Annotated in this window: 102 protein-coding genes and 1 pseudogene (2 of these 103 only partly in view); 60 read left to right on the forward strand and 43 right to left on the reverse strand. The window is 60.8% G+C overall.

Features of this window, described 5'->3' with window-relative positions:
* On the reverse strand, window positions 1–71 hold the 5' end (the start) of the coding sequence (locus tag BLU25_RS01530; RefSeq protein WP_016780596.1) for a hypothetical protein. It extends 283 nt beyond the left edge of the window; only the first 71 of its 354 coding nucleotides appear in the window; the start codon lies at window positions 69–71; the stop codon falls past the left edge of the window.
* A 482-nt stretch (window positions 72–553) separates the two neighbouring features.
* Here BLU25_RS01530 and BLU25_RS01535 point away from each other — a divergent pair, with 482 nt between their 5' ends.
* Window positions 554–5,410, forward strand: coding sequence for an NAD-glutamate dehydrogenase (locus BLU25_RS01535; protein ID WP_016780597.1), 4,857 nt, complete (start codon window positions 554–556; stop codon window positions 5,408–5,410).
* 79 nt (window positions 5,411–5,489) lie between these two features.
* On the opposite strand, the gene BLU25_RS01540 is transcribed toward BLU25_RS01535, so the two are convergent.
* On the reverse strand, window positions 5,490–5,753 hold the full coding sequence (locus BLU25_RS01540; RefSeq protein ID WP_016780598.1) for a DUF4404 family protein: 264 nt from the start codon (window positions 5,751–5,753) through the stop codon (window positions 5,490–5,492).
* A 307-nt stretch (window positions 5,754–6,060) separates the two neighbouring features.
* Here BLU25_RS01540 and BLU25_RS01545 point away from each other — a divergent pair, with 307 nt between their 5' ends.
* From BLU25_RS01545 to rssC, 3 genes are all read left to right on the forward strand, one after another.
* Window positions 6,061–6,750: an MlaA family lipoprotein gene (locus BLU25_RS01545; protein WP_016780599.1), complete on the forward strand. Its 690-nt coding sequence runs from the start codon at window positions 6,061–6,063 to the stop codon at window positions 6,748–6,750.
* A 343-nt stretch (window positions 6,751–7,093) separates the two neighbouring features.
* The gene (gene rssB / locus BLU25_RS01550; protein WP_029611369.1) at window positions 7,094–8,278 is read left to right on the forward strand and encodes a two-component system response regulator RssB; all 1,185 of its coding nucleotides are present in this window, start codon (window positions 7,094–7,096) and stop codon (window positions 8,276–8,278) included.
* A complete protein-coding gene (rssC, locus tag BLU25_RS01555; RefSeq protein ID WP_016780601.1) occupies window positions 8,275–8,757 on the forward strand; it encodes an anti-sigma factor antagonist RssC in 483 nt (160 codons plus the stop codon). Before rssB ends, rssC begins: the two co-directional genes overlap by 4 nt.
* A 2-nt stretch (window positions 8,758–8,759) precedes the next feature.
* Here the strand turns inward: rssC and BLU25_RS01560 are convergent, their stop codons facing one another.
* On the reverse strand, window positions 8,760–9,626 hold the full coding sequence (locus BLU25_RS01560; RefSeq protein WP_029611370.1) for a LysR family transcriptional regulator: 867 nt from the start codon (window positions 9,624–9,626) through the stop codon (window positions 8,760–8,762).
* A 108-nt stretch (window positions 9,627–9,734) separates the two neighbouring features.
* Here BLU25_RS01560 and BLU25_RS01565 point away from each other — a divergent pair, with 108 nt between their 5' ends.
* Genes BLU25_RS01565 through BLU25_RS01575 form a run of 3 tightly spaced genes read left to right on the forward strand, consistent with a single transcriptional unit; the run spans window position 9,735 to window position 12,037 of the window.
* Window positions 9,735–10,394: an ankyrin repeat domain-containing protein gene (locus tag BLU25_RS01565; RefSeq protein ID WP_016780603.1), complete on the forward strand. Its 660-nt coding sequence runs from the start codon at window positions 9,735–9,737 to the stop codon at window positions 10,392–10,394.
* Between the two features lie 19 nt (window positions 10,395–10,413).
* A complete protein-coding gene (locus BLU25_RS01570) occupies window positions 10,414–10,875 on the forward strand; it encodes a nucleoside deaminase (protein ID WP_016780604.1) in 462 nt (153 codons plus the stop codon).
* On the forward strand, window positions 10,862–12,037 hold the full coding sequence (locus tag BLU25_RS01575; RefSeq protein WP_016780605.1) for a CynX/NimT family MFS transporter: 1,176 nt from the start codon (window positions 10,862–10,864) through the stop codon (window positions 12,035–12,037). Before BLU25_RS01570 ends, BLU25_RS01575 begins: the two co-directional genes overlap by 14 nt.
* A gap of 66 nt (window positions 12,038–12,103) precedes the next feature.
* Here the strand turns inward: BLU25_RS01575 and BLU25_RS01580 are convergent, their stop codons facing one another.
* On the reverse strand, window positions 12,104–13,228 hold the full coding sequence (locus BLU25_RS01580) for an aryl-sulfate sulfotransferase (protein ID WP_016780607.1): 1,125 nt from the start codon (window positions 13,226–13,228) through the stop codon (window positions 12,104–12,106).
* A gap of 80 nt (window positions 13,229–13,308) precedes the next feature.
* On the opposite strand from BLU25_RS01580, the gene BLU25_RS01585 reads away from it, so the two are divergent.
* On the forward strand, window positions 13,309–14,367 hold the full coding sequence (locus BLU25_RS01585; protein ID WP_016780608.1) for a GlxA family transcriptional regulator: 1,059 nt from the start codon (window positions 13,309–13,311) through the stop codon (window positions 14,365–14,367).
* A 2-nt stretch (window positions 14,368–14,369) separates the two neighbouring features.
* Here BLU25_RS01585 and BLU25_RS01590 read toward each other — a convergent pair whose 3' ends face one another.
* Window positions 14,370–15,299, reverse strand: a complete 930-nt coding sequence (locus BLU25_RS01590; RefSeq protein WP_016780609.1) for a LysR family transcriptional regulator — start codon at window positions 15,297–15,299, stop codon at window positions 14,370–14,372.
* 123 nt (window positions 15,300–15,422) lie between these two features.
* On the opposite strand from BLU25_RS01590, the gene BLU25_RS01595 reads away from it, so the two are divergent.
* The 9 genes from BLU25_RS01595 (at window position 15,423) to BLU25_RS01635 (ending at window position 25,824) form a co-directional block, all read left to right on the forward strand.
* Window positions 15,423–16,250 (forward strand): HTD2 family dehydratase, encoded by an 828-nt coding sequence (locus tag BLU25_RS01595; protein ID WP_016780610.1) that lies wholly within the window; start codon window positions 15,423–15,425, stop codon window positions 16,248–16,250.
* 21 nt (window positions 16,251–16,271) lie between these two features.
* Complete coding sequence (locus BLU25_RS01600; protein ID WP_016780611.1) at window positions 16,272–17,435, forward strand: acyl-CoA dehydrogenase family protein; 1,164 nt, start codon at window positions 16,272–16,274, stop codon at window positions 17,433–17,435.
* 37 nt (window positions 17,436–17,472) lie between these two features.
* A complete protein-coding gene (locus BLU25_RS01605) occupies window positions 17,473–18,843 on the forward strand; it encodes an MmgE/PrpD family protein (protein WP_016780612.1) in 1,371 nt (456 codons plus the stop codon).
* On the forward strand, window positions 18,840–20,045 hold the full coding sequence (locus BLU25_RS01610) for a CaiB/BaiF CoA transferase family protein (RefSeq protein WP_016780613.1): 1,206 nt from the start codon (window positions 18,840–18,842) through the stop codon (window positions 20,043–20,045). Before BLU25_RS01605 ends, BLU25_RS01610 begins: the two co-directional genes overlap by 4 nt.
* Window positions 20,046–20,061: 16 nt before the next feature.
* Window positions 20,062–20,889, forward strand: coding sequence for an HpcH/HpaI aldolase/citrate lyase family protein (locus tag BLU25_RS01615; RefSeq protein WP_016780614.1), 828 nt, complete (start codon window positions 20,062–20,064; stop codon window positions 20,887–20,889).
* A gap of 78 nt (window positions 20,890–20,967) precedes the next feature.
* Complete coding sequence (locus BLU25_RS01620) at window positions 20,968–21,960, forward strand: TRAP transporter substrate-binding protein (protein ID WP_016780615.1); 993 nt, start codon at window positions 20,968–20,970, stop codon at window positions 21,958–21,960.
* 87 nt (window positions 21,961–22,047) lie between these two features.
* A complete protein-coding gene (locus BLU25_RS01625) occupies window positions 22,048–22,686 on the forward strand; it encodes a TRAP transporter small permease (protein WP_016780616.1) in 639 nt (212 codons plus the stop codon).
* Window positions 22,683–23,963 (forward strand): C4-dicarboxylate TRAP transporter large permease protein DctM, encoded by a 1,281-nt coding sequence (gene dctM / locus BLU25_RS01630; RefSeq protein WP_016780617.1) that lies wholly within the window; start codon window positions 22,683–22,685, stop codon window positions 23,961–23,963. The genes BLU25_RS01625 and dctM overlap by 4 nt, the downstream gene beginning before the upstream one ends.
* A gap of 649 nt (window positions 23,964–24,612) precedes the next feature.
* On the forward strand, window positions 24,613–25,824 hold the full coding sequence (locus BLU25_RS01635; protein ID WP_016780618.1) for a YeeE/YedE family protein: 1,212 nt from the start codon (window positions 24,613–24,615) through the stop codon (window positions 25,822–25,824).
* Window positions 25,825–25,869: 45 nt separating this feature from the next.
* Here BLU25_RS01635 and BLU25_RS01640 read toward each other — a convergent pair whose 3' ends face one another.
* The 4 genes from BLU25_RS01640 to BLU25_RS01655 form a co-directional block, all read right to left on the reverse strand.
* On the reverse strand, window positions 25,870–26,235 hold the full coding sequence (locus BLU25_RS01640) for a hypothetical protein (RefSeq protein ID WP_029611371.1): 366 nt from the start codon (window positions 26,233–26,235) through the stop codon (window positions 25,870–25,872).
* 222 nt (window positions 26,236–26,457) lie between these two features.
* Entirely contained in the window at window positions 26,458–27,972 is a 1,515-nt protein-coding gene (locus tag BLU25_RS01645) for a nucleobase:cation symporter-2 family protein (RefSeq protein WP_016780620.1), read from the reverse strand.
* Between the two features lie 96 nt (window positions 27,973–28,068).
* Window positions 28,069–29,427 carry an 8-oxoguanine deaminase gene (locus tag BLU25_RS01650; protein ID WP_016780621.1) on the reverse strand — a complete coding sequence of 453 codons (1,359 nt, stop codon included), beginning with the start codon at window positions 29,425–29,427 and terminating at the stop codon, window positions 28,069–28,071.
* 488 nt (window positions 29,428–29,915) lie between these two features.
* Complete coding sequence (locus BLU25_RS01655) at window positions 29,916–30,287, reverse strand: GFA family protein (RefSeq protein WP_029611372.1); 372 nt, start codon at window positions 30,285–30,287, stop codon at window positions 29,916–29,918.
* Between the two features lie 183 nt (window positions 30,288–30,470).
* Here BLU25_RS01655 and BLU25_RS01660 point away from each other — a divergent pair, with 183 nt between their 5' ends.
* Entirely contained in the window at window positions 30,471–31,334 is an 864-nt protein-coding gene (locus BLU25_RS01660) for a GGDEF domain-containing protein (protein WP_016780624.1), read from the forward strand.
* A 273-nt stretch (window positions 31,335–31,607) separates the two neighbouring features.
* Window positions 31,608–32,909 (forward strand): MFS transporter, encoded by a 1,302-nt coding sequence (locus BLU25_RS01665; protein WP_016780625.1) that lies wholly within the window; start codon window positions 31,608–31,610, stop codon window positions 32,907–32,909.
* Window positions 32,910–32,927: 18 nt separating this feature from the next.
* Here BLU25_RS01665 and BLU25_RS01670 read toward each other — a convergent pair.
* A pseudogene (locus tag BLU25_RS01670) lies at window positions 32,928–34,124 on the reverse strand (NAD(P)/FAD-dependent oxidoreductase); the annotation flags it as partial.
* A gap of 276 nt (window positions 34,125–34,400) precedes the next feature.
* Here BLU25_RS01670 and BLU25_RS01675 point away from each other — a divergent pair.
* Window positions 34,401–34,940 (forward strand): RrF2 family transcriptional regulator, encoded by a 540-nt coding sequence (locus tag BLU25_RS01675; RefSeq protein WP_016780629.1) that lies wholly within the window; start codon window positions 34,401–34,403, stop codon window positions 34,938–34,940.
* Between the two features lie 36 nt (window positions 34,941–34,976).
* On the opposite strand, the gene BLU25_RS01680 is transcribed toward BLU25_RS01675, so the two are convergent.
* The 3 genes from BLU25_RS01680 to BLU25_RS01690 form a co-directional block, all read right to left on the reverse strand.
* A complete protein-coding gene (locus BLU25_RS01680; protein WP_016780630.1) occupies window positions 34,977–35,516 on the reverse strand; it encodes a DUF1523 family protein in 540 nt (179 codons plus the stop codon).
* Between the two features lie 255 nt (window positions 35,517–35,771).
* On the reverse strand, window positions 35,772–36,875 hold the full coding sequence (locus tag BLU25_RS01685) for a DUF1615 domain-containing protein (protein ID WP_029611373.1): 1,104 nt from the start codon (window positions 36,873–36,875) through the stop codon (window positions 35,772–35,774).
* Window positions 36,876–36,915: 40 nt separating this feature from the next.
* Window positions 36,916–37,257, reverse strand: a complete 342-nt coding sequence (locus BLU25_RS01690) for an FKBP-type peptidyl-prolyl cis-trans isomerase (RefSeq protein WP_016780633.1) — start codon at window positions 37,255–37,257, stop codon at window positions 36,916–36,918.
* A gap of 308 nt (window positions 37,258–37,565) precedes the next feature.
* Between BLU25_RS01690 and BLU25_RS01695 the strand changes: the two genes are divergently transcribed.
* The 4 genes from BLU25_RS01695 (at window position 37,566) to BLU25_RS01710 (ending at window position 42,091) form a co-directional block, all read left to right on the forward strand.
* Window positions 37,566–39,824: a FepA family TonB-dependent siderophore receptor gene (locus BLU25_RS01695; protein ID WP_016780634.1), complete on the forward strand. Its 2,259-nt coding sequence runs from the start codon at window positions 37,566–37,568 to the stop codon at window positions 39,822–39,824.
* 104 nt (window positions 39,825–39,928) lie between these two features.
* Window positions 39,929–40,219: a hypothetical protein gene (locus tag BLU25_RS01700; RefSeq protein ID WP_016780635.1), complete on the forward strand. Its 291-nt coding sequence runs from the start codon at window positions 39,929–39,931 to the stop codon at window positions 40,217–40,219.
* Entirely contained in the window at window positions 40,216–41,754 is a 1,539-nt protein-coding gene (locus BLU25_RS01705) for a PepSY-associated TM helix domain-containing protein (RefSeq protein WP_016780636.1), read from the forward strand. Before BLU25_RS01700 ends, BLU25_RS01705 begins: the two co-directional genes overlap by 4 nt.
* 1 nt (window position 41,755) lies before the next feature.
* Window positions 41,756–42,091 carry a DUF3325 domain-containing protein gene (locus tag BLU25_RS01710; RefSeq protein WP_016780637.1) on the forward strand — a complete coding sequence of 112 codons (336 nt, stop codon included), beginning with the start codon at window positions 41,756–41,758 and terminating at the stop codon, window positions 42,089–42,091.
* A gap of 151 nt (window positions 42,092–42,242) precedes the next feature.
* Here BLU25_RS01710 and BLU25_RS01715 read toward each other — a convergent pair whose 3' ends face one another.
* From BLU25_RS01715 to BLU25_RS23360, 4 genes are all read right to left on the reverse strand, one after another.
* Window positions 42,243–42,917 (reverse strand): amino acid ABC transporter permease, encoded by a 675-nt coding sequence (locus BLU25_RS01715; RefSeq protein ID WP_016780638.1) that lies wholly within the window; start codon window positions 42,915–42,917, stop codon window positions 42,243–42,245.
* 3 nt (window positions 42,918–42,920) lie between these two features.
* Window positions 42,921–43,649: an amino acid ABC transporter permease gene (locus BLU25_RS01720; RefSeq protein ID WP_016780639.1), complete on the reverse strand. Its 729-nt coding sequence runs from the start codon at window positions 43,647–43,649 to the stop codon at window positions 42,921–42,923.
* A 75-nt stretch (window positions 43,650–43,724) separates the two neighbouring features.
* The gene (locus tag BLU25_RS01725; protein ID WP_016780640.1) at window positions 43,725–44,531 is read right to left on the reverse strand and encodes an ABC transporter substrate-binding protein; all 807 of its coding nucleotides are present in this window, start codon (window positions 44,529–44,531) and stop codon (window positions 43,725–43,727) included.
* Between the two features lie 51 nt (window positions 44,532–44,582).
* Window positions 44,583–44,861: a hypothetical protein gene (locus tag BLU25_RS23360; RefSeq protein ID WP_084357095.1), complete on the reverse strand. Its 279-nt coding sequence runs from the start codon at window positions 44,859–44,861 to the stop codon at window positions 44,583–44,585.
* A 150-nt stretch (window positions 44,862–45,011) separates the two neighbouring features.
* Here BLU25_RS23360 and BLU25_RS23365 point away from each other — a divergent pair, with 150 nt between their 5' ends.
* On the forward strand, window positions 45,012–45,479 hold the full coding sequence (locus tag BLU25_RS23365; RefSeq protein ID WP_156883329.1) for a hypothetical protein: 468 nt from the start codon (window positions 45,012–45,014) through the stop codon (window positions 45,477–45,479).
* Between the two features lie 241 nt (window positions 45,480–45,720).
* Here BLU25_RS23365 and BLU25_RS01735 read toward each other — a convergent pair whose 3' ends face one another.
* The 12 genes from BLU25_RS01735 to BLU25_RS01790 all read right to left on the reverse strand — a co-directional run bounded on the left by BLU25_RS01735 (window position 45,721) and on the right by BLU25_RS01790 (window position 62,695).
* A complete protein-coding gene (locus BLU25_RS01735) occupies window positions 45,721–47,328 on the reverse strand; it encodes an ABC transporter ATP-binding protein (RefSeq protein WP_016780642.1) in 1,608 nt (535 codons plus the stop codon).
* Window positions 47,329–47,336: 8 nt separating this feature from the next.
* On the reverse strand, window positions 47,337–48,359 hold the full coding sequence (locus BLU25_RS01740) for an ABC transporter permease (RefSeq protein WP_016780643.1): 1,023 nt from the start codon (window positions 48,357–48,359) through the stop codon (window positions 47,337–47,339).
* Window positions 48,359–49,429 (reverse strand): microcin C ABC transporter permease YejB, encoded by a 1,071-nt coding sequence (locus BLU25_RS01745; RefSeq protein ID WP_016780644.1) that lies wholly within the window; start codon window positions 49,427–49,429, stop codon window positions 48,359–48,361. Before BLU25_RS01745 ends, BLU25_RS01740 begins: the two co-directional genes overlap by 1 nt.
* Window position 49,430: 1 nt before the next feature.
* A complete protein-coding gene (locus BLU25_RS01750; protein WP_016780645.1) occupies window positions 49,431–51,308 on the reverse strand; it encodes an extracellular solute-binding protein in 1,878 nt (625 codons plus the stop codon).
* A gap of 136 nt (window positions 51,309–51,444) precedes the next feature.
* Entirely contained in the window at window positions 51,445–54,159 is a 2,715-nt protein-coding gene (locus BLU25_RS01755) for a TonB-dependent receptor (RefSeq protein ID WP_016780646.1), read from the reverse strand.
* Window positions 54,160–54,442: 283 nt separating this feature from the next.
* Entirely contained in the window at window positions 54,443–54,844 is a 402-nt protein-coding gene (locus BLU25_RS01760; RefSeq protein WP_016780647.1) for an ExbD/TolR family protein, read from the reverse strand.
* Window positions 54,844–55,548, reverse strand: coding sequence for a MotA/TolQ/ExbB proton channel family protein (locus BLU25_RS01765; RefSeq protein WP_029611376.1), 705 nt, complete (start codon window positions 55,546–55,548; stop codon window positions 54,844–54,846). The genes BLU25_RS01760 and BLU25_RS01765 overlap by 1 nt, the downstream gene beginning before the upstream one ends.
* 53 nt (window positions 55,549–55,601) lie before the next feature.
* On the reverse strand, window positions 55,602–56,411 hold the full coding sequence (locus tag BLU25_RS01770; RefSeq protein ID WP_016780649.1) for an energy transducer TonB: 810 nt from the start codon (window positions 56,409–56,411) through the stop codon (window positions 55,602–55,604).
* A gap of 301 nt (window positions 56,412–56,712) precedes the next feature.
* Window positions 56,713–57,693 carry an IS5 family transposase gene (locus BLU25_RS01775; protein WP_034113392.1) on the reverse strand — a complete coding sequence of 327 codons (981 nt, stop codon included), beginning with the start codon at window positions 57,691–57,693 and terminating at the stop codon, window positions 56,713–56,715.
* A gap of 577 nt (window positions 57,694–58,270) precedes the next feature.
* Entirely contained in the window at window positions 58,271–60,094 is a 1,824-nt protein-coding gene (locus tag BLU25_RS01780) for an ABC transporter ATP-binding protein (protein ID WP_016780651.1), read from the reverse strand.
* Window positions 60,095–60,645: 551 nt separating this feature from the next.
* A complete protein-coding gene (locus BLU25_RS01785) occupies window positions 60,646–62,034 on the reverse strand; it encodes a sensor histidine kinase (RefSeq protein WP_016780652.1) in 1,389 nt (462 codons plus the stop codon).
* Entirely contained in the window at window positions 62,012–62,695 is a 684-nt protein-coding gene (locus tag BLU25_RS01790; protein ID WP_016780653.1) for a response regulator transcription factor, read from the reverse strand. The genes BLU25_RS01785 and BLU25_RS01790 overlap by 23 nt, the downstream gene beginning before the upstream one ends.
* Before the next feature lie 204 nt (window positions 62,696–62,899).
* Here BLU25_RS01790 and BLU25_RS01795 point away from each other — a divergent pair, with 204 nt between their 5' ends.
* The 8 genes from BLU25_RS01795 (at window position 62,900) to BLU25_RS01830 (ending at window position 73,446) form a co-directional block, all read left to right on the forward strand.
* Window positions 62,900–64,255: an MATE family efflux transporter gene (locus BLU25_RS01795; RefSeq protein WP_016780654.1), complete on the forward strand. Its 1,356-nt coding sequence runs from the start codon at window positions 62,900–62,902 to the stop codon at window positions 64,253–64,255.
* 303 nt (window positions 64,256–64,558) lie between these two features.
* Window positions 64,559–65,542 carry a WD40/YVTN/BNR-like repeat-containing protein gene (locus BLU25_RS01800; RefSeq protein WP_016780655.1) on the forward strand — a complete coding sequence of 328 codons (984 nt, stop codon included), beginning with the start codon at window positions 64,559–64,561 and terminating at the stop codon, window positions 65,540–65,542.
* A gap of 22 nt (window positions 65,543–65,564) precedes the next feature.
* Window positions 65,565–67,961 (forward strand): efflux RND transporter permease subunit, encoded by a 2,397-nt coding sequence (locus tag BLU25_RS01805; RefSeq protein WP_371838249.1) that lies wholly within the window; start codon window positions 65,565–65,567, stop codon window positions 67,959–67,961.
* 149 nt (window positions 67,962–68,110) lie between these two features.
* Window positions 68,111–69,361 (forward strand): helix-turn-helix transcriptional regulator, encoded by a 1,251-nt coding sequence (locus tag BLU25_RS01810; protein ID WP_016780657.1) that lies wholly within the window; start codon window positions 68,111–68,113, stop codon window positions 69,359–69,361.
* Between the two features lie 90 nt (window positions 69,362–69,451).
* Window positions 69,452–70,219 carry an SDR family oxidoreductase gene (locus BLU25_RS01815; protein WP_016780658.1) on the forward strand — a complete coding sequence of 256 codons (768 nt, stop codon included), beginning with the start codon at window positions 69,452–69,454 and terminating at the stop codon, window positions 70,217–70,219.
* A 16-nt stretch (window positions 70,220–70,235) separates the two neighbouring features.
* Window positions 70,236–71,072 carry an SDR family NAD(P)-dependent oxidoreductase gene (locus tag BLU25_RS01820; protein WP_083369488.1) on the forward strand — a complete coding sequence of 279 codons (837 nt, stop codon included), beginning with the start codon at window positions 70,236–70,238 and terminating at the stop codon, window positions 71,070–71,072.
* A gap of 197 nt (window positions 71,073–71,269) precedes the next feature.
* The gene (locus BLU25_RS01825; protein WP_016780660.1) at window positions 71,270–72,307 is read left to right on the forward strand and encodes a Rieske 2Fe-2S domain-containing protein; all 1,038 of its coding nucleotides are present in this window, start codon (window positions 71,270–71,272) and stop codon (window positions 72,305–72,307) included.
* 125 nt (window positions 72,308–72,432) lie between these two features.
* Entirely contained in the window at window positions 72,433–73,446 is a 1,014-nt protein-coding gene (locus BLU25_RS01830; RefSeq protein ID WP_016780661.1) for an AraC family transcriptional regulator, read from the forward strand.
* 35 nt (window positions 73,447–73,481) lie between these two features.
* Here BLU25_RS01830 and BLU25_RS01835 read toward each other — a convergent pair whose 3' ends face one another.
* A complete protein-coding gene (locus BLU25_RS01835; RefSeq protein ID WP_016780662.1) occupies window positions 73,482–74,537 on the reverse strand; it encodes a permease in 1,056 nt (351 codons plus the stop codon).
* Between the two features lie 158 nt (window positions 74,538–74,695).
* Window positions 74,696–75,319 carry an IclR family transcriptional regulator gene (locus BLU25_RS01840; protein ID WP_016780663.1) on the reverse strand — a complete coding sequence of 208 codons (624 nt, stop codon included), beginning with the start codon at window positions 75,317–75,319 and terminating at the stop codon, window positions 74,696–74,698.
* Between the two features lie 171 nt (window positions 75,320–75,490).
* Between BLU25_RS01840 and BLU25_RS01845 the strand changes: the two genes are divergently transcribed.
* Genes BLU25_RS01845 through BLU25_RS01855 form a run of 3 tightly spaced genes read left to right on the forward strand, consistent with a single transcriptional unit; the run spans window position 75,491 to window position 78,257 of the window.
* Window positions 75,491–76,252: an ABC transporter substrate-binding protein gene (locus tag BLU25_RS01845; protein WP_016780664.1), complete on the forward strand. Its 762-nt coding sequence runs from the start codon at window positions 75,491–75,493 to the stop codon at window positions 76,250–76,252.
* A 59-nt stretch (window positions 76,253–76,311) separates the two neighbouring features.
* Entirely contained in the window at window positions 76,312–76,968 is a 657-nt protein-coding gene (locus tag BLU25_RS01850; protein WP_016780665.1) for an amino acid ABC transporter permease, read from the forward strand.
* The gene (locus BLU25_RS01855; protein WP_016780666.1) at window positions 76,965–78,257 is read left to right on the forward strand and encodes an NAD(P)/FAD-dependent oxidoreductase; all 1,293 of its coding nucleotides are present in this window, start codon (window positions 76,965–76,967) and stop codon (window positions 78,255–78,257) included. Before BLU25_RS01850 ends, BLU25_RS01855 begins: the two co-directional genes overlap by 4 nt.
* A gap of 61 nt (window positions 78,258–78,318) precedes the next feature.
* On the opposite strand, the gene BLU25_RS01860 is transcribed toward BLU25_RS01855, so the two are convergent.
* Both BLU25_RS01860 and BLU25_RS01865 read right to left on the reverse strand, forming a co-directional pair.
* Window positions 78,319–78,540 carry a YgdI/YgdR family lipoprotein gene (locus BLU25_RS01860; protein ID WP_016780667.1) on the reverse strand — a complete coding sequence of 74 codons (222 nt, stop codon included), beginning with the start codon at window positions 78,538–78,540 and terminating at the stop codon, window positions 78,319–78,321.
* A 14-nt stretch (window positions 78,541–78,554) separates the two neighbouring features.
* The gene (locus BLU25_RS01865) at window positions 78,555–79,475 is read right to left on the reverse strand and encodes a LysR substrate-binding domain-containing protein (RefSeq protein WP_083369489.1); all 921 of its coding nucleotides are present in this window, start codon (window positions 79,473–79,475) and stop codon (window positions 78,555–78,557) included.
* 203 nt (window positions 79,476–79,678) lie between these two features.
* Between BLU25_RS01865 and BLU25_RS01870 the strand changes: the two genes are divergently transcribed.
* Window positions 79,679–80,617, forward strand: coding sequence for a DMT family transporter (locus tag BLU25_RS01870; RefSeq protein WP_016780669.1), 939 nt, complete (start codon window positions 79,679–79,681; stop codon window positions 80,615–80,617).
* Window positions 80,618–80,633: 16 nt separating this feature from the next.
* Here BLU25_RS01870 and BLU25_RS01875 read toward each other — a convergent pair whose 3' ends face one another.
* Window positions 80,634–81,308 carry a histidine phosphatase family protein gene (locus BLU25_RS01875; RefSeq protein ID WP_016780670.1) on the reverse strand — a complete coding sequence of 225 codons (675 nt, stop codon included), beginning with the start codon at window positions 81,306–81,308 and terminating at the stop codon, window positions 80,634–80,636.
* Window positions 81,309–81,568: 260 nt separating this feature from the next.
* On the opposite strand from BLU25_RS01875, the gene BLU25_RS01880 reads away from it, so the two are divergent.
* From BLU25_RS01880 to BLU25_RS01915, 8 genes are all read left to right on the forward strand, one after another.
* On the forward strand, window positions 81,569–82,273 hold the full coding sequence (locus BLU25_RS01880; protein ID WP_029611380.1) for a YoaK family protein: 705 nt from the start codon (window positions 81,569–81,571) through the stop codon (window positions 82,271–82,273).
* A gap of 80 nt (window positions 82,274–82,353) precedes the next feature.
* Window positions 82,354–83,106, forward strand: a complete 753-nt coding sequence (hutC, locus tag BLU25_RS01885; RefSeq protein ID WP_016780672.1) for a histidine utilization repressor — start codon at window positions 82,354–82,356, stop codon at window positions 83,104–83,106.
* Between the two features lie 299 nt (window positions 83,107–83,405).
* A complete protein-coding gene (locus tag BLU25_RS01890) occupies window positions 83,406–84,566 on the forward strand; it encodes a CaiB/BaiF CoA transferase family protein (protein WP_016780673.1) in 1,161 nt (386 codons plus the stop codon).
* On the forward strand, window positions 84,563–85,705 hold the full coding sequence (locus tag BLU25_RS01895) for an acyl-CoA dehydrogenase family protein (RefSeq protein ID WP_016780674.1): 1,143 nt from the start codon (window positions 84,563–84,565) through the stop codon (window positions 85,703–85,705). The genes BLU25_RS01890 and BLU25_RS01895 overlap by 4 nt, the downstream gene beginning before the upstream one ends.
* A 76-nt stretch (window positions 85,706–85,781) precedes the next feature.
* Window positions 85,782–87,209, forward strand: a complete 1,428-nt coding sequence (locus BLU25_RS01900) for a purine-cytosine permease family protein (protein WP_016780675.1) — start codon at window positions 85,782–85,784, stop codon at window positions 87,207–87,209.
* Window positions 87,210–87,245: 36 nt separating this feature from the next.
* Window positions 87,246–87,995: an electron transfer flavoprotein subunit beta/FixA family protein gene (locus tag BLU25_RS01905; RefSeq protein WP_016780676.1), complete on the forward strand. Its 750-nt coding sequence runs from the start codon at window positions 87,246–87,248 to the stop codon at window positions 87,993–87,995.
* 2 nt (window positions 87,996–87,997) lie between these two features.
* Window positions 87,998–88,927, forward strand: a complete 930-nt coding sequence (locus BLU25_RS01910) for an electron transfer flavoprotein subunit alpha/FixB family protein (RefSeq protein ID WP_016780677.1) — start codon at window positions 87,998–88,000, stop codon at window positions 88,925–88,927.
* 185 nt (window positions 88,928–89,112) lie between these two features.
* On the forward strand, window positions 89,113–89,574 hold the full coding sequence (locus tag BLU25_RS01915; RefSeq protein WP_016780678.1) for a hypothetical protein: 462 nt from the start codon (window positions 89,113–89,115) through the stop codon (window positions 89,572–89,574).
* Window positions 89,575–89,625: 51 nt separating this feature from the next.
* On the opposite strand, the gene BLU25_RS01920 is transcribed toward BLU25_RS01915, so the two are convergent.
* Complete coding sequence (locus BLU25_RS01920) at window positions 89,626–89,955, reverse strand: hypothetical protein (RefSeq protein WP_016780679.1); 330 nt, start codon at window positions 89,953–89,955, stop codon at window positions 89,626–89,628.
* A gap of 585 nt (window positions 89,956–90,540) precedes the next feature.
* Here BLU25_RS01920 and selD point away from each other — a divergent pair.
* The gene (gene selD, locus BLU25_RS01925) at window positions 90,541–91,575 is read left to right on the forward strand and encodes a selenide, water dikinase SelD (protein WP_083369490.1); all 1,035 of its coding nucleotides are present in this window, start codon (window positions 90,541–90,543) and stop codon (window positions 91,573–91,575) included.
* Complete coding sequence (gene mnmH, locus BLU25_RS01930; protein ID WP_029611381.1) at window positions 91,575–92,672, forward strand: tRNA 2-selenouridine(34) synthase MnmH; 1,098 nt, start codon at window positions 91,575–91,577, stop codon at window positions 92,670–92,672. Before selD ends, mnmH begins: the two co-directional genes overlap by 1 nt.
* A 67-nt stretch (window positions 92,673–92,739) precedes the next feature.
* On the opposite strand, the gene BLU25_RS01935 is transcribed toward mnmH, so the two are convergent.
* The gene (locus tag BLU25_RS01935; RefSeq protein WP_083369491.1) at window positions 92,740–94,071 is read right to left on the reverse strand and encodes an amidohydrolase; all 1,332 of its coding nucleotides are present in this window, start codon (window positions 94,069–94,071) and stop codon (window positions 92,740–92,742) included.
* A gap of 191 nt (window positions 94,072–94,262) precedes the next feature.
* Between BLU25_RS01935 and BLU25_RS01940 the strand changes: the two genes are divergently transcribed.
* The 11 genes from BLU25_RS01940 (at window position 94,263) to BLU25_RS01990 (ending at window position 105,642) form a co-directional block, all read left to right on the forward strand.
* Window positions 94,263–95,219 (forward strand): AraC family transcriptional regulator, encoded by a 957-nt coding sequence (locus BLU25_RS01940; protein ID WP_016780683.1) that lies wholly within the window; start codon window positions 94,263–94,265, stop codon window positions 95,217–95,219.
* Between the two features lie 221 nt (window positions 95,220–95,440).
* Window positions 95,441–96,799: a benzoate 1,2-dioxygenase large subunit gene (gene benA, locus BLU25_RS01945; protein WP_083369492.1), complete on the forward strand. Its 1,359-nt coding sequence runs from the start codon at window positions 95,441–95,443 to the stop codon at window positions 96,797–96,799.
* Complete coding sequence (gene benB / locus BLU25_RS01950) at window positions 96,796–97,284, forward strand: benzoate 1,2-dioxygenase small subunit (RefSeq protein ID WP_029611382.1); 489 nt, start codon at window positions 96,796–96,798, stop codon at window positions 97,282–97,284. The genes benA and benB overlap by 4 nt, the downstream gene beginning before the upstream one ends.
* Window positions 97,285–97,354: 70 nt before the next feature.
* Window positions 97,355–98,365 (forward strand): benzoate 1,2-dioxygenase electron transfer component BenC, encoded by a 1,011-nt coding sequence (benC, locus tag BLU25_RS01955; protein WP_016780684.1) that lies wholly within the window; start codon window positions 97,355–97,357, stop codon window positions 98,363–98,365.
* Between the two features lie 20 nt (window positions 98,366–98,385).
* Window positions 98,386–99,147, forward strand: coding sequence for a 1,6-dihydroxycyclohexa-2,4-diene-1-carboxylate dehydrogenase (locus BLU25_RS01960; protein WP_016780685.1), 762 nt, complete (start codon window positions 98,386–98,388; stop codon window positions 99,145–99,147).
* Between the two features lie 26 nt (window positions 99,148–99,173).
* Complete coding sequence (locus BLU25_RS01965; RefSeq protein ID WP_083369493.1) at window positions 99,174–100,292, forward strand: muconate cycloisomerase family protein; 1,119 nt, start codon at window positions 99,174–99,176, stop codon at window positions 100,290–100,292.
* Between the two features lie 135 nt (window positions 100,293–100,427).
* Window positions 100,428–100,718 carry a muconolactone Delta-isomerase gene (gene catC, locus BLU25_RS01970; protein ID WP_016780686.1) on the forward strand — a complete coding sequence of 97 codons (291 nt, stop codon included), beginning with the start codon at window positions 100,428–100,430 and terminating at the stop codon, window positions 100,716–100,718.
* 42 nt (window positions 100,719–100,760) lie between these two features.
* Window positions 100,761–101,678 (forward strand): catechol 1,2-dioxygenase, encoded by a 918-nt coding sequence (gene catA, locus BLU25_RS01975; RefSeq protein ID WP_016780687.1) that lies wholly within the window; start codon window positions 100,761–100,763, stop codon window positions 101,676–101,678.
* Between the two features lie 85 nt (window positions 101,679–101,763).
* A complete protein-coding gene (locus tag BLU25_RS01980; RefSeq protein ID WP_016780688.1) occupies window positions 101,764–103,188 on the forward strand; it encodes an FAD/NAD(P)-binding protein in 1,425 nt (474 codons plus the stop codon).
* 163 nt (window positions 103,189–103,351) lie between these two features.
* Entirely contained in the window at window positions 103,352–104,452 is a 1,101-nt protein-coding gene (locus BLU25_RS01985; protein WP_029611383.1) for a polyamine ABC transporter substrate-binding protein, read from the forward strand.
* Window positions 104,453–104,541: 89 nt separating this feature from the next.
* Window positions 104,542–105,642, forward strand: a complete 1,101-nt coding sequence (locus BLU25_RS01990; RefSeq protein WP_016780690.1) for a DmpA family aminopeptidase — start codon at window positions 104,542–104,544, stop codon at window positions 105,640–105,642.
* 175 nt (window positions 105,643–105,817) lie between these two features.
* Here BLU25_RS01990 and BLU25_RS01995 read toward each other — a convergent pair whose 3' ends face one another.
* Window positions 105,818–107,557, reverse strand: a complete 1,740-nt coding sequence (locus BLU25_RS01995; protein ID WP_016780691.1) for a dipeptidase — start codon at window positions 107,555–107,557, stop codon at window positions 105,818–105,820.
* A 103-nt stretch (window positions 107,558–107,660) separates the two neighbouring features.
* Window positions 107,661–108,443, reverse strand: a complete 783-nt coding sequence (locus BLU25_RS02000; RefSeq protein WP_016780692.1) for a helix-turn-helix transcriptional regulator — start codon at window positions 108,441–108,443, stop codon at window positions 107,661–107,663.
* Between the two features lie 93 nt (window positions 108,444–108,536).
* Between BLU25_RS02000 and BLU25_RS02005 the strand changes: the two genes are divergently transcribed.
* Window positions 108,537–109,361 carry a carbon-nitrogen hydrolase family protein gene (locus BLU25_RS02005; RefSeq protein ID WP_016780693.1) on the forward strand — a complete coding sequence of 275 codons (825 nt, stop codon included), beginning with the start codon at window positions 108,537–108,539 and terminating at the stop codon, window positions 109,359–109,361.
* Window positions 109,358–110,452: a polyamine ABC transporter substrate-binding protein gene (locus BLU25_RS02010; RefSeq protein ID WP_029611384.1), complete on the forward strand. Its 1,095-nt coding sequence runs from the start codon at window positions 109,358–109,360 to the stop codon at window positions 110,450–110,452. The genes BLU25_RS02005 and BLU25_RS02010 overlap by 4 nt, the downstream gene beginning before the upstream one ends.
* A gap of 177 nt (window positions 110,453–110,629) precedes the next feature.
* On the opposite strand, the gene BLU25_RS02015 is transcribed toward BLU25_RS02010, so the two are convergent.
* The 5 genes in view from BLU25_RS02015 to nikA are tightly spaced (at most 3 nt apart) and all read right to left on the reverse strand, a layout consistent with a single transcriptional unit that may run on beyond the window.
* Complete coding sequence (locus BLU25_RS02015) at window positions 110,630–111,415, reverse strand: ATP-binding cassette domain-containing protein (RefSeq protein ID WP_016780695.1); 786 nt, start codon at window positions 111,413–111,415, stop codon at window positions 110,630–110,632.
* Window positions 111,412–112,185, reverse strand: coding sequence for an ATP-binding cassette domain-containing protein (locus BLU25_RS02020; protein ID WP_016780696.1), 774 nt, complete (start codon window positions 112,183–112,185; stop codon window positions 111,412–111,414). The genes BLU25_RS02015 and BLU25_RS02020 overlap by 4 nt, the downstream gene beginning before the upstream one ends.
* Complete coding sequence (gene nikC, locus BLU25_RS02025) at window positions 112,182–113,027, reverse strand: nickel ABC transporter permease subunit NikC (protein ID WP_016780697.1); 846 nt, start codon at window positions 113,025–113,027, stop codon at window positions 112,182–112,184. The genes BLU25_RS02020 and nikC overlap by 4 nt, the downstream gene beginning before the upstream one ends.
* Complete coding sequence (nikB, locus tag BLU25_RS02030) at window positions 113,024–113,965, reverse strand: nickel ABC transporter permease subunit NikB (protein WP_016780698.1); 942 nt, start codon at window positions 113,963–113,965, stop codon at window positions 113,024–113,026. Before nikB ends, nikC begins: the two co-directional genes overlap by 4 nt.
* 3 nt (window positions 113,966–113,968) lie before the next feature.
* Window positions 113,969–114,833, reverse strand: the 3' portion of a protein-coding gene (nikA, locus tag BLU25_RS02035; protein WP_016780699.1) for a nickel ABC transporter substrate-binding protein. The gene runs 710 nt beyond the window's last position; the window shows 865 of its 1,575 coding nt (coding positions 711–1,575); the start codon falls outside the window, past its right edge; it ends in the stop codon at window positions 113,969–113,971.

Raw genomic sequence — 114,833 nt, forward strand, 5'->3', positions numbered from 1 at the left:
CACAGCATCGCCATATTGTCTTCTTCGTCGTCGCACGGGTTGGCGAGCAGGTGGTCGGTGGTCATTTGCATGGTTAATTCCTGGCGCTCTGGGCGCGAATGGGTCGATCAGGGGGCAATTTTGCCAGCCTGAGCCGATTTGTGCAGGTTTGAATGGAACATCAGGGCAAATGCTCAGTCATTTCCGATACTGACTACGGAAACTACGGTGCTTTTATGAAGTTTTTTCGCTTGCCAATGCTAGGGTTGTTCTATGACAACCCGGGCGGTTGCGTCCCGATGACCGAATATGTCGCCGCACCGTAAGCAGGTCGTACAGCGCAGTCGTTAAGCTGCGCGGTGATTGTTATCCGTAAAGGCACAGCCTGTTTATCCGGCAGTCGTTTTTGCAGATCACCATCCCGGACGTGAATGTGACCCGTGGGTCACGGCCAGCTTCACCTCCCTGTCATGCTGTGCGTTGAAGGTGAGCTGCCAGGACAGGCCTCGCACAGTGTCGACAGCTCCAACATGCGACGCTTCTCTCAATAACAAGCCCAAGCGGAGTACCACAGATGGCGTTCTTCACCGCAGCCAGCAAAGCCGACTTCCAGCACCAACTGCAAGCGGCACTGGCGCAGCACATCAGTGAACAGGCACTGCCACAAGTGGCGCTGTTCGCCGAGCAATTCTTCGGCATCATTTCTCTGGACGAACTCACCCAACGGCGCATGTCCGACCTCGCCGGCTGCACGCTGTCGGCCTGGCGCCTGCTGGAGCGCTTCGACCCGGCCCAGCCGCAAGTACGGGTGTTCAACCCCGACTACGAGCGCCACGGCTGGCAGTCCACCCACACAGCAGTGGAAGTGCTGCACCACGACCTGCCGTTTCTGGTGGACTCGGTGCGTACCGAGCTGAACCGTCGCGGCTACAGCATCCACACCCTGCAAACCACGGTGTTGAGCGTTCGTCGCGGCAGCAAGGGCGAGCTGCTGGAAATCCTGCCCAAGGGCACCACGGGCGAAGGCGTCTCGCAAGAGTCGCTGATGTACCTGGAAATCGATCGCTGCGCCCATGCCGCCGAATTGAACGTGCTGAGCAAGGAACTGGAACAGGTTCTGGGTGAAGTGCGCATTGCAGTGGCTGACTTTGAGCCGATGAAGGCCAAGGTGCAGGAGCTGCTGGTCAGTGTCGACAACTGCCAGTACGCCGTGGATGCGGATGAGAAAGCCGAAGTCAAAAGCTTCCTGGAATGGTTGGTGGGCAACCACTTCACCTTCCTGGGCTATGAAGAATTTGTGGTACGCGACGATGCCGATGGCGGGCATATCGAATATGACGCCGACTCGTTCCTCGGCCTTACCAAGCTGCTGCGCGCCGGCCTGACCGCCGAAGACCTGCGCATCGAGGATTACGCCGTCAGCTACCTGCGCGAGCCGACCCTGCTGTCGTTCGCCAAGGCCGCACACCCGAGCCGCGTGCATCGCCCGGCTTACCCGGACTATGTGTCGATCCGCCAGATCGACGCCAGCGGCAAGGTCATCAAGGAATGCCGCTTCATGGGCCTGTACACCTCTTCGGTGTATGGCGAAAGCGTGCGGGTGATCCCGTACATCCGCCGCAAGGTCGCTGAGATCGAGCGTCGTTCGGGCTTCCAGGCCAAGGCGCACCTGGGCAAGGAACTGGCCCAGGTGGTGGAAGTGCTGCCCCGAGACGACCTGTTCCAGACCCCGGTGGACGAGCTGTTCAGCACCGTGATGTCGATCGTGCAGATCCAGGAGCGCAACAAGATTCGCGTGTTCCTGCGCAAAGACCCGTATGGCCGTTTCTGCTACTGCCTGGCCTATGTGCCGCGTGATATCTATTCCACCGAAGTGCGACAGAAAATCCAGCAGGTGCTGATGGAGCGCCTGCAGGCTTCGGATTGCGAATTCTGGACTTTCTTCTCGGAATCGGTGCTGGCCCGTGTGCAGCTGATTCTGCGGGTTGATCCAAAAAACCGCATCGATATCGATCCGCTGCTGCTGGAAAAAGAAGTCATCCAGGCCTGCCGCAGCTGGCAGGACGACTATGCCAGCCTGGTGGTCGAGAGCTTCGGTGAGGCCAATGGCACCAAGGTGCTGGCCGACTTCCCGAAAGGCTTCCCGGCAGGTTACCGCGAGCGTTTTGCTGCGCACTCGGCCGTGGTCGACATGCAGCACCTGATGAACCTGAGCGACAAGAACCCGCTGGTGATGAGCTTCTACCAGCCGCTGGGGCAAAGCGCTGGTCAGGAACTGCATTGCAAGCTGTACCACGCCGACACGCCGCTGGCGCTGTCCGACGTGCTGCCGATCCTGGAAAACCTCGGCCTGCGCGTGCTGGGTGAGTTCCCGTACCGCCTGCGTCATGCCAACGGCCGTGAATTCTGGATCCATGATTTCGCCTTTACCGCCGGTGAAGGCTTGAACCTTGATATCCAGCAACTCAACGACACGCTGCAGGATGCGTTTGTGCATATTGTGCGCGGCGATGCCGAGAATGATGCGTTCAACCGCCTGGTATTGACCGCCGGCCTGCCGTGGCGCGACGTGGCCTTGCTGCGTGCCTACGCCCGTTATCTGAAGCAGATCCGCCTGGGCTTTGACCTGGGTTATATCGCCAGTACCCTGAACAACCACACCGATATCGCCCGCGAATTGACCCGCTTGTTCAAGACCCGCTTCTACCTGGCGCGCAAGCTGACGGCCGAAGACCTCGAAGACAAGCAAGTGCGTCTGGAGCAGGCGATCCTGACGGCCCTGGACGATGTTCAGGTGCTCAACGAAGACCGTATCCTGCGTCGCTACCTGGACCTGATCAAGGCCACTCTGCGCACCAACTTCTACCAGCCGGATGCCAGCGGTCACAACCGTTCGTACTTCAGCTTCAAGTTCAACCCGCACTTGATCCCCGAGCTGCCAAAGCCGGTGCCGAAGTTTGAAATCTTCGTCTACTCGCCACGGGTTGAAGGCGTGCACTTGCGCTTCGGCAACGTGGCCCGCGGTGGCTTGCGCTGGTCCGACCGTGAAGAAGATTTCCGTACCGAAGTGCTGGGCCTGGTAAAAGCCCAGCAAGTGAAAAACTCGGTCATTGTGCCGGTGGGCGCCAAGGGCGGTTTCGTGCCGCGTCGCCTGCCATTGGGCGGCGGCCGTGACGAGATCCAGGCCGAGGCGATTGCCTGCTACCGGATCTTTATTTCCGGCCTGCTGGACATTACCGACAACCTGAAAGACGGCGCACTGGTGCCGCCGTTGAACGTGGTCCGTCACGATGACGATGACCCGTACCTGGTGGTGGCCGCCGACAAGGGCACCGCGACCTTCTCCGATATCGCCAACGGTATTGCCATCGATTACGGCTTCTGGCTGGGCGATGCGTTCGCTTCGGGCGGCTCGGCCGGTTATGACCATAAAAAGATGGGCATTACTGCCAAGGGCGCCTGGGTGGGCGTGCAGCGCCACTTCAAGGAGCGCGGGATCAACGTCCAGCAGGACAGCATCAGTGTGGTCGGCGTGGGCGATATGGCCGGCGACGTGTTCGGCAACGGTTTGCTGATGTCCGACAAGCTGCAACTGGTTGCGGCCTTTAACCACCTGCATATCTTTATCGACCCGAACCCGGAGCCGGCTAACAGCTTCGCCGAGCGTCAGCGCCTGTTCGACTTGCCGCGTTCGGCCTGGTCGGATTACGACACCAGCATCATGTCGGCGGGCGGCGGGATCTTCTCGCGCAGCGCGAAAAGCATCGCCATCTCCCCGGAGATGAAAGAGCGCTTCGCCATCAGCGCTGACAAGCTGACCCCGACCGAATTGCTCAATGCCTTGCTCAAGGCGCCGGTGGACCTGCTGTGGAACGGTGGTATCGGTACTTATGTCAAAGCCAGCAGCGAAAGCCATGCTGACGTTGGCGACAAGGCCAACGATGCGTTGCGCGTCAATGGCAACGAATTGCGCTGCAAGGTGGTGGGCGAGGGCGGCAACCTGGGCATGACCCAGTTGGGCCGTGTCGAGTTCAACCTCAACGGCGGCGGTTCCAACACCGACTTTATCGACAACGCTGGCGGCGTCGACTGCTCTGACCACGAAGTGAATATCAAGATCCTGCTCAATGAAGTGGTGCAGGCCGGCGATATGACCGAGAAGCAGCGCAACCAACTGCTGGGCAGCATGACCGACGAGGTTGGCGGTCTGGTGCTGGGCAACAACTACAAGCAGACCCAGGCGATTTCGCTGGCGGCACGCAAGGCTTACGAGCGGATTGCCGAATACAAGCGCCTGATGAACGATCTGGAAGCCCGTGGCAAGCTGGACCGTGCCATCGAGTTCCTGCCGTCTGAAGAGCAGCTTAACGAGCGCGTAGCGGGGGGCCACGGCCTGACCCGTGCCGAGTTGTCGGTGCTGATCTCGTACAGCAAGATCGACCTCAAGGAAGCACTGCTCAACTCCCAGGTACCGGATGACGACTACCTGACCCGCGACATGGAAACCGCGTTCCCGCCGATGCTGGTCAGCAAGTTTGCCGAAGCCATGCGTCGCCATCGTCTGAAGCGTGAAATCGTCAGCACCCAGATCGCCAACGATCTGGTTAACCACATGGGCATCACTTTTGTCGAACGCCTGAAAGAGTCGACCGGCATGAGTGCTGCCAACGTGGCCGGTGCCTATGTGATCGTGCGTGACATTTTCCATCTCCCGCACTGGTTCCGCCAAATCGAAGCGCTGGACTACCAGGTACCGGCTGAAATCCAGCTGGCGCTGATGGATGAACTGATGCGCCTGGGCCGTCGCGCTACGCGCTGGTTCCTGCGCAGCCGTCGCAACGAGCTGGATGCTGCACGCGATGTGGCGCACTTCGGCCCGCATCTGGCGGCGTTGGGCCTTAAGCTCGACGAACTGCTGGAAGGCCCGACCCGCGAAGGCTGGCAGACCCGTTATCAGGCTTACGTCGAAGCGGGCGTGCCGGAATTGCTGGCGCGCATGGTGGCGGGTACGACGCACCTGTACACCCTGTTGCCGATTATCGAAGCTTCGGATGTGACCGGGCAGAACGCTGCAGATGTGGCCAAGACTTACTTTGCCGTGGGCAGCGCGCTGGACCTGACCTGGTACTTGCAGCAGATCAGCAACCTGCCGGTGGAGAACAACTGGCAGGCGCTGGCGCGTGAAGCGTTCCGTGACGATATCGACTGGCAGCAGCGGGCAATTACCATTTCGGTGCTGCAGATGACCGATGCCGGTGAAAGTATCGAGGCGCGTCTTGCCTTGTGGCTTGAGCAAAACAGTTCGATGGTTGAGCGCTGGCGCGCGATGCTGGTGGATTTGCGGGCTGCCACGGGCAATGACTACGCCATGTACGCGGTAGCCAACCGCGAGCTGCTGGACCTGGCGTTGAGCGGTCAATCAGGGCTCTGACAGCCTGAGTTGTAAAACAAAGCCCCGGCTCATGTGACATGAGCCGGGGCTTTTTTGTTTGCTTGCGGTCGCGGGCTGATCAGATACCGATATTGCCCAGGGTTTGCACGATGCTGCGCAGGGTAACGGCCAGAGTGGGGTGGTCGACCTCAAAGCGCTCAACCGCGAGGTTGACGTTGTCGGCCAGGCTGGAATCGTTGGTGGCTTTTTCGATATCGATCTGAGCCTGGATTTGTGTCGCGAGCTGGTTCAAATGCTCACGCTCTTCCTGGGTGAGCGGCGGATTCTGTTCCAGTTGCTCGCGCAAGGTGTTGAGTTGTTCTTGCAGGTCGCGGGCAGGCATAGCATTCATCCTTTATTGATAGGCTCTGGTGTAGACCTTCGAAGTGAACAAAAGGTCTGCAAGCGGGCTTCTAGATTAATCCACTCGCGCCCGAAGTGCATGATCTCTATCAAAATCCCCTGTGGGTTATTTTTTGTCGTGCCGGCAGGTGGTTTTAAAAGAATCTGCAAGGGCGGGAACGTCTATCTTTAATACAAGTCTGTTTAGGCTATTGCTTGGGGGCTGCCTAAAAGACATTTCCCGTTATACTAATGGCCTGACTCAGGGCATAGCGCCCAAGTGTTGAGTAACTTCAGGGAGTTTTGCTATGCGCTGGACTGTTCGTCTCGCTCCATTGTTTATCTGTGCCGGTGTGACCATGATGCCTTTGGCAGCCAATGCCGCCACCGAGGATGACCCTTGGGAAGGTTTTAACCGGGTCGTGTTCAAATTCAACGACACCCTCGATACCTATGCCCTGAAGCCGATTGCCCAGGGCTATCAGTTCATCACTCCGCAGTTTCTGGAGGATGGCATCCACAACATGTACCGCAACGTCGGTGACGTGCGCAACCTGGCCAACAACGTGTTGCAGGTCAAGCCACACGCTGCGGGCGTGGATACCGCCCGTTTGCTGATGAACACCATTGTCGGTGTTGGCGGCTTCTTTGATGTGGGCACCAAGATGGGCCTGCAGCGCAACGACGAAGACTTTGGCCAGACCCTAGGCTACTGGGGCCTGAACAGCGGCCCGTACCTGGTGCTGCCGCTGCTGGGCCCAAGTACCGTGCGTGACGCCTTGGGCATCTACCCGGACTCCTATGCCGAACCCTACCGCTACATGCATGACGTCTCGGCGCGCAACACTGTTGCCGGGATGAAAATCATCGATGCCCGCGCCAACCTGCTGTCTGCTGAAAAGCTGATCACCGGTGACAAGTACATTTTCATTCGCAATGCGTATCTGCAAAGCCGTGAATTCAAAGTCAAAGACGGGCAAGTTGTCGACGACTTCTGATTCGTTCGATGCCTCCTGAAAAAACGGCCCCTGGTGGCCGTTTTTTGCATTGTTGCAGTTGAGAAACACTCCGTTTAAGAAAGGCCGCAACCTAAGTTTTGGTTGCCGTAAACGTGGTTCTTATAACCCGCGGTAATTTAACGTGACGAACACCTCAGGCCGCCATCGGCCTGAGCTTGAAACCCCCCGCGGATGGGAGTACCGTCTGCGCCTTACACGGGCACCTTTGTAGGATCGAGCAATACAGTCGATTTGAATCAGGGATGTTCACAAGCCATTTCAGTTGTTGAGTTCGACGTTTGCGAACCTCAACGACAACCTAATTCTGGCGCCGTTTGCCCACATGCAAAAAACCAGTGCCACGCTGCTGATCATTGATGACGACGAAGTTGTACGCGCAAGTCTGGCGGCCTACCTCGAAGACAGCGGCTTCAGCGTCCTTCAGGCCAGCAATGGCGTGCAAGGCCTCCAGATGTTCGAGCAAGAGCAGCCAGATCTGATCATCTGTGACCTGCGCATGCCGCAAATGAGTGGTCTGGAGCTGATTCGCCAGGTTGCCCAGCGCTCGGCACAGACGCCGGTGATCGTCATCTCGGGCGCAGGGGTCATGAGCGATGTGGTCGAGGCCTTGCGCCTGGGCGCTGCCGACTACCTGATCAAGCCTCTGGAAGACCTTGCAGTGCTGGAGCACTCGGTTCACCGTGCGCTGGATCGTGCGCGCCTGCAGCTTGAGAACCAGCGCTATCGGGACAAGCTGGAGTCGGCCAACCGCGAACTGGAAGCCAGCCTGCATTTGCTGCAGGAAGACCAGAATGCCGGGCGGCAGGTGCAGATGAACATGCTGCCGGTCAGCCCCTGGACCACGGATGAGTTCAGCTTTGCGCACAAGATCATCCCGTCCCTGTACCTGTCTGGCGATTTTGTCGACTACTTCCGGGTTGACGAGCATCGTGTGGCCTTTTATCTGGCAGACGTTTCCGGGCACGGTGCCTCTTCGGCCTTTGTCACGGTACTGCTCAAGTTCATGACCACGCGCCTGCTGTTCGAGTCCAAGCGCAATGGCACCTTGCCTGAGTTCAAGCCTTCCGAAGTGCTTGGGCACATCAACCGCGGCCTGATCAACTGCAAGCTGGGCAAGCATGTGACGATGGTGGGCGGCGTGATCAATGAAGAAACCGGCGAACTGACCTACAGCATTGGCGGGCACTTGCCCTTGCCGGTGCTCTACACTCCAGACAGTGTCAGTTATCTGGAAGGGCGGGGGTTGCCCGTTGGCTTGTTCAACGAAGCCACCTACGAAGACCAGGTCCTGAAATTGCCGCAAACCTTCAGCCTGACGCTGATGTCGGACGGAATTCTGGATCTTTTGACCGAGCAGACACTCAAAGAGAAAGAAGCTGCTTTACCGCAATTGGTAAAAACAGCAGGCGGCAGCCTGGATGGCCTGCGCCGGGTGTTTGGATTAGCTACGCTAGGTGAGATGCCGGATGATATCGCCTTGTTGGTGTTGAGCAGGAACCTTAAATGAGTACCGGTAGAATTCAGTTCGCCGAACAGGATGGCACCTTCGTCCTGAAGTTTGTGGGTGAAGTGCGTCTGACCTTGTGTTCGGCACTGGATGCGACAATCGAGAGGATCTTCACGGCGCTGAACTTCAACGCCATCGTGATCGACCTCACCGAAACCCGCAGTATCGACAGCACCACCCTGGGCTTGCTGGCGAAACTGTCGATCCTGTCGCGGCAAAAAATCGGCCTGCTGCCGACGGTGGTCACCACCCACGAAGACATCACCCGCTTGCTGGAGTCGATGGGCTTCGACCAGGTGTTCAACATTATCGGCAAGCCGATTCCGTGCCCGGAGTGCCTGACCGACCTGCCTTCACAGGACCAGACCGAAGAGGTGGTGCGGGTGAAGGTACTGGAAGCGCACAAGATTCTGATGGGGCTCAACGACTCCAACCGTGAAGCCTTCCATGACCTGGTGAATGCCCTCGAGCGCCACTGATATCAGGTTGCAGCAGTCCTCGGCTGCGGGGCTTCGCACAGTTCGCGTAACTGGCCCAGCAGCAAATGGCCCGCATGGCTGAGGCCGGGCTGGGCATAGAGTGCCAGATACACCCCCTGAATGTCCGGCAGACCGCTACTGGCCTGCAGCACCTTGTGCTGCGGGCCGATTACCCGGGTTGGCAGCAAACTGATGCCCAAGCCCGCCGCCACGGCGGCGCAGACACTGGCCAAGCTGGCACTTGAGTAATTGATGCGCCAGTGCCAGCCCGCCATCTCCAGATGATGCAGCATTTCATTGCGGTACAGCCCACCCACAGGAAAGGCCACCAGGGCCAGCGGGTCGCGACCAAAGGCCGGGGCTGAGCGGCTGTCGACCCAGCACATGGGTTCGGGCCAGCACGCCAGGCAATCGACGCCTTGCCCCATCTGCTTGACCAGCAACAGGTCGAACTCGCCTTGGCGATACACGCGCATCAGCTCCGGGCCCAGGCCGCAGGTGACTTCCAGGCGTACTCCGGGGTGCTCCAGGCCAAACCGGGAAAGGATCGGCATCAGGCGTTCGGCGGCAAAGTCTTCAGGCACGCCCAGGCGCAACACACCCTCGCTTTGCAGATCGACCAGCACCTCGCGGGCTTCTTCCTGGAGTGCCAGGATGCGCCGGGCATACGCCAGCAAGCGCTCACCCTCAGGGGTGGCCATTACCCGGCGCTGTTCACGGTCGAGCAGCTTGCAGCCAACGCTGTCTTCCAGGCGCCGTATCTGCTGGCTGACCGTGGACTGGGTCAGGTGCAGGCGTTGTGCCGCGCGGGTGAAATTGGCGCAGTCGACGACGGCCACAAAACTGCGCAACAGGATGGGATCGAACATCGGCACCGCCATTCAGATTGCCACTGCAAGGCATGGTTATGTTTAATTTCAGAATACCTGTGGGCCTGACCATACTGGCTTTTCATGCAATTGGTAAGAGGGCCTGACATGGGTTCGCGCTTATTTAAATATGCTCCGTTGACGGCTGGGCTGCTGCTCGTCGCGGGGGTGATGGCCAGCGACAAAACGCTGCTGACTGCCGTGAAAGACGGCGAGCTGGGCAGGGTGCAGCAACTGCTGGCGCAAGGTCCTGACCTCAATGCCCGGGCGCTGGATGGCAGCAGCGCGCTGCTGCTGGCAACCCGCTCCAACCAGATCGATATCGCCAGGGCGTTGATCGAGGCGGGCGCCGACGTTAACCAGAAAAACCTGATCCAGGACAGCCCCTACCTGCTGGCAGGCGCCAGCGGGCACACTGAAATCCTCAAGATGACCCTGGCCCACGGTGCCGACCTGAAGAGTACCAACCGCTACGGCGGTACCGCCTTGATCCCTGCATGCGAGCGTGGCCATGTTGATACGGTGGCCGTGCTGATCGCTGCAGGCGTTGATCTGAACCATGTCAATCGCCTGGGCTGGACCTGCTTGATGGAAGCCATCGTGCTCTCCGACGGGGGCGCGCCCCATCAGCAGATTGTCAGCCAGTTGATTGCTGCCGGTGCTGACTTGAACCTGCCTGACAGCAATGGCTTGAGCCCGTTGCAGCAAGCGCAACAGCGCGGTCAGAGCGCGATTGCACAATTGCTGCGCGATGCTGGTGCCCACTGAATAGCGTTCTGGAGTTGCCATGAACAACGATGAGATTTACCTGCAACGTGCCGTGGAATTGGCCGCCAATAATGTCACCGCGGGGGGCCGGCCTTTTGCAGCGGTGCTGGTGCGGCACGATCAAGTGATTGTCGAGGCGGTCAACAGCATCCATATCAGCCAGGACCCGACCGCACACGCAGAAATGCTGGCGATCCGTGGTGCCAGCCAGCAACTGGGGGCGAGACTGGATGGCTGTGTGATCTACGCCAGTGGCCAGCCTTGCCCCATGTGCCTGGGCGCCATGTACCTGTGCGGTGTGTCGAGGGTGGTGTATGCCGCGACCAACCAGCAGGCTGAGCCCTTCGGGCTGTCTACCGCCGCGATCTACCAGCAGATGGCATTGCCCCTGAGTGACCAGCAGTTGCCTGTGCGGCATCTGCCGCAACCGGCCATGACGGCGATCTACCAGAACTGGAAGGCGTTGCATGTCCCTGGATAAAGGCTCGCTACGGGTTGTTGCCCATTGGACCTTGCTGATTGTGCTTGGGCTTAACCTGCGCCCGCTGCTCAGTTCGATCAGCCCGTTGTTGCTGCAAATCCGTGCCGACACCGGCATGAGCTTTCAAGCCAGCGCCTGGTTGACCAGCCTGCCGGTGATTTGCATGGGCCTGGTGGCCTTGCTCGGGCTGCGCTTGCAAGCCCGTTTGGGCGAGCGTAATGGCGTGGCCCTGGGCTTGTGCATGATTGTGGTGGCCTGCCTTTGGCGTTTGTTTGCTCACCAGGGCGAAACCCTGATGGCCACGGCGTTGTTGGGCGGTGCCGGTATTGCGCTGATCCAGGCATTGGTACCGGCGCTGATCAAGCGCCAGTTCCAGCATCGCGTCGCCCTGGCGCTGGGCGTTTATAGCGCATCGCTGATGGCTGGCGGCGGTCTGGCTGCACTGGTCAGCCCGCAGGTTGCCGAGCATTTCAGCCACTGGCAGGCCGGGCTGGGGATGTGGCTGCTGCCGGCGCTTGTGGCGCTGCTGATGTGGTGGTTGCTGCCCTTTGCAGGCACGGCGCAGCCGGTGCAGGGGGGGTCGACCCGCGCGTGGTCCAGTCGCCGGGCGTGGTTACTGGCGCTGTACTTCGGGCTGGTGAACTGTGGCTATATGAGCATGGTCGCGTGGTTGCCAGCGTACTATTTGCAAATGGGCTGGAGTGCGACCCAAAGTGGCTCGCTACTGGCGTTCATGACTATTTTCCAGGTTATCGCCGCGCTGGTGATGCCGGCGCTGGCCCATCGCAGCAGCGATCGGCGTCCGCTATTGGCGATTAGCCTGGGGGCACAGGCCGTGGGTTATATCGGGCTGGTGCTGTGGCCGCTGGGTTCACCCCATGTGTGGGTGGCCTTGATCGGTTTTGGCCTGGGCGCCTGTTTTGCCCTGAGCCTGATTCTGGTCCTGGACCATTGCCGCAAACCCGCTGAAGCAGGGCAGCTTGCAGGTTTTGTGCAAGGGGCCGGATTTTTGCTCAATGCCGTATCCCCGTGGATGACCGGCTGGCTGCGGGAACTGACGGGCAGTTTTGTCAGTGCCTGGTGGGTGTTGGTGGTAGCGGTTGTGTCGATGCTGGTGCTGACGCGGATCTTTAGCCCGGCGAGTAATAGCCGGGGGGTGTGAGTTGTGGCTGCATGGAGAGCAAACGCCCCCAATCCTCTCCCGTGAGAGGGGCGGGGCGAGGGGCTTTTAGCGTGGATCACCCAGCCAGGGAATATCCTGGCGCTGATAACGGTGCGCGCGAAAGATCGCGTTGTTTTCACCCGGCAGATAGGCTCTGGCTGCTGCATCGGGGTACGCGGCGAAGTAGGGGTTGATATATTCCCAGACCACGTCTCCCGTCGCGGTGATTTCAAACAGACGGCCAAAATTGGCTTCAGTCGCCAGCGTATTGCCGTTGTGCAGGCGTTGCGCGCCGCCCATGAACGGGGTGAAAAAGGCATAGCCCGGGGTATCGGCGTACTGCCACACGATCTGCTGGCTCAGTGGTTCTATTTCCACAATTCGCGAGTGCGGCATGCTACTGTGCGGGCGAGAGATGCCGTTGTCGAAGACCAGCACATTGCCATTTTCCAGCTCGCTCGGGCAGTGCTGTTGCGCAACCAGGTCATGGCCCAGGCGCCACAATACTGCACCGTTGTCGCGGGAAACGGCAATCACCGACGAAACGCTGCGCAAGCTGAGGATGACCTTGCCATCGCGGCCGGGCGAAACGGCGTTGGTCATGGGCCAGTGATAGCGTTCGAACGCATCATGCAGCGGGTAGTCTTCAGGGCGCAGATGTTCCCAACTGCGCCACTCCCACACCACATGCCCCTGGCGGTCGACTTCCTTGACCACATCCCCATAAATAACCCCGCCCGGCGCCTCGCTGCCAGGAATACCGCCCACTACGCGACTGGCCAGCTCCGGGCTCAATGGCGCGACAGTGGTGTAGAGCAGGTGGCCGTTGTCCAGCCATTGCGCATCGTGATGGTGCAACAGGTCAGTGTGCTCCCAGACCACTTCGCCGTCAGGGGTGACCTCGCTGAAGGCCCCGCCATGCCAGACCGACCAGCCCGGGAACAGATCAGGGGATTCAGGGTGGTTGCCGTTGTAGCCCAGGTTGCCGTTGCGCAGTATCACCGCGTCGCGGCCGGGGCGTTGGGGCAGCTTCCAGCGGTGGACAATTTCGCCGTCCAGGTCGATCAGCAATACATTGCCATCGGCCGTTTGCGGGGCGAACAGCGTGTAGCCACCGGCGCTGCGGGAATGATCGACGCCGATCAGGCCGGTCTTCTGGCGTTTGAGGGTGGTGCTGTGCAGTTTTGACATGGTGTGACTCCCGCAAGGTTCCACTGGCATTGTGAGCAGTAGGGGAGCATTGTCGGGCGCCCCTGTGTGTGGAATCGAGTATGTCGAGGCAAACCGTGGCGCTCCATGCCAAACACCCCTCTTTTGCTGCCATGCCGCGCACGGTGGTGGTGCTGGCGTTCGATGAGCTGTTGCTGCTCAACGCGGCGGGACCGCTGGAGGTGTTCGCCGCCATACCCCGACTGTTGGGTGGCGCTTTTGCCAGTCATCCGCCTTATCGGCTGGTGCTTGTATCACCGGCAGGAGGCCAGATCACGTCGGTTTCCGGGATCAGCGTCAATACACTGTCCCTGGAGCAGCTCGACCGCCAGGCGCCAGTGATCGACACCCTGATAGTGGCTGGCGGGCCGGGTGTGTCAGCACTTGAAGCCAGCGCGCATGTCTGCAGCTGGTTACGCAGCCGCGCCGCGCATATACGCAGGCTGTGCTCCATAGGTACAGGCACCTTCGCCCTGGCCGCAGCCGGCCTGCTCGATGGGCGCAAGGTGGTGACCCACTGGAAATTTGCCGAACAACTGCAAGCCCGCTACCCGGCGCTGCAGTGCCAGAGTGAAGGGTTGTACCTGCACGACGCCAACCTCTGGACATGTGCGGGGGCCGCTGCCGGTATTGACCTGGCGCTGGGGCTGGTGGAGCAGGATCTCGGCGCCCATGCCGCCCTGGAGCTGGCGCGCTATTTCACCGTTTTCCTCTGGCGTTCGGCCAAACAGCCCCAGCTCAGTGCGTCGCTCAATGCCCAGTCCCGGGCCCTGCGGACCGACCCGGACGTGCGTCTGGTGCGCCTGCATGGGTGGATTGCGGCCAACCTGCAAAGCGATCTGCGGGTGGAGAAACTGGCGGAGCAATTTGGCATGAGCCCGCGCCATTTTGCCCGTGCCTATGTGGCCACTACCGGCCATACCCCCGCCCAGGCAGTAGAGTTGTTGCGCCTTGATGCCGCCTGTCAGTTGCTGAAAACCACGAGCGAGCCGATCAAGCGGATTGCCGAAACTGCAGGGTTTGGTCGGGAGGAGCGCATGCGGCGCGTGTTTCACAAGCAGTTGGGCATCAGCCCGCACGCCTACCGAAACCAGAACCCATGCGCTGTGCTGCAAGACTGATCTCAGGGCTGCACGGATACTGGGCCTGACGCCTGGCCAACGCCCTTGTGATGGGCCAGCACCCTATTGATCAAGGCCCGGGTCACCTTGGGCAGTGCCTGCAGGTCACGCACCAGAATGCTGCGTTCGCGCACCCGCCAGGGCTCGTCCAGTTCGATCACCGACAGGCCCATGGTCTGTTGATGGCGATGGGCCGAAGACTCCGGCAGGATGGCAATGCCCACCCCGGCTTCGACCATGCGGCACATGGCCTCGAAGCTGTAGACCTTGATGCGCATGTTCAGGGTCTTGCCGTGCAGGGCGACCTGTTCATGCAAAAAGCGCAGCAGGGTCGTGCCTTCGTGCAGGCCGATATGGGGATAGGCCAGGGTGTCAGCCAGTTTGATCGACTTGCAGCGGGCCAGGGGGTGATCGAGGGGAGTGACCAGGATCAACTGGTCGGTACTGAAGTGGATGACCTGCAGGCTGTCGGCTTCGACCGGGCCGGCAATGATGCCCATATCCGTTGAGCCATCCATGACCCCGCGGACGATATCGCGGCTCAGGCGCTCTTGCAGGTCCACTGTGACACCGGGGCGTTCGGCCAGGAAACCGGCCAGGATTTCCGGCAAGAATTCGCTGGCCGCCGTGGTGTTGGCGAAGATCTTGATATGCCCGGACGCCTCGGTGTCGTACTCGGTGAACTCGCTTTTCATGTAGTCCACCTGGCGCATGATCACCCGTGCATGCTGCAGAAACAGCTCACCGGCAGGGGTCAGTTCAACGCCGCGGCTGTCGCGGTAGAGCAGGCGGCTGGCGAGGTTTTCTTCCAGGCTCTTGATCCGCGCACTGGCCGCTGCCGGTGAGATAAACGCTTTGCGCGCACCCTGGGTGAGGCTGGGGGATTCGGCGATATGAATAAACAGGCGCAGGTCGACAAGATCAAAATGCATATTGGATTTCCACTGGTTGGGGCGTTAACCAAAACCGAACGCCCCCTTACCGAATCGCAGATTCACAGATCGCCCGGCTTTTGGCAATCATGGCCAAAATAACAAGCCACGGGGCAATCACCGATGAGCGATAACGCACTTAGCGACTGGATCGGCCGCACTGAAGAAATCCATGACCATCTGAGCCAGAATCTGGTCACCCGTATCGCCGCCACTTTTGGCGAGAAGGTGCCGCAGGCCGGGGAGCCTTTGCCGGCGTTGTGGCAGTGGTGTTTTTTTCAGCCCGCAATTGCGCAGGATGGCCTGGGCGCTGACGGGCATCCGGCCCGGGGCGTTTTTTTGCCACCCGCCGATAACCGCAACCGCATGTGGGCAGGCGGGCGTGTCGAGTTTTACTCGCCACTCAGGGTGGACGCCCGGGCGACACGTATTTCCACGATTCTCGATGTGCGGGAAAAGCTCGGTAAAACCGGCTCGTTGCTGTTCGTCACCGTCCAGCATGACTATCTGCAGGACGGCCAGCTGGCTATTCGCGAAGAGCAGGACATCGTCTACCGCGAACCCACGCCGCCCAAGCTGGCAGGTGGCGAGCCCATGCCCACGGGCATCTGGCAGGAGTCGATCACCCCCAGCCCGACCTTGCTGTTCCGCTATTCGGCCGTGACCTTCAATGGCCACCGCATCCACTACGACTGGCCCTATGCGACCGACACCGAAGGCTATCCGGGCCTGGTGGTACACGGGCCGCTGATGGCCACCCTGAGCCTGCGCGCTTTCTGCCGCGCCAATCCCCAGGCCCAGGTGCGGCGCTTTGCCTATCGCGGCGTGCGGCCACTGATTGCGCCCCATCCTTTTGTGGTGCGCGGGCGTGTCGTGGCGGCGGGCAAGGCCGAGCTGTGGGTGGGCAATTCAGAGGGCATCGCCCAGCAGGGCGAAGTGAGCTTCGACTAATAACTCCAATAAGGATCTGTAATGAATCCGTATCTGAACGAAGACTACAACGCCATTCGCGAGGGTGTGCGCGCCCTGTGTGCGGAGTTTCCGGCCGAGTACTGGCGCCGGATTGACGAAGCCAAGGGCTTCCCTGAGGCCTTTGTGACCGCCATGACCGAGGCCGGCTGGTTGTCGGCGATGATCCCGGAGCAATACGGCGGTTCGGGCCTGGGCCTGGCCGAGGCCTCGGTGATTCTGGAGGAAGTGAACCACTGTGGCGGCAACTCCGGCACCGTGCATGGGCAGATGTACAACATGTTCACTTTGCTGCGTCATGGCAGCGAAGCACAAAAAAGCTACTACCTGCCCCGGCTGGCCAGCGGTGAGCTGCGTTTGCAGTCGATGGGGGTGACCGAGCCGACTACGGGCACTGACACCACCAAAATCAAGACCACCGCTGTGCGCCAGGGTGACAAGTATGTGATCAACGGCCAGAAAGTGTGGATCTCGCGGGTGCAGCATTCCGACCTGATGATCCTGCTGGCCCGCACCACGCCGTTGGCCGATGTGCAGAAAAAAGTCGACGGCATGTCGATCTTCCTGGTGGATTTTCGCGAAGCCATCGGTAATGGCCTGACCGTGCAGCCGATTGCCAATATGGTCAATCATGAGACCAACGAGCTGTTTTTCGACAACCTCGAAATCCCTGCCAGCAGCCTGATCGGCGAAGAGGGCAAAGGCTTTCGCTATATCCTCGACGGGCTCAATGCCGAACGTACGCTGATCGCCGCCGAATGCATCGGCGATGGCCGCTGGTTCAATGAAAAGTCCGCGCAGTACGCCCGTGATCGCGTGGTGTTTGGTCGCCCGATCGGGCAGAACCAGGGCGTACAGTTTCCTATTGCGCAAGCTCATATCGAGCTGGAGGCCGCCGACCTGATGCGCTGGCGCGCCTGTGAAGAGTATGACAGCGGCGGCAAGGCCGGAGCCGCAGCCAATATGGCCAAGTACCTGGCGGCCAAGGCCAGCTGGGAGGCCGCCAACGCCTGCCTGCAAACCCACGGCGGCTTCGGCTTTGCCAATGAATACGACGTCGAGCGCAAGTTCCGCGAGACCCGTCTGTATCAGGTGGCGCCCATTTCCACCAACCTGATCCTGTCTTATGTGGCCGAGCATCTGCTTGAGTTGCCGCGTTCCTTCTAAACCGGTTCTGCCTGTCGACATTGATGGAGAAGGCTACATGAGTCAGCACACACAAGCGCTCTCCGGGTTCCTGGCCAGCCTGCATGACCAGCAGTTGCCCGAAGCGGTGATCAGCCGTACCGAAGATCTGTTTCTCGACTGGTTGGGCTCGGCCCTGGCCAGTCAGGGCGCACAGCCGATCCCGCTGTTCGAGCGCTACGCCGCGAAGATGGGCCCGGCCAGCGGCCCTGCCGGGATTCTGGTCAATGGTCAAACCACCTCGGCGTATTTTGCCGCGCTGGTCAATGGTGCCAGCTCCCATCTGGTGGAGCAGGACGACCTGCACAACAGCTCGGTGCTGCACCCGGCGACGGTGGTGTTTCCAGCGGTGCTGGCGGCAGCACAGGACCTGGGCAAAACCGGCCGCGAGCTGATCCTCGCCGCTGTCGCCGGTTATGAGGCGGGCATTCGCATTGGCGAATTTCTTGGCCGCTCGCATTACCGCATTTTTCACACCACGGCCACGGTCGGCACCCTGGCGGCCGCGGTGGCCGTTGGCAAACTGATGGATTTCAACCAGCAGCAGTTCACCCATTTACTGGGCAGCGCCGGTACCCAGGCGGCGGGCTTGTGGGAGTTTCTGCGTGACGCGGCAGACTCCAAGCAGCTGCATACCGCCAAGGCCGCGGCCGATGGTTTGCTGGCGGCGTACATGACAGCCGAAGGGCTGACCGGGGCGAAGAATATCCTCGAAGGCGAGCAAGGCATGGCGGCTGGCATGTCCAGTGATGCCAACCCGGCTTGCCTGTCCGATCGCCTGGGCAGCCGCTGGGCGTTGACGGAAACTTCATTCAAGTTTCACGCCTCGTGCCGCCACACCCACCCGGCGGCCGATGCGCTGCTGGCATTGATGCAGCGCGAGGGCCTGGGTGCAGCAGACATTGCCAGCGTCACCACCCGGGTGCATCAGGGCGCCATCGATGTATTGGGTCGTGTAGAGGTGCCGCAGAGTGTGCACCAGGCCAAGTTCTCCATGGGCACCGTGTTGGGCCTGATCGCCGTTTATGGCAAGGCCGGGTTGCCCGAATTTCATCAGCATGCCCTGACCGATCCGCGCATCAGCGACTTTCGCGACAAGGTGCGCATGCAACTGGACGAGGAAGTCGACAGTGCCTATCCACAGCGCTGGCTGGGCCGGGTAACGGTGACCACGGTGCAGGGCACTACCTTGCACGGGAGCATCGACGAACCCAAGGGCGACCCGGGCAATACCCTCAGCCGCGCCGAACTGGAAGACAAGTTTCGCCGCCTGCTGGCTTTCTCGGGGGCGCGCAGCAACGAGCAAGCGAGCGGGCTGGTCGAGCGGGTCTGGAACCTGCGCCATCTCGACAACTTGAGTGTGCTGACGCGCACCGGGAGCCCATCATGAGCGCCACTGCACACAAACCGCGGCCACTGGACGGCATTACCGTGGTCAGTCTGGAACACGCCATTGCCGCGCCGTTTTGCACTCGCCAGCTGGCTGACCTGGGGGCGCGGGTGATCAAGATCGAACGCCCGGGTACCGGCGATTTCGCCCGCGCCTATGACGAGCGGGTCAATGGCCTGGCTTCGCACTTTGTGTGGACCAACCGCTCCAAGGAAAGCCTGACCCTTGACGTCAAGCAGCAGGAGGCCGCGGCTGTGCTCGACAAGCTGCTGGCCAGCGCCGACGTACTGGTGCAGAACCTGGCGCCGGGGGCGACAGAGCGCATGGGGCTGTCTTTTGAAACCCTGCACAAGCGCTTTCCACGCTTGATCGTCTGCGATATCTCCGGCTACGGCGAGGGCGGGCCTTATGAGCAGAAAAAAGCCTATGACCTGCTGATCCAGAGCGAAGGCGGTTTTCTGTCCGTGACCGGCGGGCCCGGGGAAAACGACATGGCCAAGGCCGGCTGCTCGATTGCCGATATCGCCGCCGGCATGTACGCCTATACCGGCGTGCTCTCAGCCTTGCTGCTGCGGGACAAGACCGGCGAGGGCAGCCGTATCGATGTGTCGATGCTGGAAAGCCTGGTGGAGTGGATGAACTACCCGCTGTATTACGCCTACGACGGTGCGGCGCCGCCTCCGCGAGCCGGCGCCGCCCACGCCACCATCTACCCCTATGGACCGTTCCCTGTCGGCGACGGCGGCACGGTGATGCTCGGCCTGCAGAACGAGCGCGAATGGCAGCAATTTTGCCACAAGGTGTTGCTGCAACCAGACCTGGCGAGTAACCCGAGCTTTAATGCCAATGCGCGGCGCTCCGAGAACCGCAGCGAGTTGCGGGCCATTATCGTGCAAGCCTTTGCCCGGATGAGCGCCGATGAGGTGATTGCCCGGCTCGACGGGGCAGCGATAGCCAATGCCCATGTCAACGATATGGCCGGTGTGTGGGCTCATCCGCAACTGGCTGCCCGCGCACGCTGGCGTGAGGTGGACAGCCCGGCGGGCAAGTTGCCAGCGCTTTTGCCACCGGGGCGCAACACGGCTTTCGAGCCACGTATGGATGCAGTGCCCGACCTGGGCGAGCACACCGACAGGCTGCTGGGTGAACTGGGTTATGGCGCGGATGCGATCCAGCGTTTGCATCAACAAGGAGCGGTTTAAGGCATGGAGCACAGTGATGGATAACCCCCCGATTCGTTCAGCGTTGTTTGTCCCGGCCACTCGTCCCGAGCGGATACCCAAGGCGCTGGAAAGCGCTGCCGATGCGGTGATCGTCGATCTGGAAGACGCCGTAGCCGAACCCCTCAAGGCCCAGGCGCGGGCCAATCTGGATGCCTTTCTTGATGCCAACCCCGAGGCCCGGGTACTGGTCCGCATCAATGCGCCACAGCACGAGCAGCAGGCGCTGGACCTTCAGTTATGCCGTCGCCAGCCCGGCGTGGTGGCGGTCTTGCTGCCCAAGGCCGAAAGCGCTGCACAGGTCGAACTGGCGACGGCATGCGGCAAGCCGGTGTGGCCGATCATCGAAAGCGCCAGGGGCCTGCTTGAATTGCCGGCCATTGCCGCAGCCCGCGGTGTTGAACGTTTGAGCTTCGGTGCGCTGGACCTGGGCCTGGATCTGGGCCTGGCCAGCGGCACCGAGGCTGCGCAGCGCATCCTTGATCAGGCGCGCTACGCCATTTTGCTGCACAGCATCCTGGCGCAACTGGCGCCGCCGCTGGATAGCGTGTTCGCGGACATCAAAAACATTGACGGCATGCGCCAAATGGCCGCCGATGCCCGGGACATGGGCTTTGGCGGCCTGCTGTGCATTCACCCGAGCCAGGTGGCATTGATTCACGGCGCCTATATGCCCCGCCCGGAAGAACTGGATTGGGCTCGCCGGGTGCTGGATGCCGTTGCATCCGGGGGCGGGGTGTTTGTGGTCGACGGGCAGATGGTCGACGCCCCGGTGATCGGCCTTGCCCGGCGGGTATTGCGCCGGGCCGGTCTGGCGCCGGCCTGAGGTCGGGCGAACAGGTTCAAACGCACTACAGGCAACACCAGGCACTACCAAATCAATAACAACAAGAGGTATGTACCCATGTTCAAGCACACCCTCAAGGCTCTGGCCTGCGCACTTCCCTTATTCGCAGGTTTTGCGAGCGCTGCCGACCCCATCAGCATCAAGTTCGCCCACGTTGTCGCCGAGCACACGCCCAAGGGGCAGGGCGCGTTGATGTTCAAGAAACTGGCCGAGGAACGTCTGCCGGGGCAGGTCAAGGTCGAGGTCTATCCGAACTCCTCGCTGTTTGGTGACGGCAAGGAAATGGAAGCGCTGCTGCTCGGAGACGTACAACTGCTGGCGCCGTCGCTGGCCAAGTTCGAGCATTACTCCAGGCCGATCCAGATCTTCGACTTGCCCTTTCTGTTTACCGATATCAATGCACTCGACCGCTTCCAGCAAAGCCCGCAAGGCCAGGCGCTGCTCAAGTCGATGGAGGGCAAGGGGATTACCGGGCTTGGTTACTGGCACAACGGGATGAAGCAATTGTCCGCCAACAAGGCGCTGTACGAGCCCAAGGATGCGCGTGGCCTGAAGTTCCGCGTACAGGCTTCTGCGGTGCTGGATGAACAGTTCAAGGCCCTGCGTGCGGCGCCGCGCAAGATGAGCTTTGCCGAGGTTTATCAGGGCTTGCAGACCGGTGTGGTCAATGGCACCGAAAACACCTGGTCGAACTACGAAAGCCAGAATGTGTATGAGGTGCAGAAGTTTTTTACCGAGTCCAACCATGGCGCCATCGACTACATGGTGATCACCAACACCAAGTTCTGGAATGGCCTGCCTGAAGAGGTGCGCAAAACCCTGGACGAAGTCATGGCCGAGGTCACCGTGGAGGTGAACAAGCAGGCCGAGGCGCTGAACCAGACCTCCCGTCAGCGCATTGCCGATTCCGGCAACAGCGAGATCATCACCCTGACCCCGGAGCAGCGCGAGTTGTGGCGTGAAGCCATGCGCCCGGTGTGGAAGAAGTTCGAGAGCGATATCGGTCCTGATGTGATCGCCGCCGCCGAGCAGGCCAACCAGGACAGCTAAGCACCTTATTGTTGCTGGCGGCCCCGGGCGGTGCCGCCAGCGGTGCCTTTTGTCGCTTTGCGATCGCTCTTTCAAGGGAGATAACCCATGCACGCAGCCGTTCGTGTCTGGAATCACGCGGAAGAAATGCTGGTGGCGTTCCTGCTTGCAGGCATGACCCTGGTTACATTCGCGTATGTGGTATTCAACAACCTCTACGGGATTTTCTATTCATTGGGGGATTCGCTGCCGTTCGCCAATGAGGCCATGCTCGGCATCGGCGACAGCATTCTTTACGTCGCCCAGGAAATGACCTGGAGTGTGGCGCTGACCAAGGCCATGTTCGGCTGGCTGATTTTCGTCGGCCTGGCCTGGGGCGTGCGCATTGGCGCGCATATTGGCGTCGACTTGCTGGTGCGCCAGTTCAAGCCTGCCAACCAGCGGCGGGTGGCCTTGCTCGCCGTGGCCATTTGCCTGGGTTACTGCGTGCTGATGGCGTACTCCAGCGAGCAGTGGGTAGCCACCTTGTATGCGGTGGGCACCAGCGCTGAAGACCTGGTTCGCTTCGGTATCAAGCAATGGCAGATCGTAATGATCGTGCCGATCGGTTTTACCCTGATGTTCGTGCGTTTCCTGCAGATTTTTATCCGCATCATCCAGGGCAAGCAGCAAGGCCTGGGCTTGCACAGTGAAGTGGATGACGCCGTCAAACTGGCGGAGAACGACCAGCAGGGGACTCCAAAATGACCATTGCCTTCCTTTTTGTCGCCCTGTTCGTGCTGATGTTTGTCGGCATCCCGGTGGCGATATCCCTGGGTTTGTCCGGGGCCATGACCATCCTGTTTTTCAGTAACGACTCGGTGCGTTCACTGGCGATCAAGCTGTTTGAAACCAGCGAGCACTACACATTGCTGGCGATCCCGTTCTTTCTGCTGTCGGGTGCATTTATGACCAGCGGCGGCGTGGCCCGGCGCCTTATCGATTTCGCCAACGCCTGCGTCGGCCATATCAAGGGAGGCCTGGCCATCGCCGCAATCCTGGCCTGCATGCTGTTTGCGGCGCTGAGTGGATCTTCACCGGCCACCGTGGCGGCAGTGGGCTCGATCGTGATTGCCGGCATGGTGCGTTCTGGCTACAAGCAGGATTTTGCCGCCGGTATCGTGTGTAACGCCGGTACCCTGGGCATCCTGATACCGCCGTCGATCGTCATGGTGGTGTATGCCACTGCCACCGAAACCTCGGTGGGCAAGCTGTTTATGGCCGGTGTTGTGCCGGGCCTGTTGCTGGGGCTGGTATTGATGGTGACCATCTACATCATGGCGCGGGTGAAAGACATGCCCTCGCTGCCTCGCGCTTCGTTCAAGGAAATCGTCACTGCAGGGCGCCGGGCCGGTTGGGGGTTGATGCTGATTGTGATCATCCTTGGCGGTATTTACTCGGGCATGTTCACACCGACTGAAGCGGCTGCCGTGGCGGCGGTCTATGCGGCATTCGTGGCGATCTTTATCTACAAGGACATGACCATTCGTGAATGCCCGAAGGTGATTGTCGAGGCGGGCAAACTGAGTGTGGTGCTGATGTTTATCATCGCCAACGCCATGCTTTTTGCCCATGTGCTGACCACTGAACAGATCCCGCAGTCGATCACCGCCTGGGTGGTGGAGCAGGGCTTTACGCCAATTGAATTCCTGCTGGTGGTCAATATCGTGTTGCTGGTTGCCGGCACCTTTATGGAGCCTTCGGCAATCATCCTGATTCTGGCGCCGATCCTGTTCCCGATTGCGATGCAACTGGGCATTGATCCGATCCACCTGGGCATCATCATGGTGGTGAATATGGAGATCGGCCTGATCACGCCACCCACCGGGCTTAACCTGTTTGTCACCTCGGCGGTGACGGGCATGCCGCTGACTCGCGTGGTGCGTGCGGTGTCGCCTTGGTTGCTGGTGATGCTGGCGTTCCTGGTGCTGGTGACCTATGTGCCATTTGTGTCGTTGGCGTTGCCGAACTGGTTGGGGATGTAGTGGTGGGGGGGCAGTCAGGTAGAACGAGTTGCTTGCATCGCAGGCAAGCCAGCTCCCACAGGTTGTGTGTCGCCTTGCAGTGAACAGTGTGGGGGCGAACAGTGTGGGAGCGGGCTTGCTCGCGATGCGGGCGGCGCGGTCTGTCAGTTAAACCGAGGTGCTGCCAAGCCAACTCCCACAGGTTGTGTGTCGCCTTGCAGTGAACAGTGTGGGAGCGGGCTTGCTCGCGATGCGGGCAGGGTGGTCTGTCAGTTAAACGAGGTGCTGCCAAGCCAACTCCCACAGGTTGTGTGTCGCCTTGCAGTGAGCAGTGTGGGAGCGGGCTTGCTCGCGATGCGGGCAGGGTGGTCTGTCAGTTAAACGAGGTGCTGCCAAGCCAACTCCCACAGGTTGTGTGTCGCCTTGCAGTGAACAGTGTGGGAGCGGGCTTGCTCGCGATGCGGGCGGCGCGGTCTGTCAGTTAAACCGAGGTACTGCCAGCCAGCGCCCACAGGTCTGCGACAGGTTGTAGCGGGCCAACCGGTTAGCTTGGCACCTTGCCAAGTCAGTCGGTTGGACCGGGGCGCCTGCTCATTGGGGCAGGCGCCGCTCGGGGAGGTATACTCGTGCGCCTCGCAACCCACCCAACTCATCTGTATCGGAATTCCCCATGAGCAGTTCTCTTTCCATAACGCCTGCGCGCAAGCCGATTGCGCCGCTGGTGGCCTTTGTCTTGCTGGTGCTGGGCGCCGTGTTTCTGCAAAACAGTGTCGGTTCGCGCCAGGTGCTGTTGCTGATTGTCGGCGCAGCACTGGGCCTGACCCTTTACCACGCGGCATTCGGCTTTACCTCGGCCTGGCGGGTCTTTATCAATGATCGCCGTGGCGCAGGCTTGCGCGCGCAAATGGTGATGCTGGCTGTGGCCGTGGTGCTGTTTTTCCCGGCGTTGGGCGCGGGCACCCTGTTTGGTCAGCCGGTGGTCGGGCTGGTGGCGCCGATCGGCGTGTCGGTGGTGTTCGGTGCGTTTATTTTCGGCATCGGCATGCAACTGGGCGGCGGCTGTGCCTCAGGCACCCTGTTTACCGTGGGCGGCGGCAATGCGCGCATGCTGGTGACCCTGTTTTTCTTTATCTGCGGATCATTGATTGCCACCCAGCATGTTGACTGGTGGTTTGCCCTGCCTGCGTTTCCAGCGACCTCTATCGTCAAAAGCCTCGGCGTGGTTCCCGCCTTGCTGCTGAGCCTGGCCGTGTTCGCGGTCATCGCCGCGGTGACTGTGCGCCTGGAGAAATCCCGGCACGGTACCCTTGAAGCAGGCGTGACCAGTGAGCATCAGGGCCTGCGACGCTTTTTGCGTGGGCCGTGGCCATTGGTGTGGGGGGCGATTGGCCTCGCGCTGCTCAACTACGCCACGCTGGCCCTGGCCGGGCGGCCGTGGGGCATTACCTCGGCGTTCGCGCTATGGGGCGCCAAGGCGGCCAGCGGGCTGGGGGTTGATGTCAGCAGTTGGGGGTTCTGGCAGATGCCGGGCAATGCCAAGGCACTGGCCGCGCCGGTGTGGGAAGACATCACCAGCGTGATGGACATTGGTATTGTCCTCGGTGCGCTGTTGGCCGCAGGTCTGGCCGGGCGTTTTGCCCCCAGCCTGAATATTCCGCTGCGCTCGCTGGTGGCGGCGGTGATTGGTGGTTTGCTGCTCGGCTATGGTTCGCGTCTGGCCTATGGCTGCAATATTGGCGCGTACTTCAGCGGCATCGCTTCGGGCAGCCTGCATGGCTGGGTATGGCTGGTGGCGGCGTTTATCGGCAACAGTGTGGGCGTGCGCCTGCGGCCGTTGTTCTTTGCCGGCGAGCGGCCACAGGTGGCGTTGAGCGGCTGCTGAATATTCCGGGCAGGGGCTGCCTGATGGACTGCAGCCCCTTTTGGATCAGCGGCGATAATCGCGGTGATGGTTGTCGTAGCGCTGGTGCATGGCCCGGTCATGGCGGCGGCGCTCGGCTTCACGGCGGGCTTGCTCGCGGCGCCATTGATCGCGACGCCAGTTTTCCCTGCGCCGCTCGTCCCGGCGCGCTTGCCAGCGGTTGTCGTAGCGGTGGTGGTCGTCACGGGCAAGCAGGGGCGCGGGTTGTTCACCGGCCAGCGCTGGCCAGGGGTTGGCTGCCGCCGCTTCAAGGGCTGCAGGTTGAGTGGCAAAAGCCGCGGGCAAGGCTTTTGTCGGTGTAGCAGATGCCGAGCCCATTGCCGCAAACGCGAACAGGCTCAAAAGCACCATCCGTGGGGCGTGGAATTTCATGAGCGAAGATAACCTCTGAATATCATTCGAATGTGTGGCTCTCTACTGCGCAACGCCGCGCGGGGCGCGCTTGCCGGGCAGATAAGCGTATTCACATAGACAGGTAAACCGGGAAAAGTTCGATAGCCTGTTGCTTGCCAGCACCCTCCGGCAGGTATCGGCTTTCAGCACAGCAGCATAAAAAACGGCGCCTGAGCGCCGTTTTGCCAAGGTTATTGCTGCCTAGTGCTCTTGCTCGAAGCTTTTTTTACGCAGGGCCGGAGCCTGTTCAGGATGCTCGTCGGACTCGACTACTGGCACTTCCTTGCCATTGCAGTCAAACAGCTTGCCATCGCGAAACACATCACCATCGTTGAGGCAGCTGATATCCCGCGAGCGCAGGATGCGGTCGCTGGCGGCGACGAATACCGATTGCTGGTCGGAGTTGCCGGCCCGCAGATGGTTGAACAGCAGGTTGAGCAGGATGGCCATGATTGCGGCCGAGCTGATGCCGGAGTGGAAGATGGTCTCGAACCAGGTCGGGAAGTGCTGGTAAAAGTTGGGTGCTGCAATCGGGATCATGCCGAAACCGATGGATGTTGCGACGATGATCAGGTTCATGTTGTTGCGATAGTCCACCTGGGCCAGGGTGCGGATGCCACTGGCTGCGACGGTGCCAAACAGCACCAGGCCAGCACCGCCCAGCACGGCAGTGGGCACGGCGGCGACCAGGCGCCCCATCACCGGCAGCAGTCCCAGGGTTACCAGGATCAGCCCGCCGGTGGCCACCACATAGCGGCTCTTGATTCCGGTCACGGCGACCAGGCCAACGTTCTGCGCAAAGGCGCTCTGGGTGAAGGAGCCAAACAGCGGCGCCAGTGCACTGGAAATCATGTCGGCGCGCAGACCATTGCCAAGGCGTTTGGCGTCGACCTTGGTTTCGATGATCTCGCCCACCGCGAGGATATCGGCGGAGGTCTCGACCATGGTCACGATAATCACGATCAGCATCGACAGAATGGCCGCGAGGCGGAACTCGGGCATGCCGAAGTGCAGTACTTCGGGCAATGCCACCAGCGGGCCTTCCAGCACCCGGGAGAAGTCGGTCATGCCAACGGCGGTCGCCACCAGTGTGCCGATAACGATTGCCAGCAGAATCGACAGGCGCGAGATACTGGCACTGCCCAGCTTGCTGAGCAGCAGCACGAGCACCAGGGTGATTGCCGCCAGGCCAATATTGGCCATGCTGCCGAACTCAGGTGACTGACTGTTGCCGCCCATGGCCCAGCGTGCCGTGACCGGCATCAGGGTCAGACCGATGGTGGTGATGACAATGCCCGTCACCAGGGGCGGAAAGTACTTGGTGATGCTGGAAAACAGCGGTGTGATCAGCAGGCCGATCACGGAAGCCACGATCACCGCCCCGAACACCACCGGCAGGCCTCCTGCGCCGTCACCGCCAATGATGGCGACCATGGTGGAGACACCGGCGAAGGACACCCCCTGCACCAGCGGCAGGCGACAGCCAAAGAAAGGGATGCCCAGTGTCTGCAACAGTGTGGCCAGGCCACCGGCGAACAGCGAAGCGGCGATCAACAGGCCAACGTCGGCCGATGAGAGGCCGGCTGCCTGGCCAATGATCAGGGGCACCGCAATGATGCCCCCATACATTGTCAGGACGTGCTGCAGGCCGTAGGCCAGGTTGGCGCCAGTACCGAGGTTTTCGTCTTCTGGACGAGGGGAAGAGGTAGAAGTCATGGTGAGTAGCTCGCTTTTGTTATTTTAGATGCGTCTAACAGCACGTTTTCAGTTGCATCCGTTGAGCCCGTTCAGGCACTCAACGGCCTGAAGGGGTTATTCACCGCTGACCAACTGGTGGGCCAACTGGTTGTGGCGTTCCAGCACCCGCGGCAGGTCGACGGTGGTGAGCTGACCGTCCTTGACCACCACGCGGCCATTGATCACGCTGGTATGGACGTGAGTCGGGGTACAGAACACCAGCGCTGCCAGCGGGTCGTGATGGGCCCCGGCATAGGCCAGATGGCCCAGGTCGAAAGCGACAAAATCCGCCACCATGCCAGGTGCCAGTGCACCAATATCATTGCGGTTAAGCACCTTGGCGCCCCCCAATGTGGCAATTTCCAGGGCCTCGCGAGCGGACATCGCATCGGGGCCAAACCCGACCCGCTGCAACAGCAGGGCCTGACGTACTTCACCAATCATGCTGGCGCCATCGTTGGACGCCGAACCGTCCACCCCCAACCCCACCGGCACGCCGTGGTCGCGCATCCTGCGAATCGGCGCGATGCCTGAAGCCAGGCGCATGTTCGAACACGGGCAGTGGGCAACCCCGGTGCCGGTGCGGGCGAACAGCTCAATACCGTGCTGATCGAGTTGTACGCAATGGGCGTGCCAGACATCGGGGCCGACCCAGCCCAGGTCTTCGGCGTACTCGGCAGGGGTCATGCCGAACTTCTCGCGGCTGTAGGCGATGTCACTGACGTTCTCGGCAAGGTGGGTGTGCAGCGATACCCCGTACTGGCGGGCGAGCACTGCGGCCTCGCGCATCAGGTCGCGGCTGACCGAGAAGGGCGAGCAGGGCGCCACGACCATGCGCAGCATCGAGCCATGACGCGGGTCGTGGTAGTCCTCGATCAGACGCTGGGACTCTTTGAGAATATGGCTCTCTTTCTCCACCACCGAGTCCGGTGGCAAGCCGCCCTGGCTACGGCCCACACTCATGCTGCCGCGTGCGGCGTGAAAGCGCATGCCGATCTCTGCAGCGGCATGGATGCTGTCGTCCAGCTTGCAGCCGTTGGGGTAGATGTACAGGTGGTCGCTGGAGGTGGTGCAGCCGGAAAGAATCAGCTCTGCCATTGCCGTTTGAGTCGAAACCGCGATCATTTCCGGCGTGAGTCGCGCCCAGATTGGATACAAGTTGTTGAGCCAATTGAACAGCTCGCCGTCCTGGGCTGCCGGCACAACGCGGGTCAGGCTCTGGTACATATGGTGATGGGTGTTGACCAGGCCCGGGATCACCACCTTGCCGGTCATGTCCAGAATCACGTCGGCCTGTTGCGGCAGGGATTCGCTGGGGCCGACCTGCTTGATCAGGTTGTCTTCGATAAACAGGCCACCGCGCCTGATTTCCCTGCGTTCACCATCCATTGTGACCAGCAGTTCGGCGTTCTTGACCAGTAAAGTCTTTGCCATGGGTATTCCTCTTCCGTTTGGAGTTTGCTTTCAACGTAATGCTGTTGCAGGCATCGGTTTTCGGCTTGAGCCAAGCCCTGGCAGCCGGATACAGCATGGCCGGGCAGGGGCGGTCGGTTCACTGGCACACCCATGGGCGCAGTGAATGCGGGATGACATGCGCCGGTTTGGCGCGGTGGATTGAAGTTGCTGTGCAAGCTGCATGGTGATTGACCGTCGCAATACGCAGCGGCGTTTGCCGGTGTCGTAGGCGTGCAGCGATGTAACCAGAATTGGTTATTATTGTATACAGTTAAAAATGCAGTGTTATTGCCGATTGTGGCCGGGATATGGTTTTGCGGGTGTGTGGTGGGTAGATCCGCTCAGCATGGGGCCTGTTTAGCCGCTGATGTCGGGCTTTGGCTTTGCTCCAGGCGCAGGATTGCCCAGGCAACGCCAAGCCCCCTCACAGAAGGGTGTCGCCCGCAATGGCCGGGCAAGCCATGCGCTTAAACCCAGTGAACCGGTGTGTCGACATAGATATGGGTTTGCTTGTGCGCCACAAAGGGCGTGTCGAGCGTGCCCAGGGCAATGGAAACCCAGTCGGCGAATTCACCTTCGCTGCGTGACCAGAACAGGTTGGAACCGCACTTCGAGCAGAACTCGCGCACCACCGTGGCCGAGGAGGGGTAGGCGGTGATCTTGTCGGCACCCTGAAGCACCCGCAGTGCGCTACGCGCAACGCTGGCATAGGAGGCAAAGGCCGCACCGTGGCCTTTGCGACACTGGCCGCAATGGCAATGGCTCACCGCTTTTGGCGCCGTTAGCAGTTCATAGCGCACCGCTGCGCACAGGCAGCTTCCTTGATATCTCTCTGGCATGTGTACGTCCCTGACCCTGAAAAACACGGACTCTAGCACCTCGACGCAATCCCTTGAACGACGTTCGCGATGACGTCATCGACCAAAATCTGGCGCCAAAAATGCCACATAAAACGCTTATTTGGCCATTAATTTGCTATCAGGCTATGATCAAGGCGTTTTTCCAATTGGACACCCCGAGTTATGGCCGTTGACCTGCAGGCGCTCTATCCCAAACTGATCCATCTGATGCTGGACACGGTGTTTGTGGTCGACAGGGACAACCGCATTGCCTTTGTCAGTGATGCCTGCCAGGCCCTGCTTGGTTACCGTGCCGACGAGCTTACGGGGGCCTTGATCACGGACTATATCCACCCTGAGGACCTGGCGATTTCGCGCGCCTCCATTGTCCGGGTGATGAATGGCCAGCCCCATGTTGATTTTCGCAACCGCTATATCCGCAAGGATGGCGGGGTTGTGCATATCCTCTGGGCCGCCTTCTGGTCTGAGGATGTCGGTGCGCGGATCGGGGTTGCACGGGACGTGACAGCCTTGAGGGCGGCCGAGGACGAATTGCGCTTTCTGGCCCATCACGACCCGCTGACCCAACTGCCCAACCGTGCGCTGTTCAATGACCGCCTGGAAACGGCCCTGCGCGCTGCGCGCCGACGCAACAGCACATTGGCCCTGCTGTTTGTGGACATGAATGATTTCAAGGGCATCAATGATGTCTACGGGCATGCCATTGGCGATCGCGTGTTGCGCATGGCTGCGCAGCGCCTGCACGGTTGCGTGCGCGAATCGGACACGGTGGCGCGCATGGGCGGTGATGAGTTCACTGTGCTGTTGACCGATATCCAGTCAACCGACGATGTGGCCTGGAAGGTCGAACAGATTAGTGTGGCGATGGCCGAGCCGCTCGGGGCTGAATTCGGCGGGATCCAGATGCCGTCCTGCAGTATCGGCATGGCCTTTTACCCCGTGGACGGGGAGGATGCCGATACGTTGCTCAGCCATGCCGATGGCGATATGTACCGGATTAAACGGCAACGCTCCAGGGCCGGGTGACAAGGGGCTGGGTACCTGCGGCAAAATGGCCTGATAAATCCCCGGCTGCTCTCTTCAACTTGTACCTGTGTGCGGCTACTATGCGCGCCCTGATTCTGCCTGGTCGATGCTTGTCTTGAGCCTTGCCTGTCACTTGTTCGCCACGTCCGTGGCGTCGAGGACGCACAATCACACACCCCGGTTTTTCTGTCTCGCCCCGGCCTGTGCCGGCAGGTGCCGCTGTGCTTTTGCCCGAGCGGGTTAGCCATTGATCAATGAGGTCTAGAGTCAATCATGTCTGTCCAATTGCTGGCGATGGCGCTGGCGCCGTTACTTGGGCTGTTTATCATCAGTATCGGCAACGGCATGCTTGCCTCGCTGACCACCCTGCGCCTGGACACAATGGGCCAGTCGGCGACCATGGTCGGTATCGTGTCTTCGGCTTATTTTATCGGCCTGACCCTGGGCTCGATCTTCAATGACCGGCTGATTGTGCGCATCGGTCATATCCGCGCCTACAGCTGCTTCGCAGCGCTGATTGCCACCTCGATCCTGTTCCAGGGCATGTCATCCGAACCCTGGACGTGGTTTGTCCTGCGCCTGGTCAATGGCTGGGCCAGCGTCGGCGTGTTCCTGGTGGTGGAAAGCTGGCTGTTGATGGCCGCCGACCCCAAGATTCGCGGGCGCCTGCTGGCCCTGTACATGATTGCCCTCTACGGTGCGGGGTTGCTGGGGCAGGTCAACCTGGGGGCCATTGCCCTGACCGGTGACACGGTGCCCTTTATGATCGCCGCCATTCTGGCTTCGCTGTCGATGTTGCCCATTGTCATGTTGCCGCGGGCAACCCCCATTGTTGAGCGCGCAGAACCGCTGATGCCGCTGCAGTTGCTGCGTGCGACGCCCACCGGGGTGATTGGCTGTTTTGGTTCGGGCATTGCGATTGCCGCGGTCTATGCCTTGTTGCCCTTGTACCTGCAACGTATCGGCCTGGACGTGACCGAAGTGGGGCATATGATGGCCTGGGTGATTCTTGGTGCCATGCTGTTGCAGTACCCGGTCGGGCGCTGGTCGGACCATCAGGACCGCCACCTGGTATTGATCGTGCTGGGCGCTGCCTGTGCGCTGCTGTCGCTGATCATCCTGATGCTGCCAGCCGGTTCGCCATTACTGGTGGTGGCGTTTTTTCTGCTGGGGGGCGGTATCTTCGCGATTTACCCGGTGGCGGTCAGCCATGCGGCGGACCGGGCATCGTCGGGGGCGATCGTGAGCATGATCCAGGGTCTGCTGCTGATCAACTCGCTGGGCTGTGCCATCAGCCCGCTGGTGATTTCGCCGCTGATGACCCGGGTCGGCGAAGCCGGGCTGTTCTGGGCCCTGGCTGCACTGAACGTGGGCCTGGTGCTGCTGTTTGCCTGGCGCCGCGCCAAGGGCTCGGAGCCTGTGACCGCTGCACCCTTTACCGCAGCGGCACAAATGTCGGCCGTCGGGGTCGAGATGCGCGTCACCGAAGACCTGGCCCAGGCCGTGCTGGAGCATGAGCGCGAGGTCGATGGTGCGGATCAGGATGAGCAGGTGGCGATTGTCGGCAAAGCCTGATCCGCAGGGGTACGCAACCACCGGATTCAGCGGGTCCGCCGCCGCCAGCGCCACGTCGCGGTCGGCGATGGGCGGGTAGATCCACTGGGTGTTGATTTGGGTTTTCAGCGCCTTGCCTTCCTGACGTACCAGCTTGACCTGGCGGTCCCAGCCTTCGGTGAAGACAGCGCCCCAGGCGCCCAGGTCCAGGCAGGTGACATATTTACTCTGGCGGTAAGGTACCGGCGCCACACCGAGTAACTGGGCGGCGGCGTTATTGCCCGCCGAGCGGCCCAGGGCAATGGCATGCTGGCAGGTCATCAGTGCATGGTTGCCCAGCTCGTCGCAGGCAGCGAAGGCGCTGTCGCCGGTGGCGAAAACGTTTGGCGAACCGATGACCCGCAAATTGGCGTCGACATGCAGGCGGCCCAGCGGATCGCGCTCGGCAGGCACCTGGGCCGTCAGCTCACTGGCCCTGACGCCTGCTGTCCAGACCACGGTGGCAGCGTCGATGCGCTTGCCGTCCGCGAGGGTGACGCCGTGCTCGTCCACCGCGACAACCGAACTGGACAGGCACCATTCGACCCCCAGTTCGGCGGTTGCCTCGGCGATCACCGGGGCGATGGCGGTGCCCATTGAGGCGCCTACACTTTGCCCGCGGTCGATGATGATGACCCGTGGCTGGCAATCGGCACCGAGGATTTCGCGCAGGCGCGCGGGCATTTCACAGGCCGTTTCGATACCGGTAAAGCCGCCACCTGCAACCACCACCGTGCTGCGTGCCGGAGTGTCGGGCAAGGCCGCCAGGCGTTGCATATGGGTTTCCAGGCGTTCGGCCTGTTCAATTGAGTCGACATTGAAGGCGTGCGCCTGCAAACCCTCGATATCCGGCAGGTTGAGTTGGCTGCCGGCCGCCAGCACCAGCGCGCTGTAGCCCAGTGTGGCCGTCATCCCGGCCGGGTCCTGATAAGTGACGGTGTGCTGTGCAACGTCAATCTGCCGGGCCAGGCCGGGAATGAACTGCACGCCGGTAGCCTCAAACAGCTGGGTCAACGAGGTGCGCATTGTGTGGACCTGCGGTTCATAGAAGCGTGGACGCACCCTAAGCTCGGCCACAGGGGCGAGTACTTGCACGCTGATGTCCTGGCGGTCGTGCTGGTCGAGCAGGCGCACGGCACTCAGGGCACTCCAGAAACCGCCGAAGCCTGCGCCGATAATCAAGATAGTCTTTTTCATAAGTCATTCCCGGGTCATGAGGGGGCTGTGAGCTGTGCCGTTGGGCTGCTCGATAACTACGACTATAGTTGTCGTAGTTATAGATTGGCAAGGCCTGTCCTGCCGGGAATTATTTGTGGTCTGTGTTTTTGATCTGTAAAGACTATTAATTTCAATTAGATGCAAAGTAATTGAAATGTAATTTGTGAAGAGTAGAAGGCGCTTTTGCCAAGGCTGAATTTGCCTCAACAGGGGGCTGCTGATAGCTTTGTCTGGAATGAATCAGTCGGAGTTGATATGGCGTTCTATAGCGCGGGGGTCGAGTACGGCATCCACTGCCTGTTGTTTCTGGTCGATGATCTGGGCGACAGCCGGGAGGCCAGTGTGCGCGAGCTCGCCGATCTGCAAGGCGTGCCCCATGAGTACCTGGCGAAGATTTTCACCAAACTGGCCAAGGCCGGGTTGGTGATCGCAACCGAGGGCGTGCGTGGGGGCTTTAGATTGGGTCGGCTCGCGCAAGAGATCTCGATGCTGGATATCGCCCAGGCCATCGACGGGCGCAAGGCCATGTTCGAGTGTCGCGAAGTGCGTGGTCGCTGCGCGCTGTTCGAGGGCGACGCGCCGCCGTGGGCAACGCAAGGCACCTGCGCTATTCACGGTGCCATGATCACGGCACAGAAGCGTATGGAAGAAGCCTTGAGCCAGCAGACCATTCTCGACCTGTCGCGCTCGTTCGGGCGCAAGGCACCCGCGGGGTTTTCCGCGGGGATCAATGAGTGGATGCAGAGCCGGCGTGGCGGCAGGGGCAATGTGCCGCTGGTGGACGTCAGCGATTGACGCCCCCGTGAATGCGCCCCCGAAGGGGCGCAGCGATCAGTTGACCGGCATTTGCGGGCGACGTTTGACGCGACGCTTGATAAAGACGGCAATCACGATCAAAAGCAGTGCCAGCACGCTGAAGAACACCGTGTTGAACCATGGGAAGGGCTCGTCGCGGCTGTTGGTGGCCTCAATCGCGGTGATATTGGGAAATACCGAGAAGATCTTGATACGCCAGCCGTAGTAGCGGATCAGCGCCAGCTGGTTGGCATCGCGGGAGTAACCCTGGGCCTTGGCCTGGATATCGGCAGAATCGAACTTGAAATACCAGGGGAAGGACCAGCCGGTGTCTTCGTTGCGATAAACCATGACCTCCTTGGTCACCGGATCCTCGGTATTGATGAAGTACACATCGCGGGTCGGGCCGTCGGCCGGGTTTTCTGCGCTGATCACGCCGTTGTGATCCATGCGCTTGACCTCAACCCCCGTGACCATCACCACATCGTGCTGGGGCAGAAAGTAAAACAGCCCCAGCGCCACTGCGCCGACTGCCAGCAGGATGACTCCCAGAATGATGCCTTTGAGCCATTTCATGCAAAAACCACGCACATATCAATTATTCCTGATGACTGTTGATTGAACTTGCGGCGCAGCTTATCGCAGCCTGCCCAATGGACTACAAGGCCTGCATGCGCTGGCTACATAATTTGTAGCATTTTAGCTGTGCGTTTGCCCGCAGGCCTGCGCCCCTCTTCTTTGTGGGAGCGAGCCTGCTCGCGATGCTGACGACAAGGTCTGTGAGGTAGATCGTGTCGATACCCTCGCGAGCAGGCTCGCTCCCACAGAAATTCAACGGCTGGCCGCTGCCCGGCTCATGCACCGCTGGCGCCGTTCATCAACCCGCTGGGCAAACCAGGCGGTGGTCAGGTTGCGGGTGATTTTCGGGCTTTGCAGGGTGATGCCCGGTAATACCGCTCGCGGCAGCGGCTTGCCCTGCTGGCGGTCGGCGAGGGCAAACACGTCCTGGTACAGATCGGTTTCGTTGAACTCCAGGCTGTCGCCTTTTTCGAGCTGACGGCGGATAGCGTTATGGCTCAGGCCCAACTGCTTGCCAAGGGCGCGTACAGCCAGCTCGGTGGAGCCAACCGCGTAAGAGCCCGGAATAGTCAGGTCGCCATCCAGTGCCAGCGGGATGCCAGACACACGGCTGACGGCATTCTGAAAAGCGGCATTGCGGCTGGCGTACCAGCCCGCATTGAAGTCGGCAAAACGGTACAGCGACTGGTTGTAGCCCACCGGATAGCCGAGCAGGTGAGCGATGCCGAAATACATGCCGCCGCGGCGGGTGAAGACTTCCTGGCGGATGGAGCGGGCCACGGGGTAGGGGTAGTCCCGGGCGCGTTTTTCGGCAAAGGCGATACTGACCTGCATCGGCCCACCGGTGTGTACCGGGTTCAAGCCGCCAAACAGGCTTTTGCCCAGCGGTACCATGCCGATGAAATCATCAAAAATGGCGCTCAACTGGCCTTCGGTGCGGGCCGTGTCCAGGCGTTGATTGTAGGTTTTGCCGTCGGGAGAGGTGATGTTCAGCGCACTGCGCACCACAAACTCGGGGATATGCAGCTTGCCGGCGCGGCGATTGATTTCACTGCGGGCGATCCTGGCCAGCCCCGGCACCGGCGGGTCGGCCTGGAAGGTCGACTCCTGCTCGGTCACGGCCAGCACAGAACACAGGTTTTCATCGGTGGGGGCCAGGCCCTGGGCCGTGAACGCCACCTGGATATCAGTCGCCCAGCCCGCGCGGTCCGCAGTCTTGGCCGGCAGCAGTTGCACGATGCGGGCACGGGTCTGGTCGGGCGTCAGGCTTGGCAGTGTCTGCGTGCCCTGACTGCTGCAACCTGCCAGTGCCACTAGCGGTATAATCGGTAAAAAACACCTGAAAAATCGATTCACCAGCGTTCAACTCCTATTAATGTGCAACTTATCGCAGCGCTTAGTCGTCGCGCGTCAGCACTTCCAGCAGTTCGATCTCAAATCGCAGGTTGGAGTTCGGTGTGATATGCGCGCCCATGCTTCTTTCACCATACGCCAGGTGTGCGGGCACCTGCAGTGTGCGCTTGCCGCCGACCTTCATGCCCATCAGGCCGATGTCCCAACCCTTGATCACTCGCCCGGTGCCAATCACGCACTGGAACGGCTTGCCGCGTTGATGCGAAGAGTCAAATACCCTGCCGTCTTCGAGCCAGCCGGTGTAGTGCGTGGTAATCAGGGCGCCCTTGACCACGGCTTTACCGTCGCCGGGTAGCAGGTCAGTGATGTGCAGTTCGTCAGTCATGGCGATAAGGCTCAAAAAAAGTAGGATGAAGGATTGTACAGGGCAGGGGATTTCTTGATCTGAGGGCATTGTTGCAATTTGTATTAATTTTTTTATGTAGGAAAAGGCTCTAAAACAAAGGGATTGCGGAACTTGCGAATGAGGATTGTTGTCAGCTGCGCTTTACTCTCAAATGAGAGTGTTTATCATCGCAGCCCTGGCAGTGCCGGGGAGCGCTAAAAAACGTTGTGTCCTTTCGAGGTCGTGCGTCAGCGATTTCCAGCCTTTGGCCTGCTGAGCACACTCCATTGTTAAGGGATCAACTGGACATGTCGTCTCGATTCAACCGCAGTCATCTTTCACTGGCTTTCATGGCCGCTCTGGCTTCGCCCACATTGCTCGCTGACGCACTTGAGCGCGAGCGTGACGAAGTACCGGTAGAGGCCACCGATTTGCCGGTGGATGGTACCCGCCAGGCGCTGCAACTTGAAGAAACCCGCGTACTGGGCACCGCTGCACAGGAATTGAAGCAAGCGCCGGGGGTGTCGATCATCACCGCCGAAGATATCAAAAAGCGCCCGCCGGCCAATGACCTGTCCGATATCATCCGCCGCGAACCGGGGGTCAACCTCACCGGCAACAGCTCCAGCGGTGCCCGCGGCAACAACCGCCAGATCGACCTGCGCGGCATGGGCCCGGAAAACACCCTGATCCTGATTGATGGCAAGCCGTCTTCTTCGCGCAATGCCCAGCGCTATGGCTGGAGCGGCGACCGCGATACCCGTGGGGAAACCAACTGGGTACCGGCCGAAGAGGTCGAGCGCATCGAGATCCTGCGCGGCCCGGCAGCGGCACGCTACGGTTCCGGGGCAATGGGCGGGGTGGTCAATATCATCACCAAGCGCCCTTCGAGCAAGCTCAGCGGCTCGTTGACCGCCTACTACCTGGCGCCCGAAGACGACGCCGAAGGCGTGAGCAAGCGTACCAACTTCAACCTCAGCGGGCCGATCACGGATGATCTGGTGTTTCGTGTGTATGGCGGCCTGAACAAGACCGACGCCGATGACCCGGGTATCAACACCGCCGCCCAGGCCTCCCCCGACAGCGTAGTGGCGGGGCGCGAAGGCGTGCGCAACAAGGACGTCAACGGCTTGCTCAGCTGGCAGTTCACCCCCGAGCAAACCCTGGACCTGGAAGCCAGTTACAGCCGTCAGGGCAATATTTTTGCCGGCGACACCATGCTCAACAGCGGGGGTGACTTCGTCAACAGCCTGACCGGCAAGGAAACCAGCGTACTGCAACGCAGCACCTTCTCGGCCACCCACAATGGTTCGTTCGACTGGGGCTCCACCAAGGCCTCGCTGACCCATGACCTGACCCGTAACGCCCGCCTCAACGAAGGTCTGGCCGGTTATGGCGAAGGCGCACCCTCCGAAAGTGCCGGCAGGTTCGAATCGCGCCTGCGCAACACCCGCGCCACCGGCGAAGTCAACCTGCCATTGAACATGGGCACCGCCCAGGTGCTGACGCTGGGCGGCGAGTACCTCTACGAGTCACTCAATGACCCGGGTTCGCTGCGCCCGCAAAGCTGGGACCCGGGTGCCGACGGCAGCGCGGCGCTGCCGGGCACTGACCGCACCGAAACCAAATCCACGGCCAACAGCTATGCGTTCTACGTCGAGGACAATATCGAAGCCGGTGCCAAAACCATCGTCACTCCCGGCGTGCGTTTCGACCATCACAGCGAATTTGGCGGCAACTGGAGCCCGAGCCTCAATGCCTCGCACCAGATCACCGATGAGCTGAGCATCAAGGGCGGCATCGCCCGGGCCTACAAAACCCCGAACCTGTACCAGTCCAACCCCAACTACCTGCTGTACAGCCGTGGCGCGGGTTGCAGCTCGGTGGAAGTGAACATCGGTGGCTGCTATCTGGTCGGTAACCCGGACCTCAAGCCGGAAATCAGCGTCAACAAGGAGATCGGCCTGGCGTTCGACAAGGGCACCTGGCGCACCAGCGGTACCTATTTCCGCAACGACTACCAGAACAAGATCAATGCCAGCAACGAAGCGGCATTCCGACTGCCCAACGGCCGTCGCGTGCTGCAATGGGAAAACAGCGGCAAGGCCATCGTGCAAGGGGTGGAAGGCAACCTGTTTGTCAGCCTGCGCGAGGATCTGGACTGGAACACCAACCTGACCTACATGATCGAAAGCAAGGACAAGGAAACCGGCGACCCGCTGAGCATCATCCCCAAATACACCCTCAACACCATGCTCGACTGGTACGCCACCGAAAAACTGTCGTTCCAGGTCAGCGGCACTTACTACGGCAAGCAGGAAGCGCCCAAGCGCAACAACCGCGCCAACGAAGCACTCGACAAATCCGTGCAGAAGCCGGTCGACCCGTACGGTCTGGTGGGCCTGAGCAGCGGCTATGAGTTCAATAAAAACTTCAGCGTGCGGGTGGGCATCAACAACCTGTTCGACAAACAGCTGTATCGCAAGGGCAATGCCGATGAAGCGGGGGCGCAAACCTACAACGAAGCGGGCCGGGCGTACTTTGCCTCGGTGACCAGTTCGTTCTGATCACACTGTGACCCATGCAGGCGCGATATCCGTGAAAACGGGTGTCGCGCCGTTGTCGCATCTGGCACGGGCAAAAAGCCGGAGCTTGATAAGGGATTGAAAAAATGAAACTTGCAACGTCGGCCTGGGCGCCGATCGTGTCCCGCACCCTGGCAGCACTAGTCGGCGGCTATGTCTTTACCTATGCCTTTACCGCTGCCTTGGCGCGGCTGCTGCCGCTGGACAAGGTGGACGCGATGATCGTCGCCAGCCTGTTGTCATTTGTGATCTACACCTTCGCCATTCTGTGGGCATTTGCTGCCCGCCACCAGTGGTCGGCCTGGATGGGCGCGGTACTTGCCGTGCCCCTGGCCGCCATCGGTTTTTGGCCGCAACTGCTGGAGCAACTGGGATGAAACAGACCCTGACCCAATCCATGGCCTGGCTGCACACCTGGGGCGGCCTGATCGTCGGCTGGTTGTTGTTCGTGATCTTTTTGACCGGCAGCCTGGCCGTGTTCGATCAGGAGATCGACAACTGGATGACCCCCGAGCTGCCGGCCCATCAGTTGACCGACGAGCAGGCCGCGCAACGGGCACTGACTTACCTGCAGGCCCACAAGGCCGACGCAAAGCAGTGGGGCATCAGCCTGCCCTATGAGCGTTCGCCGCAATTGCAGGCTTCTACCGGCGGGCGCCGTGATGGCGTGTCGGTGACCCTGGACCCTGACACCGGCGAAGTGATGCCGGTGCGGGAAACAGTAGGGGGGCGGTTTTTCTTTCTGTTTCACTTCACCTTGCACATGCCGCGCATGATCGGCATCTACCTGGTCGGTGCGCTGGCCATGGGCATGCTGGCGGCTTTGGTCAGCGGCATCGTGATCCACAAAAAATTCTTCAAGGAATTCTTCACCTTCCGTCCCGCCAAAGGCCAGCGCTCGTGGCTTGACGCGCATAACGCCAGTGCCGTGCTGTTGCTGCCTTTTCACTTGATGATCACCTACACCGGGCTGGCGATTTTCCTGGTGATCTATATGCCGGCGGCGATGGACGCGTTGTTCGATGGCGACCGCGAGGCCTTTTTCAAGGCGCAGGACAAGACGCCGGCCAGCGTTGCCGTGCAGCGCCCGGCAACCGCAGAGCCTGCACCGCTGGTAGCCCTGGGGCCGTTGCTGAGCCAGGCCCGGGCGGTCATGGGGCCGTTGGGCGGGATCAGCATCAGCAACCCCGGGATGAGCAATGCCGAAATCCAGATTCGTCCGATCCTGGGCAACCGTATTGCCCTGACCAAGGGCCAGGGCATGCGCTTTGACGGCGTCACCGGCGAGCAGTTGTCCGGCCCCACAGAGATGCGCCCCACGGTGCTTACCCACCGGGTGATTTCCGGGCTGCACTTTGCCCAGTTCGGCGGCTACCCGATGCGCTGGCTGTACTTTGTTTGCGGCCTGATCAGCAGCGCCATGATTGCCAGCGGGCTGGTGCTGTTCACCGTCAAGCGGCGGCGCAAATACGCCAGCGAAGGTCGGGTTGCCCAGGTGCTTTACCGTCTGGTCGAGGCGATCAACGTCACCGTTATGGCCGGCTTGAGCCTGGCTTGTATCAGCCTGTTGTGGGGCAACCGGCTGTTGCCGTCGGGAATGGCCGAACGGGCTGATGCTGAGTTGAATGTGTTCTTTGGTGTGTGGGCGTTGAGTTGTGTCCATGCCTTGCTGCGCCCGCGCATGCAGGCCTGGCGCGAGCAACTGGGGCTGGCGGGGTTGATGTGCCTGAGCTTGCCGTTGTTGAGTGTGTTCACCGTCAATCGGCCTTGGGCGCTGCCCAGCAGCATGGGCGTTGAGCTGACCGCGATGGCCCTGGGCGCCATGTTGTTGTGGGCGTGCTGGAAAGTATCGCAACCGGCGGTGGAGCGGGTGCCGCGCAAAAAGACCGCCGTCATGGCCGAGGTGAATTGAGATGCTGGCTGATTTTTTTGCGGCACTGGGTTTTGCCTATGTCGGCATGCTTGCCTTGTGCCAGGGGTTGGAGCGCCATTACAAACAGGTGTGGGGCAAGCCGCCGTCGACGCAGTTACGGCGTGGGCTAAGGGCTGCAGGTTGGCTGAGCCTGGGGCTCAGCTTGTGGTTTTGCGCGCAGGCCTGGGGCTGGGCAATGGGGCCGGTGGGCTGGTTTGGCCTGCTCTCGCTGAGTGGTTTTAGCCTGCTGATGCTGTTGCCGTATCGGCCGCGACTGGCCGTGTGGTTGCCAATGGGGTTTGTGCCGATTTGGGCGATGATCGCAACCCTGGCATAAACCGTAGCAGCTGCCGAGGAACGAGGCTGCGTTCGGCGGCGCAGCCGCCGTAAAACCTGAGTTCGCGGTTAACCTGACACACCGTGCATTCTGACTCTACGACGGCTGCGCCGCCGAACGCAGCCTCGTTCCTCGGCAGCTGCTACATGTTTTATGCAGGTTTTCGCACCCAACGATTGGCAATCAGATCCAGGCTGCTGCAAAACACAAAGTACACCAGCGCCACAAACAGGAATATTTCGGTGGGGTGCACCATCACCCGATTGCTGATCTGGGTGGCGACAAACGACAGTTCTCCCACGCCGATCACATACGCCAGCGAAGTGTCCTTGATCAGTGAAATCCACTGGTTGAGAAAGGACGGCAACATCATCGGCAAGGCCTGGGGCAGGATGATCAGGCGCAGCACCTGCCACTTGCCCAGGCCCAGCGCCGTGCCTGCCGCCCATTGCCCGGGCGGCAGGCTGCTGATCCCGGCATACACCGAGTGCGCCAGGTACGCACCGCCTATCAGCGACAGTGCACATACCACGGTGGCCAGCGCGGGTACATCAACCTTGAACAGGATGGGCAGCAGGAAGTAGCTCCAGAAAATCAGCATCACCACCGGAATTGCGCGCAAAAAGCCCAGTACCCCCAGCAGCAACCAGCGCGTTTTGCCGCGAATCATCACCAGTGCAATACCCAGCACCAGCCCCAGGAATGCCGAAATGATCCCTGACAACAGGCTGAGCAACAGCGTCAGTGCCGCGCCGCCCAACTGTCCGTTGGGCCAGGCGCCGAGCATAAAATACGAAAAATTGTCGCTGATAACCGAAAAATCCATGACTTACACCACTCCCTGGCGATACCACTTGCTGCGGGCAATCAATTGGCCAAGCACTTCGATCAAGGCAATGCTGGCCACATACAGCAGGGTGGCAAAACCGAAGGCCTGGAAGGTCTTGAAGGTTTCGGTCTCGACTTGCCGCGAGGCATAGGACAGTTCGGCCAAACCGATGGCCATGGTCAGTGACGAGTTTTTCAGGGCATTCATGTACTGCCCCAGCAACGGCCCCAACGCCGTGCGCAGCGCCTGCGGGAACACGATATAGCGCCACACCTGTGCCGGCCGCAGGCCCAGTGCCAGGCCCGCCGCCCGTTGTTCTACGCGCACCGAGCTGACGCCTGCACGAAACTCTTCGCAAATGAAGGCGGCGGTGTAGAGCATCAGCCCCCAGAACCCGGCGAGAAATTCAAACGACGGCCATTCAATTTCAAACAGGCCCAGGGACAGGCTGCGGGGCTGGTTGAGCCACATCACCAGCCCTTCGGGCAGCATGGCCGTGACCCCGAAGTACCAGAAAAACAGCTGCACCAGCAGCGGCGTATTGCGAAACAGGGCCAGGTAGGCCCGTGCCGGCCATGACCACACACGCAAAGGCGAGAGGCGTGCCAGGCACAGTAAAAACCCCAGCCCTGTCGCCACCAGGCAGGTCAGCAGGGAAAGGATCAGGGTGAGGACAAAACCATCGAGCAACCAGTGCAGGTATTGCGGGGCAAGCAGTTCACCGAACATAGAAACAGCGTCCATCCAGAAACGAGCAAACCCGTCCGGTTGACCGTGACGGGCTGAGGGTGTCGCGAAGGAGGCTTAGCTCTTGTCGCCAATCTTGTACAGGCGGGTCAGCGGGGTCTTGGTGGTCGGGCCGAACCAGGCGTCATAAATGCCCTGGGCCTTGCCCTGGGCTTCGAGGTCGGTGAGGGTCTGGTTGACCACCTCGGTCAGGCGCGCCTCGCCTTTGGGAATACCGACGCCGATCAGGTCATTGGAAATGGTGAAGGGCGGCACTTCGTATTTGTCCTTGTCCGGCACATTGGCCAGCAGGCCGATCAGCTTCGGGCCGTCCTGGGTGATGGCCTGGACGTTGCCGTTGCGCAGGGCAGTGAAGGCGAACGGGGTGTCATCGTAGGCCACCACTTTGGCGCCGGGGAACTTCTCGCGCAATACGCCTTCGTTGACCGTGCCCTTGTCCACGCCCACGCGCCATTTGTTCAGCTCGTCGGGGGATGTGAGGGTGCCTTTCTTGACGATAAATTGCTGGCCCGAAGCGAAGTACGGAATGCTGAAATTCACCTGCTCGGCCCGCTCGGGGGTGATGGTGAAGTTGGCGAGCACCAGGTCGACTTTGTTCGCGACCAGCAGCGGTACGCGGTTGGCCGGGTTGGTCGGCTGCAACTGCAACTTCACGCCCAGCTTGTCGGCGATGGCCTTGGCGTAGTCCACGTCGAGGCCTTCGATCTGCTTGCTTTTGGCATCGACAAAGCCAAAGGGCGGGTTGCTGTCAAAGGACGCCACGCGCAGCACACCGGATTTTTTGATGTCATCCAGACGATCGGCGTGGGCCAGGCCAGACAAAACAGCCAGGGTCAGGGCGGTGAGGGCAGTGAATGTTTTCATTTCGTTCTCATCATGAGTTGGAAGATTTATGACGAGAGTCTTGCAGGAAAATTAGCTTTTAAAAAAGAATATAAAACGATTTATATATTCTATTTGGAGATATGAGGGCTGAGCAGTGCAAGCGCCCTGAGTCTTGCTCGCTAGATAGTGGCCATTGGCCAAAAACTGCTCTAGGCTGTACGGCTTTTCTGGACTGAACTGCCTGTGAAGCTGTTTTGTAAACCCAAAGCCTTGATTCATTATTCCAAAGTGTCTGTCAGCGATTTCCAACAGCGCCTTTTCAAGGTCAACACCCAGGGCCGCCTGTACACCCTGGATTTGTTCGAGCATTCCCCGGGCCACACCACTGCCTCCATATCCCCTCGATGTGTGCTGATCTTCACCGATAAGGCACTAGACAAATTCGAGTTGCACCCGTGGTTTACTCTGCTGGGTTTCAAGTGCTTTAACGGCCAGTACTGGACCCGCAAGGTTGGGGATGTGACCTGGTCCAGTAACGATCAGCGCATCCACGGCAATGTTATCCATATCCGTGATATCCAGATTGTGCCGATCCGCTCGAAGCGACGAGCGCGTTGCCAAAGCCTGAAAATCAATACGCGGCGACTCTTTGACTGGGGGCTGATAAGCTTTTTGCTGGCTGTATGGGGCGTGTACCTGTTTGCCAGGAATGATTCCCGCGTCGCGGCTGTAATGGATACCGTAAACCACTGCGTCCAGCACTACTATCACTGGGGGGTGCTGCTCTGGAGCCTGGCTTACCTTGTGGCGTCGGCTTGGGCAAGCAAGACCTTCTATGCCTCCAGAGTTTCTTTTACCCGCGACCTGGTCGCTTTGGGGCTGGTGCGCACCGCTGCGCGGTATGTGCCTGACACCGATTGCCTTTGCTACAAGGCCACAGCCTTGTTGTCACGGGCAGTGGCGCGGATACGCAGCCTGTGGAGTTGACCGCCTGACCTGTGGGAGCGGGCTTGCTCGCGATCCGGGCGACGCGATCCTTCAATTACAGCGAGGTGATGCCATCGCGAGCAAGCCCGCTCCCACCGAAAAGGCTTGCGTTGCCAGCATTGCGTCCCCCCGTAAAACCTGAGGAGCGGATTAAACTGGTACTGCGAGGTGTCTGTTTTTGCGACTGCTGCGTCGCAGTGGCGCACCAAACCGGACGCAGCCTCGCTCCGCTCGTCAGCGGCTACACAACATCGGCCAGCGCAGTTTCCTTTGTCTTCAAGCTGCTGGCCTGCAACAGTTCCCGGGTATAGGGGTGTTGCGGGTTATCGAAGATGGACTGCGCATCCCCCTGTTCCACCACCTTGCCGTCCTTGATCACGATCATGTCGTGGGCCAGGGCATGCACCACCGCCAGGTCGTGGCTGATAAACAGGTAGGTCAGGCCATGCCGCGCTTGCAGGTCGCGCAGCAGGTCGACCACCTGTTTTTGCACCGTGCGGTCCAGCGCCGAAGTCGGCTCGTCGAGCAATATCAAGTCCGGTTCCATGATCAGCGCCCGGGCAATGGAGATGCGCTGGCGCTGGCCACCCGAGAACTCATGGGGGTAGCGATGGCGGCTTTGCGGGTCCAGGCCCACTTCCTGCAGAACCCGGATCACCGCCGCCTCGCGCTCCTGCTCCGTGCCAATATCATGGGCCAGCAAGCCTTCGCTGATGATCTGCTGCACCGACATGCGCGGGCTCAGGCTGCCAAACGGGTCCTGGAACACCACCTGCATCTGCCGGCGTAGCGGGCGCAGCAGGTTCTGGCTGAGGATGTTCAGTTGCTTGTTGCCAAAACGGATTTCACCCTCGGAATCCACCAGCCGCAAGATTGCCTGGCCAAGGGTCGACTTGCCCGAGCCGGACTCGCCGACAATGCCCAGGGTGCGGCCCTTTTTCAGCTCAAAACTGACCCCGTCCACCGCCTTGATATAGTGTCGTTCGCGGCTGAACAGCGGCTTGGGCAGGGGGAACCAGACCTTCAGGTCGCTGACCTCCAGCAGGTTATGCCGGTATTCGCCGGGCACCGGGCTACCGCTAGGCTCGGCCTCGATCAGCATGCGGCTGTAGGGGTGTTTCGGCTCGCGGAACAGCGCCGCGCAACTGGCCTGCTCGACAATCTCGCCGCCGCGCATCACGCATACGCGCTGGGCGATTTTGCGTACCAGGTTGAGGTCGTGGCTGATCAGCAGCAAGGACATGCCCAGGCGCTGTTGCAGGTCGATCAGCAGCTCGAGGATTTTTTGCTGCACCGTCACGTCCAGTGCCGTGGTCGGTTCATCGGCAATCAACAGCTCCGGTTCGTTGGCCAGGGCCATCGCAATCATTACCCGCTGGCGCTGCCCGCCGGACAGTTGGTGCGGATAAGCATTGAGGCGCTTGGCCGGTTCACGGATGCCCACCAGTTCCAGCAGCTCCAGGGTGCGTTGCCGCGCTGCCCGGTTTTTCAGGCCCTTGTGGGTGACCAGGATTTCACTGATCTGCTTTTGCACCGTGTGCAACGGGTTAAGCGAGGTCATCGGCTCCTGAAAAATCATCGCAATGCGGTTGCCGCGCAAGTTGCGCAACTGGCTGTCACTGGCCGTAACCAGATCGGTGCCGGCATAACGGATGCTGCCTTGGGTCTGCACGTCTTTGCCCGGCAGCAGGCGCAGGATCGAGTGCGCCGTTACCGACTTGCCCGAGCCCGACTCGCCCACCAGCGCCATGCACTCGCCGCGGCGGATATCGAGGTTGAGGCCGTGAACCACTTCTGCCCCTGCAAAGCTCACGCGCAAATCGCGGATTTCTATCAGTGTGTTGGTCATGTCAATTCTCAGGTCCGGGGATCGAAGGCATCGCGGCAGGCTTCGCCGATAAACACCAGCAGCGACAGGATCAGCGCCAGCGCACAGAACGCGGTCAGGCCCAGCCACGGCGCCTGCAGGTTGTGCTTGGCCTGGCCGATCAGTTCGCCCAGCGAGGCGCTGCCCGGCGGCATGCCGAAGCCGAGAAAATCCAGGGCGGTGAGGGTGGCGATTGCGCCGGTCAGGATAAAGGGCAGGTAGGTCAGGGTGGAGGTCATGGCGTTGGGCAGGATATGCCGGCGCATCAGTGCGCCGTCAGTCAGGCCCAATGCCCGCGCGGCCTTGACGTATTCCAGGCTGCGCCCGCGCAGGAACTCGGCGCGCACCACGTCCACCAGGGCCAGCCAGCTGAACAGCGCCATGATGCCCAGCAACCACCAGAAACTCGGCGCCACAAAGCCGGACAAAATGATCAGCAGGTACAGCACCGGCAACCCGGCCCAGATTTCCTGCACCCGTTGGCCAAGCAGGTCGACCAGGCCACCGTAGAAGCCTTGCAGGGCGCCGGCGGTAATGCCGACCACGGTGCTGATGGCCGTCAGGATCAAGGCAAACAGAATGGAGATCCGTGCGCCGAATATCACCCGGGCCAGCACGTCCCGGGCCTGGTCGTCAGTGCCCAGCCAGTTGGTCGCGCTCGGCGGGCTGGGCGAGGGTTCCTGGAGGTCGTAGTTGACCGTGTCGTAGCTGAACGGAATCGGCGCGAACAGCATCCAGCCGCCCTGATCGGTAATCAGCTTGCGCACATAGTCGCTGCGGTAGTCCGGTTCGAAGGGCAGCTCGCCGCCGAAATCGGTTTCGAGGTGACTGCTGACAATCGGAAAGTACCAGCTGTCCTTGTAGTGAATCGCCAGGGGCTTGTCGTTGGCAATCAGCTCACCGCCCAGGCACACCACAAACAGCCCGATAAAGATCCACAGCGACCACCAGCCACGGCGGTTGGCCTTGAAGTGCTTGAGGCGGCGACGGCCTAGAGGAGAGAGGGTAAACATCAGGCAGTCCTCGCCGAGAAATCGATACGGGGGTCGAGCAGGGTGTAGCACAGGTCGCCGATCAGCTTGATCAGCAGGCCGAACAGGGTGAACAGAAACAGTGTGCCGAACACCACCGGGTAGTCCCGCGACACTGCCGCTTCGTAGCTCATGCGGCCGATACCGTCGAGGTTGAAGATGGTTTCAATCAACAGTGAACCGGCAAAGAACACTTCGATCAGGGCCTGGGGAATCCCGGCCACCACCAGCAACATGGCGTTGCGCATCACATGGCCGTAGAGCACACGGCGCTCGGTCAGGCCCTTGGCCCGCGCGGTCACCACATACTGGCGGCTGATTTCGTTGAGGAAGCTGTTTTTGGTAAGGATGGTCAGCGTGGCAAAACCGCCGATCACCAGCGCCGATACGGGCAGCACCATGTGCCACAGGTAGTCGCCGATCTTGCCGAAGAAACTCAGGCTGTCGAAGTTGTCCGAGACAATGCCCTGCACCGGGAACCAGCTGACATAACTGCCGCCGGCAAACACCACAATCAACAGAATGGCGAACAGAAATGCCGGCATGGCGTAGCCGATGATGATTGCGGTGCTGGTCCATACATCGAAGGCGCTGCCGTTGTGGATGGCTTTGCGGATGCCCAGCGGAATTGAAATCAGGTAGGTGATCAGTGTTGCCCACAAACCCAGCGAGATCGACACCGGCAGCTTTTCCACGATCAGGTCGGTGACCTTGGCGCCGCGAAAGAAGCTGGTGCCGAAATCCAGTTGCGCGTAGTTCTTGAGCATCAGCCACAGACGCTCGTGCATGGGTTTGTCGAAGCCGTAATGCTTGGTGATTTCTTCGATCAGCGCCGGGTCAAGACCGCGGCTGCTGCGGCTGGCACCGGCTGCGGACGCGGCCATTTCCCCGCCACCACCGCCCACCGCCGAGCCGCCGAAGCCCTGCAAGCGGGCAATCGCTTGATCCACCGGGCCACCGGGGGCGGCCTGCACGATCAGAAAGTTGACCACCAGAATGCACAGCAGGGTGGGGATGATGAGTAACAGGCGACGGCTGATGTAATGCAGCATCTCAATGACCCTCCGGCTGTGCGCTGGCCTGGCCATACGCCGCGTTGGTTAACGGGGTTTTGCTGACTTCCCACCAGGTGTCCAGGCCTTCATCGAACTTGGCCTCCTTGGCGGGCTGGCCGAAGCGGTTCAGGTACACCGTCGGGGTACCCACCGAGTAGTAGTGCGGGATCATGTAGTAGTTCCACAGCAGTACACGGTCGAGGGCGCGGGTGTAGTGGACCATCTCGCTGCGGCTGTTGGCCTGCACCACGCCGTCGATCAGTTTGTCGACGGCCGGGTTGCGCAGCACCATGTTGTTGGAGGCACCGGCCTGGGTGGCGCTGCGTGAGCCAAACATGTCGTACAGCTCGCGGCCCGGCGAAACAATCGGTTGGCCGTTGCGGGGGAACTGGCCGACCATCATGTCGTAGTCGCGGGCGTTGGTGCGGTTGATGTACTGCGCCGAGTCGACCTTGCGGATGTCCATGGTGATGCCGATCTGCGCCAGGGTGCGTTTCCAGGGCAGGACCATGCGATCGAAGCCGCTGGGGCTGTCGAGAAAGGTAAAGCGCAGGGGTTCGCCCCTGGCGTTGACCAGCAGGTTGTCTTTCGGTGTCCAGCCGGCTTCCTTGAGCAGCGCCAGGGCTTGCAGCTGTTTATCGCGGATATAGCCGCTGCCATCGGTTTTCGGCGCCTGGTACACCTGGGTGAATACTTCATCGGGGATCTGCCCGCGCAAGGGTTCGAGAATTTCCAGCTCACGCGCATCGGGCAGGGCCGTGGCGGACATTTCGCTTTTCGGGAAGTAGCTCTGCGCGCGCACATAAAAATTGCGCATCATCTGCTTGTTGGTCCACTCAAAATCCCATAGCAGGCTCAGCGCCTCGCGTACCCGGCGGTCCTGAAAAAACGGGTTTTGCAGGTTGAAGGTAAACCCCTGGGCGGCACTGGGTTTTTCCTTGGCGAACACGCCTTTTTGCAGGCGCCCGTCGCTAAGCACCGGGCTGGCGTAGCCGATGCTGAACCCGGTGGCGGAGAACTCGCGGTTGTAATCGAACGCCCCGGCTTTGAGCATCTCGCGGGCCACGTCGATGTCGCTGTAGAACATCACTTTCAGGCGATCGAAGTTGTACAGGCCTTTGCTCACCGGCAAGTCTTTGGCCCACCAGGTTTTGTTGCGTTCAAAGCTGACACTGCGCCCCGGATCAACCTGGGAGACCGCATACGGGCCGCTGCCCAGCGGTGGCTCGTAGCCGCCGCCGGCGGCAAAGTCGCGGGTCTTCCACCAGTGTTCCGGCAGCACGTGCATGCTCGCCAGGTCCAGGGCCAGGGTGCGGTTCTGGTTGTTCTTGAAGTCGAAGCGGATTTGCAGCGGGCCTTCGATGACCCGGTCCTTGACCTCGCCGTAGAGCATGCGATAGCTCAGGCTGCCTTTGGTCATCAGGGTATCGTAGGTAAAGGCCACGTCCTGCGCAGTGATCGGTGTGTCATCCGCGAAACGGGCCTTGGGGTTCAGGTAGAAGCGTACCCACAGGCCATCGGGGTCACGTTCGATTTTTTGCGCGACAAGCGCGTAGACCGTATAGGGCTCGTCCAGCGAGCGGAAGGCCAGAGGGGCATTGACCCATTGATCGACCTGGGCCACACCGGTGCCCTGGTCGATATAGGGCGACAGGTAGGTGAACTGGCCGATTTCCATTGACGTGCGGCTCAGCGAACCGCCTTTGGGCGCGTCCGGATTTACAAAGTCGAAGTGCTGGAAATTGGCCGGGTATTTGGGCGCTTCGCCATACACCGTCAGGGCATGGCCGGGCGCGGCGTTGACGCTCAGGCACACGCAAGACAACACGGGTACCAGCAGCGAACGGAGCAGGGGCAGGAAAAATGCAGACATCATTGGGCTTCCTTGTACCGCGTGTAGAACCATCGACTGCCTGGAAAAATCCCCGCCGCATTGCGCGTTAAAACGCGGCGGGGTCGCGATTTCGCAGTTAAACCGCTGTCGGCCGGAGTGTGCCGGCAGCGGTGCTCACTCAGAAGTGATAGGTGGCACGGGCGAAGAACGTACGGCCCATTGGGTCTGCGTAACGTGGATCGTAGCCATTCTGGAAGTTGTAGGCCTGGTTGGAGAATGGCGGGTTACGGTCGAACATGTTCTTGATCCCCGCATCCAGGTCCACGGTCTTGTTGAAAGTGTAGCCACCGGAGATATCCCACAAGGTGTAAGACGCTACACGGGAGTGGGTGTCCGGATCGGCATCGTCATAGCCGCTGGTGAAGCGGTTGACCAGCGAGGCCCGGTAAGCGCCCAGATTCCAGGTACCGCTGAGCACGTGCTTCCAGCGCGCGACCATGCCGTCATCCTTGAACGCGCCGACTTTGTCGGTATAGCTGCCGCCAATGGTGGTCTGGTAGTCATAGCGCGACACATAGGTGCCTTGCAGGCCAAGGCCGAACTGACCGTAGGGGGTGTTGGGGAACTTGTAGTCCAGCGACACATCGACGCCGCTGGTTTTAACGGCACCCAGGTTGGCGAGGCCGGTCTGTACGTAGTTCAGGGAGCCGTCAGCATTGCGAATATAGCGGTCAGCATAGGCGTTGGGATCGTCAAAGACAGTGGATTCCGGGAACTCGGCAATCTGGTTGGCGATGTGAATCCACCAGAAATCCAGACCCATCGACAGATTGCGCACCGGTTGGTAGACAAAACCGACGGTCACGTTACGGGCTTTTTCAGGGGACAGTTCGGTGTTGCCGCCGGTGCGGTTATGGAACTGCTGGCCGCAGTCGCGCCCGGCGTTGCCGCCCGGTTGCACGACGCCGCCGGTGCACAGGCGCGGATCGTTGTAGTAGCCCTGGGTGTAAGTGGTGTACTGCGGGTTGTACAGCTCGTACAGCGACGGTGCGCGGAAGCCTTCACTGTAGGCACCGCGTACCACCAGCTCCTTGATCGGCTGGTAGCGGAACGAGTATTTCGGGTTGGTGGTGCTGCCAAAGTCGCTGTATTTGTCATGACGCACGGCGGCCGACAGTTCCAGGCTGTCGAGTACGGGCACGTTCAGCTCGGTGTACACCGCCTTGACGTTACGGTCACCCGAGACGCTTGCGTCAGGGTCGGCGCCGAGGCTGGAAATATCCGCGACAAAACCATCGAAGGTCTGGTGGAACTTCTCCTGACGGTATTCACCGCCAATCGCCAGGCCGGACGGACCGGCGCCGAACCAGTCGCCGATCTCACGGCTCATGCGCCCGTCGATACCGGTGACCCGGCCCACCGAAGACATGTACTGGCCGTGATATTGGTGCTCGTCGATATAGGCCTGCCCGGCAGGTGTCTGCGGGCCGAACGGGTTGATGATGCCATCGGCAATGCCGTTGAGCATGGCCGCGTCGCTGGCGTAACCGCCCGTCACACTGGAGTTCACCTGATTCTGGTTGTACGAGGCGCCGACATTGTAATCCCAACCCTTGGCCACACCATCGAAGCTCAATACCAGACGCTGGCTGGTGTTCTGGTCTTTGCTCTGGCGGCCACCGGCAGCGGTTTCACGCCAGTTCAGGCCGATTGGTTGCGTAGGGTCGAAGGACGGATCGCTGCTACCCGGGGTTATGCCGTTGCCCGGGTAGTAAGGCGAGCTCGGGTCCATGCTGGCGCCGATCAGGGGGGCAGGGGCAACACCCACGGCATTGTTGTTGCGGGCCCAGAAGTACTCCAGGTTGACGTTGTCGACATCGGTGATCTTGCCGGTGGCCTTGCCGAAAAAGGAGGTCTTCTCGGTTTCTGGCAGCAGGTCGATATAGTTGCGCGTGTCATAGCGGCATAGCCCCTGGCGCAGGACCAGGTTTGCCCCGTTGCAGCCATTGGCCGCCAGCGGGTTGGTATTGATATTGCCCTGGCTCCAGTTGGCAGGGTTGGACGTGCCGGAAGTCTGATCCAGGCCGCGGCCCGGTTCGTAGTTGCTGGCGAACGTGCGGTCCTTGGCGTGCAGGGCGTTTTGCTTGTTATAGCCGGCGACGGCCATGACGTTGAAACGGTCTTTTTCCAGATCGCCGTAGCCCCAGCTACCGCTGATATCGTGGCTTTCGCCGCCACCACTGGCGTCTGCACCTTCGCCGCCCAGTGACAGGGTGCCGTCGGTCATGGATTTTTTGGTGATGAAGTTGATCACACCGCCAATCGCGTCAGTGCCGTACAAGGCCGACGCACCGTCGCGCAAGACTTCGACGCGGTCAATGGCGGCAAACGGAATGGTGTTCAGGTCTACCGCGGAGCCGTCGATGGCGTTGTTGCCCAAACGGCGGCCGTTAAGCAGCACCAGGGTCTTGTTGGCACCGATGCCGCGCATGTCGGCAAAGCTCGAACCCCCGGTGCCGGAACCCACGGAGCTGGCCGAGTTGCGCAATGACTGGTTGCCCGTCACGCGCTGCATGATCTCGGCAGTGGTAGTCACGCCTTCGTTGCGCAACTGCTCGGCGCGCAGGATGGTGATGGGCACGGCGGTTTCGGCATCTACCCGGCGGATCGCCGAGCCGGTCACTTCGACCCGGTCCAGCTGTGTAGTGGCTGGCGCAGGCGCCGCATCAGCGCTGCTGACGGTGGCGCTCGAATCATCCGCTGCAGTCACTTCGGCTGCCTGCAACTGGCCCGCGCTCATCCCCAGAGCAACCAGATACAGCGGCACAAAACGGTGTCGTTGCAAGCTTGCAACGAGCGGCTTGAGGGTAAAACCTGAACTCTTCATCTGCATGGTTATTTCCGACTTATTCAGACGTTTATTGGAATGGCCTTGTGAGCCCTCATGACTCCAGTTGGGTTGTGTCGACCCGGGGCAAAACACGTTTTTCAAGCAAGCCGCTCCCCTGCAAGGGCCAAAAGGCCCCTGCGCGGCGTGGGTGGTGCGTGGTTACAACAGGATCAAAAGCCCCTCACCCTGACCCTCTCCCTGAGGGAGAGGGAATTGACAGCCCGCGGGTTCAAGAACACCGCAGACCAGCTCCCTCTCCCTTTGGGAGAGGGTTGGGGTGAGGGCTTCATCTGGCGGTCATCACCGATATTTTGGTAATGCCCGAACGCTCGATGGAGGCCATAGCCTTGGCCACCTGGCCGTAGTTGACCCCTTCGTCCGCCTGCAACTGCACGCGCACTTCCGGGTCCTGGGCCTTCACGTCCTGCAGGCTTTTTTCCAGCAGTTCGGGGGCCACTTCGTTCTTGGCCAGGTAGAACTTGCCGTCCTGGTCGACGCTGACTACCACCGGGTCTTTTTTCTGGGCCGAGGCCACGGCATCGGTCTTGGGCAGGTTGATCTTGATCGCGTTGGTCATCATCGGCGTGGTCACGATAAACACCACCAGCAGCACCAGCATCACGTCCACCAGCGGGGTGACGTTCATTTCACTGAGTACTTCGTCGCTGTCCTGGGTTGAGAAAGACATCAGCTTGCCTCCCGCACCGGCGTGCGCTTGTTGGAAATGGCCTGGCGGTCGATGGCAAAGGCGCTGCGCTGGGCGAGGGCGTCGAAGTCATGGGCGAAGTCGTCCATGTTGGCCGAGGCCAGCTTGAGGCGGCGCAGGAAGAAGTTGTAAATCAGCACCGCCGGTACTGCGACCGCGATACCTACACCGGTGGCGATCAAGGCATGGCCGATGGGCCCGGCTACGGTTTCCAGGCTGGCCGAACCGGTGGCGCCGATGGTCTGCAGCGCTTCCATAATCCCCCATACGGTGCCGAACAGGCCGATAAAGGGCGCCGTGCTGCCGATACTGGCGAGGATCGCCTGGCCGCTTTCCAGGGCGCGGCGTTCCTTTTGGATCTGTTGGCGCAGGTTGCGCTCCAGGCGGTCGGAGCGGTTGATGGTGTGGGCCAGTTGCTGGGTGGTGCGCGGCGTGTCATCGACAATCATGGCTTCGAAGCCGCTGTTGGCGATGCGGGCCAGGGCGCCGGGGTACTGGCTGGCGTGTTCGGCGGCGGTCAGCAGGTCAGGGGCGGCCCAGAAGGCTTTGCTGAATTGTGAGTTCTGCGCTTTCTGGCGCAGGTATTGCGATGACTTGATGAGCAGCAAAGCCCAGCTCACCACCGAAAACAGCACCAGTGCCCAGAGCACCCCGGGGACAATCATGGAAGACAGAGACTCGTTCATGGTTACACCTCACACGGCGGCTAAATAAAAGTTAGTGTCGGCACCCGGCTGGGTTATTCCGGCAATTTGAAAGAGATGGTTTGGGTGGCAAATCCTTCGATGGGGGTATCCCCTCGTTTGGCCGGGACAAACTTCCAGTTGCGTACGGCTTCTACTGCAGCGTCATCGAGTGCCTGTTTGCCGCTGGATTTGGTGACGTCCACCGTGCCGGCGCGACCGTTGGGCAACACCTTGATGCGCAACACCACGGTGCCTTCCCAACTGCGGCGCAAGGCCAGGGACGGATACTCCGGCGGCGGGTTGCCAAGGCTGGCCAGCCCTGAAACTGCAGCGGTTTCCTTGACCGGGCCCGGCGCTGCGACAGGCGCCGCAGGTGCTGCTGGCGCAGTCGGTGCAGCGGGGGCTGCCGGTGCCTGTGGCGCAGGCTTGGGCGGCTGCGGTTTTTGTACCGGCTTGGGCTTGACCACCGGTTTGGGTTTTTCTATGGGCTTGGGTTTTTCCACCGGTTTGGGTGGTTCCTTCACCGCATCTTCGTCCTCGGGTGGCGCTTCGGGTTCCGGTGGCGGCGGTGGTGGTGGCGGTTCTTCCACGGGGGGCGCCGGTGGTGTCGGGCTGGTCAGCTCGACAGTCATTTCCGGAATCTCGGGCGGCGTGACCACAGGTTCGGCCTTGGCCTGCTGCATCACCCACCAGGCGCCGGCGTGCAGCAGGGCAACCAGACCTACCAGCAGCAGCGCCCGCGATGTCACCAGGCCCCCGGGTGTCGAGGTGTTGGCTACATGGGGGATGTGCGTCCACTGCTGTACGCGTTCGGCGTCGAGCAGCGGGGCAGATCGCGTTTTATTCTTTACCTCGTCACTCATTAACAGTCCCTCGACTAAATGAAGGGCAATAAGGCTCCGTTCGCCCTTGCACGCAGGGACGACAACTTGTGTTTACGGTGAGGCAATAAGTGAGGGGCCACTTATTGCGCTGTATTACGTCATCAGGGGCAGGCTGTTCATGGGCATTCCTTGTGGCTGAAGCAACTGAAGAACTAGGGATGCTCCGATCAACTTGCTGCGCGGCGGCCGCAAGTCGTAATTTGCACGGCACGCAGCGCTATTTGCTCAAAACGACCTGATGCAGTGTTCATCGAGGGCGTTTTTCGCCCGGTTTTCCATGTTAAGCGCGCAACTCGCCCATACCCATCAGTTGTTTTCGAGCCATCCACAGGTTCGACAGGGCGAACAATGTGGTCAACTGAGCCGTGTTTTTCATCAGCCCACGAAAGCGCACTTTCACGTACCCAAATTGGCATTTGATCACCCGAAACGGATGTTCGACCTTGGCCCGTGTCTGGGCTTTGCAGTACTCAATCTTGCGCTTGGCCTTGTAGAGCACGCTGCGTTTATTCAACTTGGAATAGGTGCTGCGGCGCGCCGCGATTTGCCAGATCACTTCACGATTTTCATGCTCTTCACGCTTCTCAACGCCGGTGTATCCGGCGTCTGCATACACTGCATTTTCTTCGCCATGCAAAAGCTCGGCGACCTGTGTGACATCGGCGACGTTGGCGGCGGTGCCGTGGACGTGATGAACCAAGCCGGACTCGACATCAGCGCCAATATGGGCCTTCATTCCGAAGAAATACTGGTTACCTTTTTTGGTCTGATGCATCTCAGGGTCGCGCTTTCCCTCTTCGTTTTTAGTCGAACTGGGAGCATGAATAATGGTGGCATCGACGATAGTGCCCTGACGCAGAGACATGCCTTTGTCCTGCAAATAACCATTGATGACCGCGAGGATTGCAGGTGCAAGCTGATGCTTTTCCAATAAGTGCCGGAAATTCATGATCGTGGTGTCTTCAGGTATCGGGGCGCTCAAGGTCAAACGTGCAAACTGGCGCATGGGCGTGATTTCGTAGAGCGCTTCTTCCATGGTCGGATCGCTCAGGGAAAACCAATTCTGCAACAGATGAATACGCAGCATGGTTTCCAGAGGATAGGGTTTTCTGCCGCCACCGGCCTTGGGGTAGAACGGCTCGATCAGGCCCAGCAGACCCGTCCAGGGCACGACCTGATCCATCTCGGCGAGGAAGCGTTCGCGGCGTGTCTGCTTGCGCTTGCCGGCGTATTCGAAATCGGAAAAGCTCATCTGGCTCATAGGCGGCTCGGATCAGGTGGTCAGGCGTATTTCAGCACATTTGAAAACTTGTTCGGAGATTCCCTAGCGGGTGCTTTGTAAAGTTCCGTTAAGTTATGTAAAGCAACAGCTATGCCAGAAGAGCGGGAAAGTTGACGTCACGGCAGGTTATTTAGTGCGGGTGTGACGGGCTGGATTAAAAGTGACTGGGAAAAGACAAGGAGTGGACAATGAACTAAGGCGTCATCAATGACAGCAGACTTAGTTGAGCGATTAATAGGGTGTTATTGTCTGACAATCAGGCAATTATGAGAAGGTGTTATAAAACAGTGCACCAAAGTGAACAGTGACTGCCAACTAACAGTGCAGTTGCCAGCTCAGCTCTTTGCTGCCCTGATGCCAGCTGTGCCAACAGGGTGCGTGCAGGATTGATCGCTCAGGGCTGGGGGTTGCGCAGGGTGCTCAAATAAAAAAGCACCTGTCGGCCGAACAGCGGCGGGCAGGTGCTTATAGGCACATTACTTTAAGTTATAACGCTTGATGGACCAAATGGTTAAATTCGCGAGTGCGCCGTTTAGTTAGTGAGGTGGGAGTAGTTTTAAACCTGTTCCGTGACTGGCAAGTCATTCCTTAGTTCATCTTGTTCACTTAACAAACCATCGGACTGATGCTGCCAAAGTCGGTAATACAGCCCTTTGCGCTCAAGTAACTGGCTGTGAGTGCCGTCTTCGGCAATATGCCCTTTGTTCAGTACAACAATGCGGTCCAGGTGGGCAATAGTTGAAAGGCGATGGGCCACTACCAGAACGGTCTTGTCCGACATAATGTCGTCAAGACTGCTCTGGATCAGACTTTCGGTTTCTGAATCCAGGCTGGCGGTGGCTTCGTCCAGTATCAGGATGGGCGCGTTCTTTAACAGTGCCCGGGCAATCGCGATCCGCTGGCGTTGACCACCGGACAACTTGACCCCGCGTTCACCGATCAGCGCGTCATACCCTTCGGGCATTTGCAGAATGAACTCATGGGCATGGGCGCGTTTGGCGGCCAGGATAATTTGCGTTTCACCGGCATGCACATCGCCATAGCCGATATTCTCGCGCAAGGATCGATGAAACAGTCCGGGCTCCTGGGGGATCAAGCCGATATGGGTGTGCAGCGATTGCTGGGTCATGGCCTGAATATCGATACCGTCCACTTCAATTTTCCCGCTCTGGGGCTCGTACGAACGCAGCAAAAGACTGAGCAACGTTGATTTACCGGAACCGGACAACCCGACAATGCCCACCCGTTGCCCGGCCCGAATATCCAGGTTGAAGTGTTTGAAGATCGGCCTGTCGGGGCTATAGCCGAAGTTGACGTCGCGAAAGCGGATCGCGCCCTTGTCGATAGTGACGGGCTGGGCGCTGTGCTGGTCGGGCATTTCATGGGGTTGCAGGAGGGTATCGATACTGCTCTCGATATTGCCGATGCACTCGAAGAAATGCATGAACTGCATGCTCAGAAAACTGCATTGCGCCACAATCATCAGGCCCAGGGTGGCCACCATCACAAACTGGCCCACATCGATCTTGCCCAGATGCCACAAGTACAGCGCCAGGGCCACCAGCCCGACGCGCAGCACAATGGCCAGGCTGTCCTGCAGCATGCGCACCTTTTCCTGGTAGAAGAACGAGCGTTGTCCGGCCTGTTTTTCCTCGATCTGGTAGCGGTTCAGATAGTTGAGTTCGTAATCCTGGCGGGCGAACAGACGGATGCTGTTGAGGTTGCCCACCGCATCGACAATCTTGCCGGTGGTCAGGCTACGGGCAGTGGCATGTTTGCCCGCCAGTTTCTGCGCCTTGAGTGACAGCCGGTACGCCAGCCAGGTGTAGGCTGTCACCCAGACCAGCAGGCCCAGGCCCAGCCAGGGTGAGGCGAGGGTCAGCATCACCAGGCTGGTGACCAGTACCGCGACAATCGGCAGCATTTCCACGATCAGCAGCCAGGTGATTTCCAGCAGGCCGATGGTGCCTTCATTGATGCGGTGGGCCAGGCTGCCGGCAAAGTGCTCACCGAAATAGCGGGCCGAATGCTGCTGCAACCAGGCGAACAGGTCGCGCACGATGCGGATTTTTTGCAGCGGCCTGACCATGATCATGCACAGCGTGGCGCCCCGTGCACAGAGCAACTGCACCACTGCCAGGGCGAACAGCAGGCCCAGGGCAGGCAGGCTGGCCTGCAACAGATCGCCTTGTTGCCACGCGCCCTCACTGACCGCACCGGTGATGCGGCCGATGGCATAGGGCATCAGCGTGGCGGCCATCGCCGCGCCGACTTGCAACAGGGTTATGCCCCAGTACCAGCGCGGGTACAGGCGGATGTAATGCCACACCAGGGCCCAGGGCCGGTTGGGGGGGACGGTTATAGCGTCAAATTCGGACATGACATACCTGTCTTGTGAGCAATGCCAAAAAAGCCGTTTTCGCCGCGCAGCAAGGCGGGCGAACAGGGCGTACGCAGAAACACGGGATGCAGCTATCCGGCGCCCCTGCGAGCAAGGCGGGGCGTCAGGGTGCAGGGCTGGCTAAGTGTCGGTGCCCGGACAGCAGGTGCGGCCGGGGAGGCTCGCATGCAGGGCGCGGGGGGACCGGGAGCGGAGGGGGCTGGTTGGCGAGCGCACATCTGACATCGTTGAATTTCCTTATAACAGCGGGTCATCGACGGGACTTTTGGTCCGTCTTTGCACTGAATATGGACGGCTATACCGCCCTTGTTCGCAACTGGTGCGGGTTGCACCCCCTGGAAGCTGTGATTCCGGGGAAATAACTGCGAACGGCAAATACCAAGAAAAAACTGTGCCAAGTTGTGTCGGTCGAACATGAAGATTGTTTGGTGCAGGAGCACCGTGGTGCTGCAATCGCGGGTAAGCCCGCTCCCACAGGATATTCATCGACCAGGTGGGAGTGGGCTTGCTCGCGATTGAAGGCGACGCGGTTAACCGGGATTGATCAGGCTCTGGCGACAATGCAGGGTCAGCCAGGCGCCGCCGCTTTCGCGGTTGTTCACTTCCAGGCTGAAGCCGTGCAGGCTGACGATGGCCGCCACGATGGACAGGCCAAGGCCAAAGCCGCCGTGTTTGTCGTCGACCCGATAAAAGCGCTGGAACACTGCCACTCGCTCGGCCTCGGGGATGCCGGGGCCGGTATCCAGCACTTCGATGCGCGGGCTGCCGTTGTCGTCGGTGGCCCGCAGGATCACCTCACCACCCGGCGGGGTGAACTTGATCGAATTGCTCAGCAGGTTGGCCAGGGCTTCGAACAACAAGGCCCGGTCGCCCGTGAGGCCGGGCAGGGCGGCTGGCGTTTCGAGCTTCAGCGTCACCTGGCCCTCTTCGGCCAGCGGCAGGTAAAAATCGTACAGCTCCTGCAGCAGCGGCAGCGGGTCGAGTTGCAGGAAGCCTGAGCGACGCTGGTGATCTTCCAGCTCGGAGATGCGCAACAAACCGCGAAAGCGCGCCATCAGGGTGTCGGTTTCGCCGATCACTTCGTCCAGTTGCAACGCTTCGGCTGAACCTTCGACGGCTTGCTGACGCATCCGGTACAACTGGGCGCGCAAGCGGGTCAGCGGGGTGCGCAGGTCGTGGGCAATGTTGTCACACACGCCCTTGACCTCGTGCATCAGCAGTTCGATGCGATCGAGCATGGCATTGACGATGGCGGCCAGCATGTCCAGTTCGTCGCGCCGGTTGGACAGCGGCAGGCGGTAGGTCAAGTCGCCGGCAACAATGGCTTCGGCACTGGCCTGAATGGCCCGGATGCGTTGCAACGGGCGGCGGCGCAGCAAGTGCCAGCCGGCAATGCCGGGAATGATGGTCAGCGACAGGCCCCAGACCAGCGCATGCAAAATGATCCGCGTGACGGCAAACAGCGAGCCGTTGTCGCGCACCAGCACCAGCCAGCGGCCATCAGGGGTTTGCGTGGCGACGGCATCGCAGCTGTCTTGCGGCAGGTTGGGGTCATCGGAGTCGATACAGCTGCTCAGGGCATGGATCTGGCCGTCCAGCGGCAAGCCCTGAGGGATGGACTGGATCGGCCCGCTCAGCGGCTTGTGTTGCTCATCGAACAGGCCATAGGCATCCACTGCACGCATATCGAACGTCATGCTGGTGGCCAGTGCTTCATCCAGTTGTTCGCCTTCGAAGCGGGCAAACAGGTGCTGGCGCTGCATTAACGAATGCCTGGCCAGGTTGCCCAGGTAATCCGAGACTTCGTAATACAGCACCCCCATCAGGATGCAGCTCCAGGCCACAAACAGAAAACTGTACAGCGCCAGCAGCCGGCTGCTGGAAGAACGCCAGCCCTTAGAGGGGTTCGGCAATGACATAACCCGAGCCTCGAACAGTGCGAATCAGAGGCACCTGGCCCGGCGGATCGATTTTTTTGCGCAGGCGACCGATGTGCACATCGATCAGGTTGGTGCCCGGGTCGAAGTGATAGCCCCAGACTTCCTCGAAAATCATCATCCGCGAGAGAATCTGCCCGGTGTTGCGCATCAGGAATTCCAGCAACTTGTACTCGGTGGGCAGCAGGCTCAGCTGTTGCTCGCTGCGGCTGGCTTCGCGGGTAATCAGGTTGAGTTCGAGGTCAGAGACACGCAGTGAGGTTTCGTACTTGTCGGCCGGGCTTTTGCGCCGCAGCAACACTTCCACGCGGGCTGCCATCTCATCGCTGGCAAAGGGCTTGGTCAGGTAATCATCACCTCCGGCGCGCAGGCCGCGAACACGCTCATCGACATCGGAGAGGGCGCTGATCATCAAGATCGGTGTGCTCACGCCAATGGTGCGCAAGGTGGTGACAATCGCCAGGCCGTCCAGCTCGGGGAGCATGCGGTCGAGGGTGATCAGGTCGTAGTCGCCACTCACGGCGCGAACCAGGCCTTCGCGGCCATTGGCTACCCAATCAACCTCAAGGCCGTGGCTGGTCAATTCAGCCACGATTTCTTTCGCCGTTACGGCATCGTCTTCAATGGTCAAAATACGGGTCATACCGTCACCTGATGGGCTTTTTCAGCGGTGAGCACATTTTGCCCATAAAAAGCTGAAACGTTTCTGAATATTTCTTCATGTTCAGCAAGCCGTCAGAAAGCGTAGTTGAAATGACTGGGCTGGCGTGCTGATGATGTTCAGCAGGAACATCCGGATACATTTGCGGTATAACCCCCGCTGATAATTTTTTCAGGCGCTGTGTTTATGCAAAACCCCTCGCAACGGCCGCTGTGGCAGATCTACCTGATCTTCCTGGCGCCGATGGTCCTGTCCAATTTCCTGCAGAGCTTCTCCGGCACCCTCAACGGGATTTACGTTGGCCAGTTGCTGGGCACCCAGGCATTGGCTGCGGTGTCGGGGATGTTTCCCATCGTGTTCTTTTTTATCGCGCTGGTGATTGGCCTGGGAGCGGGGGCTTCAGTGTTGATCGGTCAGGCCTGGGGCGCGCGGGAAACCGCACTGGTCAAGCAGATTACCGGGGCAACCCTGACCCTTGGCGCGGCGATCGGCCTGGTCGCCGCGGTCCTCGGCAGCCTGCTGGCACGGCCTGCCTTGCAGGCGTTGGGCACCCCGGTTGACGTGCTGGAGGAGGCCGTCGGCTATGCCCGGGTGATGATGCTGATCATGCCGTTGCTGCTGGTCTTTATCCTGTTTACGCAGATTTTGCGCGGGGTCAGCGATACGGTTTCGCCGTTGCTGGCGCTGATGGTGTCTACGGCGGTGGGGTTGCTGCTGACCCCTGCACTGATCCTGGGCTGGGCTGGCCTGCCCACCCTGGGCATTCAAAGTGCGGCCTATGCGGGGCTGGTGGGTAACGTGCTGGCCATGCTGTTTCTGGTGTTGCGCCTGCGTCACAAGAATCATGTGATGGCCCCGGATCGTGAGCTGTGGGCTGCGCTGCGCCTCAACCGGGAGATCCTCGGCAAGGTGTTGCGCATTGGCTTGCCCACCGGGGTGCAGATGGTGGTGCTGTCGCTGTCGGAGCTGGTGATCCTGGCGCTGGTCAACAGCCACGGCTCCCAGGCCACCGCGGCTTATGGCGCGGTGACCCAGATCGTCAACTATGTGCAGTTTCCGGCGCTGTCGATTGCCATTACCGCTTCAATCCTCGGCGCCCAGGCCATTGGTGCCGGGCGCATCGAGCGCATCGGCCCGATCCTGCGCACCGGCTTGCTGATCAACCTGTGCCTGACCGGTGCCCTGGTGGTGCTCGGTTATGTGCTGTCGCACTGGTTGCTGGGCTTGTTTATCACCGATGTCGAGGCGCGGGTGCGGGCGGAGCATCTGCTGCATATCATGCTCTGGAGCGTGCTGGTATTTGGCTTCCAGGCGGTGATCGGCGGGATCATGCGCGCCAGTGGGGTGGTGCTGGTGCCCATGGGGATCACGATTTTCTGCGTGCTGTGTATCGAACTGCCGGCGGCTTATGTACTGGATGCTCACTATGGCCTGCAGGGCGTGTGGATGGCGTTTCCGGTGACTTATGTGGCCATGCTGGTGCTGCAGACTGCGTATTACCGGTTGGTATGGCGGCACAAGCAGATCCAGCGGCTGGTTTGAGCCAGCCTCACACAATCCCGCCCCTCTGTTGGGGCGGGCTCGCTCGCGATGGCTTCCCTGCGGTTAACCTGACCCCGCGTATCGCCTGAATCGCAGGCAAGCCAGCTCCGACATGACCCTCACCCCTTGACCATCAACTCACTAGGCCATTTGGACGATGTGCCTGTGACTCACCAGTCCGATTATCGAAGCCAGGTTCTGGACGCCTCGCCGAGGCCGCCACCAGAGCATCCACGATAATAAAAAGAGGACTGGCCGCATGAATTCTGCCCAGCAACTGAATCGTGCAGCGAGGCATCGACCATGCGCTCAATGATTGGCTATGGGGTGTGCCTGATCGTCGCTGTCACCATCGCGTTTACCTTCTCTCCCCGTCATGGCGCCGATGTCGCCTCAGCCCAGTTGCGCCCGGATCGCCTGCAGATCAATGGCATGCTGTATCTGGATCAACGTGTGGTGGCGGTCGGTGAGCGCGGCAATATTTTGCTCAGCGATGATCAGGGGCTGTCCTGGCAACCTGCTGCGGTCAAGCCGCAACGTGACCTGACCCTCACCGCGCTGGTGGCCTTGCAGGACAAGAGCTTGCTGGCAGTCGGTCATGATGGCTGGATCCTGCGCTCCGAAGATGAGGGCGCAAACTGGTCCGAGGTACGCTATGACGGTGATGTCGCCGAACCCTTGTTGGGTATCTGGAGTGCCGGTGGCAAGCGGGTGTTGGCCTTTGGCAGCTTCGGCAAGTTTTACCAGTCAGAAGACGATGGCCGCTCCTGGCAGGCCCAGCCGTTGGAGGTGGACAGCGCACACCTCAATGGTATGGACGGGGGTGCCGATGGCCGCCGCATGGTGGTCGGCGAGCAGGGGCTGGTGCTGCGCAGCGACGACGCCGGGCACAGCTGGCAGAAGCTGGAGCCTTTCTACAACGGTTCGCTGTTTGGCGTGGTGCGCCTGAGCCCTGATCGCTGGGTGACTTACGGCATGCGCGGCCATGTGTTTGTCAGCCAGGATTTTGGCCGCACCTGGGAGCCGGTGAAGGTGGGCAATCAGTTGCCGCTTTATGGTCACGCACTGTTGCCCAATGGCGGCGGTCTGCTGATTGTCGGTGCGGGCAGCTCGCTGGTGCGCCTGGACGGCAATGGCGAACTGGTCAGCGCCACTCGCCTGCCCGGTTTGGGTACGTTGACCTCGGCGGTCCTGATCGGCTCCCGGCGTTTACTGGTGGGCGGCGAGCGTGGTGTGTTCCAGGGTGCCGACGGCGGCGTTGCTGCACTGGGAGGTGCCCGTGAGTGAACATAAAAGCACGATAAACCGTATGGTCGAACGTGTTGCCGACCTGTTGATGACCTGGCGCAAGGGCTTGCTGGCGCTGTTTGTTTTATTGACCCTGGCCCTGGGCTACAGCGCCACGCACACCCAGCTGGACCCGGGCTTTAACAAGCAGATCCCGGTGCGCAACGCCTTTATGGTCAACTTTCTCAATTTCAGCCAGTACTTCACCGGCGCCAACCGCTTTCTGGTCAGTGTGAAGTGGAAGGGCGAGGGCGATATCTACAACCCCGAGTACCTCGACACCCTGAGCAAGGTCACCAATGACGTTTTCTTCATCAATGGCGTCAGCCGCGCCAGTGTGACGTCGCTGTTCACCGCCAATGTGCGCTATATCGAAATCACCGAAGACGGTTTTTTCGGCGACGTCGTGGTGCCGCCACGCTTTACCGGTTCGGCCGATGAGCTGTCCCAGGTGCGCAATAACGTCGCCCGCTCCGGGCAGGTCGGGCGCCTGGTGGCCAATGACCTGACCTCCTCGATGGTGCGTGCTGACTTGCAGGACCTCGATCCGCAAACCGGCAAGTCGGTGTCCTATGCCGAAGTGGCCAGGCAACTTGAGGCGATTCGCGCCAAGTACAGCAATGACGATATCGAGATCAATATCGTCGGCTTCGCCAAGCTGGTGGGGGATGTGATTGAAGGGCTGACCACCGTGATCGGCTTCTTTGTGATTGCCTTTGTGATCACCGCGCTGATGCTGTGGCTGTACTCGCGCTCTTGGCGCCTGACCCTGGTGGCCCTGGCGGTGGCCCTGCTGCCGGTGGTCTGGCTGCTGGGGCTGCTGCCGTTGCTGGGGCTGGGCATCGACCCGATGTCGATTCTGGTGCCGTTCTTGATCTTCTCCATCGGCGTGTCCCATGCGGTGCAGATGACCAACGCCTGGAAGCAGGATGTGCTTGCAGGCAGTTCTTCGATAGAAGCGGCCCGGGGCGCCTTTTGCAAGATTTTCATCCCCGGTTCTCTGGCGCTGCTGATGAACGCCCTGGGCTTCGGCGTGATCATGCTGATCGATATTCCCATCGTCCATGAACTGGGGGTGACCGCCTGCATCGGCGTGATGCTGATGATCATCACCAATAAGCTGATGCTGCCGATCATCCTTTCATACCTCAAGCTTGAGCCGGGCGCGATGGCACAGGGGCTCAAGGTGCAGGGCAAGCACGCTTTGTGGTGGCGGCTGTCGGCGCTGGCCGAGCCAAAGCCTGCGCTGGCGGTGTTTGTGCTCAGCCTGTTGCTGCTCGGTGTCGGTGCCTGGAAGGCCCGGGATCTGGCAGTGGGCGATATCGGCGTGGGTGCGCCGGAACTGCGCGCCGATTCGCGCTACAACCAGGACAACCAGAAGATCATCAACAGCTATTCCATCGGCCTGGATGTGATGTCGGTGTTCGTACAGGTCAAGGGTATCGAGGAAGGCTGCCTGGCGCCGCAAGTGATGCGTGCCATTGAGTCCTTCGACTTCCAGATCCGCAGCGTGGCCGGTGTGCAGTCGGTGCAGAGCGTGGCGGGCATGGGCAAAGCCGTGATTGCCGGCAATAACGAAGGCAACCCGCGCTGGTCGGCGATTCCGGGCTCCGAGCGCGGCCTGAGCCAGGGTTCGCGCGCTTACATGCCGGACGACGGGCTGGTGACCGAAAGTTGCCAGCGCATGCAGATCCTGGTGTTCCTCACCGATCACGAAGGCTCGACGGTGAGCCATGTGGTGGACGAAACCCAACGCATCATCGCCGGGTTGCAGGGGCCCAATGTGGAGTTCCTGCTGGCGGGGGGCAACGTGGGGGTGATGGCGGCGTCCAACGAGGCCGTCAAGCAGGCCGAGGTGGTGATGCTCGCGGCGCTGTTCGGCTCGGTGGCACTGTTCTGCTGGCTGACCTTTGGTTCATTGCGCGCGGTGCTGTGCATTCTGGTGCCGCTGGCGATTGTCGCCATCCTCTGCAATGCGCTGATGGCGACCCTGGGCATCGGCCTGAAGGTTGCGACCTTGCCGGTGATGGCGCTGGGTGTCGGGGTAGGGGTCGATTACGGGATTTATCTATATGAGCGCATTGCCCATGAGATGGCCGATGGCAAGGACCTGCGCCATGCCTTCTACCAGGCCATGTGCCAACGGGGTACGGCGGCGGTGTTTACCGCGTTGACCATGTCCATCGGCGTGTGTACCTGGGCCTTTGCTCCGTTGAAGTTCCAGGCCGACATGGGCGTGCTGCTGTCCTTCATGTTCCTGGTCAACGTGCTCGGCGCAATCTTCCTGCTGCCTGCACTGGCGGCCTGGTTCAATCTGGGGCGACCGCTGGTCAAAGCCCAGAATGCAGTCGCGCAGGTGCCTGCCGGGCATTACCCGCTCAAGCCGAGCGTCGCCGCCAAGGACTCGTCAAACCGCTGAAACAGACCCCTTGCCGGGCTTGTATGAGGGCAAGCATACAGACACACTGAGTCGCTTTTGCGCAGCTTTACGGATGTGGCGCAAAGGTTCACCGCGAGTCATAAGAACAATAAAAAGGGCCGGTCTTGAACCTGGCCCAATGCGAGGAAATGTCCGTGGATACAGTGACCTTGAATCACCAGACCCTGGCCGGTCTTGGGCTTGAACTGGCCGATTACGATCAAATGGTTGGCAGCTTCTACGATGGCGCGCTGGACCCCAAGGTCATGGGCCGTACCCTGTGTGCCGTGCGCAAAATGTTTCAGGCCAACTACGCGACCCTGATTCTGCGGGTGCCTGATCAGCCGGACATGGGCTTGATGATCGTGGCCGGAGACATTGAAGGCGAGGGCGAGCTGACCTACCAGACCTACCCGCAAACCAACACCCCGTTTGTCGGGCAGGCTCTGGATCAGGTGTTTACCGTTGAAGACCTGATGAGCGAAGCCGAGTGGGTACACTCGGCTTATTTCAAGGCCTATTGCGGGCCGCAAAATGTCTACCATGTGATGGGCGCCGATATTTCCACGCCCGAGGGCGGCAAGCTGCGCTTTCGCATCACCCGGCCGAAAAATTCCCCGGCATTCTCCAGTGCCGAACGTGCCCTGTGCAGCAGCTTCCTGCCGCATTTGCGCCGTGCCCTGCACTTGCACAACCTGCTCGATCGCAGCGAGTCGATGAGCGAGTTGTATGCCCAGGCCATCAGCCGCCTGTCCGTGGCGACCATAGTGCTCGACGAAACCGGCAAGGTGCTGCGCCTGAACCCGGTGGCCGAGGAAATCCTCAAGAATGCCGATGGCCTCAAGTTGGTGGGCGGCCGGCTGGAAGCCACTTACCCCAGCGACAACCGTGAGCTGCAACGCCTGGTCAAGCACGCCTTCAGTCAGGACGTGCGCGATGGCGGGGTGACGGCTGATGCGATGTCCGTGACGCGGCCTTCGGGGCAGGTCAGCCTGGGGCTGGTGGTTGAGGCAATCCCTTCGCTGGAATGGGCCGAGGGCAAGAGCAAGCCGGCGGCGGTGATCTATATCCGTGACTCGGTGGGCAAGTCCCTGGCCAGTGAAGTGGTGACCAAGCAGTTGTTCAACTTGACCAAGGCCGAAACGGCGCTGGCGATGGAGCTGGCTAACGGCCTGTCCCTGGAAGAAGCCGCCGAAAACCTGAATATCCGGCGCAACACCGCGCGGGCGCACTTGCGCTCGATTTTCTCCAAGACCGGTGTGCGCCGTCAGACCGAGCTGGTGAGGATTTTGCTGAACAGCGTGGTCGCGTTGGGAAAGCCCAAGTGCGCCTTGCGAGCGGCTGAGTCCGTGGTGGTGCCAGCGCCACAACTGGCGCGCCCGGTGCGTAAAAGCGCTTAAGGATTTTATCTGCGCCGGTGGTGGCGATGGGCGCCACCGCCGGTGTTTCGTCAGCCAGGCCGTTGCGCCTGCATTACCAAGGAAAATCTTATGCCAGTTACAGCTGTCAGCGGTTCCGCCTCCGGGATCGGCGCCGCCGTGTGTGCGCAATTACGGGCTGCGGGCCACCGCATTATCGGGATTGACCGGGCCAATGCTGAAGTGATTGCCGACCTGTCGACCCGTGCCGGGCGCCAGGCAGCAGTGGCGCAGGTACTTGAGCAGAGCGGCGGGGTGCTGGACGGGCTGGTGTGCTGCGCCGGGATCGGGGTGACCGCTCCTTCCAGTGGTCTGGTACTGGCGGTGAATTACTTTGGCGTCAGTGAGTTGCTCGATGGTCTGGCCGATGCGCTGGCCAAGGGTGAACACCCGGCGGCGCTGGTGATCGGTTCGGTGGCGGCCACCCATTCCGGGGCAGAGCAAGAACCGATGGTTGCCGCGATGCTGGCAGGTGATGAGGCGCAGGCGCTGGAACTGGCCAATAGTCTGGGGCTGACGCATCTGGCCTATGCCGGCTCCAAATATGCAGTGACCTGCGCAGCGCGGCGCAAGGCGGTGCAGTGGGCCCCGCAAGGTATTCGCCTGAACGTGGTGGCGCCGGGCGCTGTGGAAACCCCGCTGCATCAGGCCGCCAAGGACGATGCCCGGTTTGGCAAGGCAGTACGTGAGTTTGTCGCGCCACTGGGGCGTTCGGGCACGCCTGAAGAACTGGCCCGTGTTGTGGCTTTCATGCAGTCGCAGCAGGCCAGTTTCATGACCGGCAGTGTGGTGTTTGTCGACGGTGGCATGGACGCGATGGTGCGTACGCAGCGTTTCTGACCGTTAAGGGGTGTCTATGAACAAAGTGGCATTTATTACCGGTGCCAGTCGCGGCATCGGTCGGGAAACCGCGCTGGCGTTTGCGCGTGCGGGGTTTGACCTGGCCATCAGCGCCCGCAGCCTGGACGAGGGGGAAAACCATGCCCACGGTTTGCGCAACCCTGATGGCACGCCGCTGCCGGGCAGTTTGAATGCCACTGCGGCGGCGGTTCGCGAACTGGGGCGCAAGGTGCTGGTGGTGCCTATGGACCTGCTCGACAGCGACTCGGTGCTGGCCGCAAGCAAGGCGGTGTTTGCCGAATATGGCCGGGTGGATGTGCTGGTCAACAACGCCATTTACCAGGGCAGCGATCTGAATGCGCCGTTTATGCAATTGCAGCCCGAGACCCTGGAACGGGTATTCCAGGGCTATATGCTGAGTCCGTTCCTGCTGACCCGCGCCGTGGTCAGCCAGATGCTGGAACAGGGTGGCGGGGTGGTGATCAACGTGACCTCCGGTGCTGGCGAAACCGATCCGCCAGTGGCAGCAGGCAAGGGCGGCTGGGGGTATGCCTATGGTGCGGGCAAGGCGGCAGTGTCGCGGTTGTCGGGCATATTGTCGGTGGAACTGGGGGAGCAGGGGATTCGTGCCTACACCCTCAACCCCGGTGTGGTCACCACCGATGCATTGCGCGCGACCATCGGTGACAAAGGCGTGATTGCCTTGCGTGCAGGCTCTGCGCCACCCGAAGTGCCAGCAGCGGTAATGCTGTGGCTGGCCACCGATGCAGGCGCGGTCGATCACCAGTGCAAGACCATCCACTGCCAGCCGTTTGCGCTGGAGCACGGAATTGTCGAGGATTGGCGCCGCTGACTTACCTCTGTGGGAGCGGGCTTGCTCGCGATGGTATCGACGCAGTTCAACCGAGGTACCGCGTTGCCTGCATCGCGAGCAAGCCCGCTCCCACAGGGTGAGGGGGCTCTAGTCCATCTGAACGATGAACCCGCCCCGCACCTCGGTGAAGATCATTGGGTAAAGCGCCCTGGCCCTTAACCTGAGGAATAATAAAAATGACTAAACTCGCACAAATTCACGTCGAGAACGCCTTGTCGCCGCGCTTCGGCCGCGGCTGGCATTGTCTGGGTGAAGCCGACGAGTACCGTGATGGCAAGCTGCATACCCTGAATGTGTTTGGCTCGCGGTTGCTGGCATTTGCCACGTCCACGGGTGAAATCAGTGTGCTCGACGCCCATTGCCCGCACATGGGCGCTGACCTGTCCCAGGGCACCATCGAGAACGATCGCGTGGTGTGCCCCTTCCACCACTGGCAGTACGATGCCAGCGGCAAGTGTGTCGAGATCCCGTACTGCAAGCGCATTCCACCCAAGGCCAAAACCCGCGCATGGCAGACCTGTGAAGTGAACAAGCTGCTGTTCGTGTGGAACAACCCCGAAGGCAAGCCGCCCGCCGACGAGGTGGTGATCCCGCATCTGCCGGAGATGGACAGCGATGAGTGGTTGCACAGCTGGCACATGGACAAGCTGATCATTGAAACCAACCCTCGCGAGCTGGTCGACAACCTGGTGGATGCCCAGCATTTCGGCCCGGTGCATGGCACGCCGACCAAGTACTTCCACAATATTTTCGAAGGCCATATCGCCCACCAGATCTTCCACGGCGACTCTGAGCGGCTGGGCGGCGACCTGGTTGCAGAGTCGGCTTACTTCGGCCCGGCCACTCACTTTACGCGCATGCGTGCGGTGTTCGAGGGGCTGGAAATCAAATCCATCCTGCTCAACTGCCATGTGCCGATCGGCCCCAACAGCTTTGAGCTGCGTTTTGGTTGCATGGTCAAGAAGGTGAAGGGCTGGACGCCGGAGCAAAACGAAGCCCTGGCACTGGACTATGTGCAGCGCAACCGCGACTCGTTCTATCAGGACGTGGATATCTGGACCCACAAGGTGCGCGTCAACAATCCGGTCCTGGCCGAGGGCGACGGCCCGGTGTATCAACTGCGCGAGTGGTACCAGCAGTTTTTCACCGACGAAGACAGCGTGCCGCAGAGCATGGCTGAACGCCGTGAGATCACCACAGTGGATAACCGCTGATTGCGTACCTGAGCCACAGGCAGCGCCGCTGGCGCTGCCTGTACAGGGTCAAGTTACTGCTGGCTTTTTGATCCGCGCTGCTTAAGATGGCCGTCATCCAAACCTGATCGGGCGGGACGGCGCCAATGCGCAACAAGGACACCATCTCCATTCAACTGGTACGCGAGGCGCTGTTGCACAGCTGTGCGCCGGGCAGCGCCACGGACGAAGTGCTGCACAAGGTCGGCATGGATCCCGGGTTGCTGGCCGTGGCGGATGCGCGGGTGCCAGCGCTGGTCTATGCACGGATGTGGCGGCTGTTGGCAAGGCGCATGGATGACGAGTTCTTTGGCATGGACCCGCGCAAGCTGCGCTCCGGCAGCCTGGCATTCATGTGCCGCACGGCGATGGCCCAGCCGACCCTGGCCCAGGGGTTGGAGGTGGTGCTGGGGTTTCTGTCGTTGATGCTCGAGCGGTTACCGGCACAGTTGGTGCGCCAGCAGAGCCTGGCGGAGATTGTCCTGCAGGAGCCCGGTCAGCACCCCGCCCGCGGCTTTACCTACTTCACTTACTGGATGATCGTTCACGGCGTGGCCTGTTGGCTGGCCGGGCGACGGATTCCGATTCTGGCCATCGAGTTGCGCTGTGCAGCGCCGGACTACTGCGAAGACTACCAGGTCATGTTTTCCGAGAACCTGCGCTTTGAGCGGCCGCGCACGCGGATGATCTTTGCCGCCGACTGCCTGGATGCGCCGATCAGGCGTAACGCGCAGGAGCTGAAGCGGTTTCTGGCCGAGGCCCCGGCCAATATCCTGGTCAAGTACCGTGACCCGCAAAGCCTGGCCAGTCAGATCAAGCAGGCCCTGCGTCGGTTGCATGCAGCGCAGTGGCCCGAAACCCCGGCCATGGCGCAGAGCCTGTGCATGTCGGCCTCGACCCTGCGGCGCCGTCTGGCTGACGAAGGGCAGACCTATCAAGGGCTAAAGGACAGTGTGCGCAAGGAGTTGGCGATTGCCTGGCTGGCCGAACCCGAGCACAGCTTTGCCGACATCGCCCTGCGCCTGGGCTTTGCCGACACCAGCTCGTTCTACAAGGCCTTTCGCAAATGGTCAGGGACCAACCCGGGACATTACCGCGGGTTGATCCTGGGTAGCAGTTAACGCGCTTGACTTGCCTCGGTGGGAGCGGGCCAGTGTCAGAGCAACCACATCCCCACCAGACCGCTAAGCACGCCGACCAGCATGGTCATCAGCGCCACGCTGACCAGTACCCGGGTATCGAAATCCTTGCGCAGCATCAGCAGTGACGGCAGGCTCACACTCGGCAAGGTCATCAACAATGCCACGGCGGGGGCCGTGCCCATGCCCAAGGCGATCATGGTTTGCACAATCGGGATTTCTGCCGCAGTCGGGATCACAAACAGCGTGCCGACAATGGCCAGCGGCACCAGCCACACCAGGCTGTCGCTCATGGCACCGTCCACATGGGGGAACAGCCACACCCGTGCCGCGCCCAGCAACAGCACCGCCAGCAGATAGACCGGGATGGTGTTCCAGAACAGTTGCCACAAGGTGCGGCCCCAGCGGCTGAAGAAGTTCTGCTGATCCACCGCACTGGCTTCGGACACCGCATCCAGTGCTGCATCGGGGATGCTTTCAGGGCGCGAAATACGCTGCGCGATCAGCGACACGCCGATCACCAGCACAAGGCCTGCCACCAGGCGCAAGGCGCTAAAGCCCCAGCCCAGCACAAAGCCCATAAACACCAGGGTGGCCGGGTTGAGCACCGGGTTGGCGATCCAGAAGGCCAGGGCGGCCCCCACCGAGACTTTTTGCCGACGCATGCCGGCGGCCACCGGGGCGGCGCAGCAGGTGCACATCATGCCCGGCAGGGCGAACAGGCCGCCGCGCAGGGTCGAACCAAGGCCCGCCTTGCCGAACAGGCGCAGCAGCCAGTCCCGGGGGATCAGCACCTGGATCAGCGAGCCAAGGATCACCGCCAGTACCGCAGCCTTCCAGATCGCCAGAAAGTACACCTGGGCATAGGCCAGTGCGGCGGCGATGGGCTCGCCCTGGTTATCGTTGAGGATCGAAGCGCCGATGCTGTGGTTGTCGGCGGCGACAAAGGCCTTGAAGTAGTAGGGCGACCACTTGACGTAGTACAGACCAATACCGGCGACCAGCAGAAACAGCAGGGGTTTCCACCAGAATGACCAGCCTCGGGTGGGCGTAGCTGGGGAGATACTGGGCATAAAGAATTACCGAACGCAGGGAAATAGCGCGGCATGATACCTCAAGCGCCTTGCTCCCTGTGGGGGCGGCCCGGATTCTGCAGGCGCCGCCAAACCTGTGGGCGCAGGCAAGCCCGCTGCCACAATAGCCCCTGCAAGGCTCAACCGTGTGTTCGGCGTTACAAGGTCCTGATCGAATTGCTGATTGCCCGTGCGCACTGGATCACGGACGAGGCCAGTTTGTCTTCCGCCTCCTGTAGGGTCCAGCGGCTGCTGGGTACCACCACATGCACGGCGGCCACTGGCAGGCCATTGTTGTTGAAAATCGGCGCGGCAAGGGTCATGTCGCCCAGAAACATTTCTTCCTTGTTGGTGGCATAGCCCTGTTTGCGGCTGGCCAGCACCCGCTCAAAGATGGCCTCGGCATCGGTCAGGGTATAACGCGTCAGTTCCGTCAGCGGGCTGTCCTGCAGTACGCGGCGAATCTCGTCATCCGCCAGGCCGCTCAGGTACGCGCGCCCACCCCCGGTGCAGTACATGGGGATGCGGCTGCCGATGGGCATATGGATCGGGATGAATTTCGGCGCGACAAAGCGCGACACATAAACCATGTCCAGCCCGTCGGGCTCGGTCAGGTTGACGGTCTCGCCGGTGATCTGGTTGAGCTCGGCCAGATAGGGGTTGGCCACATCGACCAGGATATCGGCCAGGGTCATGGTGCGCCGCGCAGCCCCGAAGCCGCGAAGTACGGCCAGGCCCTTTTCCAGTGACTGGTTGAAAAGAGGGTTGTTGTTATCGCTCATGGCGCATCCTTGGCTTGTTTCAGGCTTATAAATATCGATATGCGATATTTATAAATCTCTTTACGATTTAAGTAAATTGGTTATAGTCGATGGCGGCATTTTGTACCAGAGGGTGCAAGGGTTATTGAGTGCCGTAGCACCACAATAAAAGCGACCACAGGGAGATTCGCTATGCAAAAACCTTTTCAAGTGCTGACGCTTGTATGCGCAATGGCGGCCGGGTTGATTGGACCAGCCAGCGCTGTTGCAGAGCCTGTCTACAAGGTCGGGGCGACGGCAACGGGCATCCCGTTTACCTTTCTCGATATCAAGAGCGGAAAAATCCAGGGCATGATGGTCGACGCGGCCGAGGCCGTGGGCAAGGCTGGCGGGTTCGACACCGAGATCCAGCAAACCACCTTTGCGGCGCTGATCCCTTCGTTGACCACCAACAAGATCGACCTGATTTCCGCCGCCATGCTCAAGACCCCCGAGCGTGAAAAGGTCGTGCAGTATTCCGATCCGATTTTCAGCTACGGCGAAGGCCTGATCATCAAGGCCGATGACCAGAAAGATTACAAATCCATGGATGACCTGGCCGGTGAAATGGTTGGCGCCCAGGTTGGCACAGTCTTCCTCGATGCCCTGAACAAGCACGGCGGCTTCAAGGAAGTGCGCAGCTACGACTCCATTCCCGACCTGATGCGTGACCTCAAGCTGGGCCGCATCAAGGCTGCATTTGGTGATCGCCCGATCATTGCCTACCAGTTGGCCCAGGGTAAAAACCCGGACGTAAAACTGTCGAGCACCTATGTGCCGGTGGTTATGGGGGATGTCTGCCTGGTGATGCGCCAGGGGGACGCCGAGAAGCTGGCCCAGGTGAACAAGGGCATCGCTGCCATCAAGGCTGACGGCTCGCTGCAACGCATCATCGAGAAGTGGCAGTTGAACTGATGATTCTGTGGCCCCCGCAACGCGGTGGGCCGCTTCTTGTAGCGGTGCGCAGGTAGTTTATGTTTCTCCAGGATGCGTTGGACTTTCTTCCGATTCTGCTCAAAGGCGCAGTGGTCACGGTGCAGGTCACGGCAGGTTCGTTCCTGCTCAGTTCCGTGATCGGCCTGATGTTTGCGCTGATGATGGTGTCGAAAATTCGCGCCATCGCATTGTTCGCCATTGGTGTGGTCAATGTGATTCGCGGGCTGCCGATCATTGTGCAGCTGTTTTATATCTATTTTGTCTTGCCCGATTTCGGTATCCAGCTCAGCGCCATGCAGGCCGGGGTGATCGGCCTGGGCATAGCCTATTCGGCCTATCAGGCGGAAAACTTCCGTGCCGGGATCCAGGCCATCGACCTGGGCCAGATCGAGGCTGCCGAGTCGTTTGGCATGCGCGGCCTGATGATCATGCGCCGTATCGTCCTGCCCCAGGCGTTTCGGATTGCCTTGCCGCCCTATGGCAATACCCTGGTGATGATGCTCAAGGACTCGTCGTTGGTGTCGACCATCACCGTGGCTGAAATGACTCGCCAGGGGCAACTGATCGCGTCGTCGACTTTTGAAAACATGACGGTCTACACCCTGGTGGCATTGCTCTATCTGTCGATGAGCTTGCCGCTGTCCTATGGTTTGCGTCGTCTGGAACGACGTTTTGCACTGCGCAGGCGCACATGAAAGCACCGTCGAAACTGATATTGCCGCCTTCACTGTGGTCGGCCACGGCCCGCCCCGGCGCATTGACCCAGGCGCTGGCGGAAAACAAGCGGGTGGATGTGGCAATTGTCGGCGCCGGTTACACCGGGCTGGTGACCGCACTGCGCCTGGCCGAGTCGGGCGTCAGTGTCTGCGTACTGGATGCCGGTGAGCCGGGCTGGGGCGCTTCGGGGCGCAACGGCGGGCAAGTGATCCCCGGGCTCAAGTACGACCCGGACCAGTTGCTCGAACGCTTTGGCGCCGAGCGTGGCGAAAAGATTATCGAGGCCTGCGGCGGGGCGGCCGATGAAGTGTTCTCGTTGATCCGCGAATACGGCATTGCCTGTGATGCCACGCGCAAGGGCTGGATCCAGCCGGCGTTTTCCAGCACCACCATGAAGGCCCTGGAACACCGCGCCCGGCAATGGCAGCAGCGAGGCGTAGCGGCCGAGTTGCTCGATGCCAGTGCGGTTTGCCAGCGTATCGGTACGCAAAATTATGTCGGCGGCTGGGTTGACCCGCGTGCTGGCAGCCTGCACCCGCTGAACTATGCCCGGGGCCTGGCCAGGTCGGCGCTGGGGCGTGGCGTGACCATCCACAGCGACACCCGGGTTACCGATTTGCGTCGTGTGGGTCCGCTGTGGCAATTGACGGCCGCACAGGGCCACACCGTGACGGCCGAACGCGTGGTGCTGGCCACCAATGGCTATACCGACGGCTTGTGGCCGGGGCTGCGGCAAACGGTACTGGCCGCCAATAGCTTCCTGATAGCTACCCGACCGCTTTCAGCGGAGCTGCGCAAAACCATTTTGCCGGGTGGGGAAGTGTGCTCGGATGCGCGGCGCCTGTTGCTGTACTTCAAGCAGGATGCCCAGGGGCGTGTATTGCTGGGTGGGCGCGGGCCGTTTTCCGAGCCGCGCCGCGCCGAAGACTGGGCGCATCTGGAGCGCTCGCTGATCAGCTTGTTTCCGCAACTGGCAGGCGTGGCGATCGAATACCGCTGGAGCGGGCGGGTAGCGCTTAATCACAGCGTGCTGCCGCAGTTGCACGAACCGCAACCGGGCCTGTCGATCCTGATGGGTTACAACGGCCGCGGCATTGCAATGGCGACCACCTTGGGCAAGCACCTGGCAGCACGGGTTTCGGGGGCCAGCAATGACTTCCCGTTCCCGGTCACGCCGATTCGCCGCATCCCCTTCCACAGCCTGCAACGTCTGTATGTGGCGGCGGGTATCAGCTACTACCGGCTGCTGGATGCGTTGAATGAGTAACGGCTTTGGTGCGTGGTGAGCGGCAAGTTAAAATGCGCTGCTTGCCGCTGGCTGCCCGTGTTCAATCTGCCTTGATGGTTGAGACATCCTCGGCCCGAACCTTGACGTGCTTGCCGGCGATATCGACAAACTCGTAGAAGCCGTCCTTGTTGGTGGTGACGGGCAGGTCCTTGGTCAGGTATTGCGTGCCGTTTTGCAGGGTCACCACGCTCGGAGTCGCGCAGCCCGCCAGTCCCAGCAAGGCCACTAGCAGCAGGGGTAAACCGGTAACCTTGATCTTCATGCATGTACCTTGAGCTATGGGCAAGTTGGAGAGAAATCGCGCCGGGCTTGATCAAGCAGCCAGCGCTGGAAAGTCATTGCTGCATCAGACAGCGTTTTTTGCCGAGAGTGCGCCAGATGATCGGCGTTTGTACTTAAAAATTCAAACGCGCCGACGCGGCACAGTTCACCTCGCTCGATTTTGTCGCGAACCATAAAGTCCCAGCCCAGACCCACCCCCATGCCTTGCACGATCGCCTGATAAGCGAGGGTGACCTGATTGAAGGTGGGGCGTTGCGCATCGGCCTTGTGTTCCAGGCCAAAATGGTTGAACCAGTCGCGCCAGTCCATGCAGTTCCAGCCTGATGCATCCAGTTCGATCAAGGGCAGGCCTTGCAGGTCGGCAGGTTGGTTGATGCTGCTCAACACCAGGTCGGGGCGGGCCACCGGGTAGACCTTCTCGGCAAACAGCGGCTCGGCACTCAGCGATGACCACTGGCCGGCGCCGTACAAGATGCAGAAGTCGTAATCGGCGACGCTGGATTCGTCGATATCGTTGCTGGCATGGATGTTCACCGTGATCGACGGGTGCTCGGTGTTGAAGGCGAGCAAACGTGGAAACAACCAGAACTGCGCCACCGCATGGGTACACAGCACGGTGACGGCATTGGGCGCATGGGCTGCCTTGATCCGGTTGACGCTGTGTTGCAGGCGTTCGAGCAGGGTGCTGACTTCACTGAACAGGCTGGCGCCGGCGAGGGTCAGGCCAATACCCCGGGCCTGGCGCTCGAACAGGGCCAGCTTGAGGTGGTCTTCCAGGGCGCGGATCTGTTTGCTGACGGCGCTTTGGGTGAGGCACAACTCGCTGGCGGCACGGGTAAAGCTGCCATTGCGGCCTACGGCTTCGAAGGTGATCAGGGTGGCCAGGGGCGGCAGGTTCTTGGTGTAGCGGTTCATGGCGGCCTTTTTGAATGGTGTGGGAGCGGGCTTGCCCGCGATGCGGTCTGTCAGCTAAACCGCAGTGTTGCCATCGCGAGCAAGCCCGCTCCCACAGGGTATAAGCCATTCCGTGGTGGAATACCAGCATGCCAATTGATCTTTTGTTCTTGGACTGCGAACCGCCTATTCTCGCTCGATATCGATCAGCCTGAGAGCGCGACATGAAACGCGGGATAGTCTATGCCGGCATGGCCGGGGCGGTGTGGGGGCTGGTGTTCCTGGTGCCCAAGCTGTTGCCGGAGTTCAGCCCGCTGTTGCTCAGCTGCGGGCGTTTTATCGTGTATGGCGCGGTGTCACTGGTGCTGCTGTTACCCAATGCCCGGCGCTTGCTGCTCCAGCTCAGCCGCCGCGATGTGCTGACCCTGGTCAAGTTCGCCCTGCTGGGCAATCTGATTTATTACATGCTGCTGGCCGCCTCGGTGCAGTGGGTGGGTATCGCGGCGGCCTCGCTGATTATCGGGGTATTGCCGCTGAGTATTACCTGGCTGGGCCGCCGCGATGCCGGGGCGGTTCCCCTGGCGCGGCTGGCATGGCCGTTGCTGCTGGTGCTGGGCGGGGTGCTGTGCATCAATCTCGAAGCCCTGTTCGGCGACACCTCACCACAGCCGCTGGGCACCAAGGTGCTCGGTGTGCTGTGCGGTATCGGCGCCTTGCTGTGCTGGAGCTGGTTCGCCATCGAGAATGCGCGGTATTTGAAGCTCAGCCGCTTTGACAGTGGCGAGTGGTCGACGTTGTGGGGAGTGACCACCGGGGTGCTGGGTGTGCTGATCTGGGGGGTTGCCCATTGGCTGGCGGTGGACGCGGTGACCGTCGAGGCCACGGACCAGCGCTGGCAGATGTTCTGGCTGGTCAACCTGGCCTGCGCCGTGCTCGGCTCGTGGTTTGGTAATCGCATGTGGAATGCCGCGTCCCGGCGTTTGCCGTTGACCCTGAGCGGGCAGTTGATCGTGTTTGAAACGGTGTTTGCGCTGCTCTACGGCTTTATCTACCTGCAACGCTGGCCCAGCGGGGTAGAAACCCTGGCGGTGTTGATGCTGCTGGGCGGGGTCAGTTGGGCGGTGCGCCGGCATGCCCCGGCGCGCACCGCGCTCGCGCCGTGATCCGGGTGCAGGCAGATCAGGTCGGGCACGCCTTGGAGCCATTGTTCAGGTCTTGTTTGTCGACGCGGCTGAGCAGGCTGGCCTTGCCGTCTTTCCAGGTCAGGGTCAGCACATACAACGAGTCAAAGTCGCCGCCGGACCAGTCTTCAGTCAACGAAGTCTTCTGGCCCAGGGCCTGGCTGGCAACGCTGTTGATCAGTTCCGGCAAGTAGCCGTGGGACCAGGCGGTGTAGATGGTTGAGCTGTGGTACTGGTCGTCGGTCAGTTCCTTGGCCAGTTGGCGGGTGTCGTTGGCCGAGTACTCCAGGTTGATCGGCAAGCCCAGCTTGATGGCGCTCGGGTTGATGGTCATCAGCGGGCGCACATAGCTGTAAGCGTCATCGTCGGCGCCTTCTTCGACCTGGCGCGAAGGGTTGGCGGCAAATACGTAGTCAGCCTTGCCGTAGCGTTGCGGCAGCAGGGTGGCCAGGTCAATCGCCCGGTTCAGCCCCTGGCAGGTCAGCTGGCCGAGGCCATCGGCAGGTTTTTCGGCATGGCGCAAAAACACCAGGGTTTGCACACCGTCCACCGGTCGGGCAAAGACGTCATCCGCGTGTACCGCCAATGCCACAGCGCCGGCAACCAGGAGCAGCGGGATCGCCGCCAGGGCATAGGGCTTGAGTCGAGGTTTAATCCAAACAGACTGGTTCATGGGGATCTTCTGCATACAGCTGTTAAGGCTGACCGGCCTGGCACAGCGGGCATGGCCGCCCCTGTGTTGATCCTTGTCATTGCTGCAAACCTGAGCTTCTCATCCTTGGCAGAAGCGTTTATTAGATGCCTTTTTCGCAATTGGTTCGATTTTACCTGCGCAAGAACACGAATAGTCCTACAGGACGAATGCTATGGTGGCTTTTTTATATGACAAAATCGTTCACTCTTTAGTCGGGTATTCCTACAGAGGCTTGCGCCATGCTTCCAGCGCCACTGCGAAAACCGAGCAACCCCGTGCATGTGCGAGTGCGAGCCTGGCGCGGCCGGGTAGGGCTGGCGATGGTGGCCAGCCTGTCGGTACTGGCGGGCATGACTGATGCCATCGGCTTTCTGGCCACCGGTGATTTTGTTTCATTTATGAGTGGCAATACCACGCGCCTGGCAGTGGCCATCGGTGATGGTGACCTGGGTATGGCGGTGCGCCTGCTGTTTGCGGTGCTGGCGTTTATTGTCGGCAATGCCCTGGGGGTGTTGCTGGGGCGTTGGGGCGGGCGACGGGCCTTGCCGCTGATGCTGGTGATTGCCGGCTTGTTGTGTGCATCGGCCCTGCTGCCGTTCGCCAGCCAGGTCCCGGCTTTGCTGGCGGCAATCGTGGCAATGGGCATGCTCAATGCGGCGGTGGAACAGGTCAATGGCCTGCCGGTGGGCCTGACCTATGTGACCGGGGCGTTGTCGCGTTTTGGCCGCGGCCTGGGCCGCTGGTTGCTGGGTGAGCGCCGCAGTGGCTGGCGTGTGCAGCTGGTGCCCTGGACCGGGATGTTGCTGGGGGCAGTGTTGGGCGCGGTGCTGGAGGCGCAGTTCGGCCTCAGGGCCATGTTGTTCAGCGCCGGTTTGGCGGCTGTTTTGGGGCTAGTGTCGTTGCGCATTCCGCGACGTTGGCAACGCGATTACATGCCGCGTTAATCCCCCGTTTAGCTTGGCCCGGCCTGCGCGTAAACTGGCGCAGCCCGGCTGCATGCCCAGCCCTACGAACAGGAGTTGTTGTGTCCAAGTCAGTCGATGACCATTCACCCCTTGAGTCATTTTCCATTGAGAGCCCGGCGCCGCTGTATGCGCGGGTCAAGCAGGCGATCACGCAAAAAATCCGTTCCGGGGCCTGGTTGCCCAACTCCAGGCTGCCGTCCGAGAGTGAACTGCTCACCCTGTTGGGGGTGAGCCGCATGACCATCAACCGCGCATTGCGCGAGCTGACCATCGAAGGGCTGCTGGTGCGCATGCAGGGGGTGGGTACATTTGTTGCCGTGCCCAAGGGCAATGCGGCGTTGTTCGAGATTCGCAATATCGCCCAGGAAATCGCTGACCGTGGCCACGTGCATCGCTGCGAGGTGATTGTGCTCGAAGAGGTGGCGGCCAAGGCCACGCCTGTGCTGCCGTTTGCCCTGGACGGGGTCAAGCGCTTGTTCCACTCGCTGATGGTGCATTACGAAAACGAGGTGCCGGTGCAGATCGAGGAGCGCTATGTGAACGCCGAGATTGCCCCTGAGTACCTGCAACAGGACTTCACTCGAACCACGGCCTATGCCTACCTGATGAACCTGGCGCCACTGACCGGTGGCGAGCATGAGGTCGAAGCGATTCATGCCACGTCGGCGCAATGCCGGCTGTTGAACGTCAAGCGCAACGAGCCGTGCCTGCTGATTCGCCGCCGCACCTGGGCTGCCCAGGGGCTGGTAGGGTGTGCTCGGCTGGTCTACCCCGGTTCACGCTACCGCCTGCAAGGGCAGTGCGGCACCTAGGAGGCATGGGTCGCGGGTAGCGGTGTGTTACTCGCGTTACTTTTGGTGCGTTTTTGTTACCTTCCTACCTGCATATGCACAAAGTTGCGGCAACTTTTTGCAGTGTTGTCCCGCCTGAGTTTTTTCTTTTAAAAAATATAAATTTTTTAACTGTCTGATTTTAAACATATTTAAATTTAATGTTGAAGCTGTGGGCGCAATGCTTGCGGCGTGTTGGCCCCTCACTTGCATTCACTTGTACATACAGGTTGGTATAAGTGCGCAGTTGCTGCGCTGCTTGAGTCTTAGAGGGGGGGAGCATGGATAACAATCCGTTTACGCAACAACTGCAGGGGGTGCGGGTGCTGGATATCAGCCGTGTGCTGGCCGGACCTCATTGCACCGCCATGCTGGCGGATCTGGGGGCCGACGTGATCAAGTTCGAAGTACCCGAGGAGGGCGATGATGCCCGTCACCTGGGGCCGTTTCTGGATGGCGAAAGCGTGTATTTCGGCCTGATCAACCGCGGCAAGCGCAGCGTTGAGATCGACTTTAAAAACCCGGCGCAGCGCCAGCGTTTTTATGAGCTGGTGGCCGATGCCGATGTGCTGGTGGAGAACTTCCGCCCCGGCGTGACGCAGCGCCTGGGCATCGATTTTGACAGCCTCAAGCAGCACAACCCGCGGCTGATCTACGCCAGCATCTCCGGTTTTGGCCAGCAAGGGCCGCTGTCAAAGCGCCCGGCCTACGACATTGTGGCGCAAGCCATGTCCGGCCTGATGAGCGTGACCGGTTTTGCTGCCACCGGCCCCACCCGCAGTGGGGAGGCGATCGGCGACCTGTGTGCCGGGGTGTATGCAGCCTGGGCGATCAGCTCGGCGCTGTTTGCCCGGGAGCGGCATGCTCCGGGAGCGCAGTACATCGATGTGGCCATGTTTGATGTGTTGTTCAGTCTGCAGGTGACCGGCCTGTCCAACCTCTATGCCAAGGGCGTGGCGCCCGGGCTGGTAGGCAATCGGCATCCGGTCTCCACCCCGTTTGACACCTACCGCGCAGCGGATGGCCTGGTGGTGATTGCGGTGGCGAGCAATCGTTTGTTCGAGCGCCTGTGCCAGTGCATGGGCCAGCCGGAGCTGGCGAGCGATGCGCGCTTTATCGATGACAGCCAGCGCACCTTGCACGAGCCGGCACTGCATGCCGCCATTGAACGCTGGACCGCGCAGCACAGTGTGGAACAGTTGTGCGACGGCCTGCTCGATGCCGGAGTGCCGTCGTCGCCGGTGTGGGACCTGCAGCAGGCGGCCAGCAGTGAACATGCCCGGGTCCGCCAGTTGCAGGTTCAACCCGAAGGCGCGGCGCTGGCACTGGTGCCGCAACCGGTGTTCTTCAATGGCCGTAAACCTCATAGCACTAACATCGCCCCGCGTCTGGGCGCCGACAACGCCGAATTCGGCTTCAGCAAGGCAGGAGTACACCCATGAACTTTGAAATGACTGCAGAAGAATTGGCCGTCGTCGACAGTGCCGAACAAGTGGCCCGCGAAGTGATCCAGCCCCTGGCCCAGCACTATGACGAAACCGAAACGTTCTGCCTGGCCAGCATCAAGGCATTGGGCGACCTGGGCTGCATGGGCATCAACCTGCCGGAAGAATATGGCGGCCCGGGCATCGGCAGCCTGGCCATGAGCCGCGTGGTGGAAGCGGTAGCAGGGGCCTGTGCCTCCACCGCGTCGGCCATGACCGCGCACTTCCTGGCCACGGACTCGATCCTGCTGGGCGGCACCGAGGAGCAAAAGCAGGAATGGTTACCACGCGCGGCCAGCGGTGAACTGCTTGGCGCCTTTGCCCTGACTGAACCGGCGGCGGGCTCCAACCCGGCCGACATGCGCAGCCGCGCCGTGCGTGAAGAAGGCGGCTGGCGGGTGCGCGGCAGCAAGCACTACATCACCAACGCCAAGGAAGCCGACTTTATCGTGCTCTACGTCAAGACGGACGCCGAAGCCGGCCACAAGGGCATCAGCGCATTTATGGTGCCCCGGGGCACGGCCGGTATCACATTCTCCAGCCCGGAAAAAACCATGGGCCTGCGCGGCAGTACCATTTATGAACTGGCGCTGGACTGCTGGCTGCCGGCGTCGGCGCTGCTCGGTGTTGAAGGTCAGGGTTTCAACACGGCGATGGCGGTGCTGGATCGCGGTCGGGTAGAAGTGGCGGCCATGTCCCTGGGCATCGCCAATGCGGCATTGCAGGCGAGTTTGAGCTGGGTGCGCGAACGCCAGATCGGGCCCAAGCCGCTGGCGGCGTATCAGGGCACGCAATGGCGCCTGGCTGATATGTACGCGCAACTGGAATGCGCGCGCCTGCTGACCATGAAAGCTGCCGCCCGGCGTGACAGCGGCGAGCGTTTCAGCCTGGACTCGGCCACGGCAAAACTGGTGGCCGCCGAATGCGCCGGGTTTATCACTGATGCCGCGCTGCAACTGCATGGTGGTTACGGTTACAGCCGCGACTTGCCGCTGGAGCGCTATGTGCGCGATGCGCGGATCCTGCGGATTTTTGAAGGCACCTCCGAGGTGCAGAAAATCATCATCTCCCGCGCCTTGCTCGACGCGGCCAGATAACCAGCGGCCAAGGATTGGAAAAGTCTTTCCCATAACAACACGGCGCACCCCGGGTGCCAGCCTGAAGGAACTGCTTATGTCCACGCTCAACCAAGATTCACCGCGGGCCTCGCTGGTCGAACAGCGTTCCATTGATTACATCCCCGAGTCGGAGCGCCACGGGCGACTGTTCAGTCAGTTCACCCTGTGGTTCGGGGCCAACCTGCAAGTCACCGCCATTGTCACCGGGGCCTTGGCCGTGGTGTTGGGTGGCGATGTGTTCTGGTCGTTGATCGGCCTGCTCATCGGGCAGGTGCTGGGCGGCACCATCATGGCGCTGCATGCGGCGCAAGGGCCGAAACTGGGCTTGCCGCAGATGATCTCCAGCCGGGTGCAGTTCGGCGTCTACGGCGCGGTGATTCCCATCGTGCTGGTGTGCCTGATGTATGTGGGCTTTTCGGCCAGCGGTTCGGTGCTGGCCGGGCAGGCGGTGGGGCAGTTGGTGGGGGTGAGCGACTCGTGGGGCATCCTGATCTTTGCCGCGCTGATCGTGCTGCTGACCATCCTGGGCTATCGCACCATCCACATGATCGGCCGGGTGGCGAGCGTGGTCGGGGTGCTGGCGTTTTTCTATCTGTTCTACACCTTGATTTCGCAAAACGACATAGGCCTGTTGCTGAGCAACAAACACTTTGCCCTGAGCAGTTTTCTGTTGGCGATTTCGTTGTCAGCCTCCTGGCAGATCGCCTTTGGGCCTTATGTGGCGGACTACTCGCGCTACTTGCCAGCCTCGACCTCATCGCTGAAAACCTTTCTGGCGGTGGGCCTGGGCTCGGTGGTGGGCTCGCAGATCTCGATGGTCTTTGGCGTGTTCGTGGCGGCGCTGGCGGGCAACCAGTTTGCCGGGCATGAGGTGTCGTACATCGTCGGCATGGGGGCGAGCGGGGCGATGGCGGCGCTGCTGTATTTTTGTGTGGTGTTCGGCAAGGTGACCATCACCACACTCAATGCCTACGGCAGTTTCATGTCCCTGGCCACCATCGTCAGCGGTTTTCGCGGCAACCATGAAATCTCGAAAACCCTGCGCCTGTTTTACATCCTGCTGATGGTCGGTTTTGCCACCGCACTGGCCTTGCTCGGGCAGCATTCGTTCCTCAAGGATTTCTCGGCATTTATCCTGTTTTTGCTGGCATTTTTCACGCCCTGGAGCGCGATCAACCTGGTGGACTTCTACCTGATCAGCAAGGAGCGCTACGACGTACCGGCGCTGCCTAACCCGAATGGCCGATACGGTCGCTGGAACCTGCACGGTATTGTGGTGTACGCCTTCGGGGTGGTGGTGCAGTTGCCGTTTATCGCCACCAGCTTTTATACCGGGCCTTTGGTGGAGCCTCTGGGCGGCACCGATATCTCGTGGATCATTGGCCTGACGTTGCCGGCGCTGGTGTATTACTTCGTGGCGCGCAACTCGGGGCAGTCGGTGCCGGATCAATTGATTTTGCCTGTCGAGCCCGCAACGGTTTAGGGCTTTTCCATTCAAGTAGCCATAGAGGGAGCAACAATGAAGGTGCTGGCCTGTATCAAGCGCGTGGTCGATTACAACGTCAAGGTTCGCGTCAAGGCGGACAACTCCGGCGTTGACCTCGCCAACGTCAAGATGTCGATGAACCCCTTCTGCGAAATCGCCGTGGAAGAAGCCGTGCGCCTGAAAGAAAAAGGCGTTGCCACTGAAATCGTCGTCGTCTCCATCGGCCCGACCACTGCTCAGGAACAGCTGCGTACCGCGCTGGCTCTGGGTGCCGATCGCGCCATTCTCGTCGAGTCCGCCGAAGACCTGACCTCGCTGGCCGTGGCCAAGCTGCTCAAGGCCGTTGTCGACAAGGAGCAACCTCAGCTGGTGATCCTGGGCAAACAGGCCATCGACAGCGACAACAACCAGACTGGCCAGATGCTGGCTGCGCTGACCGGTTTCGGCCAGGGTACGTTCGCCTCCAAGGTTGAAGTGGCAGGTGACAAGGTTGCCGTCACGCGTGAAATCGACGGCGGCGCGCAAACTGTTTCGCTGAGCTTGCCGGCGATCATCACCACCGACCTGCGTTTGAATGAGCCGCGTTATGCGTCCCTGCCAAACATCATGAAAGCCAAGAAAAAGCCGCTTGAAGTGCTGACGCCAGACGCGTTGGGTGTTTCGACTGCTTCGACCCACTCGACCCTCAAAGTTGAAGCCCCGGCTGCACGCAGCGCGGGTATCAAGGTCAAGTCGGTGGCTGAACTGGTCGAGAAACTGAAAAACGAAGCGAAGGTGATCTGAACATGACGGTCCTGGTACTTGCAGAACATGATGGTGTCGGTATTGCATCGGCAACCCTGAACACGCTGGCGGCGGCTGGCCAAATCGGCGCTGACATTCACCTGCTGGTGGCCGGGCAGGGGCTGGGCAGCGTAGCGCAGGCGGCAGCTCAGATCGCAGGCGTGGCCAAAGTGCTGGTTGCGGATAACGCGGCTTACGCCCATCAGTTGCCGGAAAACCTTGCCCCGCTGATAGCAGAGCTGGGTGCCGGCTACAGCCATATCCTGGCCGCCGCGACCTCCAACGGCAAAAACATCCTGCCGCGCGTTGCTGCGCAGCTGGACGTTGACCAGATCTCCGAGATCATCTCGGTGGTCAGCGCCGACACCTTCACCCGCCCGATCTACGCCGGTAACGCCATTGCCACCGTGCAGTCCACTGCGCCAGTGAAGGTGATCACCGTGCGTGCCACCGGTTTCGACCCGGTTGCCGCCCAAGGTGGTTCGGCAGCGGTTGAGGCGGTTGCAGCGGTTCACGATGCAGGCACGTCGTCGTTCGTGGGCGAGGTACTGGCCAAGTCGGACCGCCCTGAGCTGACCGCCGCCAAGGTCGTGGTTTCCGGTGGGCGCGGCATGCAGAACGGCGACAACTTCAAGTACCTGTATGCCCTGGCTGACAAGCTGGGAGCAGGGGTCGGCGCATCCCGCGCGGCGGTGGACGCAGGCTTTGTACCCAACGACATGCAGGTCGGTCAGACCGGTAAAATCGTTGCGCCACAGCTGTATATCGCGGTGGGCATTTCCGGCGCGATCCAGCATCTGGCCGGCATGAAAGACTCCAAGGTGATCGTGGCGATCAACAAGGACGAAGAAGCGCCGATTTTTCAGGTGGCCGATTATGGCCTGGTGGCGGACCTGTTCGACGCCGTGCCTGAGCTGGAGCAGGCGGTCTGACATCCTGTGGGAGCCTGCTCCCACAGGAAACAACCACCTGCCAGAAGGACAATTTTTGCCACAATCCGTTTTGTAGTTCAGTAGATGCCAGTGCCGGTAGATGTGTAGATTTCCGACGGTTACAGCCCATCCTTATTACATTGTTTCGAGGGGGAAACATGTCGGATAACTTGACCAGGAATCTAGTGAACGCACTTGTACTCGTGACCAGTTTGGCCCCTGCCGGTTCTGTGCTGGCAGATGGGGCAGTCAACGATCCGTTGTATATAGCCGGCGATTATAAATGCACGGGCTTTGACAGCCATGACGGCGCCTTCAAGGGCGATCTGAGTTTCAAGGTGGATGAAAAATCCAGCCACTTCAGCCAGAACTTTGGTGCCTACACGTTCAAGCTTGAAGTTGACCTGGGTAGCGACAAGGCCATCTATACAGGCTACGCCGCGGCCCAGGGCCAGCAACTGGCGATGTACTTTGCCAATGACAGCCTGGAGGCCGCCACCGATCGCGGAGTCGGGCTCGCGACCATCACCCGGGACCAGGACAGCAAGGGGCAATACACCACCACGCTGCACAAGTCCTATTACCTGCCTGACTACAATGGCGGCGGCCGAGGCACGGAAGTCTGCATTAAAACCCCGCAAGCATGAAATTGAAAAAGCCCCGGGGGTTGTCCGGGGCTTTCTTGTACGGCGGGGCTATCAGCTGTAGCTGTTAACCTTGACCAGCGCAGGCGCGGTTTGCGCCTTTTGCCAGGTCAGGGTCAGGGTTTGCAGCACGCGCGCCATGTAGTCGCTATCGGCTGCAGCCTTTTTGCCCACGTAGCCTTGGCCACGGCGGTACATTTTGAGGTGGGCACGCATTTGTGGGCGTTCTTCCTCGAATCTGGTTTCTTCCTTGCACGACGTTACAGGATCGATACGCACATCACCGGCATCGCTGATCCACAGGATGTGGTCGTTCAGCGTGTCTTTCTGGGCAGCGAAGAGTCGAGCCAGCTCGTTAACAGTCGGTTGGTTATTCAGGTTCATGGCTAACTCCTTGACTACTCGTTGATCTGTCTAATTGATTCGCGCAACTGCACATGCAGCGCTGCGTAGTGTCCATCCAAAGCAGATCTGTCTTGAGTTCGTCATATGTAGTAGTAAAACCCGGCACTACATAAAGAGCGTAAAGCGAAGGAGAGCAGCGTGAACCAGGATGCCTGAGTGACATGACGCATCAGCCACAAGCTTCTTGAGGACGTTTCGCTAGCCCCTGTCGTCTTTGACGCGGACGATCAAGCCAGGTCAGCTTCATCAATTCTGCCTTGTGGGCAGTACCTATCCCGGAACAGCCCGACAGCTCGTCGAGCATGCTTGCAACAACCCTTTCCAGCGCTTCCGGTGGGGAAGACGTCTGCATAATGCTGGGGGAAAATCGTGCCGTCAATACGTATGTAGTGATTATTTTCAGGCACTACATATGTGACCGGCAGGTCGCTTTTCAGTATGCCGGTCACCCCTTGATGCAGACGCAATGCAGGCCGGGTACCGAGTGCGCGCGTGGCTTGCCGGCGCATGCAATGCTCGGCTCTGCTAGTATCTGCTGCTTTGAAATTGACCCGAGGTACCTTTATGAGCGAGCCGATCCGCCTGACCCAGTACAGCCACGGTGCGGGGTGCGGGTGCAAGATTTCGCCTCAGGTACTGGAAGTGATCCTTGCCGGCAGCGGCGCACAAAACCTCGACCCCAAGCTGTGGGTCGGCAATGCCTCGCGTGACGATGCTGCGGTCTATGCCCTGGATGACGAGCGCGGGGTGGTTTCGACCACCGATTTCTTTATGCCGATCGTCGATGACCCTTACGATTTCGGCCGTATTGCCGCCACCAATGCCATCAGCGACATCTATGCAATGGGCGGTGACCCATTGATGGCCATTGCGATTCTGGGCTGGCCGGTGCATCTGTTGCCGCCTGAAGTGGCCCGCGAAGTGATCCGCGGTGGTCGCGCCGTGTGTGATGACGCCGGCATCCCGCTGGCGGGCGGGCATTCCATCGATACCCCCGAGCCGATTTTCGGCCTGGCCGTGACAGGCGTGGTCAACAAGCGCCAGATGAAGCGCAATGACACCGCCACGGCGGGTTGCCTGTTGTACCTGACCAAGCCTCTGGGCATCGGTATCCTCACCACCGCCGAGAAAAAGGGCAAGTTGCGCACCGCCGATGTGGGCCTGGCGCGGGACTGGATGTGTACGCTGAACAAGGTGGGCAGCCAGTTTGCCAAACTCGACGGGGTCAAGGCCATGACCGATGTGACCGGTTTTGGCCTGCTCGGCCATCTGGTGGAAATGGCCGATGGCAGTCAGCTGACGGCACAGATCGAATATGCCAGGGTGCCGCGCCTGGCCTCGGTCGAGTATTACCTGGAACAGGGTTGCGTGCCGGGTGGCACCTTGCGCAACTATGACAGTTACGCCGCCCAACTGTCGCCGCTGCAAGAGCTGCACAAGCGTGTGCTTTGCGACCCGCAAACCAGTGGCGGCCTGCTGGTTGCAGTGAGCCCGGAAGGTAATCAGGCATTCCTGCAAATGGCCAGTGAGCATGGCCTGACCCTGGAGCCGATCGGCCAGTTGGTTGAGCGACAGACATACGCGGTTGAGGTGTCATGATGGCTGATGACGTCACCGACTATCGCGAGCTGTTTCTCAATGACCGGCCGATGATGGACACCCGCGCGCCGATCGAATTTCACAAGGGGGCGTTCCCCGGGGTGGTCAACCTGCCGCTGATGACCGACCGCGAGCGCGAGCGGGTGGGCACCTGCTACAAGCAGCAAGGCCAGCAGGCGGCGGTGGTGCTGGGCCACCAACTGGTGTCGGGGCAGGTCAAGGCCGAGCGCCTGCAGGCCTGGGCCGATTTTGCCCGGGCCAACCCCGAGGGTTGCCTGTACTGCTTTCGTGGCGGCATGCGCTCGCAGATTGTCCAGCAGTGGCTCAAGCACGATGCCGGGATCGATTACCCGCGCGTCACCGGCGGTTACAAGGCCCTGCGTAGCTTTCTGATCCAGACCCTGGACGATGCCGTGGCCCAGTGCGACATGACCGTGCTCGGCGGCATGACCGGCACTGGCAAGACCGATGTGCTGGTGCAGCTCAACAATGGCCTTGACCTGGAGGGCCATGCCAACCATCGCGGCTCAAGTTTCGGCAAGCGGGCCACGGCGCAGCCGTCGAATATCGACTTTGAAAATCGGCTGGCCATTGACGTGCTGAAGAAGCGCGCCAAGGGCCATGAAGGTTTTGTGGTTGAAGACGAAAGCCGCACGGTGGGTAGCTGCGCCTTGCCACTGACGTTGTATCAACGTATGCAGGGCGCCCCTGTGGTCTGGCTTGAAGACCGCCTGGAAAGCCGGGTTGAACGCATCCTGCGCGACTATGTAGTGGACTTGTGTGCCGAGTTCACCGCCAGCAATGGCGAACATGGCTTTGCCCTGTTCTCCCGGCGCCTGCTTGAAAGCCTGGCCAATATCCAGCGGCGCCTGGGCGGCGAGCGCCACCAGCGCTTGCAGGCAGTCATGCAAGAGGCCTTGCAGGAGCAGGAACGTTGCGGTGCGGTAGACCTGCACCGGGTCTGGATCGAAGCCCTGCTGCGCGAGTATTACGACCCGATGTACGCCTTCCAGCGCGAGAAAAAGGGCTCGCGCATTGCCTTTGCCGGGGATCAGGCCGCAGTGCTGGAATATCTGCGCAGCACACCCAGCCACTAGCCTGTGGCGCTGACGGCAAACCCGTCAGCGCCGTGCTGTCCGCGTGGGCAAGGTGTTTGCCTGCGCTTCAGCTGCCGCGCACCCGCCCCGGATAATTCATCACAAACTGCACATGGGCCTTCACCCCGGTGGCCAGGGTGGCATCGTCGGCGGTGAAGTAGGGGCTGTGGTTGTTGGCGGCCTTGCTCATGTCCTGCCCTTCAGGCGTAGCACCCAAAAATACAAACAATCCCGGGACTTTTTCGGCGTAGTACGAGAAGTCTTCGCTTGGCGACAGGGACGCAGGCAGCAACTGCACCTTGCCTGGCGCAGCCAGTTGCAGGGCCGGGACCATGGCTGCGGTCAGTTGCGGGTCGTTGCTGGTGACCGGCGCATGGTTGACCAGCAGCAGGTCGGCCTTGGCCTCGTAGGCGCTGGCAATGCCTTGTACCAGCGGCGGCATTTTTTTCAGCAGGGTGTCGCGCACCGCGGCGCTGTTGCTGCGAATGGTGCCGGTCATTTCCACGGTCTCGGGGATGATATTGGCCGCAGAACCGGCATTGAGCGTGCCGACACTAATCACCCCCATGCCTTGTGACAGGTCGGCACGGCGGCTGACCAGGGTTTGCAGGCCGTCGATGATGGCGGCGCTGGCCACCACCGGGTCAACCCCGCTCCAGGGCGCCGAGCCGTGGGTCTGCTGGCCTTTGACGATGAGGCGAAAGCCGTCGCTGCTGTTGAGCACGGTACCGGCCTTGTAATACAGATGACCGGTGGGGTAGCCCGCCATCACATGCACGCCAAAGATCGCTTCGACCTTGGGTGAGTCCAGGGCACCGTCGCGGATCATGGCCTGGGCGCCGATCAGGGTATCGGTTTCGAACTCGTCGACATCCGCCGCGCCTTCTTCGGCAGGCTGGAACAGGAATACCACGGTGCCGGCCACCTGGTCGCGATGCTCGGCCAGCACTCTGGCTGCGCCCAGCAGCATGGCGGTGTGGGTGTCATGGCCGCAGGCGTGCATCACCGGCACGGTTTTGCCCAGGCGGATACCGGTAGCCGTGCTGGCGTAGGGCAGGCCGGTCATTTCCTTGACGGGCAGGGCGTCCATATCGGCACGCAGGGCCACGACCGGCCCGGGCAGGCCGCCCTTGAGCACGCCAACGACGCCGGTCTTGCCGACGCCGGTGCGCACTTGCAGGCCCAAGCTTTTAAGCTGCTCGGCGACCAGGGCGGCGGTCTTGAATTCCTGATTACCCATCTCCGGGTTCTGGTGAAGGGTGTGGCGCAGCGAAATCACCTGGTCATTGACCGCCGCGACGGCGGGGTCGACCCAGCTCAGGTCAGCCGCATGGCTGGTTCCGGTCAGTGTGCTCAACAGGGCGAGGTACAAAGGGGCATGGCGAAGGCGGGGCAGCATCGAAAGTCTCTTGTTTGTTGTTTTTAGGGCGCACAGGGTAAGCCAGTTTTTTGCAGGGGCGGCGCAACCACCCGGCTAAAAGCGTTCGATTACCGCACATTAGCCGAGGGTCCAATTGCTCTGCCAGGGTCGGCGTGCCTACTCTGGCGCACGTGACGCCAATAATAATGACAACACCGAGTACCTGACCGATGGATAGCCGCCTGCTGAGCGAGCGCAGTAGTGTGTTCCGACATGCTGACCCCCATGCCGTGTCCGATTATGTGAACCGGCATGTTGGCCAGCACTGTATTGGCCTTTCCCGAACCACCCGGCCGCTGGCCAGCCTCAATCATCGCAAGTTCGCCGAGCTGGATCTGTGCCGTATCAGTTATGGCGGCAGTGTGCGCGTGACCTCGCCGGCACTGGAGAGCATCTTTCACTTGCAGGTGCTGCTGCGCGGCAATTGCCTGTGGCGCGGCGCCAATCGCGAGCAGCATCTGGGGCCGGGGGAGCTGCTGGTGATCAACCCGGATGATCCGGTGGATCTGACTTACTCTCAGGACTGTGAAAAGTTCATCCTCAAGCTGCCGGTCAAATTGCTTGAGTCGGTGTGTGACGATCAGCGCTGGCGGCGGCCGGCGGGCGGGGTGCGTTTTATGCGCAACCACTACCGGCTCGATGAGCTGGAAGGCTTTCTTGGCTTGCTGGGCATGGTGTGCCAGGAGTCCGAGGCCAGTGACCCGCTGCTGCGGGTGCAGGAGCATTACACGCAGATTGTCGCCAGCAAGTTGCTGACCCTGATGCAGACCAATATCAGCCGCGAAAACCTGGCATCTGCCAGTGCCAGTATTGAGCGCCTCCTTGATTACATCGAGCGCAACCTCAAGCAGGAAATCAGCAGCGAAGACCTGGCTGCGCAAGCGTGCATCAGCCAGCGCTCGCTCTACAGCCTGTTCGAGCGCCAGTTGGGCGTGACCCCCTTGCAGTACATCCGCCAGCGCAAGCTGACGCGTATCCACACTTGCTTGAGCGACCCCGGTTGCACGGTGCGCAGCCTCACCGAGCTGGCGCTCGATTATGGTTTTGTGCATTTGGGGCGGTTCTCCGAGAGTTACCGCCTGCAGTTTGGCGAACTGCCTTCGAGCACCCTCAAGCGCCGGCATTGAACGTGCCGCCACCTGCTGGGGTGGGAGCGGGCTTGCTCGCGATGGGATCGCTGCGGTGTCACAGGATCATCGCGTCGACTGCATCGCGAGCAAGCCCGCTCCCACAGCAATAACCGGCTGCCTGCACTAATCGGATAACGATTGGCAGTAATCGGATAGTGCCCCTCACCTCGATTCCCTAACCTGACCCGGCCTGGATAATAACAACGGAGGCCCTGGCCATGTCCCTGGGTATCGATTACTTGAATGCCATGCTGGAAGACGACAAGGAGAAGGGCATCTACCGCTGCAAGCGCGAGATGTTTACCGATCCCGACCTCTTTGAACTCGAAATGACGCATATCTTCGAGGGTAACTGGATCTACCTTGCCCACGAGAGCCAGATCCCCAACGTCAACGATTTTTTGACCACCACCATGGGCCGCCAGCCGATTTTCATCGCGCGCAACAAGGCCGGTGAACTCAACGCTTTTCTCAACGCCTGCAGCCATCGCGGCGCCATGCTGTGCCGGCACAAGACCGGCAACCGCGCCAGCTATACCTGCCCGTTCCACGGCTGGACCTTCAACAACAGCGGCAAGCTGCTCAAGGTCAAGGACCCGGCTGCGGCCGGCTACCCCGAAGGCTTTAACTGCGAAGGCTCCCATGACCTGACTAAAGTGGCGCGCTTCGAGTCCTATCGCGGCTTTCTGTTCGGTAGCCTCAACCCAGACGTGAAATCCCTGGCCGAGCACCTGGGCGAGTCGGCCAAGATCATCGACATGATCGTCGACCAGTCCGCCGATGGCCTGGAAGTGCTGCGCGGCTCCAGTTCCTATATCTATGAAGGCAACTGGAAACTCACCGCCGAAAACGGCGCCGATGGCTATCACGTCAGTTCCGTGCACTGGAACTACGCCGCCACGCAAAACCAGCGCACCCTGCGCGAAGCCGGTGAAGAGATCAAGACCATGAGTGCCGGCAGCTGGGCCAAGGGCGGCGGCGGTTTCTACTCGTTCGACCACGGCCATCTGCTGCTTTGGACCCGCTGGGCCAACCCCGAGGATCGCCCCGCCTGGGAGCGCCGTGACGAACTGGCCCGCGACTTCGGTCAGGCCCGCGCCGACTGGATGATCGAGAACTCGCGCAACCTGTGCCTGTATCCCAATGTGTACCTGATGGACCAGTTCAGCTCGCAGATTCGTATTGCCCGACCGATCAGCGTGAACCAGACCGAGATCACCATCTACTGCATTGCGCCCAAGGGCGAGAGCAGCGAGGCGCGCACCAAACGTATCCGCCAGTACGAAGATTTCTTCAACGTCAGTGGCATGGCCACCCCGGATGACCTGGAAGAGTTCCGCTCCTGCCAGACCGGTTACGGCGCAGGGCGCGGCTGGAATGACATGTCCCGCGGGGCTGAGCACTGGGTCGAGGGCGCCGATGCGGCGGCCGAGGAAATCGATCTCAAGCCGCTGCTCTCTGGTGTGCGCACCGAGGACGAAGGCCTGTTTGTGCTGCAACACAAGTACTGGCAGCAAACCATGCTCAAGGCCGCCGCCGGCGAACCGGCGCTGATCCCCGTGGAGGCCGTGCAATGAACAGCCTCTACGCGATTGTGCGCGACTTTCTGTACCGCGAAGCACGTTACCTGGACGACGGCCAGTGGGATCAATGGCTGGAGTTGTACGCCGCCGATGCCAGCTTCTGGATGCCGTGCTGGGATGACAACGACACCTTGACCGAAGACCCGCAAAGCGAAATCTCGCTGATCTGGTACGGCAACCGTGGTGGCCTGGAAGACCGCGTATTCCGCATCAAGACCGAGCGCTCCAGTGCGACCATCCCCGACACCCGTACCTCGCACAACCTGAGCAATATCGAGATCGTCGACGAAGCCGACGGCCTGTGCCATGTGCGGTTCAACTGGCACACCCTCAGCTATCGCTACAAGACCTGCGACAGCTACTTCGGCACCAGTTTCTACACCCTCGACATGCGCGGCCCGCAGCCGCTGATCAAGGCCAAGAAAGTCGTGCTCAAGAATGACTACGTGCGTCAGGTCATCGACATCTATCACATCTGATCAACGCTGTGATGCGTGCTGCACGGTGCCTGTGGGCGCCCGGGGCGCGGCATTGCCTGCGAGGTACATTATGAGTTTTCAAATTGCCCTCAACTTCGAAGACGGGGTGACCCGTTTTATCGAGACCAATGGCCAGGAAACAGTGGCTGACGCCGCTTACCGTCAGGGCATCAATATACCGCTGGACTGTCGTGACGGCGCTTGTGGTACCTGCAAGTGCTTTGCCGAGGCCGGGCGTTATGAGCTGGGCGAGGACTATATCGAAGACGCCCTCAGCGCAGAGGAGGTCGAGCAGGGCTATGTGCTGACCTGCCAGATGCGTGCCGCCAGCGATTGCGTGGTGCGGGTGCCTGCCTCTTCATCCGTGTGCAAGACCCGCCAGGCCAGTTTTGAGGCCGCCATCAGTGATGTGCGCCAGTTGTCCGAAAGCACCATTGCCCTGTCGCTCAAGGGCGAGTCCCTGAGCAGCCTGGCCTTCTTGCCGGGGCAGTACGTCAACCTCAACGTGCCCGGCAGCGAGCAGACGCGGGCCTATTCCTTCAGCACCCTGCAAAAGGATGGCGAGGTCAGCTTTCTGATCCGCAACGTGCCGGGCGGGCTGATGAGCAGCTTTTTGACCGGTATCGCCAAGGCGGGCGACAGCATGACCCTGGCCGGGCCGCTGGGTAGCTTCTACCTGCGCCAGATCCAGCGGCCCTTGCTGCTGCTCGCGGGCGGCACCGGGCTGGCGCCCTTTACCGCCATGCTGGAAAAAATCGCCGAGCAGGGCAGTGCCCATCCGGTGCATCTGATTTACGGCGTGAGCAATGATTTCGATCTGGTTGAACTCGATCGCCTGCAAGCCTTGAGCGAGCGCATTGCCAACTTCAGTTTCAGTGCCTGCGTGGCCAACCCGCAGAGCCAGCATCCGCTCAAGGGCTATGTCACCCAGCATATCGAGCCGGGCCATCTCAACCACGGTGATGTCGATGTGTACCTGTGCGGCCCGCCGCCAATGGTGGAAGCGGTCAACCTCTATATCCGCGAGCAGGGCATTACCCCGGCCAATTTCTACTACGAGAAGTTTGCCGCTGCGGCTTGATTCTTTAATCGGAGGTTGTGATGAACAACAGATTTGCCAACAAGGTCGCGCTGGTCACCGGCGCGGCCCAGGGCATTGGCCGTCGCGTGTGCGAGCGCCTGCTGGACGAAGGCGCGCAGGTGATTGCGGTCGACCGTTCCGAGCTGGTCTTTGAACTGCAAGGAGAGGGCGTGCTGGCCCTGACTGCCGACCTTGAGCAGTACGCCGACTGTGTGCGGGTGATGGCCGCAGCGGTGGACACCTTCGGCCGTCTCGACGTGCTGGTCAACAATGTGGGCGGGACTATTTGGGCCAAGCCTTACGAGCATTACCAGGCCGAAGAAATCGAGGCCGAAGTGCGCCGCTCGCTGTTTCCCACCTTGTGGTGCTGCCATGCCGCATTGCCCTACATGCTTGAACAGGGCCGCGGGGCGATTGTGAATGTTTCTTCAATCGCTACCCGCAGCGTCAACCGCGTACCTTACGGCGCGGCCAAGGGGGGCGTGAATGCACTCACGGCCTGCCTGGCATTCGAGAATGCCCAGCGCGGAATTCGCGTCAATGCCACCGCACCTGGCGGCACTGAAGCACCGCCGCGGCGGATTGCGCGCAACGATGCCGCGCAAAGCCCTGACGAGAACATCTGGTACCAGCAAATCGTCGACCAGACCCTCGACAGCAGTCTGATGAAACGCTACGCCAGCCTCGATGAGCAGGTCGGCGCAATCCTGTTCCTGGCCAGCGACGAAGCTTCCTATATCACCGGCGTAACCCTGCCGGTGGGCGGCGGCGACCTCGGTTGACCTCCCTGACAGAATGGACAATTGCCATGAACCCAATCCTGATTGAAAGCCTGACCACCCAGATCGTCGACCTGCCGACCATCCGCCCGCACACCCTGGCGATGCACACCATGCGCAAGCAGACCCTGGTGATTGTGCGCCTGCGTTGCAGCGACGGTATCGAAGGCATCGGCGAAGCCACCACCATTGGCGGCCTGGCCTACGGCTACGAAAGCCCGGAAAGCATCAAGGCCAATATCGATGCGCATCTGGCGCCGATGCTGGTGGGCCAGCCGGCGGCCAATATCAACGCCGCCATGCAAAGCCTGGACAAGATTGCCAAGGGCAATACCTTTGCCAAATCCGGTATCGAAACCGCGCTGCTCGACGCCCAGGGCAAGCGCCTGGGCCTGCCGGTCAGCGAGTTGCTGGGCGGGCGCGTGCGCGACAGCCTGGAAGTGGCCTGGACCTTGGCCAGCGGCGACACCAGCCGCGACATTGCCGAAGCCGAGCAGATGCTCGACAGGCGTCGCCATCGCATCTTCAAGTTGAAGATCGGTGCCAACCCGCTGGAACAGGACCTCAAGCATGTGCTGGCGATCAAGAAGGCCCTGGGCGATCGCGCCAGTGTGCGGGTGGACGTCAACCAGTACTGGGACGAGTCCCAGGCCATCCGCGGTTGCCAGGTGCTGGGTGACAACGGTATTGACCTGATCGAACAGCCGATTTCCCGGGTCAACCGCTCCGGGCAGGTGCGCCTGAACCTGCGAAGTCCGGCGCCGATCATGGCTGACGAGTCCATCGAAAGCGTGGAGGACGCCTTCAGCCTGGCGGCGGACGGTGCAGCCAGCGTGTTTGCCCTCAAGATCGCCAAAAACGGCGGCCCCCGTGCGGTGTTGCGCACGGCGCAGATTGCCGAGGCGGCGGGTATCGCCCTGTACGGCGGCACCATGCTTGAAGGCTCGGTGGGCACCCTGGCGTCGGCCCATGCCTTCCTCACCCTCAAGCAACTTACCTGGGGTACCGAGCTGTTCGGGCCGCTGCTGCTGACCGAAGACATCGTGACCGAGGCGCCGCAATACCGGGATTTTGAGCTGCATATTCCGCGCACGCCGGGTCTGGGCCTGAGCCTGGACGAAGAGCGTCTGGCCCGTTTTAGCCGCTGACACGCTGAAAAACCCCTGTGGGAGCGGGCTTGCTCGCGATGCAGACAACTCGGTGCATCAGGCCAACTGCGCTGATGCTATCGCGAGCAAGCCCGCTCCCACAGACCCTTCCCCTATTTCTTCAAGGAGAGCCCCATGCTTTTCCACGTAAAAATGACCGTCAACCTGCCCCTCGACATGGACCCGGCCAAGGCCGCGCAGCTCAAGGCCGACGAAAAGGAACTGGCCCAACGCCTGCAACAGGAAGGCAAGTGGCGCCACCTATGGCGCATTGCCGGGCATTACGCCAACTACAGCGTATTTGACGTGGCCAGTGTCGAGGCCCTGCACGACACCCTGCTGCAATTGCCGCTTTTCCCCTACATGGATATCCAGATCGAAGGGCTGTGCCGTCATCCGTCTTCGATCCACAGCGACGACCGTTAACGCTTTCTATCCCTTGCACAAGAACAAGATGAGGTGAGCCCCATGACCGTGAAAATTTCCCATACCGCTGCCGTCCAGAGCTTCTTCAAAGAAGCCGCCGGCTTTGCCAGCGACAACGGCAACCCGCGCCTGAAAAGCATCATCCTGCGGGTCTTGCAGGACAGTGCCAAAATCATCGAAGACCTCGACATCAGCGAGGATGAGTTCTGGAAGTCGGTGGATTATCTCAACCGTCTGGGCGCTCGCTCGGAAGCCGGGCTGTTGGTGGCCGGGTTGGGCATCGAACATTTTATCGACCTGTTGCAAGACGCCAAGGACGAGCAGGCCGGCCAGACTGGCGGCACCCCGCGCACCATCGAAGGCCCGCTGTATGTAGCCGGGGCCCCGGTGTTTGAAGGCCAGGCGCGGATGGACGATGGCCGCGAAGAGGGTGCCACCGTGATGTTTCTCGAAGGCCAGGTGTTCGACACTCAAGGCCAGCCGCTGGCCGGGGCCACGGTCGATCTGTGGCACGCCAACACCAAGGGCACCTATTCGTTCTTTGATCGCAGCCAGTCCGAATACAACCTGCGCCGGCGCATTATCACCGACGCCGAAGGCCGCTACCGCGCCCGCAGCATCGTGCCCTCGGGCTATGGCTGCGATCCGCAGGGGCCGACCCAGGAATGCCTCGATCAACTGGGCCGTCACGGCCAGCGTCCGGCCCATGTGCATTTCTTTATCTCGGCCCCCGGTTACCGTCACCTGACCACCCAGATCAACCTGTCCGGGGACAAATACCTGTGGGACGACTTTGCCTATGCCACCCGCGAAGGCCTGGTGGGCGACGTGCAGTTTCGCGACGACGGTGCCCGTGATGTTGCGGGGCGTTATGCCGAGTTGACGTTTGACTTTCAGTTGCAACAGGCCGTCGCGCCTGCTGCCGAACAGCGCAGCCATCGGCCGCGGGCGCTGCAATAAGTCAATCGCTGCGGGGCTGGACACAGTGAGAGGCTGGATGCAGGATCAGCGGTCGATCCTGCACCCAAGTACGAGAGAGCCCTCCATGAATGAACCGCACACGGCACAGGTAACCCCTGCCATCCGCGACACTGATGTCCTGATTGTGGGCGGTGGCCTGAGCGGCGCCTTGCTGGCCATGCAACTGCTGCGCTTGCCGGGTGCCCGGCGCATCACGGTGGTGGAACCCCGCCCCGAACTGGGCCGGGGCGAGGCCTACAGCGCCACCGAGCTGGGGCATACCCTTAACGGCAATGCCGCGCGCATGAGCGTCGACCCCGATGATGCCGACGACCTGACCCACTGGCTGCAAGCGCATATCGCTGCGGGTGGCTGGCCCGAGTCCGTCAGCCAGCAGGTGCCGGTGGCCGAACTGTTCCCGCCGCGGGGGTTGTTTGGTCGGTATGCCCGCCAGCGCCTGGCCGAAGCACAGGTCATCGGTGAAGCGAACGGCTCAAGCCTGAGCCATGTGCGTGATGAAACCGTCGATTTACACACCCTCGAACACGGCGTGCGGGTCACGCTCAAGAGCGGCGAAGTGTTGCTGGCAGGCGCAGCGGTATTGGCCACCGGTATGTTCCCGGCGGCGCGCACGGCGCAGCGTCAATCCAGCGGCTTGAATGCGGCCGCGCTGGACCCGTGGAATGTCGAAGCCATGCGTGCATTGCCAGTGGATGCCCGGGTGCTGATCATCGGCTCGGGGCTGACCATGGTCGATGCCCTTGAGTCGCTGAACCAGGCCGGGCATCGGGGGCCGATCGAGGTGTTTTCCCGTCACGGCCTGTTGCCCCATGTGCGCCGTCAGCCGCCGGTCTGGGAAGATTTCCTGAGCCTGGCGCCGGGCGTGCGCAGCCCTTTGCAGTTATTGCGTGAACTGCGTCGCCAATGTGCCCTGGCGCAAGCCCGGGGCATCGACTGGCAGGCGCCGCTGGACACGGTGCGGGTGCATATCGCCAGACTCTGGAGCCAGGCCAGTGACGCCCAGCGTCGCCAGTTTGTGCGCCATGTGCGGCCCTGGTGGGAAAGCCATCACCATCGCTCACCGCCCCAGGGTGATGCCTTGTTGCAACGGCTGATCGAGGAAGGGCGGCTGACGATCCATGCGGCGTCGCTGCAAGGCGTGGACAGCTCGCAGCTGCGCATTCGCCTGCGTTATCGTGGGCAGACCGAAGCGGTGTGGGTGCAGGGCGACGGCCTGATCAACTCAACGGGTATCGAATACGACTGGCGCCGCGTGGACAAGGCCTTGCCCCGGCAGTTGCTGCAGCGCGGGCTGGTAGTGCCCGGCAACCTGGGGCTGGGCATTGCTGCCGATGCTGACGGCGCGGTGCTGAATGCCCGGTTGCAGCCCGCGCAGCGGCTGTTTGCGATGGGGCCACCGTTGCGTGGCATGTGGTGGGAAAGTACCGCAGTCACGGATGTTGCGTTACAAGCCAAGGCGCTGGCGCAGCGGCTGCAGTCTGCTGTGTGAACAACCCCTGATCCTCCCACAACTGATCCAGGGTATCGTCCGGACATAGAACCGGACACGCACAATGGCCATCAAAATCCCCTTTTGGCCTGCCTCCCTCTGTGATCGTCCCCCGGTGTCGGCAAGAATCAAACTCACCTACGCCGACCCGGGGAACCGATCCATGCACACAATAAAACGCTTGATGGGCGCCACTGTTTGCGGGCTGACCCTGCTGGCCAGCGCCGCACATGCCGAGCAACGCGAGTTGCGGGTCTATAACTGGGCCGATTACATCCTGCCGTCCGTGCCCAAGGACTTCGCCAAACAGACCGGCATCAAGGTCACCTGGGACTCTTTCGACACCAACGAAGCCCTGGAAGCCAAACTGTTGACCGGTAACTCCGGCTATGACCTGGTGGTGCCGTCCAACCAGTTCCTCGATACCCAGATCAAGGCCGGGGTGTTCCAGAAGCTGGACAAGAGCAAGCTGCCCAACTGGCAGCACCAGGACCCGGCCCTGCTCAAGCTGCTGGACACCAACGACCCCGGTAACCAGTACGCCGTGCCCTACATGTACGGCACCGTGCTGATCGGTTTCAACCCGGCCAAGGTCAAGGCGGCGCTGGGGGAAAATGCCCCGGTGGACAGCTGGGACCTGGTGTTCAAGCCCGAGAACATGGCCAAGCTGAAATCCTGCGGCGTGGCGATGCTCGATTCGCCTTCGGAAATCCTGCCGTTGGCGTTGCACTATCTGGGCCTGGACCCCAACAGCCAGAACCCGGGCGATTACGAAAAAGCCAAGGCGCTGATGCTCAAGATCCGCCCCTATGTGACTTACTTCAACTCCGCCAAGTACATGACCGATATCGCCAATGGCGACATCTGCGTGGCCATTGGTTATTCGGGCAGCTTCTACCAGTTTGGCAACCGTGCCAAAGAGTCGGGTAACGGCGTGGTGGTGGACTGGCGCTTGCCCAAGGAGGGCGCGCCGATCTGGTTTGACACCTTCGCCATCCCCAAAAGCGCGAAAAATGTCGAAGAGGCCCACGAGTTCCTCAACCACCTGCTGGAGCCCAAGGTCATTGCCGGGATCAGCGACTTTCTCGGCTACCCCAATGCCAACAAGGACTCGCTGGCGCTGATCAACCAGGAGATCACCGCCAACCCCAACCTGACCCCGACCAGCGAGGCACTCAAGTCCTTGTATGTAGTGCAACCGCTGCCGCAAAAAATGGAGCGTGTGCGCACGCGGGTGTGGACCAGCATCAAGTCGGACAAGTAACCCCTCGGGGGTAGTGCATGGAGGTTATCGTCAAGTGCCTGCCGGGTTTCTACACTGGCGGCACTTAATCGAACGACGAGAACAGCACCATGCGTATCCGTGAGCTTGGCATCACCATCGGTTCGGGCACCCCCGGCGTGTTCAACGCCATTACCGACGTGCCGGGTGTGCGCCTAGGTCATCACACGCTCAACGTTGAAACCGGCGACGTTTCCATCCATTCCGGTGTCACCGTGATTGAACCGCGTGCGGGAGCCACACACCTGCAACCGTGCTTTGCCGGCGTGCATGTGCTCAATGGCAACGGCGATGCCACGGGGCTGGAGTGGATTCGCGAAGCGGGTTTGCTGACCTCGCCGATTGCCTATACCAATACCCACAGCGTCGGCGTGGTGCGCGATGCGCTGGTGGCGGCCGAGCGCGAGATGGGCAAGCAGCACACCTACTGGTGCATGCCCGTGGTGCTGGAAACCTACGACGGTACCCTGAACGATATCTGGGGCCAGCACGTCACGGCCGAGCATGTGCAACTGGCGCTGCAGGATGCCAGCTCAGGCCCGGTGCAGGAGGGTAATGTGGGCGGTGGCACGGGGATGATCTGTCACGAGTTCAAGGGCGGTATCGGCACTTCCTCGCGGGTGCTGAGCCCGGAGCAGGGTGGCTGGACCGTCGGTGCGCTGGTGCAGGCCAACTATGGTGTGCGCGAAGCTTTGCGGGTGGGGGGATATCCGGTCGGTACGGTGCTGGGTGATGTGCCGTCGCCGTTCAAGAGCGAGAAAAATGTGGGCGTGCCGGGCATGGGGTCGATCGTGATTACCATTGCTACCGATGCGCCGTTGTTGCCGCACCAGTGTACCCGTCTGGCGCAGCGTGCCAGTGTCGGGCTGGCGCGAGTGGGGGGCGGTACTGAAGACTCCAGCGGCGATATTTTTATTGCCTTTGCTGTGGGCAACAGCAACTTGCCGGCAGCCAACTTCGGCCATCCTGGTGAGCCGACCACGGCCTTGCAGATGGTCAACAACGACTACATCTCGCCGCTGTTTGTGGCGGCGGCGGATGCGGTGGAAGAAGCCATTCTCAATGCCATGCTCGGCGCCGATGACCTGACGGGCTGCGGCAACACTGTGCTGGCGCTCAAGCCTGAGCGTTTGCTGGCGGCGTTGCAGCAGGTGGGCTGGAAAGCCCCCTGAGGGCTGACTCAACCTTGCGTAGCAGCTGCCGAGGAACGAAGGCTGCGTTCGGCGGCGCAGCCGTCGTAAACCCGGTGTACCCGTTCTAATTGGCACACCGCATTGTCTGATTTTACGACGGTTGCGCCGCCGAACGCAGCCTCGTTCCTGCGGCAGCTGCTACGGGTATTTGCCCTTACAGTTTCGGCAACTGCCCCACCCGAGCCATCATCTCGGTGACGATCTGCAGGTCCAGCATAAACTGCTCGACCGTCTTGAACTCGTTGTCGGTATGCCCGGTGTATTTAACATCCGGCATGGCCAGGCCAAATTGCACACCATTGGGCAGTTCATGCACCGAGGTTGCCCCCGCCGAAGTGCCGAACTTGTGTTCCATGCCCAGGTTTTCACTGGCCACTGCCAGCAGCGCCTTGACCCACTCACCCTCGGGGTTGCGGTACATCGGCTCGGCGATGGTGTAGTCGAAGGTCACCGGCACCTGCTTGCTCTTGCTCCAGGCCGCGAGCTTTTCGGCAATCTGTGCTTTCAGTGCTTCAGGCGACTTGCCCTTGGGCACGCGCAGGTTGACCGCCAATTTGAGCGCCTTGTCGTCCAGCCCCACAAACGTCAGCGAAGTGGTCAGCGGCCCCATAAAGTCATCGGCAAAACCGACCCCCAGCTTGCCACCCTTGTAGTCCAGGCCCCAGTTGTCGGCCGCATAGTGCGCAGCGTCGGTAATGTGGTTGTGCTTGAGGGCAATCTGGCCGTCAACGCTGCTGATAAAATCAAGCATCCGCGCCACCGGGTTGACCCCCGACTCGGGCTCCGAGGAATGAGCCGAAACCCCGGTCACGGTCAGCACTACATCCTTGCCCACCACCTTGGCATTGATCTCGAAATCGCCGCCATTGCGCTTGGCATATTCAGCCCCGGCCTTGTTCAGGCTGGCCGCCAGTTCAGCAGGCTGGTCGGTGACCAGGGTGGCAACCGAGGTCGACGGGATCTGGTTGGTGGCCATGCCGCCGGTCAGCGCGATGATTTCTGCGCCCTGGCCTTCGCCTTTGCGTCGGGCAAAAGTAGCCATGACGGTGCCGTAGCCTTTCTCGGCGATCACCACCGGGTAACCGCCATCCAGCGCCAGGTTGTAATTGGGCACCGGGTTGTGTTCGAAGTAATAAGGGATGGCATCACCGCTGGTTTCTTCGGTGGTGTCGATCAGCAACTTGAAGTTCCTGGCCAGTGGCAGTTGTTCTTCCTTGATGACTTTCATGGCGTACATCGCCACCACGATGCCGTTCTTGTCATCTTCGGTACCGCGCCCGTACATGCGGTCGCCGATCAGCGTGACCTTGAACGGGTCGAGCTTGGTGCCGTCCTTGAGTACCCAGTTTTCCGGGGTTACCGGCACGACGTCGGCGTGGGCGTGAATACCGACCACTTCATCGCCACTGCCTTCGAGGGAGACTTCATAGACGCGGTTGTCGATATTGCGAAAGTTCAGGTTGAAGGCCTTGGCGAGGTCCTTGATCTTGTCGGCGATCTTGAGGAACTGCGGGTTCTCGTACTGGGGCACGTCATCCAGGTTTACCGTCGGGATAGCTACCAGCTCACGCAGGGTTTCGGTGGCCGCCTTGCCGTATTTGAGACGGGTATACAGGCCCAGCAGGCGATAGATTTCGTTCTGCTGCTCTGCGCTCAATGCCTTGTTGTCGATGAAGGCGTTGATGGTCGGGCCGAGGTTATCTTGTTGCGCCAGCTCGCTCTTGCCCAAAGCCCCCAGAAACTGCCGGAAGTCAGTGATTTTGCTGTCGCTGAAAGTCTTGAGGATCACTGCGCTCTGTTGCGGGGTGATGGTGGCGTGGGCAGCAGTGCTGAACCCGGCAAGGCTGGCCATCATCAGGGTTGCAGCGGCCAGGTGCTTAAGTGAAAAGTCCATTTTGCAGGGCATTCCTGTACAGGTTGTTGGAGAGAAATATGCAATAAATGAAACAAAACATTTCCAAACTTACACTGCGAGGACGTGCAACGGTAGGTTGTTTTTACTCCTGCGCCTGTAAAAACAACGAGAACAGTTCGGACTGTGACTTGATTCCCAACTTGCCGTACATGTGCTTGCGATGGACCTTGACGGTCTCGGCGGAAATCACCAGTTTGCGGGCGATTTCCTTGTTCGAACAACCACTTAGCAGCAGCAGGGCGACTTCCATTTCCCGTCCGGTCAGCGGCGTGGTCAGCTGCTCGGCAGCCGCTTCAAGGCGGCTTTGCCAGTTGCCAGGCTGCTCCGGCGCCTCCCCGGGGTCGCGTTCAAACATCAGGCGCTGACGCATCAGTGCTGCGACCCAGGGCCGTACCAGCCCCAGCAACGCGCCGTGTTCCAGGCTGAAGCGGCACTGGCTGCCCAGGGACAGGCTCAAGGTGCGTTGGTTGTCGAGTTGCACATTGATATGCACTTCATCGGTGACGATATTCAGGCGGAAATAGCGCTGGTAGTAATCGGTCTGTGCAAAGCATTCCGGGGCCACGTCCTGCAGGCGGACTAACCCGCTCTGTGGTGCTTCGCGGTTGGCAATGTAGAACGGGTCGAGCAGGTACAGGCCTTTGAGATAGTCCTGAAACAACGAATCCATGCCACCGTCTGCACCGGGGGACTCGGCCAGAACCTGCGGCTTGCCGGCGCTGTAGATGAGCACCACCCAGTTGTCCACGGGTATATAGCGGCCCAACAAACGTACCAGCGCAGTCCAGAAATTGGGCCGGTCGAGGGTTTCGATCACGCGGCCCATCGCGTCGTGCCAGGCCACATCCTGCAAGGTCAGATTCATCTCACTACCCACCGGGTGTTACCCCATCGAAGTCATTTGTTGGCGCGGTACCGCGCACCATACTCGGCTCATCCCACCGTGCAAGGAACCGAGATGAAAATTGAATTGGTGCAACTGGCAGGCCGTGACGGCGACACCGCTTATAACCTGTCGCGCACACTGAATGCCATCGCCACCTGCGCTGGCGATACCGATTTGCTGGTGTTCCCGGAGACCTATCTGAGCGGTTTTGTCGGCGGCGCGCAACTGGCGCAGGTGGCCGAGCCCTTGCACGGCACGACCCTGCAAACCGTGTTGCAGGCCGTGCGCGAGCGTGGCGTGGCGGTGGTGCTGGGATTTGCCGAAGTTCATCAAGGCAGGTTCTACAACAGCGCGGTACTGGTGACTCCCGAGGGTATTGCGCTGCAGTACCGCAAGACCCATCTGTGGCCAAGCGAGCGCAGTGACTTTAGCCCCGGCGACCGTTTTACCACCGTGCTCTGGCGGGGTGTGCGGGTTGGCCTGCTGATCTGCTACGACATCGAGTTGCCGGAAACCAGCCGCGCACTGGCGCAACTGGGGGCAGAAGTAGTCATCGTCACCAACGGCAATATGGACCCCTACGGCCCGGTGCATCGCACTGCGATCATGGCCCGCGCCCAGGAAAACCAGCTGTTTGCGGTGATGGTCAATCGTGTCGGGGCGGGGGATGACGGCCTGGTGTTTGCCGGTGGCAGCATGGCGGTCGACCCGTTCGGGCGTGTGCTGTTTGAGGCAGGGCGCGATGAGGTTCGCCATGTTGTAGAGCTGGACCTGGGTCAGCTCAAGGCTGCCCGGCGTGACTACGATTACCTCAAGGATCGTCGATTGATGCTGTCGGGCGAACAGACAGAGCACCCGGACGGGCGTCGCGAACTGTTGATCGGAGCCAGCCAATGAAGACTAAAAACACTATGGGCCTTGCCCTGGCTGCGCTATTGGGTTGCAGCCTGGTTCACGCCGCCGGGCCTCAGGTGAATATCTACAACTGGTACGACTTTATCGCACCGGACACGATGAAAAACTTCCAGGCCGAAACCGGCATAGGCTCGATGTACGACGTGTTCGACAACAGCGATGTGATGCAAAGCAAGCTGATGGCCGGTCGCAGCGGGTATGACGTTGTTGTGGCCACCGGTGACCTGCTACCCAACCTGATCAAGGCCGGGGTGCTCAAGGAGCTCGATCCGGGGCAGTTGCCCAACCGCGTACACCTGGACCCCGCCATCCTCGCCAAGATGCAGAGCAATGACCCCGGCAATCGCTATGCCGTGCCGTATTTGTGGGGCACTACAGGGGTGGGTTATGACGTCGACAAGGTCAGGGCGATTCTTGGGCCGGATGCGCCGGTGGATTCATGGGACCTGATCTTCAAGCCCGAGAACCTGAGCAAATTGAGCCAGTGCGGCGTGGCCATGCTCGATGCCCCCGGTGAAATCATTCCCATCGCCTTGCACTACCTGGGCTTGCCGTACAACAGTAACCAACCCCAGGACTATGCCAAGGCCGAAGCGTTGCTGCTGACGTTACGTCCTTACATCCGCTATTTTGACTCGTCGAAGTTCATTACCGACCTGGCCAATGGCAACATTTGCGTGGTGGTGGGTTGGGCGGGCGGGGTGCAAGACGCCAAAACCGCCTCGCAGGTGGCCGGCAATGGGCGCAACATCCGCTACAGTATCCCGCGTGAAGGGGCGCCGATGTGGGTTGAGAGCATGGTATTGCTCAACGACGCGCCCAACCCGCAACAGGGGCTGGCCTTTATCGACTACATGCTGCGCCCGCAGGTGATAGCCCAGACTTCGACCTACCTCAAATATCCCAATGCGAACCAGGACGCCAGGCCCCTGATGGACCAGTCGTTGCGCGACAACCCGGATATCTACCCAGGCAAAGAGGTGATGGCAACGTTGTTCCCGCTGGAGCCACTGGCGCTGAAACTTGAGCGGGTGCGCACGCGGGTGTGGAGCAAGGTTAAAAGCGGAACGTGAAGCAAGCCCTCGTAGCAGCTGCCGAAGGAACGAGGCTGCGTCCGACGACGAAGTCGTCGCAAATTCTGAATGCGCGATTTAGCAGGAAAACCGTGCGTTCAGGTTTTACGATTGCTTCGCAATCGGACGCAGCCTCGTTCCTTCGGCAGCTGCTACGGTTGGCGGGTATCAGCGGCTTCAGGTCTGCAACTGCGGCTCACGAACGCTCCGGGCCCTCGGCATCGCCGGCAACACTGCCTCCTGCAAGGTCCGCGCAGCAGGGTGGGTAAAGCGCATCTGCGCCGTGACCGGCATGTCCTCCACCAGCTTGCCCTCTGCCAATACCACCACCCGCTGGCAAAAACGCTGCACCAGGCTCAGGTCATGGGTGATCAGCAAAAAGCCGGTGCCGGACTCGCGCCGTACCTGCGTCAGTAAATCCAGAATCTGCACTTGTAGCACCCGGTCCAGGTTGGACAGGGCTTCATCGAGGATGATCAATTGCGGGCCGATCGCCATGGCCCGGGCAATGCCGGCGCGCTGCAGTTGCCCGCCGCTCAGTTGTGCCGGAAGCTTGTCGATGTCACGGGCCTCAAGCTGGACTTGCTGGAGCAACTGCTCAACCCGCGCCCTGCACGCCGCGGCGTCCATGTCTGAAAGATGGCGCAAAGGCTCGGCAATGCTCCAGCCAATGCTGCGCTGGGGATTGAAGGCGCTGAGCGCATCTTGAAAGACCATCTGCACACGCTGTAAAAACGGCGGCTGACCCTTGAACACAATGCTGCCCCGGTCGGCGCTTTCCAGGCCCATCAGCAGGCGCGCCAGGGTGCTTTTGCCGCTGCCGCTGCCTCCCAGCAGGCCAAGGCTTTGACCTTCGTGCAGGTCCAGGTTCAAGCCGCTCAGCACCTGCACCCGATGCCGTTTGCTGAACAGTCCACCGGCGCTGTAGCCGTGCTCAAGGTCTCGTACTTGAATAAAACTCATGGCGCGCAGCTCTCCATTGTCAATGAGTGGTGCGCCGCCAGCAGCGTGCGCGCTTCCTGGCTTTGCGGGGCATTGAACAGTTGGTGCACATCGGCCTGTTCGACGATGCGTCCGTGGGCCATGACGCTGACCTGATCGGCGCAGCGTGCCACCACGCCCATGTCATGGGTGATCAACAGCACGCCAAGGTTGCGTTGCTCCACCAGCCGCTGCAGCAGGTCGAGAAAGCGCGCCTGGGCGACCACATCCAGATCGCTGGTGGGTTCGTCGGCCAGCAAGAAGCGGCTGTCGGCGAGCAGGGCCAGGGCGATCATCATGCGTTGCAACATGCCGCCGCTCAATTGAAAGGCAAATGAGTCCAGTACCCGGCGGTCATCGTGCAGGCCCACTTCATGCAACGTGGCCTGGATCAGTTGCTCGGCCTCGACCCCGTGCAGGCCACGGGCCTGGAGGGTTTCGAGGGCGTGCTGGCGCAGGGAGCGCACCGGGTTGAAGGCGCTGCGCGGGTTTTGCAGCACCAGCGCCACCTGGCGCCCGCGCAATTGCGCAGCCGCCACCGGCTGGCCGTCGAGCAACAGGCTGGCGCCACTGCTGTGTACGCCGGGGGGCAACAGGTCGAGGATGCCCAGGCTGGTCAGCGACTTGCCTGAACCGCTGGCCCCGACCAGCGCATGCACCTGACCGGCCTTGAGGGTCAATTCAACGCGGTCGACCAGGGTGCGTTGCCGGTGCTTGAGGGTCAGGCCGCGAATCACCAATGTCTGCTTCATTCCTTGATCTCCGCCAGTACGCTGGGGTCAAGGCGGTCGCGCAAGGCGTCGCCCAGCAGGTTGAAGGCCATCACCGAGATAAAAATCATCAGGCCCGGCCACAGCAGCAGTTGCGGCTGGGTCCAGATAAATTCCTTGGCATCGTTGATCATCACCCCCCACTCGGGAGTCGGCGGGCTGACGCCCAGGCCCAGAAAGGACAAGCCCGAGACATGCAGCATCATGTGGCCAATGTCCATCGACGCCAATACCAGCAGTTGCCCCACGACGTTGGGCATCACATGCTGGCGCAGCCGGGTCAGGCGCGAGGCACCGGCCAGTCGCGATGCCAGCACATAGTCACGGTTGCGCTGGGCCAGGACCATGCCGCGCACCATGCGTGCATACCAGGCCCAGTGGGACAGGGCGATGGCGATGATCACGTTGGTCAGGCCGGTGCCCAGCAAGGCGATCAGAAAGAACGCCAGCACCAGGGTGGGGAAGGTCAGGAACATGTCGCACAGGCGCATCAGGAACATGTCGACCTTGCCCCCGACAATCCCGGCGATACCGCCAATCACCACGCCCAGTACCAACACCAGGCCCAGCACCAGCACCACACTGCCCAGGGACAGTTGCGTGCCGACAATCAGCCGCGAGAGTACGTCGCGACCCAGGTGGTCGGTGCCCAGCCAGTGGCTGGCACTGGCGGGCAGCAGGCGTTCGTCAAGGTTCACCAGAGTGGCGTCGTAAGGCGCCAGCCAGGGGCCGAACAGCGCCATCAACAGCAGCAGGGCGACCAGCGCATAACCGATGCGCGCGCCGTTTTTTTTGCCTGTGTAAACAGCAGCCACGGTGCTCATGCCATCACCCCCGAGAAACGTGTGCGCGGATCGAGCCAGGCGTAGCAGATGTCCACCACCAGATTGCACAGCACCAGCAGGGTGGTCAGCAGCAGGGTGAAGCATTGCATGACCGGGAAGTCGCGGTTGAGCACCGCACTGACCGCAAAACGCCCAACGCCGGGCCAGGCGAAAATGGTTTCGATCACCAGCGCGCCACCGAGCAGCTCGCCGATGTGCATGCCGGTGGCGGTCACCAGCGGCATCCAGGCATTGCGCAGGATATGGTCTCGCCATACGCGCTTTTCGTTCAGGCCGCGGGCCCGGGCGTAGAACACGTGTCGATGCTCACGTACATCCAGCAGGCTGGCGCGCAGCAGCCGGGCGTTGATCGACATCGACATCAGGGCAATCGCCAGCACCGGCATCAGCAGATGCTGCGGGCCGCCACGACCCATCGGCGGCAGCCAGCCCAGCCACAGCGAGAACAGCGCTATCAGTAAAAAAGCCAGCCAGAAATTAGGCATCGATACGCCGATAAAGGTGATGAAACGCACCACCTGATCGGGCCAGCGACCTTTCCAGCGGGCCGCCGCCAGGCCCAGGGGAATGCTCATCACCAGCGTGGTGAGTAACGCCAGTCCGCCCAGTTGCAGGGTCGCGGGCAGGTAATAGAGGATGTCATCGAGCACCGGGCGCCCGGTGATATAGGAGATGCCGAAGTCCAGATGCAGGGCATTCCACAGCCAGGTGAGGTATTGCTCGGGCAGTGGCCGGTCCAGGCCCAGGGCATGGCGCGCCTCGGCCAGCGCGGCGTCGGTGGGCGGGATCTGCGACAGACGCAGGTAGTCCAGGGCCGGGTCGCCGTTGCCCAGGTGCAGCAGCACAAAGACGATCAATGACACCCCCAACAAAACCGGGATCAGCAGCACAAGCCGCAGGATGATATAGCGCAGCATGGTTTAGGGCTTCCCGGTGGTTGGGTGCATGACTTCAAACGGCACGTCAAACAGCGTGCTGCCGAACTGCACGTTGTCGACGGTCTTGCCGTTGACGCTGATGGCCGTGAGGTGGGAAATCGGCAGGTACACCGCCTGATCGTGCAGGGTAGTGAGAATTTCGCGGTAATCGTCGGCCCGTTTGGCCTCATCGGTTTCGCCCAGTACCTCGGCGATTTTCCGGTCGATGGCGTCCTTCATCGGCAGTCCGCGCTGGGCCATGTAATCGGCATGCCCGGCGTAGCGCATGGAGCTGACAAACGAGTGCGGGTCATACGGCGCGCCCCAGGTGTCGGCGAAGATCATGCCGAACTTGCCCTCGCGCTGGCGTTGCACCAGAGCGCCGTCCTCTTCGGCGCGTAACTTGACCTCGATACCGACCTTGGCCAGTTCGCCCTGAATGATTTCGGCGAGGTTTTTTTGCAGGGCGCTGGGGCCCAGGAACACCAGTTCGGTGCTCAACAGCTGGCCGTCCTTTTCGCGAACGCGTTTGCCTGCAGGCATTTGCCAGCCCGCCGCTTCGAGGGTTTTTTTCGCCTGTTCAGGGTCGTAGGGCAGGGCCTTGAGGCCCAGGTCGGCATACGGCATGTTGCTGGCGAACAGCGCATCGGCGCGCGGCTCCTGGCCGTGCAGCACCTTGGCGATGATGGTGTCCTTGTCCACGGCCTGATTGATCGCCTGGCGCACGGCCAGTTCATTGGTCGGTGCCAGAGCGGTGTTCATCGCCACGGTACGGGTGGCCAGGGGTGCGGAAATGGCAGTCTTGAAACCCGAATCGCGCAGGCGCACAAAGGTGCCGGGGGAGATTTCGCCGTCGGCACCCTGGATC

The organism is Pseudomonas fragi (assembly GCF_900105835.1).
GTDB lineage: Bacteria > Pseudomonadota > Gammaproteobacteria > Pseudomonadales > Pseudomonadaceae > Aquipseudomonas > Aquipseudomonas fragi.

Coding starts and splice junctions, on each gene's coding strand:
- BLU25_RS01700 (WP_016780635.1), top strand. CDS start 39,929: ATGAAACTTGCAACGTCGGCCTGGGCGCCGATCGTGTCCCGCACCCTG.
- BLU25_RS01935 (WP_083369491.1), bottom strand. CDS start 94,071: ATGCTGCCCCGCCTTCGCCATGCCCCTTTGTACCTCGCCCTGTTGAGC.
- BLU25_RS01725 (WP_016780640.1), bottom strand. CDS start 44,531: ATGAAAACATTCACTGCCCTCACCGCCCTGACCCTGGCTGTTTTGTCT.
- BLU25_RS02010 (WP_029611384.1), top strand. CDS start 109,358: ATGAAGACTAAAAACACTATGGGCCTTGCCCTGGCTGCGCTATTGGGT.
- BLU25_RS01570 (WP_016780604.1), top strand. CDS start 10,414: ATGAACAACGATGAGATTTACCTGCAACGTGCCGTGGAATTGGCCGCC.
- BLU25_RS01645 (WP_016780620.1), bottom strand. CDS start 27,972: ATGACTTCTACCTCTTCCCCTCGTCCAGAAGACGAAAACCTCGGTACT.
- BLU25_RS01995 (WP_016780691.1), bottom strand. CDS start 107,557: ATGGACTTTTCACTTAAGCACCTGGCCGCTGCAACCCTGATGATGGCC.
- BLU25_RS01640 (WP_029611371.1), bottom strand. CDS start 26,235: ATGAAATTCCACGCCCCACGGATGGTGCTTTTGAGCCTGTTCGCGTTT.
- BLU25_RS01810 (WP_016780657.1), top strand. CDS start 68,111: ATGTCCGTGGATACAGTGACCTTGAATCACCAGACCCTGGCCGGTCTT.
- BLU25_RS01905 (WP_016780676.1), top strand. CDS start 87,246: ATGAAGGTGCTGGCCTGTATCAAGCGCGTGGTCGATTACAACGTCAAG.
- BLU25_RS01690 (WP_016780633.1), bottom strand. CDS start 37,257: ATGACTGACGAACTGCACATCACTGACCTGCTACCCGGCGACGGTAAA.
- BLU25_RS01870 (WP_016780669.1), top strand. CDS start 79,679: ATGAAACGCGGGATAGTCTATGCCGGCATGGCCGGGGCGGTGTGGGGG.
- BLU25_RS01775 (WP_034113392.1), bottom strand. CDS start 57,693: ATGAGCCAGATGAGCTTTTCCGATTTCGAATACGCCGGCAAGCGCAAG.
- BLU25_RS23360 (WP_084357095.1), bottom strand. CDS start 44,861: ATGCTCGAACAAATCCAGGGTGTACAGGCGGCCCTGGGTGTTGACCTT.
- BLU25_RS01765 (WP_029611376.1), bottom strand. CDS start 55,548: ATGAACGAGTCTCTGTCTTCCATGATTGTCCCCGGGGTGCTCTGGGCA.
- BLU25_RS01740 (WP_016780643.1), bottom strand. CDS start 48,359: ATGTTTACCCTCTCTCCTCTAGGCCGTCGCCGCCTCAAGCACTTCAAG.
- BLU25_RS01855 (WP_016780666.1), top strand. CDS start 76,965: ATGAAAGCACCGTCGAAACTGATATTGCCGCCTTCACTGTGGTCGGCC.
- benA (WP_083369492.1), top strand. CDS start 95,441: ATGTCCCTGGGTATCGATTACTTGAATGCCATGCTGGAAGACGACAAG.
- BLU25_RS01940 (WP_016780683.1), top strand. CDS start 94,263: ATGGATAGCCGCCTGCTGAGCGAGCGCAGTAGTGTGTTCCGACATGCT.
- BLU25_RS01830 (WP_016780661.1), top strand. CDS start 72,433: ATGCGCAACAAGGACACCATCTCCATTCAACTGGTACGCGAGGCGCTG.
- BLU25_RS01655 (WP_029611372.1), bottom strand. CDS start 30,287: ATGCCAGAGAGATATCAAGGAAGCTGCCTGTGCGCAGCGGTGCGCTAT.
- BLU25_RS01585 (WP_016780608.1), top strand. CDS start 13,309: ATGTCGAGGCAAACCGTGGCGCTCCATGCCAAACACCCCTCTTTTGCT.
- BLU25_RS01575 (WP_016780605.1), top strand. CDS start 10,862: ATGTCCCTGGATAAAGGCTCGCTACGGGTTGTTGCCCATTGGACCTTG.
- BLU25_RS01900 (WP_016780675.1), top strand. CDS start 85,782: ATGTCCACGCTCAACCAAGATTCACCGCGGGCCTCGCTGGTCGAACAG.
- BLU25_RS01960 (WP_016780685.1), top strand. CDS start 98,386: ATGAACAACAGATTTGCCAACAAGGTCGCGCTGGTCACCGGCGCGGCC.
- BLU25_RS01875 (WP_016780670.1), bottom strand. CDS start 81,308: ATGAACCAGTCTGTTTGGATTAAACCTCGACTCAAGCCCTATGCCCTG.
- BLU25_RS01815 (WP_016780658.1), top strand. CDS start 69,452: ATGCCAGTTACAGCTGTCAGCGGTTCCGCCTCCGGGATCGGCGCCGCC.
- BLU25_RS02020 (WP_016780696.1), bottom strand. CDS start 112,185: ATGAAGCAGACATTGGTGATTCGCGGCCTGACCCTCAAGCACCGGCAA.
- BLU25_RS01920 (WP_016780679.1), bottom strand. CDS start 89,955: ATGAACCTGAATAACCAACCGACTGTTAACGAGCTGGCTCGACTCTTC.
- mnmH (WP_029611381.1), top strand. CDS start 91,575: ATGGCTGATGACGTCACCGACTATCGCGAGCTGTTTCTCAATGACCGG.
- selD (WP_083369490.1), top strand. CDS start 90,541: ATGAGCGAGCCGATCCGCCTGACCCAGTACAGCCACGGTGCGGGGTGC.
- benB (WP_029611382.1), top strand. CDS start 96,796: ATGAACAGCCTCTACGCGATTGTGCGCGACTTTCTGTACCGCGAAGCA.
- benC (WP_016780684.1), top strand. CDS start 97,355: ATGAGTTTTCAAATTGCCCTCAACTTCGAAGACGGGGTGACCCGTTTT.
- BLU25_RS01600 (WP_016780611.1), top strand. CDS start 16,272: ATGAATCCGTATCTGAACGAAGACTACAACGCCATTCGCGAGGGTGTG.
- BLU25_RS01620 (WP_016780615.1), top strand. CDS start 20,968: ATGTTCAAGCACACCCTCAAGGCTCTGGCCTGCGCACTTCCCTTATTC.
- BLU25_RS01745 (WP_016780644.1), bottom strand. CDS start 49,429: ATGCTGCATTACATCAGCCGTCGCCTGTTACTCATCATCCCCACCCTG.
- BLU25_RS01625 (WP_016780616.1), top strand. CDS start 22,048: ATGCACGCAGCCGTTCGTGTCTGGAATCACGCGGAAGAAATGCTGGTG.
- BLU25_RS02000 (WP_016780692.1), bottom strand. CDS start 108,443: ATGAATCTGACCTTGCAGGATGTGGCCTGGCACGACGCGATGGGCCGC.
- BLU25_RS01635 (WP_016780618.1), top strand. CDS start 24,613: ATGAGCAGTTCTCTTTCCATAACGCCTGCGCGCAAGCCGATTGCGCCG.
- rssB (WP_029611369.1), top strand. CDS start 7,094: ATGCAAAAAACCAGTGCCACGCTGCTGATCATTGATGACGACGAAGTT.
- BLU25_RS01595 (WP_016780610.1), top strand. CDS start 15,423: ATGAGCGATAACGCACTTAGCGACTGGATCGGCCGCACTGAAGAAATC.
- BLU25_RS01825 (WP_016780660.1), top strand. CDS start 71,270: ATGACTAAACTCGCACAAATTCACGTCGAGAACGCCTTGTCGCCGCGC.
- BLU25_RS01770 (WP_016780649.1), bottom strand. CDS start 56,411: ATGAGTGACGAGGTAAAGAATAAAACGCGATCTGCCCCGCTGCTCGAC.
- BLU25_RS02005 (WP_016780693.1), top strand. CDS start 108,537: ATGAAAATTGAATTGGTGCAACTGGCAGGCCGTGACGGCGACACCGCT.
- BLU25_RS01665 (WP_016780625.1), top strand. CDS start 31,608: ATGTCTGTCCAATTGCTGGCGATGGCGCTGGCGCCGTTACTTGGGCTG.
- BLU25_RS01860 (WP_016780667.1), bottom strand. CDS start 78,540: ATGAAGATCAAGGTTACCGGTTTACCCCTGCTGCTAGTGGCCTTGCTG.
- BLU25_RS01840 (WP_016780663.1), bottom strand. CDS start 75,319: ATGAGCGATAACAACAACCCTCTTTTCAACCAGTCACTGGAAAAGGGC.
- BLU25_RS01615 (WP_016780614.1), top strand. CDS start 20,062: ATGGATAACCCCCCGATTCGTTCAGCGTTGTTTGTCCCGGCCACTCGT.
- BLU25_RS01795 (WP_016780654.1), top strand. CDS start 62,900: ATGCAAAACCCCTCGCAACGGCCGCTGTGGCAGATCTACCTGATCTTC.
- BLU25_RS01895 (WP_016780674.1), top strand. CDS start 84,563: ATGAACTTTGAAATGACTGCAGAAGAATTGGCCGTCGTCGACAGTGCC.
- BLU25_RS01565 (WP_016780603.1), top strand. CDS start 9,735: ATGGGTTCGCGCTTATTTAAATATGCTCCGTTGACGGCTGGGCTGCTG.
- BLU25_RS01535 (WP_016780597.1), top strand. CDS start 554: ATGGCGTTCTTCACCGCAGCCAGCAAAGCCGACTTCCAGCACCAACTG.
- BLU25_RS01785 (WP_016780652.1), bottom strand. CDS start 62,034: ATGTCATTGCCGAACCCCTCTAAGGGCTGGCGTTCTTCCAGCAGCCGG.
- BLU25_RS01650 (WP_016780621.1), bottom strand. CDS start 29,427: ATGGCAAAGACTTTACTGGTCAAGAACGCCGAACTGCTGGTCACAATG.
- BLU25_RS01780 (WP_016780651.1), bottom strand. CDS start 60,094: ATGTCCGAATTTGACGCTATAACCGTCCCCCCCAACCGGCCCTGGGCC.
- BLU25_RS01580 (WP_016780607.1), bottom strand. CDS start 13,228: ATGTCAAAACTGCACAGCACCACCCTCAAACGCCAGAAGACCGGCCTG.
- BLU25_RS01710 (WP_016780637.1), top strand. CDS start 41,756: ATGCTGGCTGATTTTTTTGCGGCACTGGGTTTTGCCTATGTCGGCATG.
- BLU25_RS01560 (WP_029611370.1), bottom strand. CDS start 9,626: ATGTTCGATCCCATCCTGTTGCGCAGTTTTGTGGCCGTCGTCGACTGC.
- BLU25_RS01705 (WP_016780636.1), top strand. CDS start 40,216: ATGAAACAGACCCTGACCCAATCCATGGCCTGGCTGCACACCTGGGGC.
- nikB (WP_016780698.1), bottom strand. CDS start 113,965: ATGCTGCGCTATATCATCCTGCGGCTTGTGCTGCTGATCCCGGTTTTG.
- BLU25_RS01715 (WP_016780638.1), bottom strand. CDS start 42,917: ATGGATTTTTCGGTTATCAGCGACAATTTTTCGTATTTTATGCTCGGC.
- BLU25_RS01605 (WP_016780612.1), top strand. CDS start 17,473: ATGAGTCAGCACACACAAGCGCTCTCCGGGTTCCTGGCCAGCCTGCAT.
- nikC (WP_016780697.1), bottom strand. CDS start 113,027: ATGAGCACCGTGGCTGCTGTTTACACAGGCAAAAAAAACGGCGCGCGC.
- BLU25_RS01675 (WP_016780629.1), top strand. CDS start 34,401: ATGGCGTTCTATAGCGCGGGGGTCGAGTACGGCATCCACTGCCTGTTG.
- BLU25_RS01850 (WP_016780665.1), top strand. CDS start 76,312: ATGTTTCTCCAGGATGCGTTGGACTTTCTTCCGATTCTGCTCAAAGGC.
- BLU25_RS01590 (WP_016780609.1), bottom strand. CDS start 15,299: ATGCATTTTGATCTTGTCGACCTGCGCCTGTTTATTCATATCGCCGAA.
- BLU25_RS01965 (WP_083369493.1), top strand. CDS start 99,174: ATGAACCCAATCCTGATTGAAAGCCTGACCACCCAGATCGTCGACCTG.
- BLU25_RS01980 (WP_016780688.1), top strand. CDS start 101,764: ATGAATGAACCGCACACGGCACAGGTAACCCCTGCCATCCGCGACACT.
- catA (WP_016780687.1), top strand. CDS start 100,761: ATGACCGTGAAAATTTCCCATACCGCTGCCGTCCAGAGCTTCTTCAAA.
- BLU25_RS01835 (WP_016780662.1), bottom strand. CDS start 74,537: ATGCCCAGTATCTCCCCAGCTACGCCCACCCGAGGCTGGTCATTCTGG.
- BLU25_RS01720 (WP_016780639.1), bottom strand. CDS start 43,649: ATGTTCGGTGAACTGCTTGCCCCGCAATACCTGCACTGGTTGCTCGAT.
- BLU25_RS01660 (WP_016780624.1), top strand. CDS start 30,471: ATGGCCGTTGACCTGCAGGCGCTCTATCCCAAACTGATCCATCTGATG.
- BLU25_RS01680 (WP_016780630.1), bottom strand. CDS start 35,516: ATGAAATGGCTCAAAGGCATCATTCTGGGAGTCATCCTGCTGGCAGTC.
- BLU25_RS01890 (WP_016780673.1), top strand. CDS start 83,406: ATGGATAACAATCCGTTTACGCAACAACTGCAGGGGGTGCGGGTGCTG.
- catC (WP_016780686.1), top strand. CDS start 100,428: ATGCTTTTCCACGTAAAAATGACCGTCAACCTGCCCCTCGACATGGAC.
- BLU25_RS01790 (WP_016780653.1), bottom strand. CDS start 62,695: ATGACCCGTATTTTGACCATTGAAGACGATGCCGTAACGGCGAAAGAA.
- BLU25_RS02015 (WP_016780695.1), bottom strand. CDS start 111,415: ATGAGTTTTATTCAAGTACGAGACCTTGAGCACGGCTACAGCGCCGGT.
- BLU25_RS01865 (WP_083369489.1), bottom strand. CDS start 79,475: ATGAACCGCTACACCAAGAACCTGCCGCCCCTGGCCACCCTGATCACC.
- BLU25_RS01695 (WP_016780634.1), top strand. CDS start 37,566: ATGTCGTCTCGATTCAACCGCAGTCATCTTTCACTGGCTTTCATGGCC.
- BLU25_RS01760 (WP_016780647.1), bottom strand. CDS start 54,844: ATGTCTTTCTCAACCCAGGACAGCGACGAAGTACTCAGTGAAATGAAC.
- BLU25_RS01610 (WP_016780613.1), top strand. CDS start 18,840: ATGAGCGCCACTGCACACAAACCGCGGCCACTGGACGGCATTACCGTG.
- BLU25_RS01805 (WP_371838249.1), top strand. CDS start 65,565: ATGGTCGAACGTGTTGCCGACCTGTTGATGACCTGGCGCAAGGGCTTG.
- BLU25_RS01735 (WP_016780642.1), bottom strand. CDS start 47,328: ATGACCAACACACTGATAGAAATCCGCGATTTGCGCGTGAGCTTTGCA.
- BLU25_RS01990 (WP_016780690.1), top strand. CDS start 104,542: ATGCGTATCCGTGAGCTTGGCATCACCATCGGTTCGGGCACCCCCGGC.
- rssC (WP_016780601.1), top strand. CDS start 8,275: ATGAGTACCGGTAGAATTCAGTTCGCCGAACAGGATGGCACCTTCGTC.
- dctM (WP_016780617.1), top strand. CDS start 22,683: ATGACCATTGCCTTCCTTTTTGTCGCCCTGTTCGTGCTGATGTTTGTC.
- BLU25_RS01820 (WP_083369488.1), top strand. CDS start 70,236: ATGAACAAAGTGGCATTTATTACCGGTGCCAGTCGCGGCATCGGTCGG.
- BLU25_RS01845 (WP_016780664.1), top strand. CDS start 75,491: ATGCAAAAACCTTTTCAAGTGCTGACGCTTGTATGCGCAATGGCGGCC.
- BLU25_RS01910 (WP_016780677.1), top strand. CDS start 87,998: ATGACGGTCCTGGTACTTGCAGAACATGATGGTGTCGGTATTGCATCG.
- BLU25_RS01880 (WP_029611380.1), top strand. CDS start 81,569: ATGCTTCCAGCGCCACTGCGAAAACCGAGCAACCCCGTGCATGTGCGA.
- BLU25_RS01540 (WP_016780598.1), bottom strand. CDS start 5,753: ATGCCTGCCCGCGACCTGCAAGAACAACTCAACACCTTGCGCGAGCAA.
- BLU25_RS01750 (WP_016780645.1), bottom strand. CDS start 51,308: ATGATGTCTGCATTTTTCCTGCCCCTGCTCCGTTCGCTGCTGGTACCC.
- BLU25_RS01545 (WP_016780599.1), top strand. CDS start 6,061: ATGCGCTGGACTGTTCGTCTCGCTCCATTGTTTATCTGTGCCGGTGTG.
- BLU25_RS01755 (WP_016780646.1), bottom strand. CDS start 54,159: ATGCAGATGAAGAGTTCAGGTTTTACCCTCAAGCCGCTCGTTGCAAGC.
- BLU25_RS01800 (WP_016780655.1), top strand. CDS start 64,559: ATGCGCTCAATGATTGGCTATGGGGTGTGCCTGATCGTCGCTGTCACC.
- BLU25_RS01985 (WP_029611383.1), top strand. CDS start 103,352: ATGCACACAATAAAACGCTTGATGGGCGCCACTGTTTGCGGGCTGACC.